The sequence below is a fragment of the Corynebacterium sp. UMB10321 genome (assembly GCF_030228725.1).
Lineage (GTDB): Bacteria > Actinomycetota > Actinomycetes > Mycobacteriales > Mycobacteriaceae > Corynebacterium > Corynebacterium pseudogenitalium.
Genome location: NZ_JASOZC010000001.1, coordinates 230,687 through 342,825 on the forward strand (window position 1 = coordinate 230,687; position 112,139 = coordinate 342,825).

Sequence of the window (112,139 nt, forward strand, 5' to 3'; positions counted from 1 at the left end):
TGAGCTGCGTGTACTTATCGGAGTACAAGCCGGCCGGTACCGTCGGCACCTCAGTAATGGAGGCGAGGTTGCCACCCTTTTCCTCATTAAACACGTTCATCCAGGCAGTGTGCTGGTCAACGTTCAAGTCCGCAGAACCCTCGTTCAATGCAGTATCGGCCTGGGTCAGATCAGTAAACGACTGGTACTCGACCTCGTAGCCCTGCCCCTCCAGGATGGGGCCGACCGCATCCGTGAACAGCTCCGAATACGGGCCAGGCGAAGTAGCGACACGGATCGTCTGCAAGTCGCCGTCCGGGGTAGCGGTGGCGTCGGTGGAATCACCGGAGCAGGCGGTAAGGCCAAGCGTTAACGCGGCAGCCGCGGTGATGGCAGTGAGTTTCTTCAGCACGATGTTTCCTTTCAAGTTTTTTCAAGCTGTACCGAAGAATAAACCACTCGGTTTGTTATTGCAAGACTGGTCGGTCTAGTTGTTGGGGGTGTGAGGCGGTCGGGGCGGTCTGGTTTGGGCTTGTGCTGGGTTGGGGTGGGGTGCGGCAGAGGGTTGGAAGGTTGAGCGGCTGGGGCTGGATGGCTGGGCGCCTAAAAGTGAGCAATAGGATTGTAGTAATCCCCGTTTCGCTCGAAATTTTCGAGGATTACTACAATCCACCTACTACAGTTTGGATTTTTGGGAGCTCGCGCCGCTGTTTTCGAGCGCGCGGCATGGCGGCGAGCGTGTTCCTAGTGCTGCAGAAAACGTGCAGTTCACGGGCGGCGTACCCGCTTTTGCAATTTGCGGACTGTGAGTGGCGGTACGGACGTGCTTTTGCGGAAGCGGCTGTTCTCGACTGTAGGGAAGGGGGTGAGGTGAATGCCTAATGCTGATTTCGGTCACCAGCCGGACAAGCCTAACTGAATATCAGACACGCACAAGGCCTGGCGCTCTATCCCCGCAACTTGCTGATTAGCGCCATCACACCCGAGACCCCCGCCGTCAGCATTCCAACCAATGCTGCCAGAGCGAGCATCCCGGCGATGAAGGACTCGGCCTCCGGGTCGAAGGTTTCCATGCACAGCCCGAAGAGCATAAACGACACCACTGTGATGATCACCGACCACTTGAATACCTTCCCGGACTTGGAGTGTCGCTTCGGGGCAGTAGCAGGCGTGACCAGCGCGGGATCGTACGGTGTCGATTGGGCAGGAACCGGTGCGTGCAGCGGGGCATACGCTGCGGCAAGCAGCTCCTCAGGTGTCAGTTCATTGGTGGCAGGTCGGGGCTTTGTGGCTGCAGGGCGTGGCGCTGGAGCAGGCTGCGCCTCCGCAACAATCTCCGGAGCGACCTCCTCAACAACCGCCGCCTCCACCTCGGCCGTCTCCTCGACGCCGTCGACGGCGAGGTCCACCACCATCTCCACGAGCTGGCTGCACCGCTTCGGGCCGACGCCGTGCAGGTCAAGTAGGTCGTCGGCGCTGGCGTTGAGCATCTCCGGGTGCTCGAGGCTCCACATGGCGAGGTAACGATCGATGCCGCGTCCGGTCGCTTCGGGGACGTGGTGGGGTTTGAGGTTGTCGGCGATCTCGTGCAGTGGGCGGTCCGGGTGTTGCTCGATCCACGCGGCGGCGATGCGCGCACTCGACGCGCCAACAGCGTGCGACTGCTCGGCGGTCAGCCAAGAGAACTGCTCCGGAGCTGAAACAGGCGCAGCGGCATCAGGGGCAACAACCGGTGCGTCCTCGGTCGAATCCTCCACGGCCTTCAGTAGTTGGGCGAAGTGGGTCTCGCTGATGATCGGCACGTTGTTCTCGCGTGCTTGCTTCGCTTTCCCGCTCATCGAGTCCGGGTTCGCCGCAACAAGGACGGCGCACGTGCGGGTCACGCCACCGACGTCGAGGCCTGCGGCGGTGGCGCGGTCGGTCCAGACATCGCGAGGGATGTCGAGGGCTCCGGTGAACGCGACGCGGTCGCCCGGGCGCAGGGCGAAGGTGGCGGGGGTGGGGCCGGAGGTGGGCTCGTCGAGAAGCGAGCGGACGAGCTGCGCATCGACGTTGAGCGCCTCGGCGATGTCGAGCAGCGGGGCGCGCTCCTCATCGGTGATGACGCCATCGGCCCAGGCCTCGACGGCGAGCTGGCGCGTGAACTCCTCGTTGATGGCGTCGACGTCGTCGGCGCTGAGGCCCGCGGCGATGGCGGTGGATTCGAGGCGGCGCATCTCGGTGCGGGAGATGGAACGGTCCACAAGTGCGCAGGTCAGCTCGGCGCGGTAGTCGGCTTCGTTCTTGGTGGTGGCCGTCGGCAAGGTGCGCGAAAGCTGCCCCGCCCAGGACGGCTCGCCGCCGCGGGGGAGACACGGGGCCTCAGCGGCGGGGGTGGTGAACGTCGCCACCGGATACTTCTCGACGTCCACTCCGTTGCCCACGCACAAGTAACGGAGGAGCTCGGCGGTCGCCTCCGCGTCCGCGAGCGCCGAGTGCGCAAACCGGTTCCGAATCCTCGCGATATCCAGCGCTTCACTTAACTTGCCCACGCCCATGTACTGTTTCGTCAACCGCATCGTGTCCAGCCACTCGCACAAGCCGTCCTCCGCGCCGGCGCGCGCGAACTCGTTGGTCAGGAAGCGGTGCTCAAACGACGCATTGTGCGCCACCAGCGTGCGGCCATTGAGCAGCGAGCCCAGGTACGGAGCGACGTCGCAAAATAATGGTGCATCCACCACATCGGTCGCCGTGATCTTATGGATGTAACTATTCGGAATGTCGCGTTCCGGCTGGATCAGTGTCTCCCACGTGCGCTCCACCGTGAAATCGGGGCGCAGCAGCACCACGCCGATCTCCACAATGCGGTCCTGGTTGCTCAGCCCTGTCGTCTCCAAATCGATGACCGCAAACCCATTCCGGCCCATTCCTGCTCCTTTGTTCATCCGTGTTGGGGGCGTCAACAAATATATGACACTCCCCCGACACACCAGGGACGGAGTCGGTCGGATGTTCGATGGAACCGGCGGGGGAGTTGTGGTCGCCGCGTAACGCCCGGCACCGTCTGTGCCGATTACATGGGCATGAAGAAGATCATCGCATCGGCCGTCGCTGCGGCGACCGCCTTTACCGCCCTCGCCACGACCCCGGCCCACGCCGCCCACCTGGACCGCACCGACAGCGGCCAGTGCCGCGTCGTTCTCAACGACGCCGAGCGCGGCCCCGCCTGGCAGGCCGAACGCATCGCAAAAACGCTCACGCACGGCATGTACGCCACCGCCGTCGCCGAAGCATTCGAGGCAACCTTCGAGGGGCTCAAACCACTTGGCGACGCCCACCTCGACCAACCAGCCATCATCTCCTACCAGCAACTCCGCCTGGAAGGGCAGGAGCCCGGCGAGCGTCCCGACTACGACGCCGCCCGCGCCGCCACTAAGGAAAAACTGGCCAAGCTAGGCCTGGTTTCCACCGACGCCGACTTCTACCTGGACATGAAGCAGGGCGCCCAGATCCCGCTTTCGCCAGCGGGCAAGGCGCTGCAGGGATCGGCGCGCTGGTACATCGGTATCGACGGCTCCGTGCCGGAGGTGGCCAGCCTCGGGGAGAACTACGTGTTTGGCCGTACCGGCGACAACACTGCTCGGTTCCTGAACCACGTCCAGGACTGGAAGCGCGCCGCGTTTGCCTCGAACATGTCCGATACTTACTTTGCCAAGGCCACCGACTCGCTCGAGTCCCGGTACTACTATCTGCTTAAGCAGGCGCAACAGTGCAGTGACAATCCACCGCTGATCTTCAGCACCCAGAACGCAGACCTGCCAGCCCCGCCGGTACTGAAGAACGCCCTGCCGGGCCAATCAGCAGACCCTTCCACACCCGAAGCGCCGACCCCGGAGCAGCCCACGCCGGAGCCGGAGCAGCCGCAGAACTTCGATGCAAAGCTCGGCCAGATCATCGGCATCATTGCCGCGGTCCTGGCAGCGCTGGGCGGGTTGTTCGCGCTGCTCAAGAACGCCGGCATCAACGTGCCGGAGCTTCCGAAGATTCCGGGGCTGAACAAGTAGATCTCCTCCCCTGGGAGGAGGCGCGTGTTCGGTGTTGCCGATAGGCTTACGCCCATGCGCTACAAACCGGGTGACCTTGCGCTCGCGGTCGCTGTTGCCATCTTGGCGGCGGTGTACACCGCGAGCGCATGTACCCAACCCACACATGCCGCAGGCTGGGGACAGGCCGCCCTGTCGTGGGGGTTCGTCGTGGTGTGCGCGGTGCTCACGAGCAAACCGAAGTGCTCCTCGATTGCGCTTATCGTGCTGAATGTTGCCTGGTCTGCGTTGTGGCTGGCAGCGCCGATCAACCTTGGCTTTTCGCCGTGGGTGTTGGCGGTCCCGGTGGCCACCTTTATCGCCGGGCGGTTCACCGAGAAGCGCTTCGCGTTGGGCGTCCTCACCGCCGCGTGCGGGTGGGCGCTGCTGTCGCCGTTCATGTGGACGTGGGACGACAACTTCGTGTTGTTCTACCGGAACGGGGCTGATCTGGGGATCACGCTTGCACTGCATTGGGGCGCGTGCGCGGTGGGGTACTTGCTCGGGGCGAATTTGGCGGCTGAGGAGGCGGAGTGGCGTCGAGAAGCGAACGCGAAAGAGCAGCGCCTCGCGGCAGCGCGCGAGGAGGAACGCCGCGCCATTGCCCGCGATATCCATGACCTGCTCGGTCACTCCCTGACCCTGATCAAGGCGCAGGCCAATGCCGGGTTGGCGGCCGGGCAGGAGCGGGAGGCGCTGCAGCAGATCAACGAGGCCGCCGGGCAGTCGTTGTCGGAAATTCGCCTTCTTGTGCGCGGCCTGCGTGAGAGCGATCATGCGTTTTCGCCGGCGGCGGGGATCCCTGACCTGCCGTCGTTGGTGCAGCGCTACCGCGACGCCGGTCTGGAAGTGTCGCTGGAAGCACCAGCAGTGGATGTCTCTCCGGTGACTTCGCTTGCTACTTATCGCATCGTGGCGGAGGCGTTGGCAAACGCGGCACGCCACCAAGTCGATCCCGCTGTGATGGTTCGGATCGCACCGGGCGAGACCGTAGTGGTAGAAGTCGTTTCTACCGGCCAGATTCGACCCCAACCAGGCACTGGCGTTGGGCTGGAGGGGCTGCGCGAACGCGCGGCAAGCGCCGGTGGCACGCTGAAGACATGGCAGTCAGGGGAGACATTTACCGTGCGGGCGGAGTTGGCCGCATGATCCGCCTGCTCCTTGCCGACGACCAGCCGCTCCTCCTCAGCGCCCTCCGCACCATCTTGGACGCGCAGGATGACATCACCGTCGTCGCCACCGCCGCCGACGGCGCCGAGGCCGTCGAGAAAACGCGCACCCACCGCATCAACGTCGCAGTGCTGGATATTCGCATGCCGGTGCTCGACGGGATCACCGCAGCCCGCACGATCATGGAGATGGGGCCACGCGTGATCATGCTGACCACCTTCGACGACGACACCTTGATCCATGCGGCTATCGACGCCGGCGTGCACGGCTTTCTTCTCAAAGACGCCGAACCCGACGTCCTGGCCAACGCCGTGCGCGCTGTCGCCCGCGGCGAATCGGTTCTGGCCCCCGGGGTCACAGGCCGCGTGATGGAATGGGTCCGCGACGGTGCGGGCACCCAAGAATCCGCCGCCGCGCTGGAGGCGCTGACGCAACGCGAACGCGACGTGCTCGCAGAAATTGGCCGCGGCGCCACGAACGCTGAAATCGCCGCCACACTGTTTATTGCAGAGACCACGGTGAAAACGCACGTCTCTAATCTGCTTGCCAAACTTGGCGCGCGCGACAGGGTGGCGCTCGCCTTGATTGCGCAGCGCGCCGGGATCTCCTCCTAGAGGAGGAGGCAGTTTGGTCCCACCGACCGATGTGGTGGCTTTGCTGGGTGACGACCATGAATGCCATGACTGATACGCAACTTGCTTGCCACAACGTGGCCGTTTCCTTCGGGGACCACCAAGTGCTTCGCGACGTGTCGTTGACCACCACCCCGGGCCGAGTCCATGCACTGTTGGGCCCCAACGGTGCGGGTAAGTCGACGTTGATGTCGGTGCTGCTTGGCCTGATCGAACCCGATGCCGGCGGGGTGACCTTGATGGGCCAGCCGTTTGACCGTTCGGCGCTGCGCCACGTTGGCGCCTCCATCAACGACCCCGCCTTTTTCAGCCACCTCAGCGCCCACAACAACCTCCGCGTCCACACCACGCTCCTGGGCCTGCCGGACAGCGAAGCCGACCGAGTCCTCGAACTGGTCGGCCTCCAAACCGCGGGCAAGAAGAAAGCCGGAACGTTTTCCACCGGCATGAAGGGACGCCTCGCACTCGCTCAGGCACTGCTCGGTGAGCCGGAGGTGCTTATTCTCGACGAACCACAAAACGGTCTCGACCCCGAAGGCATTGCCCACCTGCGCGACTACCTCCGCGAATACGCACGTGCCGGGCGCACCGTCCTGGTCAGTTCCCACCAACTCGGCGAAGTGCTGCACATGGCCGACGACGCCACAGTCATCGCAGGCGGCAGCGTCCGCTTCGCAGGCGAGCTCGCGGAACTGGGTCCAAACCTAGAAGAGTCGTTCTTTCGGCTCACCTCCGGTGGTGAACGATGAACCTCCTACACGCCGAATGGATCCGTGCTCGCGGCTCCATACTGTGGTGGCTCGCTGGGGCAGGTTTGCTGGTCGGTGTGCTGCTGACGTTGTTCGCCCTGGCCGGAAATGTGGAAACCGCCACGAACCTGCTCTACCCGCAAGGCCTGTTGGTCACCGGCATGGCTGCGCCTGCCGCCGCACTGTTCGCAGGCTTGGCCGAGACCCGCGAGCGTGACGCCCGAGGCGGTGGCACTTGGTGGCGGCCGGTCTCACGGGTGCGAACGCGAGCCGCCCGCATCGCCGTGGTGTGGCTAGCGCTGGCCCTGTTCGTTGCCCTCGACTTTGTCGTGCCGGTTGCCGCCGGCCTCATGTTCAACCTAGACAATACAGCCGCGATCGCACTCGTCGGCTTATTCGTGTGGCTGGGCATGCTCGGTCCGGCAGGCCTCGCCGCCGCGTCTACGCGACGCATTGGGATGCTGCCGACAATCATCCTCGGCTTCGTATTCACCATCGGCCTCGGCTACTTCGCCGAACGCGACTGGTGGAGGATGAACCCCGGCGCCTGGCCAACCCGGCTGGCGCTGCCGACCATGGGCCTGCACTTCAACCTGCTGCCCCTCGACGCCACGGATCCGATGGCGGGGGAGTCTCCTGTGCTTGCCCTCATCCTCACGCTGGTGCTCGCAGCAATTGGCTTTGTAGTGGCCGCCCTCGTACCACCGCGCACCCGACCTATATTGCGCCGCCGCCGAGTCCACCACGTCACCGCACCGCTGGCCACTTCTCCGGCGACGCCACGCACCGAAGCCACCGGATACGTGGCTGCGGTGAAGGGGGTTGCGATGGCGGCGAGGGTGTCGTCGATACGCGTCTTGCTCCTGCTCACCGCCCTGGTGCTGCTGTTCTCGCTGGCATATCCGGTGGATGTGCGTGAGGCGATGTTCACCTACATCATCCTGCCGATAGGGGCGGGCGTGCTTCCCACACTGGTGTGGCCGAAACTGCGTCCCGCCTGGGCGCTCATGCAGGTCGAACACCCACACGTCCGCGCCGCATTGGCCACGTGGTGCGTTGGAATCGTCGCCCTCGTGTGCGCGTTCGGAGCGGCCGTGGTTGGCGACGCACGCTTCGGACTCCTCGCGTTCCTCGCAGGCAGCGTATTGGCCCTCACCGCACTTGCCATCACCGTCCGCTTCGGCGTGGCGTGGACGCTGGCCACGACGATCCTGGTCACAATCGTCTCCGTCACGATCGGCGGGGATGTCCTCGCGCAATCTGCGTTATGGATCCTCGCCGTCCCCGCATGGCCAGCTACGGCCACCGGTGCACGAGTGTGGGTTGCGGCTGCGGTGGGGCTGGTGCTGCTGGCGGTGGTTGTAGTGCTGCTGATGCGGACGCTGCGCGGGATGCGCCCAGTACGACGCTAACCCGCCGGGGTGAGGCGTCCGTCGGCCGTGTAGCGACCATCGGGGGAGTTGTAGAAGGCGTGGGCGTGGTTGTCGTCGATAAGCAAGTGCCACGTGCCGCCGTTATCGCAGGTGCCCGGTACGTGACGTTTCATGGCACCACGCTACTGAAAACCCAGAAGCCGATATCGTCTTTTAGGCTGTCCGGCACGGGTTGGCAGGGGTCGGCAGGGTGGCGGCATGGATCGGCAAGGTGCGTTCCTGACAGATCACGGCGGAATCTGTCAGCGCTCCAGGTGGCCAGAGGGGTGACGACAAAATAGTTCCCGGGGCCGGGCGGGGAACTATTTCGGGTGGAGGGCGGCCGGGCCGGCAACCGACCCGCTGACCCGCCGGCCCGGCAAAGAACCGCCAAAACCTAGTAGTAGAACGGGAAGTCGTCCCAACGGGGCTCGCGTTTTTCCAGGAAGGAGTCGCGGCCTTCGACGGCCTCGTCGGTCATGTAGGCGAGGCGGGTTGCTTCACCGGCGAAGACTTGTTGGCCCATGAGGCCGTCGTCGACAAGGTTGAAGGCGAATTTGAGCATGCGCTGTGCGGTGGGGGACTTGCCGTTGATTTCGCGGGCGACCTGGATGGCCTCCTCTTCCAAGGAAGCGTGCGGGGCGACGATGTTGACGGCGCCCATGCGCTGCATCTCCTCGGCAGAGTAGGTGCGGCCGAGGAAGAAGATCTCGCGGGCGAACTTTTGACCCACCATCTTGGCCAGGTAGGCGGAGCCGTAGCCGGCGTCGAAGGAGCCGACGTCGGCGTCGGTTTGTTTGAACCTGGCCTCCTCGCGGGAGGCGATGGTCAGGTCGCACACGACGTGGAGTGAGTGGCCGCCGCCGGCTGCCCAGCCGCTCACCACCGCGATGACCACCTTGGGCATGGTGCGGATGAGGCGCTGGACCTCAAGGATGTGCAGGCGTCCGCCCTCGGCTTTCACACGTGCGGTATCGACGGTGTCGGCGGTGTCGCCGCCCGCGTACTGGTAGCCGGAGCGGCCACGGATGCGCTGGTCGCCGCCGGAGCAGAACGCCCAGCCGCCGTCCTTCTCAGAAGGCCCGTTGCCGGTTAGCAGCACCACGCCGACAGAAGGGTCGCGCCGGGCGTGGTCGAGTGCTCGGTAGAGTTCGTCGACGGTGTGGGGGCGGAACGCGTTGCGTACTTCGGGGCGGTCGAAGGCGATGCGGACGATGCCGTCGGCGCGCGTGGTCCCTACGTGTCGGTGATAGGTGATGTCGGTGAAGTCAAAACCTTCGACCTCGCGCCATTGGGTTGGGTCGAATGGTTGCGCAGTGGAATAGCTCATGGCTTTGTAGTCTACGGTGCCGACGGCAGCTCGGGGCACCCCCACAGGGAGGCAACCGCTGTATAAGGCATTGCTTACCTAATGGGCTCGGAGTTAAATCAAACGTATGAGTCTGATAACGAAAACTGCCGAGGGCACCCTTGCCCGCATCCCCGTCGGCGACAGCGCCGTTATCGCGGCGCTTGACACTACCCCTACCGTCGCGCGTCGCCTGCAGGAGCTTGGTCTTCGCCCAGGCCAGCGTGTCAGCATTATGCAGTCCACGGCTGGTGGTGGCCGCGTGATCAAGGTAGCGACCTCCCGCTACGCCCTCAGCGCTGACGCGCTGCGTGGCATCAAGGTGAGCGTGGCATAGCCATGGCCGATTTCACCCAGGTTCCGTCGTGTTGCGGGCCGCACGCAGATACCGCCGTCAAGGGCGAGCCCACCATCGCGCTGATCGGAGCTCCGAACGCTGGCAAGTCCACCTTGTTTAATGCGCTGACTGGCGCGAACGTGAAGATGGGCAACTGGCCTGGCACCTCCGTGGAGATTTCTCGCGGCGTGTGGGCGGGTTCCTATAACGTGATTGATTTTCCTGGCGCCTACTCGCTGGATCCGCAGAGCCCTGACGAGGAGCTCACTCGCGAGCTGCTGCTGGAGCGTTGCCCGGCGGAGCGTCCGGATGCGGTGGTGGTCGTCGTTGATGCGGCGAACCTTGCGCGTGGCTTGTATATGGTGGCGCAGCTCGCGGAGACGCCGTACCGCATCGTGGTTGCGTTGACCAAGATGGATGTGGCCCGCGCGGAGGGCATTGCGGTGGATGCGGCGGCGCTGCAGAACGCGCTTGGGTTGCCCGTGGTCGCGGTCGATCCGCGTAAGAGGGATGTGCGCGGTCTGCGCGAAGTTATCGACGCCCAGCTCGCCGAACCAGCGGTCACCCTGCGCCCAGTGGCTACCACTGACGACTTCGAGCTTGCCGACGCCCGCTTCGCCTGGGTCGACGCCGCCGTCGAACGTGCCGCGACCGACACTGGCCACCAGCAGACCTTCACTGAGCGCCTGGACCGTTTCGCGCTGCACCCGGTGATCGGCCCGCTGATGTTCCTGGTGGCGATGTGGATGGTCTTCGAGATCACCACGACTGTGGCGAAGCCGTTGCAGGATGGCCTGGAGGGCTTCTTCGGCGGCCCGGTTTCTGATGCGGCGCTTGCGGTGCTGCCGGAGATCGGCTGGTTGCGCGGCCTGGTTGTTGACGGCTTGATTAACGGCGTCGGCATGGTGCTCACGTTCGCGCCGCTGATGGCGCTGATGTTCCTGTGCCTCGCCGTGCTTGAGGACTCTGGCTATATGGCGCGCGCGGCCGTCGTCGCGGACCGTGTGATGCGCGCGATGGGCTTGCCGGGTAAGGCGTTCATCCCGCTCATTGTTGGTTTCGGTTGTAACGTGCCGGCGATTTCGGCGACGCGCGTGATGGGGGATCCGCGTCACCGCTTGATGACGGCCCTCTTGGTGCCGTTCACGTCCTGCAGTGCGCGGTTGACGGTGTACGTCATGCTGGCTGCGACGTTCTTCCCGGACCACGCGGGCACCGTCGTCTTCGCGATGTATGTCATTTCTATCCTGCTTGTCGTGCTGACGGGCTTGGCGCTTCGTAAGGCGCTGTGGTCCACGATGGGCACCGAACCGCTGGTCATTGACCTGCCGGTGTACCAGCTGCCGGGCGCGCGCCTGGCGCTGTCGGTGATGTGGGCTCGCCTGCGCGGCTTCCTGGAGACCGCCGGCAAGATCATCGTCGCGACTGTCGTCGTGGTGTGGGCGCTGCAGTCCACCCCGGTGACCTCCGAAGCAGAGTTCGGCGAGGTAGCCCCGCAGGAGTCGGTGTACGGCACCGTTTCTGACGCGATCGCCCCGGTCTTCGCACCGGCTGGTTTCGACTCCTGGTCCCTGGCCGGCCCACTGATCACCGGTTTCGTGGCTAAGGAGGCCGTCATTTCGAGCTGGGCGCAGACCTACGCGCTGGAGGAGCCCGAGGAGGGCGACGGCAGCTCGCCGCTGAGCCAGGCAATCCGCGAAGACTTCAACCAGGCCTCCGGCGGGCACGCGATACCTGCAGTGTGGGCGTACATGCTCTTCCTGCTGGCGTACACCCCGTGCGTGGCCACGCTTGCTGCGCAGCGCCGGGAGATCGGCCTGAAGTGGACGTTGTTCGGCGTCGCGCTGCAGATGGCGATGGCGTGGGTTCTGGCCGTCGGCGCGTTCCAGCTGCTGAAGGTGTTCTTCTGATGGCCGGCCCGATGTCTGCTGTGCTCGACGCGCTGCGCGAGGGTTGCGTGAGCCGCGAGGAGATCGCGCGACGCACCAACCTTTCGCCCATGACTATCGACGCCATCATGGCCCACCTTGAGGCCACCGGCGAAGTGCAGCGCCGCGCCCTGAACGATTCCTGCGCGGGCGGCTGCGGTGGCTGTTCCTCGCGGGGTGCGTGCTCGATCCAGCAAGGGCCCGTCGCGCTGGTGCTCGGCCGGCGCTAGCCTGGCCCTATGCCTTCTCTACTGCCTTCTGTTGACGAAATCCTCGAACGCTCCCACGTCGTAGCCCTGCCCATGGCAGTGAAGTTTCGCGGCATCACCACCCGCGAAGCCCTGCTTATCGACGGCCCCTCCGGCTGGGGCGAGTTCTCTCCCTTTGTGGAGTACGGACCTGAAGAGTCCGCGCAGTGGCTGCGCGCCGGGCTGGAGGCCGCGTTTGAGGGGTTGCCGGAGGCCGTCGGGCCGGTGCCGGTGAACGGCACGGTGCCCGCGGTGGATGCCGCGCGGGTGGAGGAGGTCCTCGAGCGTTTCCCGGGGATCGGGACGTTCAAGATCAAGGTAGCCGAGGCTGGCCAGACCCTCGGCGACGATGTTGCGCGCGTCGAGCGTGTGCGCGAGCTGCGCCCCGACGCGACCCTGCGCGTGGACGCGAACCGGGGGTGGAGCGTCGAGGAGGCGGTGCGCGCCGCCGACGCGTTGGGGGAGCTGGAGTACATCGAGCAGCCCTGCGGGAGCGCGGAGGAGCTCGCGGAGGTGCGTGCGCGGGTGCGTACGCCGATTGCTGCGGACGAATCGATACGCCGGGCCGCTGACCCGCTGCGTGTCGCCGAGCTGGGTGCGGCGGATGTTGCCGTGTTGAAGGTTGCGCCGCTCGGGGGAGTGCGCCGCCTGCTGGCGCTGAAGCGGGACCTGGGGATGGATGTGACGGTGGCCAGCGCCCTGGACACCGCGGTGGGGATGTACGCGGGGCTGGTGGCGGCGCGGTGCGCGGACTCGCGCGCGGCGGGATTGGCTACGCAGCGGCTGTTCGTAGAGGACGTCGCGAAGCCCCGCCCACTTATCGATGGCTGCCTCGAAGCCACCCCTGTTACCCCCGATCCGGCGCGTCTGCACGAGTTGCGGGCTCCCGCGGAACGTCGCGACTGGTGGTTTCAGCGCGTTCGGGACTGCATGGACACCATGCGGGGGTAAAAACGTGCCCGGGCGGGGGTGGAAATGTTTGATTAATCTGTGCATTCTTGCGACATTTGATGTGTGAGGGCGTAACGTCTCCCACGCGAGGGTGTGAAAGATCACCTTTTTAGCTGTTGTGTGAATCCTGTTCGAAAGGATCGAAAATGTCGACTCCCGTGATGCACGAATCGTCCGCGCTCTCCGACGGCGAGCTTGCCAAGTCGCCCGAACCGGGTGAGTGGCGCCGCCAACTCATCGGCCTGATCGCAGGTGTGCTGCTTGCGCTGCTGGTGTACTACATCTTCCCGGGCAGCGCTGCCGAAACAGTGCAACAGTCCTCGGGCGCCGACCCTGAAACGACCTACGATGCCGACGTAATGCGCGTCGTCGCCGCGACCACGGTGCTCATGGCGGCGTGGTGGATGACGGAGGCGATCCCGCTGGCGGCAACCGCCTTGCTACCGATAGCGATCTTCCCGGTGATGGGCGTGGCAAAGTTCAGCGCGGTCTCCGGGCCGTACGCGTCGTCCACGATTTTCCTCTTCATGGGCGGCTTCCTGATGGCCCTCGGGTTGCAGCGCTGGAACCTGCACCGCAGGCTCGCGCTGGTGGTCGTGCGCATTGTGGGTACCAGCCCGAAGCGCATCATCTTGGGCTTCATGCTGGCCACTGGCTTCATGTCCATGTGGGTGTCCAACACCGCAACCGCGGTGGTCATGCTCCCGATTGGTGTTTCTGTGCTGACCCTGACCGCTGACTCCGTGGGTGGCATGCAGAACCAGAAGAAGTTCGCTACCTCGCTCATGCTGGCTATTGCGTACTCCGCGTCGACCGGCTCGCTCGGCACCCTGATCGGTACCCCGCCGAACGCGCTGCTGGCCGGCTACATGAAGGAAGCACACGACATCACGATCGGCTTCGGCCAGTGGATGCTCGTCGGTATGCCGATGGCGATCCTGCTGACCGTGATCGCCTGGTTTGTCCTGATTAACGTGTTCAAGCCTGAGATCGACCGGATCCCTGGTGGCAAGGAGCTAATCGACGCCGAGTACCGCAAGCTGGGCGCATGGACCTTCCCGCAGGTGGCCGTCGGCATCATCTTCCTGGTCGCAGCACTCGCCTGGATCTTCATTCCGCTTGGCATCAAGCAGTTCGGTTGGGAGTTCCCGTATAACGACGCCATCGTCGGCATCATTGCCGGCCTGCTGATGTTCATCGTGCCGGGCACGAAGCAGGGCAAGCGCCTGATGGACTGGGAGACCGCGAACGAGATGCCGTGGGACGTCCTGCTGCTGTTCGGTGGTGGCCTGTCCCTGTCCGCGATGTTCACCTCCACCGGCCTGTCCCTCTGGATCGGTGAAGCTGCAAAGGGCCTCGCTGTGCTGCCGACGATCCTGCTCATCATGGCTGTCGCCGCACTGGTGCTGGGCCTGACCGAGCTGACCTCGAACACGGCAACCGCCGCAACCTTCCTCCCGATCATGGGTGGTGTCGCGGTTGGTATCGGCCTGACCGAGGCGACCGAGATGAATATCCTGCTGCTGGCCATCCCGGTGGCGCTGTCCGCAACCTGTGCGTTCATGCTCCCGGTGGCAACGCCGCCGAACGCGATCGCGTACTCCTCGGGCTACGTCACCATGGGCGAGATGCTCAAGGGTGGCCTGTGGCTGAACATCATCTCCCTCGGCCTGATCACCGTGGTGACCTACTTCCTGGCGGTGCCGGTGTTTGGTTTGGTGCTCTAGCGGTACGCTAGCAGCATGGATAACCAGCAACGTCCAAAGCAATACTTCCCGGACCCGGAGCACCAAACGCAGTACTACGAGCCGGAAGCCTATTACGAACCCCAGTCCTATTACGAGCCGGAGCCGCAGCGCTCCAACGGGCTCGCAATCGGGCTGGGGATTGCCCTTGCTATCGCACTGTGCGCCGGCACGGTGCTGTTCTTCCTGTGGCGCAGCGCCGCAGCCGAGGCGGACAAGCCGCCGGTGACCTCCACGGTGACCGAGACTGCCGTGTCTACGGAGACGGTCACGGAGACCACGACGAAGCGGCCGAAGTTGCTGCCGGACCGGGGGCGCGGGGAGAGCGGGGAGACCGTGGCACCGACCGAGCCAGCCGTCGAGGTGCCGACCGAGCTTCGCGGCCTTTTCGACGACATCGTCTCCGGTGCAGAGAGCGCCCTGCAAGGCCAGTAAGGTAGGTGGCCATGAACTCGATGGATATTGCCCACCAGGTCGCCGAGTCGCTCTCACAGCACGTCACGGACGTGGTGATGTGCCCAGGTTCGCGCAACTCGCCGTTGGCGTACGCGCTGCTCGCCCGCAGGGACATCACCGTCCACATGCGTATCGACGAACGTTCCGCCTCCTTCACCGCCCTCGGCCTGGCGCGCGTGCAGCGCCGCCACGTCGGCGTAGTGATGACGTCCGGCACCGCGGTTGCCAACACGCTTCCCGCCATGGTGGAGGCGCACATGGCGCACGTGCCGTTGGCCGTGATCAGCGCCGACCGGCCCGAGTGGATGGTCGGCACTGGGGCCTCCCAGACGATTTGGCAGCAGGGCATCTTCGGCCACTACGCCAAGACGCAGCAGGTCACCAGTGTGGAGGAGGCCCGCGCGCTGGACTTCGGCGCAGCCCAGGTGCACGTCAACGTGGCTCTGGACACCCCGCTGGTGCCCGACGCCCTGCCGGAGCCGGTGGGGAAGTCGCGCCGGGTTGGTCCGGGTCGCCTGGCCACGAAGCCCGCGTGGAGTGACCACGGCGCCGTGGACATCGACCTGACGAAGGACACGCTGGTTATCGCCGGCGACGAGGCCTGGGACGTTCCCGGACTGGAGCACGTGCCCACCATCGCCGAGCCCACCGCGCCGACGCCGTTCCACCAGGTACACCCGCTGGCCGCGCGATTCTTCGCGCAGAGCGAGGTCTCGATTAGCCACGACGGCGGAGATTTTGCGGCGTCGACGAAGCCGGAGCAGGTCATCGTGGTGGGACACCCGACCCTGCACCGCGACGTGATGGCGTTGCTCGCCGACCCGGACATCACCGTGATCGGCATTTCGCGCACGGAGACGTTCACGGGCAACCCGCAGCTGCGCGGTTCGCGAGTCAACGCGACCGGCCAGCCGCGCCAGCAGTGGATCACCATCTGCGAGGCCGCGGGCGGCGTCGGCGCGAACACGGTGCGCGACGCCCTCGCCGACGCCGACTACGGGTTTACCGGCATGCACGTCGCCGCCGCCGTGTGCGACACCCTCGGGGTCGGGGACACGCTGGTGTTGGGGGCCTCCAACCCGGTTCGCGACGCCTCCTTCGTCGGTATGCCTTTTGACGGTGTGCCGACCTTTTCCCCGCGCGGCGCCGCGGGCATCGACGGCACGGTGTCCCAGGCAATCGGCATAGCCCTTGCGACGCAGCGCCTGCACCCGGACGAGATCCGCGCCCCGCGCACCGTCGCGCTCATGGGGGACCTCACCTTCCTTCACGATGCCGGCGGGCTCCTTATCGGGCCCGACGAGCCACGCCCCGGCAACCTCACCATCGTGGTCGCCAACGACGACGGCGGTGGCATCTTCGAAACGCTCGAGGTCGGGGCGGAGTCCGTCCGGGACGACTTTGAGAAGGCGTTTGGTACGAGGCACGGGGTGGACGTCGAAAAGCTGGCGGAGGCCTACGGAGCCGACTACCGCCGTGCCGAAACCCTTGCCGAGCTGCACGAGGTGCTGCTTGAGCTGGAGTCACAACCCAACCCGATCACCGTCGTGGAAGCGCGCACCACACGGGCCACCCGGCGAGCGCTCGCGCAGCGGCTGCAAAAGTGATCCGCTGGAAGCGTCGAGCCCAGCAGCTGGTGCTGGCGCTGTACACGTGCGCGATGCTCGGCTGCCTCGCGATGGTCGCAGGGCCCGCCATCAACGACTGGCGCATCGCCCGCGACCCCGGCCGCGGCCTCGCCACCGTGACTGGCGTGAGCAAGATCCGCACCGCCGTGGAGTATCAGGATGACCGCGGGCGCACCCACTCGCCGGCGACCGGTCTGCTGTACCCAACCGGGCTCAGCGAGGGTCAGCAGGTGTGGGTGACGTACTCGCGCACCGACCCCGACCTGGTCAAGGTTGAGGGCCGCGGTTGGACGCTGTCGCTGATCCCTGCGCTGTCCGTCGCCGTAGTGGCGACGCTGGTGGCCGCCGCTGCGTGGAAGGGCGTGGGGCGCTTCGTGCGCGAGGACAGCGAGGGGGTGGCGTAGCGGATGCGCGTGGCCATCGTTGCCGAGTCCTTCCTGCCGAACGTCAACGGGGTGACCAATTCCGTGTTGCGCGTGCTCGACCACCTTCGCGAGTACGGCCACGACGCCCTCGTGATCGCCCCCGGGGCGCGCGAACACCAGGAGGAAATCCCCGACTACCGGGGCTTCCGCGTGGTGCGCGTGCCTACCGTGCGCGTGCCGATGGTCAACTCGCTGCCCATCGGGGTTCCCACCAGTGCCGTGCGCGCCGCGCTCACTTCCTTTCAGCCGGACGTGGTGCACCTGGCCAGCCCGTTCGTGCTCGGGGCGGCCGGCGCGTTCGCCGCGCGCCAGCTGAAGGTACCCGCGGTAGCGCTCTACCAAACCGATGTGGCCGGGTTCGCCACGAAGTACCACCTGCCGGCGCTGGCGAAGCTTTCGTGGGACTGGACGCGGCGCCTCCACAACGCCTGCCAGCTCACGCTCGCGCCGTCGTCGGCAGCGGTGGAGCAGCTGCGCAGGCACGGCATCGAGCGCGTCCACACGTGGGGCCGAGGTGTCGACGCCACCCTCTACCACCCCCGCCGCCGCAGCGAGGAGCTGCGCCGCACTTGGGACCCGAGCGGGCGCAAACGCATCGTCGGGTTCGTCGGCCGCCTCGCCGCCGAGAAGAGCGTGCACCGCCTCGCCCCACTCTGCGGCCGCGCGGACCTGCAGGTGGTGATCGTCGGCGGTGGTCCCGAGGCCGACGAGCTGCGCGCTGTATTGCCGGGCGCGGTGTTTTGTGGCCCGCTCACCGGCGAGGAGCTCGCCCGCGCCTACGCCAGCTTCGACGTCTTCGTGCACCCCGGCGAGTTTGAAACCTTCTGCCAAACCATCCAAGAAGCCCAGGCCAGCGGGGTGCCCACCATCGCGCCGCGCGCCGGTGGGCCCATCGACCTCATCGCCGAGGGCACCAACGGCCTCCTTCTCGACGTCCCCACGTTCACCACCGAACTGCCCCACGCCGTCGCGTGGTGCCTCGACGAGATCAGGTGGCAGGACCTTCGGGTCGCGGCCCGCGAGTCCACTTCCGGCAAAACGTGGGAGGCGCTGTGCCGGCAACTCGTCGAGTATTACGAACAGGCACAGCGCGCGCTACAGTAGAGCGTTATGGCCAAGGCAGATCTGGAGAAGAAGCCCTTCGACGTAGCGGGCATGTTTGACGGCGTCGGCGAGAAGTACGACATCACCAACACCGTGTTGTCCTTCGGGCTGGACAAGTACTGGCGCAGGCGCGCCCGCGAGCGCCTCAACCTAAAGCCGGGGGAGAAGGTGCTCGACCTCGCCGCAGGCACCGCCGTGTCCACCGTGGAGTTGGCGAAGTCCGGCGCGTGGGTCGTCGCCTGCGACTTCTCCCAGGGCATGCTGGCCGCCGGTCGCGACCGCGACGTGCCCAAGGTCGTCGGCGACGCGATGCACCTGCCGTTCGCCGACAACACCTTCGACGCCGTGACCATCTCTTACGGCCTGCGCAACGTCTACGACTTCGAGGCGGGCCTGCGCGAAATGGCGCGCGTGACCAAGCCCGGCGGGCGCCTTCTGGTCAACGAATTTTCGACGCCCATCGTCCCCGGCTTCCGCACCCTGTACAAGCAGTACCTGCCGGTGGCGCTGCCGCTGCTGGCGAAGGTGTTCTCCTCCAACGCAGAAGCCTACGAGTACCTCGCCGAGTCCATCCGGGCGTGGCCGCACCAAGAAGAGCTGGCCGCCGCCATCAACCACAACGGGTGGGCAGGCGCCGGCTGGCAGGACCTCTCGCTCGGCATTGTGGCGCTGCACAGCGCCGTGAAACCTACAACGTAGCGTCCCACAGCGGCGCGTTCACCGGCACCGCGCGTCCGGCCGCGCGCCACGCACGCGAAATCAGGTCCGTGTCTTCTTCGGTGACCAGGTTGCCCATCAGGCGTGCCGCCGCCGGCATCAGGTGGCGTCCTGCCACCCCGCGCAGCGCCAGCGGGCCCGCCACCGGCAAGAACTGCGGGTAGGTAAGCAGGCGGGCCGCCGTGCGCGCCAACGCGAACGCCCGGCCATACGCCTCCCGCAGGATGAGCGGCCACGCCAGCGTGCAGTCCTTGCCCTCCTGCAGCAGTTCCACCGCCATGACGGCGGTCTCCATGCCGTAGTCGATGCCCTCGCCATTGAGCGGGTTCACGCACGCCGCCGCATCCCCGATGAGCACCCAGTTCGGACCCGCCACGTTCGAGACTGCCCCGCCCATCGGGAGCAGGGCGCTGGTGACCTGCTGCGGCTCGCCCAAGGCCCAGGTGTCACGCTGCTGGTCCGCGTACTGGTGGAGCAGCTTCTTCGTGTTCACGCGCGCCGGGCGGGCATCCGTGGACAGGGCGCCGCAGCCGAGGTTCACCGTGCCGTCGCCGAGCGGAAAGATCCAGCCGTAGCCGGGCTGGATGGTGCCGGTGTCGTCGCGAAGCTCCACGTGCGAGTGTATCCACGGCTCCCCGGACAGGGGGGAGGTGCAGTAGGAACGCGCCGCGATACCGAAGACCTCGCCCTTGTGCCACGTACGGCCCAACAGCTTGCCGAACGTCGAACGAACCCCATCCGCCACGATCACCCAGCGGGTGCGCACCTCGCCGCGCGCGGTGTGCACGGACTCGATCAGGCCGTCCGCTCCGAACGCCACGTCCGTTGCTGGGCAGTCCTGCCACACAGTGGCACCCGCGGCCTCGGCCTCCGCGACCAGCGCGGCATCGAAGGTTGCGCGCGGGCTCGCGGAGCCCTCCGTGCCGTAGACGCCGTCCGGCCACGGAGCCGTCACGTCACCCCCGTACCCGTGCAGTCGAAGGCCCTTGTTGCGGTAGGCGGGCAGCACGTGGTCCAGGCCCAGGCGGCGCAGCGTATGTACCGCGCGTGGGGTCAGGCCGTCGCCGCAGGTTTTGTCGCGGCCGGGCGAAGCGGCGTCGAGAAGCAGAGTAGAAAACCCAGCTCTCTGGGCGGCAATGGCCGCCGTGGCCCCCGACGGGCCCGCGCCCACAACTACGCAATCAACAAACTCAGTCACGAGTCCACATTGTGCCAGATAGCGCAGACACACCCCATTACTGCAAAAAATGGAGGGTGTGGACTACGGTTAGTGATGTTAACCGCGCGCAGCACATGCCCCGGGCATGGCGCAATGAGTACTTTAACCTGCAAGGACATCATCGATGACCAACGGCATAACACCGTCACCACGCCATGGATTTCGCATGGACCTAGGCGACGACGCCCTCACCGAGCGTGTTACGAAGGGCATGGGCGACGTTGAAACGCTGCTCAGGGAACGCCTCCAACAAGGTGAAGCGTTCATTACCGACAAAGTGATGCACCTAGCAGTCGCTGGCGGCAAACGCTTCCGTCCCCTCGTGGCGCTGCTCTGCAGCGAGTTCGGCCCCAACCCGGGCGCCACTAACGTCATCAAAGGCGCCACCACCACCGAGATGGTGCACCTGGCCACCCTCTACCACGACGACGTCATGGACGAAGCCGAGAAGCGCCGCGGCGTCGACTCCGCCAACATGCGGTGGAACAACACCGTCGCCATCCTTGCTGGCGACATCCTGTTCGCACACGCCTCCCGCCTCATGAGCGAAATCGATACCGACACCGTCGCCCACTTCGCCGACACCTTCCAGGGCCTGGTCACCGGCCAAATGCGCGAGACCGTCGGCGCCCAGGGGGAGGACCCAGTCGAGCACTACCTCAAAGTTATCGACGGCAAAACCGCCGTCCTCATCGCGTCCGCGGCCTACCTCGGCTCGCTGCACTCCGGGGCGTCGCGCGACATCGTCGAGAGCTGCTCCCGAATGGGCAGCGCCATCGGCATGATCTTCCAGATCGTCGACGACATCATCGACATCTACTCCGACAGCGCCCAGTCCGGGAAAACCCCAGGCACCGACCTTCGCGAAGGCGTGTTTACCCTGCCCGTGCTGTACGCGCTCGAAGAGGACTCGCCCGCGGCAGAGGAGCTTCGTAGCCTCCTCACTGGCCCACTCGAAAACGACGCCGACGTCGAACGGGCCATCACTCTGCTCGGCCAGACGCAAGGGCGCCAACGCTCCCTCGCCACCGTGCGCGAGTACCTCGACATCGTCGAGCGCGAACTCGACTTCCTTCCCGACGGCCCCGCAAACCAAGCACTGCGGCAGGTCTCCGTGTACGCTATCGAACGCGTCGGATAGCGGTGGGATATGCCCTCTGTGCACGCGATTTGCCTTATCGCGGGTGCGTTGATGTAAAGTAGTCCACGCACTTACGGTGCATGCCAGGTTGTCCGAGTGGCCAAAGGAAGCGGACTGTAAATCCGCCGGCGTACGCCTTCAGAAGTTCGAATCTTCTACCTGGCACCGCAAGCCCGTCTCTCACAGAACGTGAGGGGCGGGCATTTTTCATGTTGTAGTGACGCGTTATAGCGTGCACGAAGAAGGCGTCGAAAAGCTATTGCTACCTGGCGATTTGCGTTCAATGATAGAACCGGGTTAGTCTTTCAAAGGCTTCAACGGAGCGGACACACCAAAACGGTGAGTTCACAACATAGAGGCTGTGCCCCCTTAGCTCAGTCGGCAGAGCGTTTCCATGGTAAGGAAAAGGTCGTCAGTTCGATTCTGACAGGGGGCTCTGTTGTTTGTACAGTCCTTGTGGCGGCAAGCACATGGCGGTGTAGCTCAGTGGTAGAGCAAGCGACTCATAATCGCTGTGTCGCGAGTTCAATTCTCGCCATCGCTACTCACCTCAAAACGGGAAACGCGTTTCCCGTGGTAGGGTTAGGAGCACTGTTCACAGTGTCCTAGGGGCGTGGCGCAATTGGTAGCGCAACGGTCTCCAAAACCGTAGGTTGCAGGTTCGAGTCCTGTCGCCCCTGCCAAAACTTGTAGTTAGAGGAGTTCTTTTGACTAATCCGCAAGAACACAACCCAGCACAGCCCACTGGCAAGCGCCAGCTGCGCGGGGTCTCCTCTGTTTCATCCGCTTCCTACGAAGCGAAGCACACCCCCGCAAAACCTGAAGAGGACCGCGAAGAGTCCCTCGGCGGCGGCCCAGGCGCGTTCCCGGGCGAAGTCGTCCAGGAAATGCGCAAAGTCATCTGGCCAACCGGAAACCAGATGCTCAACTACACCCTCGTGGTATTCGCGTTCCTCATCGTGCTCACCGCACTCGTGTGGGGGACCGACCGCCTCGGCACCATGTTGATGCAATGGGTATTCATCCGCTAACATGAACAACAAGTGATTGTCCCGCCACCTCAACCTCGAGGTAAGGCGGGATTAGTTTTTGCCACACCAAGGAGAAACACCATGACCACCGAGCCGGAAAACCTGGAAAACCTGGAAAACGCCGACATCGAAGCAACTGAGCAGGAAACCGAACTGCAAGCCGAAGAGGAAATGGTCGCCGAAGGCGGCGCCGTCACCGAGGCCACCGATCCGGAGATAGAAGAGGCCACTGTAGAGGCAGACGAGGCCGTTGAGGCCGTCGAGGAGCCGGTGCAGGAGGGCGACCTCACCGCGGCCGAGTCGCCGCTCGCTGAGGGCGCTGAGGGTGCCGAGGTTTCGCAGGCTTCGGGTGCTTCGGAGGCTGACGATGACTCCGAGTACCGCGCGCGCCTGCGCAAGTACGTCCGTGAGCTGAAGAAGCTGCCGGGCGAGTGGTACATCATCCAGTCCTACTCCGGCTACGAAAACAAGGTGAAGACCAACCTCGACATGCGTATCCAGACGCTCGAGGTGGAGGACTCCATTTACGACGTGGTCGTGCCGATCGAGCAGGCTATCGAGAACAAGGACGGCAAGAAGAAGCTCGTCAAGCGCAAGCTGCTGCCGGGCTACGTCCTGGTCCGCATGGACATGAACGACGCTGCGTGGTCCGTCGTGCGCGAGACCCCGGGCGTAACCAGCTTCGTGGGCAACGAGGGCAATGCTACTCCGGTCAAGCACCGCGACGTGGCGAAGTTCCTGATGCCGAAGGCTGAGCCAGCCACCGGCGAGGACACCAAGCCGAACGCAGAGGGCGAGACCGTCGTCGCGATGCCGGAGGAAGCAGCGCCGAAGAAGATCGACCACGATTACAAGGTCGGCGAAGCCGTCACCATCCTGTCCGGTGCCCTGGCGTCCGTATCCGCCACGATTTCGGAGATCGACGACGAGACCGGCAAGATCCAGGCGCTCGTGTCCATCTTCGGCCGCGAAACACCAGTCGAGCTCACCGCTGACCAGATCGAACGCATCATGTAACCGTTTGCGTTTGAGCCTAGTGGGGGCGTAAGGTTGAACGTCGCGTGTGCCGTAAGGCCCGCGACGTTTTTTCGTTCTCCCCGGTGGCTCCGTCAAGCGGGGCATCCGGAAGTGTTCCTGCCGTCATCGTGGCAGGTGGCACTGTACCAAGGAATTGAGGTAATTCGATGGCTAAGAAGAAGGTCACTGGCCTGATCAAACTGCAGATCGAGGCTGGCATGGCAAACCCGGCTCCGCCGGTTGGTCCTGCGCTGGGTGCACACGGCGTGAACATCGTTGAGTTCACCAAGGCATACAACGCTGCAACCGAGTCCATGCGCGGCAACATCATCCCGGTTGAAATCACCGTGTATGAAGACCGCTCCTTTGACTTCATCCTGAAGTCCCCACCGGCTGCGTCCCTGCTGTTGAAGGCAGCTGGTCTGAAGAAGGGCTCCGGCGTCCCGCACACCCAGAAGGTTGGCTCTGTCACCTGGGATCAGTGCAAGGAAATCGCCGAGACCAAGAAGAAGGATCTCAACGCCCGCGACATCGAGGCTGGCGCCGCGATCATCGCTGGTACCGCCCGCTCGATGGGCATCACGGTCGAGAAGTAATTCTCACCGTCTGTGGGAGCGCCGGCCAGGCGCGTACCACATTTCCTGACAACACCATTTTCTGAAAGGAAATCAACATGGCTAAGAAGTCCAAGCGCTACAACGAGACGCTGGCAAAGGTCGACCGCGACGCGTTCTACCACCCGCTCGACGCCGTCAAGCTGGCACAGGAGACCTCCTCCAAGAACTACGACGCCACCATCGACGTCGCAATGCGTCTGTCCGTCGACCCTCGCAAGGCTGACCAGCTGGTCCGCGGCACTGTCAACCTGCCACACGGCACCGGTAAGACCGTCCGCGTCGCTGTGTTCGCAGAGGGAGAGAACGCAACCAAGGCTGAGGCTGCAGGCGCTGACATCGTCGGAACCGACGCACTGATCGAGCAGATCAACGCCGGCAACATCGACTTCGACGTCGCAATCGCGACCCCGGACCAGATGGCGAAGGTTGGCCGCGTCGCTCGCGTCCTGGGCCCACGTGGCCTCATGCCGAACCCGAAGACCGGCACCGTCACCACCGACGTCGCGAAGGCGATCGAGGAGACCAAGGGCGGCAAGATCGCGTTCCGCGTGGACAAGGCTTCGAACCTGCACGCGCTGATCGGTAAGGCTTCCTTCACCGCTGAGCAGCTCGCTGAGAACTATGGCGCTCTGCTCGACGAGGTGCTGCGCCTCAAGCCGGCATCCGCGAAGGGTATCTACATCAAGAAGATCACCGTCTCCGCAACGCAGGGCCCTGGCGTCCCAGTGGACACCAACGTTGTGAAGGACTTCGCTAAGAAGGCGTAAGCTTCGGCGTTTTACTACGCAAAACACCCCAGTCGATTCGTCGACTGGGGTGTTTTCTACTCTTGCGTCTTGGTTACTGTTTGGGGCGCGGCACCGAGTAGGTGAAGGTGAACTTCGACAGAATGGCGCCTGTGACCTCAGAGTGTGTCTCCACGTCCGCAACGATGATGGTGCGACCCGCCCTCACGATGGAGGCGGTAGCGATTGCGTCACCCTCCTTGGTGTTGGACACCACGTTGCCAGCTACCGAGACAGCGAGCGGGAATACGCCTTCTGGTACCTGCTGCATCGCCAGCCAGGTGCCGCACAAGTCGGCTTGGCCGAACAGCGCCGGGGCAGAGAACATGCCGGCCGGCTGGGCGATCGCCTTGTGCAGCGGCATACCGAGCTTGACCTGGTCCTTGTTGCCGTCGATGGCGTAAACGCGCAAGGTTTGTGCCACGTCTTGGACGCCGCCGTCCTCGCGGTAGAAGTGCGCCCAGCGCTTCTGGAACTCGTTAAGTTCGGCCATTTATTTCAACTCCAGTCCGTCGATATCCATGGATTGGTTGGTGACCCAGTCGGGTTCAGCAACCAGGAGGGAGAACTCTTGGCCATCACGCTGGGTGACGTCCAAGACGTACCGCAGCCCGGCCTCCTCCGCAGCGATGACGCCGTCGGTGTCGCCGACAGGCACAGGCACAATGACGCGCCGGCACTCCGGCTGCTGTTTGAACACCTCAGCCACGGTCTCTTTGATTTCCGCGGTAGTCCCGAGGTCCACCACGGTGTCCGTGGTGCCGTACGGGTACGTGTGCTTCAGCGGCGATTTGGTGATGTTGCGGTAGTCGAGCATCGTTTCCGCCTCCTTACTTCTGCGCGTCGGGCTGATTTTGCGATGATACGACGGACTGGCTGGCAGTCTCGGGATTCTCGCCGAACATCGCGCGCACTTCCTGGCGTAGCTGGATCTTGTTGATCTTGCCTGCCGGGTTGCGTGGGATTTCATCTACGTGCACAACGCGGGTTGGCAGCTTGTAACGTGCCAGGTAGTTCGCACAGTGGTCGCGGACTTCTTCCAAAGTGAGTTCCTTGCCGTCCTTGACCTGCAGGACGGCGACGACGGCTTCACCCCAGCGCTCGTCGGGGATACCGATGACGGAGTTAGCCAGGATGTCGTCGTGTTCGGCGAGGACGCGCTCCACCTCGGCGGGGTAGACGTTCTCTCCGCCGGAAATGATCAGGTCCTTGAGGCGGTCGACGATGAAGAAGTATCCGTCCTCGTCGAAGTAGCCAATGTCACCGGAGTGGAACCAGCCACCGGTGTACGCCTTCTGGGTTGCTTCAGGGTTGTTCCAGTAGCCGACGGCAACGTTTGGGCCCTTCACCCACATCTCGCCGGGAACGCCTGGTTCCTTGATGTGCTGCCCGGTTTCGGTGTCCATCAGTTTGACTTCGGTGTGCGCCATGGGGATGCCACAGGAGCCGAGCTTTTCCATGGTCCTGGCCGGTGGGAGGTAGGTGGCAAATGGGGAGGTCTCGGTGAGGCCCCACGCCTGCTGGACGACGGAGTCCTTCTGCTCCCAGTACGTGCGGATCAGCCGTGGTGGCACCGGGGCGCCTGCGCAGATGATGACGCGGAGGCTAGAAAGGTCGGAGTCGGCGAACTCGTCGTGCTGTGCCATTGCCTCGAGCTGTGCCGGCACGAGGAACGCCGAACCGATCTTGTACTGGGCGACGTCCTTGAAGATGCGGGCTGGGTCGAAGGTACGGTGCACCACAACCGAGTTGCCGCGGCCGAAGGCGCGCACCGCGAAGGAGTTCAGCGCGCCGACGTGGAACAGCGGGGCGGACGCGAGCGTCGCGTCGCCGATGCGGCTGTCGATCGCTGTGTCCACGTTGATCTGGTTCCACCACAGGTTGCCGAACGTGATCTGGGCGCCCTTCGGCAGGCCAGTCGTGCCGGATGTGAACAGCAGCAGCGCCAAGTCAGACATGGTGCGTGGCGTCGGCTTTTCCACCGCCACGGTTTCGTACTCGGAGCTTTGCGAGGTCCGCGACCAGTACAGCGGGATATCGCTCTCTGGTGGGGCGGCTTCGTCGTCATCGACAACGAGGACATGGTGGCGCTCCACGCCGTAGATGCGCTTTGCCTCGTCGAGGAACGTGCCCTCCACGATGATGCTGTTCGGGCTGCCCATCGCCAGCAGCTGCGAGACTTCGCCCGCAGCCAGGCGGAAGTTCACAGGCATGAACACTGCGCCGATCCACCAGGACGCGAACATGCCATACATGAAGGAGCTGGAGTTCATACCGAAGTAAGCGACGCGATCGCCCGGATTCACGCCAGCTTCCTTCAGCTGGGCCGCCCAGCGGACTACGGTGTCACGGAACTCACCGTAATTGATTTCTTGGCCTTCGTAGGCCATCGCCAAGCGTTCTGGCTGCCAGTCAGCGTGGCGCTGTACTTGGAAGCAAGGGCTGACGTCGAGAGTGTTTGCGTCGTGCTCAACACCGCGAATTAACATAGGTTGTCGCCTCCGGCAGTCTTAGCGAAACCGCGAGCCGCGATTCCGCCATCAATCTTGATCACTTCGCCGGTGATGTTCGCGCCGTCTTTCCTGGACGCCAACAGCACGTACGGCCCGGTGAATGCATAGGGGTCAGTAGAAATGTCGTGGAGTGGTAGGTATGGGTTGCCGCCGTCGCCGCGCTTGTCCATGATGTCGGAGAACTTCCGGTCATCCAGGCCAGCGGACGCGGGGCCGGATAGGTTCGTGCGCATGCCGCCAACGCCGACACCGTTGACACGGATTTTCGGGGCGAGCTCGTACGCCAGCTCAAGCATCATGCCTTCGGCACCGTGCTTGCTTGCGGTGTAGACCGGCCCGCCGCCGGCCGCGTAGGTCGATGCGTTGGACAGCGTGAAGATCAGCGAACCGTTCGACGCTAGCAAGTGACGCCACGTAGCTTCCGCGGTGAGCAGGTAGCCCTTGAGGTTGACGTTCATGACGTCGTCAAAAATGGCGCTCATCTCTTCGCCGTTGAGACGGGTGATGGAACGGTTGTAGTCCCAGATGCCAGCGTTTGCGATGACGGTGTCCAGGGATCCGAACTCCGCCACGGCAGCGTCGACGGCTTTGTGTAGCGAGTGTGTGTCGGTCACGTCCGCCTCGAGCGGCAGGACGTGCTCGCGGCCGATCTCGTCGGCGACGCTTTCGCATCGCTCGAGCGAGATGTCCACAACTGCTACGCGCGCACCTTCTTCAACGAAGCGCTTCGCCAGCGCTGCCCCAAGTCCGGAGCCACCACCAGTAATAAGTACGTGTTGTCCTTGTAGCATGTCGGCCCTTAGAAGAAGGTAGAGATGTTCTTGGAGTTCAGAACGTTGATGTCGAGCAGGATGCGGCGGTCAAAGACCTTCCACTTCGGGCCGTCCTCACCGTCCTTCGCGGGGCGAAGCAGGTCGGTGCGGGTGCCCACAAACTGGTCCTGCTCGCGCTCGAGGCGAGTGCGCCAGACGTAGAAGTTGGTGCGGACCTCGAGCGCCTCGACGGCGTCGGCGCCTTCACCGACGGTGACGTGCCGTGCGATCAGGTTCGTGATCAGGTGGCGCGTACGCGACGGCGGGTCTTCAGCCCACGCCATGCCGGAGTCGAAGCGGCGGATGCGCCACGCTAGCGAGTCGTAGGTTTCGTCGTAGAAGGCCGGGCCGTCCTCGTCCGAAATGGAGAGGGCCTGCTCGCGGCGGAGGCGGTTCGTGCGGGTTGGTGCCCAGTAGAAGAGGTCTTCGTCGAAGTGGGTCAGCCAGTCGACGTAGCGTCCCTCGTCGAGGAGGGTGGCTTCGTCGTAGTACATGTTTTGGAGATCGAAGTAGGTGGTTTGGTCCACTCGCTCCCCGGGGGTCACGTCGTCGCGACGTAGAAAGTCAGTCACGAGTCCATTCCTTTCTTGTAGCTATCGAGCAAGTTTCTTCAGAGGAATCGATGCGTCAGCCAGCTTGTCCTTATCGACGGCAATACCGCGGTCGATGATGCGACGTGCCGCACGAACAGCCATCGAATCTTCGATTGCTGCCGCGCCAACCAGGGCGCCGTTCTCGTCGAGGCGCAACGCGACGGCCGGGCGACCCTCCGCGTCATTGCGGATGATGGTTTCGCCAGGGATAGTCATATCGCCGGTACCCTCAACGTGGACGCCGTAGCGGTCGGACCAGAACCAGGACGCGGAAAGTTTCGGAGACGGGCCGTCGATAATTGAGGCGGCGGCTGTCTTTGCTTCCTGGATTGCGGAGTCCCAGTGCTCGTGGCGGCGAAGTAGCGTGCCATCCTCGAGGCGGGTGCGGGCGCAGTCGCCCACAGCCCAGATGGAGGAGTTCGACGTGCGCTGCTGCTCATCCACCAGGATGCCGTTATCGGTCTCCAGACCAGCGGATTCGGCGAGGACCGTCTCCGGGATGATGCCGATACACAGCAACACAGCGTCAACCGTGACGGCGTCGTGGCCGTCGAGGCCGATGTGGAACCTGCCGTCAGACTCCTCGATGCTAGAGGTCATCGCGTTGATGAACTCCACACCGTTTTCCGCGTGCATGTCGTGGAGGCGCTGCGCCAGCTCAGGACCGACAGCAGGGACCAGGGATACCGGTGCAGGGTCGATGAGTACCACGTCCGCGCCCAGCTTGCGTGCAGAGGACGCGACCTCTGCACCAACAAGGCCAGCGCCAATGATGCCCAATTTCTTGCCTGGGCCGATCAGCGAGCGCAGCTTGTCAGCGTCCTCAGTAGTGCGCAGCACCACGACGTTGTCGCTGTCGAAGCCCGGCGCACTGCCGCGACGAGCAGTACCACCAGTGGCGATAACGAGGTTGTCGTACGCAACCTCCTCACCGCCCTCCAGCACCAGCTTCTTCGATTGCGCCTCAACGCGCTCAACGGTGGCTTGCTTCAACACAATGTTGTTTTCCTCGAGCCACTCCGCCGGGCGGAACTCAATCTCAGCGCGCGTCTTCTCGTTGGTCAGGTAGTCCTTGGACAGCGGTGGGCGGTCGTACGGAACACCAAGCGGATCAATGATCGTGATCTCACCGGTGTAGCCGTTCCTGCGCAGCTCATCAGCGACGGTAAAGCCGCCGATTCCGCCGCCTACGATTGTCGTGCTGCTCACTTGTCGGCTCCTTCAGCAGGCACGCCTGGGTAGAGCCAGACTTCTTCGCCACGCAGCTCAACCTTGTGCGTGTTGGTGTCCTCGGTCGCTGGCATGCACTGCACCGCGCCAGTCTTCATGCAGAACTGGCTGGAGTGCACCGGGCACTCAACCATTGTGCCGTCGACCCAGCCGTCAGACAGGTGAGCGATTTCGTGAGTGCAAATATCGTCGAGGGCGTACACCTCATCGTCTTCGGTGCGGAAGAGTGCAATCGGCTTGTCGTATCCCGACATTTCCTCCGTGACCAGGAAGCCTTCCTCCTGCTCGAGATCGTCCAGGTCAGCAACTTTTACTGGTTCAGCCATGGTAATTCGGTTCCTTTCGAGGGTGTGTTTGGTTTACTTCTCGTGCCAAGCTGGGGTCGACATCAGTTCGCGCCAACGGCGGTACAGCGCACGACCAGCAGCGTCTGAATACAGTTCGGATGTAGTGCCGGGGAACCCTTCACGTTCACCGACCGTGGCCATACCCATCTGGTAGTTCAGCGGGGTGTTGCCAACCATGAAGCCATGCGCGATGGACTGGCACTCAGACCAGTTCTCGCCGTCGTCCTGCTCGAAGATGCCCGACGGGCCAAAAGTGCGCAGGTTATACAGGCGCTGCGCGCGAGCCACATCCTCCGGCATCGAACGGTCCAGGACAGTCCATGCCCAAACTTCCATCTTGTTCGGGCCCTTCGGGTGCCAGACGCGGATCGAGCCATTGACCGGAAGGTAGGAGAAGTTCGGGAACACGGTTGCGTGGCCGTTCGTCATCGGGCCCATCACCTGCTCAGGGGAGAGCCGCTCGCGCAGGAAGTCGTAGTCGTAGTACTCGTGGACCGGCTGGGCGTCGAAACGGTTCTTCGGGTGTACTGGGAAGCCCGCGCCGTTGCCGTGGTCGTCGTGGTACTGCACACCGGTGCGCTCCGCGATCTCCTTCTTCGGGCCCTTGCCCGACGGGGACATCACCATCAGCGCAGAGGCATGCGACATGTTGACGTGGTACCAATCAGTAGCGAACTGCTCCGCTGCCAACTTCCAGTTGCCGTCGAGCACCCACTTAGTGACGCCACCAACGACGTAGGTGCCTTCAGGGTCTCGGTCCATGAATGCGTCGATGTACCAGCGCATATCACCAAGCGCATCCTCGAGCGGCTCGGCGTTCTCGTCCCAGTTCGCGAAGATGAGGCCCTTGTAGGACTCCACGCGGGGCACCGTGACCAGCGGCCAGTCGTCCTGGGAGAAGTTCTCGTCGTACTGCTCCTTGCCAGGAAGGTTGACGAGGTTACCGTCGAGGTCGTACGCCCAGCCGTGGTACGTACAGGTAAACATCTTCGTGCGGCCCTGGTCGGCGCGGCACACGCGGGCACCGCGGTGACGGCAGCTGTTGAGCAGCACGCGGATTTCGCGCTTCTTGTTCATCGTCGCGATGACCGGGTCCTCGCCCATGTACGTCTGGAAGAAATCGCCCGGCTTCTGGAACTGCGACTCGTGGGCGATAAACAGCCAGGAACGGGCAAAAATACGCGACATTTCCTGCTTGTAGACGGCCTCGTCCGTAAAGACTCGACGATCTACCAGGCCACCTTCAGGGTCGACCATGCCACTGACGTCGATGCACTGATCCAATTCTGCCGGCCGCTGTAAGCCGGACTTTGGTGGCGTTGCCATAGGTAACTCCTTCGCACCTAGTGATAGAAAGCACAATTACTTCTGAAGCGTTCTTTGCTTCACACAATTCTTAAGCTACATGGGGGCAGTTATGTTCGCGTATGTGTTCCAGTGAATAGAACGGAATCTGTGGAACGGGGGTAGGGAACGAGGGCAGTCCAGGCATTCTTGCTTTTGAGTATGTGGTTTAGTGTTCCAAAACCCGGAACGAGGGTGCGGAGTGTGATGCGCTACTTCTACAGTCAGATGTGACAGCTGATAAACCCAGCCCCGGAGGAGGTCACCATGAGCGTAAAACTTATTGCGCTTTCCCACAGCCCGCTGCTCGGCATCAACGAGCCAAAACCAGAGGTGAACGAGGCGCTGCAAGACGCATTCGCAAAAGCCCGCAAAGCCGCGGAAGAATATGACCCAGATCTGGTCATCGTCTTCACGCCGGACCACTTCAACGGGTTCTTCTACACCCTGATGCCCCCGTTCTGTGTAGGCCTACAAGCAGAATCGATGGGTGACTACCTCACTACGCCTGGCCCATTCGACGTGCCCGAGTCAGCCGCAGAAGAGCTCGCGCAATTCGTTATCGACCAGGACGTCGACATGGCAATCTCCCGCCAGATGGTTCTCGACCACGGCGGCGCACAGCCTGTCGAGCTGCTCTTCGGCTCCCTGACCGCCAAGCCAGTCATCCCGATCTTCGTCAACGGAGTCGCCCGACCGTTCACCGCGATGCAGCGCATCCGTGTGATGGGGGAGGCCGTCGGCAAGTGGGCGAAGGCCCAGGATAAGAAGGTGCTGATGGTTGCCTCCGGTGGCCTGTCCCACGACCCGCCGCTTCCACGCTGGGCATCCGCAACCGACGCGCAGAAGCACTTCATGCTCCACGGCCACCCGGACCAGGCCGACCGCGACGCTCGTGAAGCTCGCGTCATTGCTGCCGGCAAAGAAGGTGCCACAAATGCAGGAATCATCGACATCAACCCAGAGTGGGACGAAAAGTTCATGGCGGACTGCATCTCCGGCGAATCGACACGATTCGACGCCTACGACGCCGACACCATGGACGACGAAGCCGGTCACTCCTCGCACGAGGTGCGCACCTGGGTTGCGGCGTTTTCCGCGCTGACCGCCGCCAACGGTGGAGTCAACGCCGAGTTCACGTTCTACCGCCCAATCCCAGAGTTCGTCGCAGGCTTCGGCCTGGTCATCGCATCATAGGAGAGACAGACAGATGAGTAGCCGTGAGGACTCCCTGCGTACCATCGCAAACGACCTGCTCGCCGCGTACCCGTCCTGCGAGCCGATCGCGCCACCGCGCACCGTCGTCGCCGACCTTGACATCGCCGACGCCTACGCAATCCAACAGATCCAGGAAAAAGACTTCGTTGCCCGCGGACACAAAGTTATCGGGCGCAAGGTTGGTCTGACCTCACTCGCAATGCAGCAGCAGCTGGGGGTCGATAGCCCAGACTTCGGGTTCTTTACCGACGCCGACCTCTACGAAGTCGGCACCGACATTGCAGTCGACCGCTTCATCTCCCCGAAGGTCGAACCGGAACTCGCGTTCGTGCTCGGGAAGGACCTTGAACCGGGCGCGACACTCGAAGAGGCCCGCAAGGCTGTCAAGTCCGCGCACCTTGCAGTCGAAATCATCGACTCACGAGTCCGTGACTGGGACATCCGCCTTGTCGACACCATCGCCGACAACGCTTCGTTCGGCGCCATCGTGTGGGACCCGACCCCGCTCGATCTCGACTTGGAGGAAGCTGCAACAGTCCACGCGACGATGACGCTCGACGGCGAAGTTGTCGGAGAGGGCGTCGGCAAGGATGTGATGGGCGACCCGCTGCTCCCGCTGCCGTGGCTCGCAGGCATTCTCGACGAGCAAGGCACCGCCCTGCGCGCCGGTGACATCGTGCTTACCGGTAGCTTCTGCGGCGCAGTCGCTTTCAAAGCAGGCCAACACCTCGCAGTATCCTACGGCCCATACGGGGCCATCGACGTCCGGTTTAAATAGGTTTGGAGCACCACAATGCAAAAGAAAATGACAGCAGCCATCGTCGGATCGGGCAACATCGGCTCCGACCTGATGATGAAGCTTTTGAACAACGAATCCAACATTGATCTGCGCTACATGGTCGGCGTCGATCCAGAATCGGAAGGCCTCAAGCGTGCGCGCGAAAACGGCATCGAGGCCTCCCACGAAGGCGTCGACTGGCTCCTGCAACAGGATCCGCTTCCAGACCTCGTCTTTGAAGCAACCTCGGCGGGCGCACACGCAGCAAACGCACCGCGCTACCGCGAAGCAGGCATCCGCGCCATCGACCTCACCCCGGCGGCCGTCGGCCCATTCTTCTGCCCATCGGTCAACCTGGATGAGCTCGAAACCGTCGACAATGTGAACATGATTACCTGTGGCGGTCAGGCCACCACCCCGATTGTCGCGGCAGTATCTCGCATCGTAGACGTCGAATACGCGGAGATCGTTGCGTCGATCTCCTCGAAGTCCGCGGGTCCCGGCACCCGCGCTAACGTCGACGAGTTCCTCGAAACCACTGCCGCCGCCCTCGAACAACTCGCTGGCGCGAAACACGCAAAAGCCATCATCATCCTCAACCCCGTCGAGCCACCAATGATGATGCGCAACACCGTCTACTGTGCCCTACCTCCAGAAGCCGCGGCTCCTGGCGAACTGCAAGACCAGATCGCCGCGTCCATCAAAGAAATGGCAGCGAAGGTGCAGCAGTACGTACCGGGCTACCGCCTCACCGCGGATCCACAGTTCGAAGAAGCCCGCGACGACTGGAACGGACTCGGTCGTGTTTCCGTCCTCATCGAAGTAGAAGGGGCAGGCGACTTCTTGCCGGACTACGCCGGCAACCTCGACATCATCACATCGGCAGCAATTGCCACCGCAAACAAGTACGCCGAGCTCGTGTCGGCGCAGAAGCAAGGAGCATAGTATGAACACGGTTGCGAGCGATGTCATCGATGGCATCCCGACACACAAAATCCGCCTCAACGACACGACCCTGCGTGACGGATCCCACGCCGTACGCCACCAGTACACCAAAGACCAGGTGAAAAAGATCGCCCGCGCGCTTGACGACGCCGGCGTCGAAATGATCGAGGTCACTCACGGCGACGGGCTTGGCGGGTCTTCCTTCAACTACGGCTTCTCCCACACCCGCGACATCGAACTCATCGAAGCCGCAGTCGAAGAAGTCAAGAATGCGAAGATTGCCGCACTGATGCTTCCAGGCCTGGGTACCGTAAAGGACCTCAAAGAAGCAAAGAGTGCGGGCGCATCCATCGTGCGCGTTGCCACTCACTGCACCGAGGCAGATATTTCGATCCAGCACTTCCAGGCAGCACGGGAGCTTGGTTTTGAGACCGGTGGCTTCCTGATGCTTTCACACCGCATCCCACCAGCAGAGCTTGCGAAGCAGGCCCGCATCATGGTCGATGCTGGCTGTCAGTGCGTCTTCGTGGTCGACTCCGCCGGCTACCTGGTGATGAACCAGGCCGCGGACCGCGTCAAGGCAGTCGTTGAAGAGATTGGCGACGACGCACAGGTCGGCTTCCACGGACACCAGAACCTCGGTTTCGGGGTTGCAAACTCGTTGCTCGCTGTAGTCAATGGTGCTCGCCAAATTGACGGCACCCTGTATGGGCTTGGTGCTGGCGCCGGTAACGCACCGATCGAGGTGTTAGCCACGGTGTTCAACCGCACTGGCATTGACATCGGCAATGTTGATCAAGCCAAGCTTCGTGACGCCGCTGAAGACGTCCTGAAGCCAATGGTCGAGCGTCTCCCAATGATGGACCGCGGCTCCATTGTCCAGGGTGAGTTTGGCGTTTACAACTCCTTCTTGCTCCACGCGCAGCGCGCCGCGGAACGCTATGGTGTGCCTGCAGCGACCATCTTGGAAGAAGTCGGTCGCCGTGGTTACGTCGGTGGTCAGGAAGACATGATTATCGACGTCGCAATCGACCTGGCAAAGCAGAAGTAGCGAAGTAGAGCGCGTATGCGGGTTTATCCCGCGTGCTTCGCTCTCCACGCACGAGTCCCGGATCCACAAATCTTTTTGAGGACCGGGATTACTGTTTTGGGCTGAAAGTCTTCTGCGGGAAAGGAAACGCTCATCGCGGCAATCGGTACGCCCTCGGTGCCGAAAATCGGGCAGGCGACGCAGCATAGACCTTCCGAAATTTCCTCAAGGTCGTAGGCGATACCTTCATCGCGGATCTTTTTCAACGTTTCACGCAGCTCATCCGGGTCTGAGATCGTGTGCGGAGTCCATGGTGCGAGCCCCTCACGGATGATGCGCTCGGTAAGCGTTTCGTCGTACGCCATAATTGCTTTGCCAATGCCAGTCGCGTAAGCGGGAATGAGGCCGCCAATGCGTGACGGCGCTGTCACACCACGGACGGAAAAGAGCTTGTTCGCGTAACGAACGTTCGTCCCTTCAACATGTCCAAGGTGGACGGTGTGTCGAGTGCGCTCAAAAAGCGCTGCCAAAAAAGGTGTGAGCAACTCTGATACCTGCGCGGTTTGCTCGGAATACACCTCCGGTGTTGACGCCATTCCGAGCGCCGGGTTGAGCCGATAGAGCTCGTTCGCTTTGAGGACGGCATCATTTTCCACCAGCTTGTTAAGAAGGCGGTGCGTCGTCGACTTTGGAAGATCGACGCGCCGGGCTAACTCTGAAACGCCAACCCCGTTGACGTCCTCGCTCTTGAACGCTTTCAGAATGCCGAACGCCTTGTCGATGGAGTTTGGTTTTCCGTCTTGAACCATAGGATCAGTGTAACCGGATAGTGTCTATCGTGTGCCACGGACTGGAACACTCCGGCGTGTGCGTGGGTTCGTCGCTATGTTGGCTGTATGACTGAAATTTCCATTCCTGATTACAAGACTGACGAATTCTTCGGGCTCGAGGACAAGTGGCTGGAGACGGCACCCGGCGAGCTCACTCACTACCACGATCTCGGCGAGGGCGAACCAGTACTGTTCCTCCACGGCTCCGGCACGGGCGTGACTGCAGCCGCGAACTGGTGGCTGAACCTTCCGACCATCTCCGAGAACGCACGATGCATCGCGATCGACTCCATTGGTTACGGCCAGACCGTCGTAGCTGAGGGCACCAAGTACGGTATCCGCGAGTGGGTTGAGCACGCAATCCGTGTGCTGGATGCCCTGGGAATTGAAAAGACCTGGATTGTTGGTAACTCGCTCGGTGGCTGGGTTGGCTTCCAGATGATCATCGACCACCCGGAGCGTGTGAAGGGCATCATCTCCATGGGCACCGGTGGGGCGAAGTTGACCGGCGCGCTGAAGGGTCATTCGAACCCGAAGCTGACCGAAGAAGGTATCCGCAACACGCTCGAGCAGTTCGTGGTGGATAAGTCGCTGATCACCGATGAGCTCGTGTCGCTGCGCTACCAGTCCGCGCTGAACGATACGGCGTCTGATCGCCTACAGGAGGTTGTGCAGGCGCGTGACCGTGACCGTACCGAGCTTCCACTCGACTTCGACGTGCTGTCGAAGGTCGAGATCCCGGTTCTGCTAGTGCACGGCATGCAAGACGTCGTGATTACGCCGCAGCGCACGTGGGACCTGGTGAACACAATTCCGTCCGCTGACGCTCACCTTTTCGCACAGTGTGGCCACTGGTCGCAGGTTGAGAAGGCTGATGAGTTCAATGAGGTCATCGTGAACTGGATGAAGCGTCAGTTCTAGTCAGCAGCTTTTCGACGCCCACTTCGGCCCCGTCGTGGTGGGCGTTTTGCTATGTGTACAACATTTTCATCGCACCAGGTCGGTGGACTGGGTTTGGGGCGGAGTAGCCGCGTGGTGAGTGCCAGAGCGGTTGTGCGTCCACAATTTCGATGCGACCTCGGCGTGCTCGTTGGGGGTCGTCGTCGTTGACGCGATTGTGGTAGCGGCACAATGGCGACAGGTTGTTGATGTTCGTTTCCCCGCCGTGTTGCCATGCAGTGATGTGGTGGATTTCGCAGGCGTCGGCTGCATGGCGGCATCCAGGCACTGGGCAGCCGGGGGTAACGGCGCGGGCCAGAGCGCGCTGCTTGTCATTTGCGAGGCGTTGTGTCCGGTAGAGGTTGACTGCCCCGTGCTGTGGGTGGAAGACGGCGGCTTCGAGCTCGTTCTCGGTGGTGGCGACGTGGCTGTTTAGGTATTCGGCGCCTGTCATGGTGGTGCCATCGGTCAGGGTGAGGGTGGTCTCGTCGCCGTGGCCGCGCTGTATTTGGATCCACTGGGGGAGTGGAATGAGCAAGAGAGGTCGGGGGACTGCGTGGGGGACGGAACGGCCGTCGCCACGTATGATGTCGAGGAATCTGCGCAGCATGTGTTTCGTGGGTGGCGTCTTGGGGTCCATGTCTTGGGTGAGGGCGTGTTCAAGGTCGGCGAGGTCGCGCTCGTTGGTGGTGAGCGTCATGGTGCGGCGCCCATTGCGGGAAGGCGAAAATGTGAGGCGGTCGTTTTGGTGCTTGGTGTTGTTCGGAAGAAGTGCTTTTGCGCGTTCGCTGAGCTTTTTGTATGTGCCCTTGGTATCGAGGAGTACGAGGCGCAGTTTGGTGCGTGTTCGCGCGGACTTGATGGGGCGTAAGCGCCGTTCGATCATAGCGAGTTGGTCGAGTGAGAAGCCGTAGCGTCGAGCCTTTTCGGTAGCGAGTCGCTGTTTTTGTCGGGATTTTGTGGGCCCGAAGTAGATGTCGTGGAGCTGGCGCCAGGCGCGGGCTCGTGTTGGATCGACGCCTGCTTCGATGGCGGCTTCGTAATCGAAGCCGTCCAGTACGTCGAGTGCCTGCGTGGACATGGATTCTAGGAATGTCTTGAAGTTCATAACCTGAACATATGTGGTTGCAGAACGCCTGGGAAAGGCTTTTCACGCTACCTGTGGATAACTTCTTCTTGTGTGGCGTTTTCTGAAGTGCCCTGTGGATAACGTATGACTTGCATGCGAACGCTAATGAAAATAATGTTCATTAGGTGAAATTTTCTGTCATCAAGATTCTGCGAGCGCTCGCCGCGACATTACTGCTCCTTTCCATGTCGACGCCTGCTTTCGCGGCGGAATGCCACCCGACACTGCACCCGATGGTGAAAGACGACCGCACTGTTCCGGCCGAGTGGCGCGATCCCGCAGAGCTCGTTTTTGGGCTGGGTGATGCAGCAAAGCAGCAGCTCTCCAATCCAGTTGGGCCAATTCCGGCCGGTACCGCGTGGATGATCGGTGCAACTCAGCAAGCCGGTGTGCCATGGCTTGGAGCGAATACGCAGCATCCGTCGCTGCTTGAGCACACTTCTGGGGATGTGGCCTGGGAGATTACAAAATTTGATGGACCTGGTGCCATGTTTGTGTTCACGCAGGGTGGGCTCGGTCAGGTCGTGGGCGAGGAGTGGTTCCGTGGCGTGGATGGGCAGGCGCAGGGCAGCCATACCATTCCTGCGAATTCACATGTGCATCCAAACTGGATGTTCAGTGCTCCGGGGACTTACACGGTGACAGTTCGTCAAAGCGCGACGACGAGTAATGGCGAGCCGGTGAGCGGGGAGGCGACGCTCACCTTTGACATTGGCGGCGCCGGTAACGCGAACGATGGTCACTTCGACTTTGGCTCCGTCTTTGACGAGGAGGGCGAGTGCGCGCAGCCAGTGGTGGCGAGCAACGCGAATCCAGCGCCTGATCAGGGAGAGACTCAGTTGCAATCACAAGATCACCAGCAGCAGGATGTTGCTCCCGCGCAACGCGGTGGGGCCCTTGCAGAAACGGGTACGACAGTGATGACGCTGCCGGTGGCTGTGCTCGGCTTGGGCGTGTTTGTCTTTGGTGCGGGTTGGTTGTGTTTGGATGCGTCGTTGCGCCGTCGTGTCGCCGCAGCGTGGGGTTTCGGTGGCCACCGGTGATCCAGTTTTTTCAACGAGCCGCTGTGCTGATGTGCGTGGCGCTGCTCGGGGCGTGTAGCGCACCGGAAGGGCAGTCGGTGGGAGAGGGGAAGGCGTCGGTGGTGGCGTCGACACCTATTTTGGCGGATGCGGTTCAAAACGTTGCAGGTGATGTGGCTGATGTGCACACGCTGATGGCGCGTGGGGTTGATCCGCACAGCTACGAACCGAGCTTGCATGCCACACGCGACATCGCGTATGCGGATGCCATTTTTACCAACGGACTGTTGTTGGAGCCACAGTCTTTAACGAATACGATTGCGGCGACCGTGCGTGACACGACTCCGGTCGTGGCACTTGCGCAGGAGGCGCAACGGTACGGGTTTGCGCCGATTCCGCTTGTGGAGGACGCGAGCCTAGATGCGGTGTGGCTCGGGTTGCGGGTGGATACGGGCCAACAGCTCCCGACGACGGGAGTCGCGGACTTACACCTTGTAGATGTTGACGGCCCCGGTGCCACTTTCGCGTTCATCCTGGGAACCTTCGGCACCCCGGAGGTGGTGTTCAACTCTCACGACGGGCTGGATAGCCGTGACGTAAAGACGCTGCCGGTTGACGCGCATACTCACTTGAGCTGGGCATTTTCCAAGCCAGGCGTGTACAAGCTGAGGTTTGAATCGCATATTCGCGATGCCGTCGGTGCACCTGAGCGCGCAAGTGTGGAGTCGACGGTGACGGTCGTTGTGGGGCAGGATCCCGCGCGGGTAACGCCGGGGTTGCACGCGGTGGAGAAGGGGCACGTCGACATTACAACAGAGCTTGATGGGCAAGGTGCGGCTCACCTCGTGCTCAACTCGGATGACGACGGCCGCATGGATCCAGTGAACGTAGCCGTCACAGTGCCGAATACAACCCTGCAGCCGATCCCTCCGGAGCGCCCCTTCCGATTCCTCGGTACGCCGGGGGAGGAAACCTACCTGCTCCCGCAGGCGGTGCTGGGCAATCACGTGCATGGTGAGCTGGACCCGCATGTGTGGCACGACGTTCGGGCGATGAAAGCGATCGTTCAGGTAATCCGTGACGAGTTGGCTGCGGTGGATCCGCGCCACGCGGAAATCTACCAGGCAAACGCCCGCGACTACCTGCAAAAACTGGACGCAGCGGATGAAATGATGCACGAGTCTGTCTCCGCGGTTCCGGAGGAACAACGCAACCTGGTGACTACACACCATGGATACGCCTACCTCGCGCGGGCATATGGAATGCGAGTTGCAGGTTTTGTCACGCCAAACCCCAGCGTGGAGCCGAGCCCGCGTGATGTCATCGCGTTCACCCGCACACTGGAGAATCTGCACGTGCCCGCGGTCTTCCTGGAACCACAGTTGGCGGGGCGCAGCACAGTGCTGACAGAAACCGCCGCCCAGCTTGGCATAGAGGTATGCCCAATCTGGGGCGACACATTGGATCCTCCGGGGTCTGGGCCAGCCGATACCTATATACACCTTGTGGAGGCGAATGCTGCGTCGATACGCAGGTGCCTCGGACGAAATGAGAAATGAGCGAACAATGAAACTTCGAATTATCCCACTGATGGTTGCTGCGATGATCGTGGCAACTCCTGCGATCGCGAATGCGCAGGCCGCCAACAACGATCCTGCGTTACAACAGGTGGTCAGCGCAGATGAGGCGATTGCGCCAGCCGGTGAGCACACAGTTATTGACGCCGGTCACGTCGATCTAGGCGCGACATTCAACGGGGATACCCTTGAATTTCTCGCTCGCGACGACACACAGCAACCGCCCGTATGGCGTCACCTCGACGACGTGGTGTTCCGCGTGACCGATGCCGCGAAGCAAACCCTCCCCGACGGCGACGACTTCGCCTTCACCGGCGCAAAGCCAGGTGCGGACGTCTGGGTGATCCCACAGACTGAGGTTGCCGGGGTGCCGTGGCTGGGGTGGAACACGCAGGCCGCGAGCCTGCTCGAACACTCCGGAAACGGCGTGAGCCTGGAGTTCGGCGGACACGAAGGGCCAGGCGAGTTCTCCCTGTTCCTGCAACCGGGCGGGTTCCACGCACCACAGTTGCTGTGGACGACTACTGAGCCGGGTGTGCAGCCAATGTGGGTGGAGCCGAACACGCATACCCACGCCAATTGGGTCTTCACCGAGCCGGGAGTGCACCTGGTCGGGGTGCGAGCAGTGGTGAAGGATGACGCTGGCACCGTTCACACGGACGAGCAGTTGGTGCGCGTGGCTGTAGGCGACGGGACGGACGTAGCGGCGGCGCAGTCCGCACAGTTCAACGGGCCGTGGCGCGAGGGTGCTGCGTCGGAAGAACAGGCAGATAGCCAGAGCACGCTGAATGCGGGGCTGATCGCTGGTGGGGTGATCGGTGTGTTGGTGCTCGCGCTGGTGGCGCTTCTAGTGGCGCGTTCTCGGAAGGAGCGTCGCGCGTGAGCACGCAACCGCTTATAGAGGTGCGAGGCTTGCGCGCCGGGTACCCGGGTCGCCCGGTGTTTGAGGGCGTTGATCTTCTTGTGCCTGCCGGGCAGTTCGTCGCGCTGCTCGGTCCGAACGGGGCGGGGAAGACCACGCTGATGCGTGCAACGCTCGGTCTGATTCCCGGCACAGCCGGAACGGTGCGGGTAGGGGAGTGTACGGGCCACGCGGTGCGCAAAGTGGTGGGGTACGTCCCGCAGCGTCACGACGTCGCCTGGGATTTCCCGATCGATGTCGCGTCCGCTGTCATGAACGCCACGCTTGACCTGCGCCCGTGGTACGCGCGGCCTAAGGCGGAGCACCACGAAGCTGTGGCGGAAGCACTCGAAGCTGTGAACCTCCAAGACCTGGCGCACCGGCCGATCGCGGCGCTCTCCGGAGGGCAGCGCCAACGCGTGTTGGTGGCGCGCGCCCTGGTGCGTCGTCCAGGCGCGCTGTTCCTCGACGAGCCGTTCACCGGCCTCGATATCCCGTCTACTGAGCAGCTGCTAGCGCTGTTTCGTCAGCTGGCTTCCCGCGGAATCGCGATCGTGATGTCCACACACAACATCGTGGAGGCTGTTGACTCTTGTGATCGCCTCCTGCTGTTCCGCGGTGGCATCGTCGCGGACGGGGCTCCCGCTGATCTTGATGACGCCCGCCCCTGGATGGACACGTTCGACGTCGGCCTGGATTCGCCATGGCTGGCGGCGCTGCAAACACATGTGAAAGAGGTATCCCGTGCTTGAGATCGGGTTTCTGCAATTCTTGGCTGACGTGGCCAACCCGCACCTGGCGTTCTTGCCGCGCGCGTTGACGGCGGCAGTGTTGGCGTCCGTGTTGTGCGCGGTCGTTGGGTGTTTTGTGGTGCTGCGCGGTATGGCGTTTATCGGGGATGCGGTGGCACACGCCGTGTTTCCGGGTGTTGCGTTGGCGTTCGCGCTGCAGGTGTCGGTGCTGCTCGGTGGGGCCGTTGCCGGGTTGATCGTGGCGGTGTTGATTGCAGTGCTATCGCAACGGCGTGCGCTGAAAGAGGACGCGGTGATTGGCATTGTGTTTGCGGCCGCGTTCGCGCTTGGCTTGGTGATTATTTCGCGCGTTGAGGGCTACACAGCGTCGCTGAGTTCGTTCTTGTTTGGTTCGCTGACAGGTGTGAGTGAGCGCGACCTTATAGTCAGTGCTGCGACGTGTGTTGTCATTGTGTCGCTGGTGGTGGTGTTACGGCCGTGGCTGACCGCGGTGGCGCTCGACCGAGAGACGGCGCGCGCGATGAACGTGCGCGCCGCGCTCCTGGACTTGGTGTTGTACCTGTGTGTGACGGCCGCGGTGGTGGTTTCGGTGCAGACGATCGGCAACATTCTGGTGTTGGCACTGTTGGTTACCCCGGCGTCCGCCGCGCGACTGTTTACAGACAACCTGGAGATCATGATGATCCTCGCCGCGCTGATTGGCGTGGTAGGCAGCGTGGTTGGTGTATGGCTGGCGTGGTCGTTTGACTCGCCGACCGGCGCAACGATTGTACTGTGTGTGACTGCCATCTTCGGTGCGAGTTGGCTCTTCGCTAGGAAAGGGGTGCGGGCATGATCCGCAGACTCATCCTTGTGGTTGCGCTGATCGCGTTTACTGTCACCCCGGCGCACGCGACCACGCCTGCCGGGCATCAACCCGGTGACCCGGGGCATGGCGTCGTCCTCCCGGAGGACCTTGACCACCCCTGTGCCGGGCGTAAGTTGCTCTACCACTCCCACAATGACGCCCTCTACGGCACTCGGTTCGACGGCCAGCTGTCCATTGGTGCGGTTGACGGTCAGCAGGTCACTGACCAGCGCGACGTCTGCTTCCGTCTGCCTCTCGACGCTGACGCCGACGGCAATGACGTCTCCCGCCTCACCATCCCGGATGATGGTTCCCTCGATTTTCTGGGCGCTCCGGGCAGTCAGGTGTGGCTCGCGCCCCAGCACGCGGATTTCACCGATGATTGGCGCCCCATCTGGTCCGGCATCGGTGCATTTGACCCGGCGCACGAGCTGCCGGGTGCTGTGCCGAGCAACTTCAAAGACGACATGATGTACTTCGACCTGCTGGGCATCGATGGTCCGGGTGATGTGCAGATCTTCTTTAAGAACGCCGCCTCGCCGGCTGAGCGCCTCTTCAATAGCGCTGACGAACAGATGCGCACCGTCGAGTATGAGGTTGGCGCGCACGGCCATTTCAACTGGACGTTTACGAAGCCCGGCGTTTATAAGCTGCGTTGGCAGGGCCGCGCCGAGCTGACCAACGGTGAGACTGAGTACACCGGCTGGACCGACCAGTACTGGCTGGTTGGCACCGACGCGGACGTCGGTTTGCCGGAGGGCACCACGACGGGACTTCGCACCCCCGCACTATCGACGCCCACTCCGTCACCGACGCAACCGCCAACACCAACACCAACAGCACCAGTGACAACCGCGGCACCGGCACCGGCACCCGCACCCACTGCGAAGCACTGCGACGCGCTGCGCACCCGCCCGGAGGCGTTCATCGCGAACGGGCATATGGACATGGGGCCCGTCGATACGGGGGAGGCCGCGCTCATCGACGACCGCGACCCCAACAACCCCGCGCGGCACACCAGCGGCACCTTCCTCTTCGAGGTTCCCGACCGCGCCCGCCAGGACATCCCTGCGACGCTGCGCGACACGTTCCCCACCCGCCCCGAGCGCATGTGGGTGTTGCCGCAGTCGCAGAAGGCGGACCTGCCGTGGCTCGGGTTCTCGACAACCCACCACCCAGCCCCCGCCATCGTCCGCATTACTGCTGTCGCCGGACCCGGCCGCATGTACACCTGGCACGAGGGGCTGCAGGGTGCGAAGCTCGAACTGGACTCCGGCGACAAGTCCCGCACGCTGAGCTACCCGGCGAACGCCCATGACCACCAGGCATTCGGTTTCACCGAGCCTGGACTTTACGCCGTGACTTTCGCGTTTGACTCTGCGGAGCTCGTTGCGGTCTTCGCGGTCGGCGACGCCGCCATCGCGACGGCCCGCGAACAGCACGCGAGCGGGTATCGTGAGCTGGACTCGTGCGGCTCCAATGCAGCGACCAGCGACACGTGGATGGGCGCATTGGCGAAGGGGATCCGCTCAATCGACGAGGAGTTGAGCAAGTTCGGCCACAAGCTACGGCCAGTAGCAACGACTGCGCCGTCAAAGCCAGTGCCACCGCGCACTGTAATAAGTACTGTGCGTGCGACGGAAGCGAAGGCCGCGACCAAGCAGGCGCCACCAAAGCAGACGACGGCGCAGAAACCGACGCAGAAGTCCACAACAACGTCGGCACCAAAGCGGCAGGCGGTAAAGCCGACGGGGGCGAAGCCGACGTCGACAAGAAGAGCGATCCCGGACGCTCCGATACAGACTGGTGGCGGTGGCATCGTCTCATCTTTCGACCAGGGAGCAGCGCAGGAGGAACCCGCGACGGGCGTGACTGCCAGCGGTTTCTGGGGCGGGCTCATCCTCGGTGTTGGCTTGATGGCGCTGCTGGGGGGCATTGCGTTGTTCGTGGTGGCGGCGCGGATGTTGCGCGGAGTTGCGCGCACGCAGGAAGACGTGTAGGGTTCCACAACGAAGTTTGAACGGGTAATACCCGAGCTCAAGTTTCACCGAAGACCGTCGGTCGCCCTTCGGGGCCGAAGGTACCCCTCTCCAGGGGTCGACCCACGCAGGAGGAACGTGGCCTACCTTTCTAATGGTGCCTCGTGCTTCTGCACGGGGCACTTTTTGTGTCCCGGGCGGATTGAAGGACATGAAGTTATTGGAAGGAGGCGTGTGTAATGGCAAATCCGAAGAATGAGCGCGAGCTTGCTGTGTTGAAGGAGAAGTTTGACGCTGCTAGCTCCATCGTGCTGACGGAGTACCGTGGTCTGACCGTTGGTCAGCTGCAGACTCTTCGTGGCGATCTCGGCTTCGATGTCGAATACCACGTCGCCAAGAACACCCTCATCAAGATCGCTGCTAACGAGCACGGCATCGAGGGTCTCGACGAGCTTCTGACCGGCCCGACCGCTATCGCTTTCATTAAGGGCGAGGCTGTCGACGCTGCTAAGGTCATGAAGAAGTTCTCCAAGGATCACGACGCGTTCGTGATCAAGGGTGGCTACATGGATGGCGCTGCTATCGACGCCGCTCAGGTTGACGCCATCGCTGAGATGGACAACCGCGAGACCACGCTTGCAAAGCTCGCTGGCGCATTCCAGGGTTCTTTGGCAAAGGCTGCTGGGCTGTTCGAGGCTCCGGCATCCAAGACGGCTCGCCTTGTCGCTGCGCTGCAGGACAAGCAGAACGACGCCGCATAACACACTTACAAACTTGGGCTAACCGCCCACCAATAGAAAGGAAGCCACCATGGCTAAGCTGTCTAAGGACGAGCTCATTGAGCAGTTCAAGGAAATGACCCTCATCGAGCTTTCCGAGTTCCTGAAGGAATTCGAGGAGGTCTTCGACGTTACCGCTGCTGCACCAGTTGCTGTTGCTGCTGCTCCGGGCGCTGCTGGCGGCGACGCTGCTGCTGCAGAGGAGAAGGACGAGTTCGACGTTGTTCTCGAGGACGCTGGCGCCAAGAAGATCGGTGTCATCAAGGTTGTCCGCGAGCTCGTTCCGGGCCTGGGCCTGAAGGACGCCAAGGAAATGGTCGAGGGTGCTCCAAAGGCTATCCTCGAGGGCGCAAACAAGGACGATGCAGAGGCTGCAAAGGCCAAGCTGGAAGAGGCTGGCGCAAAGGTTACCCTCAAGTAATCTCGCAGGCTGCATAGCTTTTCGACGATCACCCCGTCGCCACGTACTGTGGCTGGCGGGGTGTTTCGCGTTGTGTGCTAAGATTTCGCACCATGCTGCCCAAATCCAGGATCATTGCTTCGTTGTTGGCGGGCCTCGGTATTGCGTTGTTGGTTGGCGGTCTGCTGGCCCCGCGTGTGCTGAACTCGGGCGCGAAGCTACCGCTGGACCTTGGGGCGGTAACGCTGACGATGGCCGATCCCGACGGCACCCGCGAGGGTGAGCCGGCCCCGGTGGTGCACCAGCTGCACATGGAGGTGCAGAATCCGGCAGGCAAGGACACTGCCAGTGTGCGCGTGGGGGACACGTTGCGTGCGGGGGAAGCGGGTACGGACTTTGAAAACCTTCTCGGCGCGAGCACGTGGACGTATGCGTTGGACCGTGACACCGGTGAGGCGCAGGGACCGGCAAAGGTCCAGCTTGTGATGGCGATGCCGGCCGTCGATGTCCCGATGGAGGGGTCGTGGCTGAAGTTGCCGTCGCCGGTGAAGCAGGAGACGTACCAGGTGTTCGACCCGGTGTTGCGTGGGGCTGCTCCCGCGGAGTTCGTCGCAGAGGAATCGGTTGCTGGGCGCGCGGTGCTGCGGTTCCGGCAGGTCATTGCGCCAACGAACGTGGCGCAGCGGTACGCGGATATGCGAAACACGTTGACCGTCGAAGGGGAAGACGGTGAGCCGGTCCGCACGTTCTATACGCATAGCGCGCAGCGCGAGTTGTTGGTTGATCAGATCACTGGCGTGGTCGTGGGGATGCAGGAGCGTGTCAACGACTATTATGCTGACGTGGACGGCAATGAGGTCCAGGGCATTGTTTCCTACGACGCCGCGATGGACGAGCAGCAGACGGCCGAGCTCATCTCGCTTCTCGACGGCGCCTACGGACCTTCCACGCAGCAGGCCTTTACATGGGGTGTGCTTGGTTTGGGTGGGGTGTTGACCTTGATCGGTTTGGTTGGCGCGTTGTGGCCGCGTCGGCGTTAGCGTCGCGTGCGCGTTTAGTGCTAAGCTTCCCGGCGACGGCAAAGATTCGGGGGATTCGCGCTGCCCTTTACAACATTGGGTGGATTGTGTAAACTCATTCGTTGCACTGGAAGCCGTCTCCAGTCCGCTATGTCAACCTTGCTTTGTTGGCGTCGAGAATTTTCGAAGCGCTGACTTGACAAGGTGATTTTGCTGTCTCTGGGGGCGGGTATTCCGAAGCAGACCGAATGCTAATCTACCCAGCGGAAACGCCGATTTTTACAGAGCCAGAGTAGAGATCGGCGTCCGCCTTAGGTGCTGGAAGGACCCAACTTGGCAGTCTCAAACCAGACCATGTCAATGGCTGAAATTCCCGGGGCTCCCGAACGTTATTCGTTCGCGAAGATCGCAGAGCCGATCGCTGTCCCGGGTCTTCTTGATGTACAGCTTGAATCTTTCGCGTGGCTTGTTGGTACGCAGGAGTGGCGTGAGCGTGAGCAGGAAGCTCGCGGCGCCGACGCGCGTATCACGAGTGGCTTGGAGGACATTCTCGAAGAGATTTCTCCAATCCAGGACTACTCGGGCAACATGAGCCTGACGTTGTCCGAGCCGCGCTTCGAAGATGTCAAGGACACGATCGACGAGTGTAAAGAAAAAGATATTAACTACTCCGCGCCGTTGTATGTGACGGCGGAGTTCATCAACAATGAAACCCAGGAGATTAAGTCTCAGACGGTGTTCATTGGTGATTTCCCGCTGATGACGGACAAGGGCACCTTCATCGTCAACGGCACTGAGCGTGTTGTTGTTTCGCAGTTGGTGCGTTCGCCGGGCGTGTACTTCGACGAGACGATTGATAAGTCGACGGAACGGCCGCTGCACGCGGTGAAGGTGATCCCTTCGCGCGGTGCGTGGTTGGAGTTTGACGTCGATAAGCGTGACACGGTTGGTGTGCGTATTGACCGTAAGCGTCGTCAGCCAGTGACGGTGCTGCTGAAGGCGCTTGGTTGGACGACGGAGCAGATCACGGAGCGCTTCGGCTTCTCCGAGATCATGATGTCCACCCTCGAGAACGACGGCGTGGCGAACACCGACGAGGCTCTGCTGGAGATTTACCGCAAGCAGCGCCCGGGCGAGCAGCCGACGCGCGACCTCGCGCAGTCCCTGCTGGAGAACTCGTTCTTCAAGGCGAAGCGCTACGACCTGGCACGAGTTGGCCGTTACAAGATCAACCGCAAGCTTGGTCTTGGCGGCGACCACGACGGTCTGATGACGCTGACCGAGGAAGACATCGCGACGACCCTCGAGTACCTGGTGCGCCTGCACGCGGGTGAGCACGAGATGACTTCCCCGGAGGGCGAGGTTATCTCGATCAACACGGACGACATTGACCACTTTGGTAACCGTCGTCTACGCACGGTGGGCGAGCTCATCCAGAACCAGGTTCGCGTTGGTCTGTCCCGCATGGAGCGCGTTGTGCGCGAGCGTATGACGACGCAGGACGCGGAGTCCATCACCCCGACCTCGCTGATTAACGTCCGCCCGGTTTCCGCGGCGATCCGCGAGTTCTTCGGCACCTCGCAGCTGTCGCAGTTCATGGACCAGAACAACTCTCTGTCTGGTCTGACGCACAAGCGTCGTCTGTCGGCGCTGGGCCCTGGTGGTCTGTCGCGTGAGCGCGCCGGCATTGAAGTCCGAGACGTGCACCCGTCGCACTACGGCCGCATGTGCCCGATTGAGACGCCGGAAGGCCCGAACATTGGTCTGATCGGTGCGTTGGCTTCCTACGCACGCGTCAACGCGTTCGGCTTCATTGAGACGCCGTACCAGAAGGTCGAAGACGGCAAGCTGACTGATACGGTCCACTACCTGACCGCGGACGAAGAGGACCGCTACGCAATTGCGCAGGCGGCCACCCCGATGGATAAGGACGGCAACCTAACTGGTGAGCGTATTGAGGTCCGCCTGAAGGACGGCGACATCGGCGTCGTTGGCCCTAAGGGCGTCGATTACCTCGACATTTCCCCACGCCAGATGGTGTCCGTGGCAACGGCAATGATTCCGTTCCTCGAGCACGATGACGCGAACCGTGCCCTCATGGGTGCGAACATGCAGAAGCAGGCTGTGCCGCTGCTGCGTTCTGAGGCCGCGTACGTGGCCACCGGCATGGAGCAGCGCGCTGCGTACGATGCTGGTGACACGATTATTTCGGCGAAGGCTGGCGTCGTCACGAATGTGACAGGTGACTTCATCACCGTCATGGACGACGAAGGCATCCAGGACACGTACATGCTGCGCACGTTCGAGCGCACGAACCAGGGCACCTGCTACAACCAGGTTCCGATCGTTGACCACGGTCAGCGTGTTGAGGCTGGCCAGGTGCTGGCTGACGGTCCTGGTACCAAGAACGGTGAGATGGCGCTCGGCCGCAACCTGCTGGTTGCGTTTATGCCGTGGGAAGGCCACAACTACGAGGACGCGATCATCCTGAACCAGCGCGTGGTTGAGGACGACATTCTGACTTCCGTGCACATCGAAGAGCACGAGATCGACGCCCGCGACACCAAGCTGGGTGCAGAGGAAATTACTCGCGAGATCCCGAACGTGTCCGAGGACGTGCTGAAGGACCTCGATGAGCGCGGCATTATCCGCATCGGTGCGGACGTGCGTGACGGCGACATCCTGGTCGGTAAGGTCACCCCGAAGGGTGAGACCGAGCTGACTCCGGAGGAGCGTCTGCTGCGCGCCATCTTCGGCGAGAAGGCCCGCGAGGTCCGCGACACCTCCCTGAAGGTGCCGCACGGTGAGACCGGTAAGGTCATCGCGGTTCGTCGCTTCTCCCGCGAGGACGACGACGATCTGTCGCCAGGCGTCAACGAGATGATTCGCGTCTATGTTGCGCAGAAGCGCAAGATCCAGGACGGCGACAAGATGGCTGGCCGCCACGGCAACAAGGGTGTCGTGGGCAAGATTCTGCCGCAGGAAGATATGCCGTTCATGGAGGATGGCACCCCGGTGGACATCATTCTGAACACCCACGGTGTGCCGCGTCGTATGAACATTGGCCAGGTCCTTGAGGTACACCTCGGCTGGTTGGCGAAGGCTGGTTGGACGGTCAACCCGGACGATCCTGCGAACGCCAAGTTGCTCGAGACGCTGCCTGAGCATCTGTACGACGTCCCGCCTGAGTCGCTCACCGCGACCCCAGTGTTTGACGGCGCGACGAACGAGGAGATCGCTGGTCTGCTGGCGAATTCCAAGCCGAACCGCGACGGTGACGTCATGGTCGATGAGAACGGCAAGACCACGCTGTTCGACGGCCGCTCCGGCGAGCCATTCAAGTACCCGATTTCCGTCGGCTACATGTACATGCTCAAGCTGCACCACCTGGTTGACGAGAAGATTCACGCTCGCTCCACTGGTCCGTACTCCATGATTACCCAGCAGCCGCTCGGCGGTAAGGCCCAGTTCGGTGGCCAGCGCTTCGGTGAGATGGAGGTGTGGGCGATGCAGGCATACGGCGCCGCCTACACGCTGCAGGAACTGCTGACGATTAAGTCGGATGACGTGGTTGGCCGCGTGAAGGTGTACGAGGCCATTGTGAAGGGCGAGAACATCCCTGACCCGGGTATTCCGGAGTCGTTCAAGGTGTTGCTCAAGGAGCTGCAGTCGCTGTGCCTGAACGTTGAAGTCCTTTCGACGGACGGCACCCCGATGGAGCTCGACGGCGATGATGACGACTTTGATCAGGCCGGTTCCTCCCTTGGCATCAACCTGTCACGTGACGAGGGCTCCGCGGCGGACACCGCCTAAGCCAGGAACGAACGAAAGAATCTATCCAACTGCAATCCTCCCCGTCGTTGGGGAGGTGAAAGGGAATTTACGTGTTTGACGTAAACCTCTTCGACGAGCTTCGCATCGGCCTGGCTACTGCTGACGACATCCGTCGTTGGTCGCATGGTGAGGTCAAGAAGCCCGAAACGATTAACTACCGCACGTTGAAGCCGGAAAAGGACGGCCTGTTCTGCGAGCGCATCTTCGGTCCTACCCGTGACTGGGAGTGTGCGTGTGGCAAGTACAAGCGTGTCCGCTACAAGGGCATCATTTGTGAACGTTGTGGCGTCGAGGTCACTAAGTCGAAGGTTCGCCGTGAGCGCATGGGCCACATTGAGCTGGCCGCGCCGGTGACCCACATTTGGTACTTCAAGGGCGTCCCATCGCGCCTGGGTTACCTGCTGGATCTTGCTCCGAAGGACCTGGAGCGCATCATTTACTTCGCCGCGAACATCATCACCAGTGTTGATGAGGAGGCGCGTCACAACGACATGTCGACGCTCGAGGCGGAGATGCTGCTCGAGAAGAAGGAAGTCGAGCAGGATGCGAATGCCGAGATTGCGGAGCGCGCGCAGAAGCTGGAGGAGGACCTCGCTGAGCTCGAGGCTGCCGGTGCGACTGCTGCCGCCCGCAAGAAGGTGCAGAACGCTGCTGACAAGGAGATGCAGCACATCCGCGAGGCCGGCGAGCGCGAGGTCGAGCGCCTCGACGAAATTTGGTCCACCTTCCAGAAGCTTGCTCCGAAGCAGATGATTATCGACGAGTTCCTCTACGAAGAGCTCGTGGACCGCTACGAGGACTACTTCACCGGCGGCATGGGCGCTGAGGCGATCCAGACGCTGATCCGCAACTTCGACCTCGAAGCTGAGGCGGAGGAACTGCGCACCATCATCGCTGAGGGCAAGGGCCAGAAGAAGGTCCGCGCACTGAAGCGCCTGAAGGTTGTGGCTGCGTTCCAGCGTTCCGGCAATGATCCTGCCGGCATGATCCTGGACGCGATCCCGGTGATCCCACCAGAGCTGCGTCCAATGGTGCAGCTCGACGGTGGCCGTTTCGCCACCTCGGACCTGAATGACCTGTACCGTCGCGTAATTAACCGCAACAACCGTTTGAAGCGCATGATTGACCTGGGAGCCCCAGAGATCATCGTGAACAACGAGAAGCGCATGCTGCAAGAGTCTGTCGACGCCCTCTTCGACAACGGCCGTCGTGGCCGCCCTGTCACGGGCCCAGGCAACCGTCCGCTGAAGTCCCTGTCTGACCTGCTGAAGGGTAAGCAGGGTCGCTTCCGCCAGAACCTGCTGGGTAAGCGTGTGGACTACTCTGGCCGTTCGGTCATTATTGTTGGTCCGCAGCTGAAGATGCACGAGTGTGGTCTGCCGAAGCTGATGGCGCTCGAGCTGTTCAAGCCGTTCGTGATGAAGCGCCTCGTGGACAATGAGTACGCGCAGAACATTAAGTCGGCGAAGCGCATGGTGGAGCGCCAGCGCCCTGAGGTGTGGGACGTCCTCGAAGAGGCGATTTCCGAGCACCCAGTGCTGCTGAACCGTGCACCAACCCTGCACCGCCTTGGCATTCAGGCGTTCGAGCCGAAGCTGGTCGAGGGTAAAGCAATCCAGCTGCACCCGCTGGCCTGTGAGGCGTTCAACGCTGACTTCGACGGTGACCAGATGGCAGTCCACCTGCCGCTGTCCGCGGAGGCGCAGGCCGAGGCCCGCATCCTGATGCTGTCCTCGAACAACATCCTGTCCCCGGCATCCGGCAAGCCACTGGCGATGCCTCGCCTGGACATGGTGACCGGCCTGTACTTCCTGACCATGGAAAAGGGCGAGGACGAGATCGGCGGCGAGGGTCGTTTCACCCCAGCCGACGAGAACGGCCCAGCCAAGGGCGTGTACTCCTCCTACCGTGAGGCCATCATGGCCTACGACCTGGGCGTACTTGGCCTGCAGGCACCGATCAAGGTGCGCATCGACCACCTGCGTCCGACGATTGAGATTGAGGCTGAGCAGTTCCCAGACGGCTGGTCGAAGGGCCAGGCTTGGATGATGGAGACCACCCTTGGTCGCATCATGTTCAACGAGCTGCTTCCGTTCAACTTCCCGTACCAGGAAGGCGCGATGGTCCGGAAGGGCGGCGGTGCCGGCAAGGTGCTGTTGGGCGACATCATCCAGTCGATGGTGGAGAAGTACCCAATGATTACCGTTGCCCAGACGCTGGACAAGCTGAAGGACGCCGGTTTCTACTGGGCGACCCGTTCCGGCGTGACCATCTCCATGTCCGACGTGTTGGTGCTTCCGAACAAGACGGAAATCCTCGAGCAGTACGAGCAGCGCGCCGAGGAGATCGAGCGCAAGTACTGGGAGAAGGGTGCCTTGACCGAGGAGAACCGCTACGACCGTCTCGTGGAGCTGTGGCAGGACGCCACGAACCAGGTCGGTGAAGCAGTTGAGGCGCTGTACCCGGATGACAACCCGATTCCGATGATCGTGAAGTCTGGCGCTGCCGGTAACATGCGTCAGATCTGGACCCTGGCCGGCATGAAGGGCATGGTCGTGAACTCGCGCGGTGAGTACATCACCCGCCCGATCAAGACCTCCTTCCGCGAAGGCCTGACAGTGATGGAGTACTTCAACAACTCCCACGGTTCCCGAAAGGGCCTGGCGGATACGGCACTGCGTACCGCAGACTCCGGCTACCTGACCCGCCGTCTTGTCGACGTCGCCCAGGACGTCATCGTCCGCGAGCACGACTGCGGCACCCGCCAGGGAGTCAAGGTTCCAGTTGCGCAGCTTGCCGGTGAGAAGTTCGTCCGCGACGAGTTCGTCGAGACCTCCGTCGCTGGCCGAGTACTGGCATCCGACGCGAAGGACGCCGAGGGCAACGTTGTGCTCGAAGCCGACGCTGAGCTTTCGGAAGAGCGTATCGACGCCCTCGTCGCCGCCGGTGTCGAAGAAGTCAAGGTCCGCTCCGTCCTGACCTGCCAGACCCCAACCGGCGTCTGCGCGAAGTGCTACGGCAAGTCCATGGCATCCGGCAAGCTTGTCGACATCGGTGAAGCCGTCGGTATCGTGGCTGCACAGTCGATTGGTGAGCCTGGTACCCAGCTGACCATGCGTACCTTCCACCAGGGTGGTGTCGGCGGTGACATTACCGGTGGTCTGCCACGTGTTCAGGAGCTGTTCGAGGCACGCGTGCCGAAGAACTGCGCCCCGATCGCATCCGTGGCCGGCACCGTCACCCTTGAGGACGAAGGCAACTTCTGGACGCTCACCATCCACCCGGATGACGGCTCCGACGTAGTGGTCTACGAGAAGCTGTCGAAGCGCCAGGGCCTCGCACAGGTCCGCCGCCCGATGGAGTCCAACCCGAACGCGATGATCGAGCGCTCCCTGCGTGAAGGCGACCACGTCAACGTGGGCGACCGCCTCCTGCGCGGCGCTGCTGACCCGCACGACGTGCTCGAGGTTCTCGGCCGCCGTGGCGTGGAGAAGCACCTCATCGACGAAGTGCAGGCCGTGTACCGCACCCAGGGTGTGTCCATCCACGATAAGCACATCGAGATCATCATCCGCCAGATGCTGCGCCGCGGCACCGTCATCGACTCGGGTACCACCGAGTTCCTGCCGGGTACGCTCGTGGATCTGTCGGAGGCACGCCAGGTCAACGCTGCAGCTGTTGCAGATGGTGGCGAGCCAGCAGAGATGCGCTCCGAGATCATGGGTATCACCAAGGCCTCCCTGGCAACCGAGTCCTGGCTGTCCGCCGCCTCGTTCCAGGAGACCACGCGTGTGCTCACGGACGCTGCTATCAACAAGCGTTCTGACCAGCTGATCGGTCTGAAGGAGAACGTGATCATCGGTAAGCTGATCCCGGCTGGTACCGGTATCTCGCGCTACCGCAACATCACGGTCAAGCCGACGGAAGCCGCCCGCTCCGCCGCCTACTCGATCCCGTCCTTCGGCGACGGCATCTACGGCGACGAGGCATACGGCGACTACACCGGCGCCTCCGTCCCACTGGAGGAATACGGGTACGACCAGATCTAGTGACTCTGGCTTATAGCTAGGTCTGCTACCCCAGCACCAGCGCCCCGCCCCCTGAACCCAGGGAGGCGGGGCGCTTTGCCTTAGGCGCTGTACACGCCGTGGGCGTCAACTCCGCGAGCCCACTGCAATACCAGCGCGTGGCCCCGCTGTGCGGCGGCGTCCTGCAGCTGGTCGATGTTTTGCTCGATGACGGACCCCGGCCACAACGTAGTACGCAGCTGCAGTTCCATGCCATGTTCGCGGGCCGCGGCGCACACGATGTCGAGGCTTTCCCACATCCGTGCGGCCACCACGCTGGTGACACCAGCGACCGAGGGTAAGTGCTCGGGAAGCGCCTTGACGTCGAACCCGATCCAGTCGGGGCGGGTAGCCGAGTCAGCGAGAATGGAACCCAGCCTCGCGGGAACGTAACCACTCGTGTGTAGCCCGACGGGAAACCCGATCTCATGGGCCGCGGCAATCGCTTCGCCGAGACCTGCGCATGCGAGTGGTTCGCCGCCGGAAATGACGAGGGCGTCAATAAGTCCGTGTCGAGCCCGCAGTAAGTCGAGCACTTCCGAGAAATCGTGGGGAGCAGGAGTAAATTCCTGCAAGCTAGGGTTGTGGCAGTAGCTGCAGCGCAGTGGGCAGCCTTGTGTGAATGCCGTGACCGTGAGACGGCCGGGCCAGTCGGTGGCGGAGAACGGAATGATCCCCGCCACCGGCAGGTTAGGCGAAGGCTTCTGCGAAGTAGTGACGCTCAGCGAACTCACCCTTCTTCCCAGTGTTGAAGCTTTGCACGGGCCGGAAGTAGCCCATTACGCGCGTCCACATTTCGGTGGCGCTTCCGCAGTGCGGGCATTCGGGGTGCTCGCCGGAGATGTAGCCGTGGTTTGCGCAGATGGAGAACGTCGGCGTGATAGTGATGTACGGCAGGCGGAAGGTTTCTAGGCTGCGTCGTACGAGCTTGGCGGTTGCTTCGCCACTGGACATTGCTGCGCCCATGTACAGGTGAAGCACCGTGCCGCCGGTGTACTTCGTTTGCAGGTCCTCCTGGGCGGCGAGCGCCGCGAACGGATCTGGAGTGTGCGCAACAGGCAGCTGGGAGGAGTTGGTGTAGTACGGCTGCTCCTCGGTACCTGCCTGGATGATGCCGGGATAGCGGGCACGGTCCTCGCGTGCAAAGCGGTACGTTGCGCCTTCCGCGGGGGACGCTTCTAGGTTGTAGAGGTGCCCTGTACGTTCCTGAGCTTCCGTGATGCGGGCATTGATGTGGTCGAGCAGGCGCGCCACAAGTGCATGGCCTTGGGGGTCGGTGATGTCGTAGGCGTCGTGCGTGAAGTTGCGTACCATTTCGTTGCAGCCATTGACCCCGATGGTGGTGAAGTGGTTGTCAAACCCCGGTAACCACCGTTTCGTGTACGGGTATAGCCCCTTATCGAAGCAATCTTGCACAAACGCGCGACGCCGCTCCAGCGTATCGACAGCCACCTCGATCAACTCGTCAACCCTGCGCAGTAGTGCAGCCTCATTGTTGGGGAAGAGGTACCCGAGGCGTGCGCAGTTCAGGGTGACTACGCCAATGGAGCCAGTGAGCTCCGCGGAACCGAACAGGCCGTTTCCGCGCTTGAGTAGCTCACGCAGGTCGAGTTGGAGGCGGCAGCACATCGAGCGGATCATGCCTGGGTCCAAATCCGAGTTGAGGAAATTTTGGAAGTAGGGGAGGCCGTACTTGCCAGTCATGTCGAACACGGCTTTCGCGTTTGGCGAGCCCCAGTCGAAGTCCTTGGTGATGTTGTACGTCGGGATGGGGAAGGTAAATGGTCGGCCGTCGGCGTCGCCTTGGGACATAACCTCAATGAACGCGCGGTTGATCATGTCCATCTCTTCTTGGAGCTCGCCGTAAGTGAAGTCGACAGGGTCTCCACCGATGAACGGAGTCTGCTCAGCGAGGTCCTGAGGGCACGTCCAGTCAAATGTAAGGTTTGTGAACGGAGTCTGCGTCCCCCAACGCGAGGGAACGTTGAGGTTGAAGACGAACTCCTGCATGTGTTGCAAGACGTCCTCGTAGGTGAGCGAGTCCAGCCGTACGAATGGTGCCATGTAGGTATCGAAGCTGGAGAACGCCTGCGCGCCAGCCCATTCGTTCTGCAGTGTGCCGAGGAAGTTCACTACTTGTCCGCACGCGGAGGAGAAATGTTTTGGTGGCAGAGAAGATATCGTGCCAGGTACCCCTCCGAACCCTTCTTCAAGGAGCTGCCTCAATGACCACCCTGCGCAGTACCCGGAGAGCATGTCGAGATCGTGGATGTGGAGGTCGCCGTTGCGGTGGGCATTGCCGGCGACGTCGGAAAACACTTCGTCCAGCCAGTAGTTGGCGGTGATTTTGCCGGCGGAGTTGAGAATCATTCCGCCGAGGGAGTAATCCTGATTGGCGTTTGCGTTGATGCGCCAGTCAGCGCGGTGGAGGTATTCGTTGATGGTGGCTTGGGGGTTGACGTTGTTGGCGGCCATGCTGCTTCCTTTCTCTCGGTTCGTAACTAACGTAGCTGTAATTCCATTGATCGTAATTAGTAGATATGGACACAAAGAGTAACTGAGATACAACATGTGGTAGCCGTAGGGGTGTGCACCCTTGGTGGACGACGGGCGATAGGTGTAGGTGTAGTAGCGCCTCCATACACCTTCAGTACACCCTCGAGCGGGGGTATGTACTGTGGAGGAAGTTTCGGTCTTGCAAAGCTGGGGTGGCTCGTGATACTCTGTCGGACGGTTCACCACCTCAAGGTGAAGTGTCTGATCGTTTTCGCATAAACGTGGCGGAGCGTTCTGGACGTGCGGCAGGGCCCCGGGAAAGAGCCCTCATTTTTGCATGTTCAGGCGGTTGTCCGCCTCAGCGTAAAAATTAGAAGGAAAATCTATGCCAACTATCCAGCAGCTGGTCCGCAAGGGCCGCCACGACAAGCGTGGCAAGGTAGCAACTGCAGCGCTGAAGGGTTCCCCGCAGCGTCGTGGCGTGTGCACCCGCGTGTACACCACCACGCCGAAGAAGCCGAACTCGGCGCTTCGTAAGGTTGCTCGTGTTCGTCTGACCTCCGGTATTGAGGTCTCCGCATACATCCCAGGTGAGGGTCACAACCTCCAGGAGCACTCCATGGTGCTTGTCCGTGGTGGTCGTGTGAAGGACCTCCCGGGTGTTCGCTACAAGATTATTCGTGGTTCCTTGGATACCCAGGGTGTCAAGGATCGTAAGCAGGCTCGTTCCCGCTACGGCGCAAAGAAGGGACAGTAATCAGAAATGCGTAAGCAGCAAGCTCCGAAGCGTCCCATCGTTAAGGACCCGGTATACAACTCTGAACTCGTGACCCAGCTGGTCAACAAGGTGCTTCTCGACGGCAAGAAGTCCACCGCTGAGCGCATCGTCTACGGTGCACTCGAGATCTGCCGTGAAAAGACCGGCACCGATCCGGTTGGCACCTTGGAAAAGGCACTCGGCAACATCCGTCCTGACCTTGAGGTTCGCTCCCGTCGTGTCGGTGGCGCTACCTACCAGGTTCCAGTCGAGGTGAAGCCAGTTCGTGCAACCACTCTGGCTCTGCGCTGGATGGTCACCTTCACGCGCCAGCGACGTGAGAACTCGATGATCGAGCGTCTCGCTAACGAGATCCTGGACGCATCCAACGGCTTGGGTGCATCCGTGAAGCGTCGCGAGGACGTCCACAAGATGGCCGAGGCAAACCGCGCGTTTGCTCACTACCGCTGGTAGTCGCCGGTAGGTCATATATGAAACAAAGCGCCCGGACCATGCTGACACGGACAACGTGTGCACAATTGCATACGTGGTTACCCACCAATGTGGGTGCACGTGCGGCGTCCGGGTTTTTGTTTTGAAGTGACTTACAGGCTGGCTCTGCCCATCTTGGGCAAACAGTGGCACAATGAACTAGGTAAATATTCGCCAAGACGTGTGCAGCACGTCGACGACTTTTAAGTTGGGGTAAATAACGTGGCACAAGAAGTGCTTAAGGATCTGCACAAGGTCCGCAACATCGGCATCATGGCGCACATCGATGCTGGTAAGACCACCACGACAGAGCGCATTCTGTTCTACACCGGTATTAACCGCAAGGTCGGCGAGACCCACGACGGTGGCGCAACCACCGACTGGATGGAGCAGGAGAAAGAGCGCGGCATCACCATTACGTCCGCAGCAGTGACCTGCTTCTGGAATAACAACCAGATCAACATCATCGATACGCCGGGTCACGTGGACTTCACCGTTGAGGTTGAGCGTTCCCTGCGCGTGCTCGATGGCGCAGTTGCTGTGTTTGACGGCAAGGAAGGCGTTGAGCCGCAGTCTGAGCAGGTCTGGCGTCAGGCTGCAAAGTACGACGTTCCGCGTATCTGCTTCGTCAACAAGATGGACAAGCTGGGCGCTGACTTCTACTACACCGTTGGCACGATCGTCGATCGTCTCGGCGCCAAGCCGTTGGTAATGCAGCTCCCGATCGGTGCTGAGGATGACTTTGACGGTGTCGTTGACCTTCTCGAGATGAAGGCAATGCTGTGGCCAGGCAAGGTCGAGACCGGCACTCCTGCACAGATCACCGAGATCCCGGACGATCTGAAGGAAAAGGCTGAGGAGTACCGTGAGAAGCTCGTCGAGACCGTTGCTGAGTCCGACGAAGAGCTCATGGAGAAGTACTTCGGCGGCGAAGAGCTCACGATCGAAGAGCTCAAGGCTGGCATCCGTAAGCTGACCGTTAATTCGGAAGTTTACCCAGTGTTCTGTGGTACTGCGTACCGCAACAAGGGTGTCGAGCCTGTGCTGGACGCTATCGTCGATTACCTGCCTTCTCCGCTGGATATCGGCGAGGTTCACGGCACCTCCGTCGACGGTGAGGAAGACCTCACGCGTAAGCCTTCCGTTGATGAGCCGTTCTCTGCACTGGCTTTCAAGATTGCTGTGCACCCGTTCTTCGGCAAGCTGACTTACGTGCGCGTGTACTCGGGCCAGGCTATCCCGGGCGAGAACATGATGAACTCCACCAAGCAGCAGCGTGAGCGCGTGGGCAAGCTCTTCCAGATGCACGCGAACAAGGAGAACCCGGTTGAGCACGCTGACGCCGGCAACATCTACGCGTTCATTGGCTTGAAGCACACCACTACTGGTGACACCCTGTGCAACCCTGATCATCCGATCATCCTCGAGTCCATGGACTTCCCGGATCCGGTTATTCAGGTTGCTATTGAGCCGAAGACCAAGGCTGACCAGGAGAAGCTGGGCACCGCTATTCAGAAGCTTGCTGAAGAGGACCCAACCTTCACCGTTCACCTGGATGAGGAGACCGGCCAGACCGTTATCGGCGGCATGGGCGAGCTCCACCTCGACGTCCTCGTTGACCGCATGAAGCGCGAGTTCAAGGTCGAGGCGAACATTGGTTCTCCACAGGTTGCGTACCGCGAGACCATCCGCAAGAAGGTGCAGTCCCTGGACTACACCCACAAGAAGCAGACTGGTGGTTCCGGTCAGTTCGCAAAGGTTATCGTTTCCATCGAGCCTTACAACCCGGATCCAGAGACCCTGGAAGAGGGCGAGAGCGCAACCTACCTGTTCGTCAACGAGGTCACCGGTGGTCGCGTGCCGAAGGAGTACATCCCTTCCGTGGATGCCGGTATCCAGGACGCGATGCAGTACGGCTACCTCGCTGGCTACCCGCTGGTCAACATCAAGGCAACCCTCGAAGACGGCGCTTACCACGAGGTTGACTCCTCCGAAATGGCCTTCAAGATGGCCGGTTCGCAGGTGCTCAAGGAGGCCGTCGCTAAGGCGAAGCCAGTGCTGCTCGAGCCGCTGATGGCTGTTGAGGTTGTCACGCCTGAGGAGTACATGGGTGACGTCATCGGTGACCTGAACTCCCGTCGTGGCCAAGTCAACTCGATGGACGACCGCTCTGGCGCCAAGGTTGTCAAGGCTGTTGTTCCGCTGTCGCAGATGTTCGGTTACGTTGGTGACCTGCGCTCCAAGACGCAGGGTCGCGCGAACTACACCATGGTGTTTGACTCCTACGGTGAAGTTCCGTCCAACGTCGCTCAGGAAATCATCGACGCCCGCAACGGCAACTAATCGCTGCTCCCTGCTTCTCGACGGCCTGCTCACGTGCCAGTGAGCGTGACCGGTAGAAGGAAGCAGGGATGGCCGCTAGTAGCGGTCGCGCTGGAATCGCCACAAGATTGAAGTGGTGGTTTGAGCCGGCCGTTACTCGCGACGAATGATCCCGGAACTTTCGGTCTGACGGTTTGAAAATCAGACTGGGAATCTCTAGGATCAGGTAACTGGCACATTGTGAATGAGCCGACGCCTTTTCGAAGGCAAAGGCAAATGTAAACCACGTGGCTGCGAAGGTCGTAGCCACCATGAAGTCCTAGGAGGACATACAGTGGCAAAGGCAAAGTTCGAACGTACAAAGCCGCACGTCAACATCGGTACCATTGGTCACGTCGACCACGGTAAGACGACCACCACGGCTGCTATCACCAAGGTGCTCGCTGACAAGTACCCGGAGGAGAACAAGTCCTTCGCGTACGACGCGATTGACAAGGCGCCGGAAGAGCGCGAGCGCGGCATTACCATTAACATTTCCCACGTCGAGTACAACACTCCTAAGCGTCACTACGCACACGTGGATGCTCCAGGCCACGCTGACTACATCAAGAACATGATCACCGGTGCTGCTCAGATGGACGGCGCAATCCTCGTGGTTGCTGCTACCGACGGCCCGATGCCTCAGACCCGCGAGCACGTTCTGCTTGCTCGCCAGGTTGGCGTTCCTTACATCCTCGTTGCTCTGAACAAGTGCGACATGGTCGACGATGAGGAAATCATCGAGCTCGTCGAGATGGAAGTTCGTGAGCTTCTCGCAGAGCAGGATTACGACGAAGAGGCTCCAATCGTTCACATCTCCGCTCTGAAGGCTCTTGAGGGCGAGGAGAAGTGGGTTGACTCCATCGTTGAGCTCATGGAAGCTTGCGACAACTCCATTCCGGACCCAGTTCGCGAGACCGACCGTGACTTCCTGATGCCGATCGAGGACATCTTCACCATTTCCGGCCGCGGTACCGTTGTTACCGGCCGTGTTGAGCGTGGCGTCCTGAACCTCAACGACGAAGTTGAGATCATCGGTATCCGCGAGAAGTCCACGAAGACCACCGTCACCTCCATCGAGATGTTCAACAAGCTTCTCGACACCGCTGAGGCTGGCGACAACGCAGCTCTGCTGCTTCGTGGCCTGAAGCGTGAGGACGTTGAGCGTGGTCAGGTTGTCATCAAGCCGGGCGCTTACACCCCTCACTCCAAGTTCGAGGGCTCCGTCTACGTCCTGTCCAAGGACGAGGGTGGCCGTCACACGCCATTCTTCGACAACTACCGTCCTCAGTTCTACTTCCGCACCACCGACGTTACCGGTGTTGTGCACCTGCCTGAGGGCACCGAGATGGTCATGCCTGGCGACAACGTCGACATGTCCGTCGAGCTGATCCACCCAGTCGCTATGGACGAGGGCCTGCGCTTCGCTATCCGCGAGGGCTCCCGTACCGTCGGCGCTGGCCGCGTCACCAAGATCCTCGGCTAATTCAGTCCGATAACGTGACGTAAAGGTCACTCCCCATCGGGGAGTGACCTTTTTTCATGCCTACAGTGCGTTGGGAAGGCAACGGTTCTAGGACCACTATGTCCTGCAGCTGGTCACCGTGCTGTTACTTCAGTGCATTGGGCACCGCCGACTTAAGGGACATTTTGTGTGTAACTAGCCGCGTCCAGCCCACCCCTTTCTCACGGCTAGACCGGGGTTGCATTGACGATCATTGCCAGTATTGAATTCTTTCAGCCGCCCATTCAGTGCACCGCTGTGTGCAAGATCGTCTCTCGCCCCGCAGGCTGTATGGCAGCTCGCTTAACGGCATACCCCAATGCCTTGCTTCCCGGTCCTGTTCGTGCCCTGGCCAGTATCGTGCACGCCCAGGGCTTTGCTCGTCCCCCTGGCAGTATGCGATCGCCCAACTCGTAGAGAGACCGGTTCTTGTTCTCTAGAGCCACCAATCTCGCTGCGCTACCCGCAGACTCGATACATCCCACACGTCAGACGTCATCCGGCGTTCAATTCTCAAGACCGGCGAATGGAACTGTTTTGAAAACCATATCGGGAGTCCGGGAAACCGAATAGATTTATACACACAAAATGTCCCTTAAGCCGCACCGTCTGGACACGAAAAGCTCCCCACCTGTTGGTGGGGAGCATTCGCGTGAGTACTTTTAGGCGCTAACCTGGTCGAAGTGCAGCTTCCACAGGGTATCCACGTTCATTGTGTGGTTTGCCATTCGGAAGTCCTGATCGGCGCGTTCGAGAACGTCAACGACTTCGTCAAGCGAGAATGCTGGGTTGGCAATCGCAACGAATTCAACGGTCGGCCTGGTCTCGACCATCGCAACTTTGGCGTCGGCGGAGTTGATCATGGGGTCCATAGCCAAGTGGTGGCACGCCGCTTCGGCGACGCGTTTGACGTTGATTTCGGTTGTGCCATGCTCGGCGTCGGCCGCGGTGATTGCTCGGGTCGAGAATCCGCGGCTGCGTGTGTTCGCGATAATGGCCCACAGCCCGATAATTACCAGCACAACCGCACCGACGATCAACGCGGTGTTGTACCAGGAACGGTAGGGCAGGTTGCCGATCACCACTGGATCCACCTGCTGGATCCATTGGCTGGCGTAGGGGATGTCCCAGAAGTATGCGAGTGGAACGAACCCGATGCAGAGCAACAAAATGCCGAGGATGAAGACGAGTATGCGGTCAAAGAACGCAAGTGTCTTGGTCATTTACTTCGCCTCCTGTTCAGCAACTGGTGCTGGCGCTTCGGTCTTGATGGTGATGGCGGGTACCTGCTCCAGACGATGGAACTCACCAACGAGAGTTTCGTGTGCGTGCTGCTCGACATCTGGCCGCTGGACGTCGGTCTGCATTGTGAGCGTCAGTTTGTTCCGGTCCGCTTTGGTACGCGCATGGTTTGCGCCAAACTGAGACGTTGCAAGGAACGTCGACTTCCGCGCAATATCCACGGGTCGCGTCCAGATCGAAACCGGTGACTGCACGCGTAGATGAGTTTTCTGGCGTGGCTTCAACGACGCAATCACGAGCGCAAGCCCCACCAACATCACAACGATGCCGACGGCGACGGCTACCCACGTAATGTCAATGAGATTCAACGTCAACTGGTCGTAGAGCTCGGGGAGCCACTCCGGTTGGTTGCTAGTTTCCTGGAGTCGCACCCAAGCGTCGTGCCCGGTAACAACGGCGCCCCCGAGGAACGCCAGGCCGGCGAGCACGGTGATCCAGCGTGCAACTGGGCTAGCTTTCGGTGCGGCAGCCGGGTGCGGGCCTACTGGGGCGACGGGTGTATTAGGTTCGGTCATAGTACTTCACCGCCGGTTTGATCGTAATTTCACGAAGCGGCTGAGGTTGCGGTGCCGATACTGTCGTCGGTGCCGCTGTGCGCTTCACGCGAATGGGCTTGAGCGGCGCAGGTTGCGGAACGCTCGGGCTATATACGCGCTGTTGGCGTGTTTGCACGCCAAGCAGCCGGGCAGGCTCCGGCGTTTGTGGACGGAAAACCCGCGTGGGCTGTGCTTCGAAGCCCTTGGTACGCACGGGGTACGGAGTCGGAGCGGCAATGGATTTCACAGAGACTGGCTCTGGAACGTGGGTGTCCGTCAGGTCGTCGACAAGCGAGCGAGCGACGATATCGTGCAACGGTTCCGGCTCCTTCGTCGTCGGGGACTCTACGTCCAAAGGCTTGACCTTCAGCGGAGTCGGGATGATGAACGACTGGTGGTTTGCAACGTCGTCCCACGAGACGGGTTCACCGGCGTTCGCGGTGACGTTAGCCACCTCGATATTGACGCTGGAGACGTCCAGCCCAGTCAATGTCCGGATGTGCGAGATGATCGTTGAACGCACGGCGTCCGTGATGGCAGCAATGGGGGCAGGGTAAGTAGTAGCGATCTCGGCTTCGACGGCCGCGGTGCCTGAAACTCGGTCCAGGCGGACATCGATTTGGGGAAAGCTGCGGCCTGCCAAACCTGCAAGCTTTGCGTCCATTTCGATCGTGCCGGGCACTGACGAAGCCGCCACCTCAGCAATCTGCGCGATGACGCGCTCACTGAGATGGAATTGGTTCGACGCCATTAGCTACGACCCTTGCCCGAGCTGGTGCTCAGGATTTCTGCGAGGTCCAGCTTGCCATCAAGCTGGGCGCCGACGACACCACCAATGACGGAGAAGAGAACGAGCCACAGTAGCCCGAGTCCGCCGCCAAAGGTGACGAAGAAAGCAACGATAATGCCGATAATGACACCGGTTAACGCTTTGTTAGATAAAAGATTCATTGTTCACCACTTACTTGTAGTTGTGGGTACGCAACGCGGACGCCCTAATGGGCGTTCCTATTCGGCGTCGGCGACAACAACGTCGACGAAATCGACATCGGTGGCGCGCAGGGTAGCGGTGCGTACGTCGTCGGCGACGGAGTGAATGTCCCGTTCGCTCGAAACGTCGTAAATAAAGTTGACTTCAAGGCCGCGGAGGTTGGGGTCTGAGGATCGCGTCGCGGGTTTGAGCCCTTCGATCCGCTCACCGGGTAGCAGGAGGGCAACTTCACCGAAGAACCCGCTGTGCATACCCGCAACGCCAGGGACAGCCAAAATGGCGTCCCGGGCGGCTTCGGCCACCTCGCGGCTAACGGAGGTGTACGCCATAACTACTGAGCCAGCGCCTGGTTAGCGTTGTAGGCGGCCTCGTTGGACTCCTCGTTGTCCTGCTCCGGCAGGTGGACGTCGTGAACAGTGACGTCGACGCGGTCAACGATAAGGCCGGTCATGCGGGTAACAGCAACAGTGATGTTCTCGCGGATGGCGTTTGCGAGCTCGTGGATGGCGACGCCGTACTCCGCAATAATTGCAACAGCGACGGAAGCGTGGCCGTCCTCGACAACGACATCGACGCCCTGCTGAACATTGGTGGAGGAGGTCAGCGACTCGCGAACAGCGCCCCACATGCGTGCAGCGCCACCGCCCAGGTTGTAAACTCCGGAAACTTCGCGGGCGGCGATGCCGGCGATCTTGCCGACGACGTTGTCGTCGATCATCGTGGTGCCGTGCTCAGTCTCAAGGTTGGAGTTGCGGGTGCGAACCTGCTCTGTCTCCTTTGCCTCGGTGGTGGCAGGAGTGTTCTCGGTTGCATTGTGGTCGGCCATGGAAAATCCCTTCGTCTATATATTGGGTAAAGAAAAGTACGACGGACAGACGCCCGTGTAAACACCCAGGGTACACAGCAACCAGCTAGCTTGCCTGAATCGATGCAAAAATTTCCGAATGGATATCAGTCTGCAACCAAACTGAAATGTTCGGAGAAGGGGTTGCACTTCTTGCAAGAACGTGTTTTAATACTCGGGTTGCCTCGACATGGCGGCCGCAAGGTTGTGATGGTGGGGTAAACATGACACCTTCCAAAGAAGGTTTTTATCTAGGTTAACTAGGTGAGAAACCGGAGAAGGGACATGGCAAATAAACAGCGGCAGTACGCAAGGGTCACGCACCCTTCCGAGTCTGACACCCCGATGCACGTGTGCACCGAGGCGGAAGCACTGAAGTAAGCGCGCAGTTTATTGTCGCGTTACTCACCTTCCGGAAGTGTCAAACAGTCAATGAAAACGACACTGGCGTTGAGCCATGGGCCCAGCCCGGACAACGTTATAGAGAAACTAGAAGCTACAACCCCACCGCTTCGTTCAGAATGTGGGGATGCGAGGAAGAGGTAAGCGTGGCGGGACAGAAGATCCGCATCAGGCTGAAGGCCTACGACCACGAAGCGATCGACGCATCTGCGAAGAAGATCGTTGAGACGGTCACCCGCACGGGTGCCCGCGTCGTTGGACCGGTGCCGTTGCCCACAGAGAAGAACGTGTACGCCGTTATTCGTTCTCCCCACAAGTACAAGGACTCTCGCGAGCACTTTGAGATGCGCACGCACAAGCGTCTCATCGACATTCTCGATCCGACGCCGAAGACGGTTGACGCGCTCATGCGTATCGACCTTCCTGCAAGCGTTGACGTGAACATCCAGTAATCACTAGAGATCCGACAACCTGTAAGTAGTGGAGAACTAATACATGTCTGATAACCAGATCAAGGGCATTCTGGGCACCAAGCTCGGCATGACCCAGATCTTCGACGACGAGAACCGTGTTATCCCGGTTACCGTCGTTGAGGCTGGGCCGTGCGTGGTCACCCAGATCCGTACACCAGAGACTGATGGCTACTCCGCCATCCAGATTGCTTACGGCGACATCGATCCCCGTAAGACGAACAAGCCAGAGGCTGGCCACTTCAAGAAGGCTGGCGTCACCCCACGTCGCTACGTAGCTGAAATCCGCATGGATGACACCTCTGCGTACGAACTCGGCCAAGAGATCACCGTCAATCTGTTTGACGGCGACGTCTTCGTCGACGTTGCTGGCACCACCAAGGGCCACGGCTTCGCTGGCGCAATGAAGCGTCACGGCTTCGCGGGCCAGGGTGCAGCACACGGTAACCAGGCTGCTCACCGTCGCGTTGGTGGCATTGGTGGCGCGTCTACGCCGGGTCGCGTGTTCAAGGGCAAGCGCATGGCTGGCCGTATGGGCGGTAACCGCGTTACTACCCAGAACCTGAAGATTCAACGCATCGACGGCGACAACAACCTCCTCCTCATCAAGGGTGCTATCCCTGGTGCGAAGGGTTCTGTTGTTACCGTCAAGACCGCAGTGAAGGGCGGTGCTCACGCATGACGAACCTGACGTTGAACGTCCACACCGCAGACGGAAAGACCAACGGTTCCGTTGAGCTTCCGGCAGAACTTTTTGACCGTGAAGCTTCCATTCCCCTGATGCACCAGGTTGTGACAGCTCAGCTGGCAGCCGCTCGTCAGGGCACTCACGCCACCAAGACCCGCGGCATGGTCCGCGGTGGTGGTAAGAAGCCATTCCGCCAGAAGGGCACCGGTCGCGCTCGTCAGGGCTCGATCCGCGCGCCACACTTCACCGGCGGTGGCATTGTCCACGGTCCGCAGCCGCGTTCTTACGCGCAGCGCACCCCAAAGAAGATGATCAAGGCTGCACTTGCTGGTGCACTCACTGATCGTGTTCGCAACGAGCGCATCCACCTCATTGAGGAGCTTGTTCCGGGCCAGAAGCCTTCGACCAAGTCTGCTCGTGCGTTCATTGAGCGTCTGACTGACCGTAAGTCGGTGCTGCTCGTGATCGGCCGTGAGGATGTTAACTCCCGTCTGTCCGCAAGGAACCTGCCGGGCGTCACCATTCTTGAGCCGGCGCAGCTGAACACCTACGACGTGCTGAACGCCGATGACGTTGTGTTCTCGGTTGAGGCGCTGCACACCTTCATCAACCGTGGCAAGGCTGAAGCTGCGGAGGAGGAGAAGTAAATGGCTAAGATCGTGAATTCCCGCGACATCATCATCGCGCCGGTCCTCTCTGAGAAGACCTACGCGCTGATGGAGCAGAACACCTACACGTTTTTTGTAGCGAAGTCTGCTAACAAGACCCAGATCAAGATTGCCGTGGAAGAGATTTTCGGCGTCGACGTCGCTTCGGTGAACACCGTGAACCGTGAGGGCAAGCGCAAGCGTTCCCGCACTGGTTTCGGTAAGCGCAAGGACACCAAGCGCGCCTACGTTACTCTCCGCGAGGGCAGCGATCCCATCGACATCTTCGGCGGCGCAGCCGTCTAAGTGACTCGATAGAAAAGGACAAAATATGGCTATTCGTAAGTACAAGCCGACAACCCCGGGTCGCCGTGCCAGCTCTGTTTCGGAGTTCGAGGAGCTTACCCGCTCCACTCCGGAAAAGTCGCTGCTGCGCCCGCTCCCGAAGAAGGGTGGCCGCAACACGCACGGCCACATCACCACTCGTCACCGTGGTGGCGGCCACAAGCGTCGCTACCGCGTGATTGACTTCCGTCGTTCGGACAAAGACGGCGTGCTGGCAAAGGTTGCTCACATCGAGTACGACCCGAACCGCACCGCTAACATTGCTTTGCTCCACTACTACGACGGTGAGAAGCGCTACATCATCGCTCCGAAGGGCCTGAAGCAGGGTGCCGTCGTTGAGGCTGGTCCTAACGCCGACATCAAGGTTGGTAACAACCTCCCACTTCGTAACATCCCGACCGGTACGACGATCCACGCTGTTGAGCTCAAGCCTGGTGCAGGTGCCAAGCTTGCTCGTTCCGCAGGCGCTTCTATTCAGCTGCTCGGTAAGGAAGGTTCCTACGCAGTGCTGCGTATGCCGTCCTCCGAAATTCGCCGCGTGGACATCCGCTGCCGCGCAACCGTTGGTGAGGTCGGCAACGCTGACCAGATCAACATCCGCTGGGGCAAGGCTGGCCGTATGCGCTGGAAGGGCTGGCGCCCAACGGTCCGCGGTGTTGTCATGAACCCTGTGGATCACCCACACGGTGGTGGTGAAGGTAAGACTTCCGGTGGTCGTCACCCAGTGTCCCCATGGGGCAAGAAGGAAGTTCGCACCCGCAACCCAAACCGTTACTCAAACAACATGATCGTGCGACGCCGTCGCTCGAAGAACAAGAAGCGTTAAGAGGAGGTAGTAAGACATGCCACGTAGCCTAAAGAAAGGCCCGTTCGTCGATGAGCACCTCCTCAACAAGGTGGACGCTCAGAACGATGCAGGCACCAAGCAGGTAATCAAGACCTGGTCTCGCCGTTCGACCATTCTCCCAGATTTCATCGGACACACTTTCGCCGTCCACGACGGCCGCAAGCACGTCCCGGTGTTTGTCGACGAGTCCATGGTCGGCCACAAGCTCGGCGAGTTTGCACCAACCAAGACCTTTAAGGGTCACGTCAAGGAACAGAAGGGACGTCGATAAGCAATGGCTGACACCATCACCACTGCATCCGCGACGGCCAAGTTCGTTCGTGTTTCCCCGATGAAGGCGCGCCGCGTGCTCGCCCTCGTCCGTGGGAAGTCCGTCTCCGAGGCTCTCGCAGTCCTGAAGTACGCACCACAGGGTGCTGCGAAGGACGTCGCCAAGGTTGTTGCATCTGCAGCCGCCAACGCTGAAAACAACTTCGGTTTGGACCCGCGTACGCTGGTCGTCTCCGAGTGCTGGGCAAACGAAGGTCCGACCATGCGTCGCTTCCAGCCACGCGCTCAGGGTCGCGCATTCCAGATCCGGAAGCGCACCTCGCACATCACCGTAGTTGTCGAGTCCAAGGAAGGGGCGAAGTAATGGGCCAGAAGATTCACCCACACGGCCTGCGCCTGGGTATCACGTCCGACTGGAAGTCCCACTGGTACGCCGACAAGAACTACGCTGATTACGTCGCAGAAGACATCAAGATCCGCGAGTTCCTGTCCAAGGGCCTCGAGCGCGCCGGTATCTCCGACGTCGTCATCGAGCGCACCCGTGACCGCGTCCGCGTCGACATTCACACTGCCCGCCCGGGCATCGTGATTGGCCGTCGTGGCGCTGAGGCTGACCGCATCCGCCGTGAGCTCGAGAAGCTCACCGGCAAGATGGTTGCGCTGAACATCCTCGAGGTCAAGAACGTCGACGCCGACGCGACGCTCGTTGCTCAGTCCATCGCTGAACAGCTGGTCAACCGCGTTGCGTTCCGTCGTGCGATGCGCAAGGCAATCCAGTCCGCTATGCGTAACCCACAGGTCAAGGGCATCAAGGTCATGACCTCGGGTCGTCTCGGCGGCGCTGAAATGTCCCGCGTCGAGCGCTACCACGAAGGCCGTGTGCCACTGCACACCCTTCGTGCTGAGATCGACTACGGCATCGCAGAAGCACACACGACCTTCGGCGTCATCGGCGTCAAGGTTTGGATCTACAAGGGCGACGTCGTCGGTGGCGTGCGCGAGTCCGAGCTCAACGCTCCGTCGAACGAGCGTCGTGGCCGTGGCGATCGCCGCCCACGCCGTGGTGGCCAGCGCCGCCAGCGTGCAGAGCAGAAGCAGGAGGGCTAATCAATGCTTATTCCTAAGCGTGTGAAGTACCGCCGCCAGCACCGCCCGACTCGTTCTGGCGTGTCCAAGGGTGGCAACACGATCAACTTCGGTGACTACGCTCTGCAGGCTCTCGAGCCGGCGTACATCACCAACCGTCAGATTGAGGCGGCTCGTATTGCGATCAACCGCCACGTCAAGCGTGGTGGCAAGGTCTGGATCAACATCTTCCCGGACCGTCCGTTGACGCAGAAGCCGCTCGGTGTTCGTATGGGCTCCGGTAAGGGCCCTGTCGAGAAGTGGGTCGCTAACGTAAAGCCGGGACGTATTCTCTTTGAGATGTCCTACCCGAACGACGCAACCGCTATCGAGGCACTGCGCCGCGCAGGCGCGAAGCTGCCTTGCAAGGTTCGCATCATCAAGAAGGAGGACCAGTTCTAATGGCAAACGGTACCCCCGCATCCGAGTTCCGCGAGCTCAACGACGAAGAGCTGCGCGCTCGTCTGTCCGAGGCAAAGGAAGAGCTGTTTAACCTGCGCTTCCAGCTTGCTACCGGCCAGCTGACCAACAACCGCCGCATCTCCACCGTGAAGCGCGACATCGCACGTATCTACACCGTGCTGCGCGAGCGCGAGCTCGGCCTGTCCGTTGTTCCGGGAGCTGAGGCTTAATCATGAGTGAGGCAAACGTGAACGAACAGACCAACGAGAAGCGTGTTCAGAAGAACCGCCGCGGCTACGTCGTCTCCGACAAGATGGACAAGACCATCGTTGTCGAGGTCGAGGACCGCAAGTCCCACGCCCTGTACGGCAAGATCGTCCGTACCACCAAGCGCGTGAAGGCACACGACGAGGAGAACACCGCCGGTGTTGGCGACCTCGTCCGCATCCAGGAGACGCGTCCGCTGTCCAAGGACAAGCACTTCCGTCTCGTGGAGATCATTGAGAAGGCACGCTAAACCCATCATGTAGAGGCGTCCGACTCAAGGACAAGAGAGCACCACCCCCAAGTTTCGTTACGACGGGGTGGTGCTTTTTCTATTTCGGTAGACTTTCTGGTGCTCGTAACGTTCAATGAAAAGGAGTTCACTATGGGTACTGGCAAGTTTTGCGTCACTGTTGCACACGCGAAGGACAATGAGGACCTTGCGACGCTCGGTTTCGTCGTCGCCAACGCTGCTGTAGGTTCCGCGCAGGACACGATGGTCTTCCTGTCTTCCGAGGGCGCTCGCCTCGCTGTGAAGGGCTACGCGGACGACATCCATGAGGAGGGCTTCGCTCCAATCAAGGAGTTGATTGAGAACTTCGTTGCTGCAGAGGGCAAGCTGTACGTGTGCGCGCCTTGTGCCAAGAAGCGTGGCTTCGGGGAAGAGGATCTTATCGACGGCGCCACCATCGTCGGCGGCGCAAAGCTGGTTGAGTTCCTGGCAGACGGCACCCCAAGCGTTTCCTACTAAGGCAACGATGTCTCAGTCCGAGAATCTGCACCCGTACGCCCCAGACGCCAGCTTCGACGGTGGCGATCTGGACTGCGGTAACGGGTTGCTGTTATTGATCCGAAAGAACATCGATCCGCTCGAGTCTGGCCAGCTGCTGGAGATTATCTCCTATGACTCCACAGTCAAGGTGGATCTGCCTTCCTGGTGTAACTTGACTGGCAATGACTTGGTCAACGTGGTTGAGGAGCCAGAGCACAAGCGGTGGCGCTTCCTTGTGTCGAAGGGGTCGTTTACGAAGCCTGTGGAGGTTGCTGACATCCCGGCCGCTACAGAGGCGGTGCGCCCGAAGAAGAGGAAGGGCCCGCGTAAGCGTCCGCAGATGCCGGTGACGCAGGAGGTTGTGGAGCCGACGATCGCCAAGGAACTGCCTGAGCCAGCTCCCGCGCCGGAGATTCCGGCGGGATCGGTACTGACGATGGGGTCTTGGCCGCGGTCTCCGTGGTTGTTGGATGCGCTGCACCGCCACCTCGAAGAGCGGATGGATGAGGGCACGTTCCAGGCCACAGCCGACGACGCAGTGCGCCTTGTGCTTGCGGCGCAGGAGCGGGCCGGAGTGGACGTCGTCACGGATGGTGAAATGCGACGCGACAACTACTCGAGCTTCGTCGCGGGGCGTCTGCAGAACTGCCAGCTCATCCCGATTACGGACCTGCTGCCGTACGTGGATGACCCGGAGGAGTTCGAGCGCGAGCTTCGCGCGTTGGACGTCCCGGCGGGCGAGGTGCGCCACCCGGCGGTCTTTGGCCCGCTTGGTCGCGATAAGCCGCTGGTTGCGCACGAGGTTGAGTTCGTGCAGCAGCTCACCGACCGCCCGGTGAAGGTGTGCCTGCCGGGGCCGTATCTGCTCACGCGCACGATGTGGATGGAGTGTGTCTCCGACCGCGCGTACGAGAACCGCGAGGAGATGTCGAAGGATATCGTCCGCGTGCTACGCGAGGAGCTCCACGAATTGCTGGCGAAGGGAACGTCGCTGGTGCAGATCGATGAGCCGGTGCTTACTGAAGTCGTGTACGGGCAGGCAGGCGGGGGCGGCCGCACGTTTATGTGTGGCGCGCTCGACGGCCTGGAGGGCACGGTGGATGAGGAGCTGGAGTTCGCGAAGTCGCTGCTCGACGAGCTCACAGAAGGGCTGCCGAAGGACAGGTTGGCGCTGCACGTGTGCCGCGGCAACTGGACCACGGACGAGTCGGCGGCGCTGACGGGCGATTACGCTCCGTTTGTTGAGCTTTTCGCCTCGCTGAACGTGGGTATGTTGTCCATGGAGTTGGCGACGCCTCGTGCCGGCGATATCCGAGCCCTCGAGGGAATCCGCGACGACCAGCGCATCTGCGTTGGCGTGCTGAACCAAAAGCTTCAGGAGCTGGAGCCCGTCGAGGCAGTGGAGGCGCGCATCGAGCGAGCCCTGGACACGTTCGGGGCTGACCGGGTGGTCTTCTCCACGGACTGCGGTTTTGCAACGTTTGCGGATAACCCAATCGTGGCCGCGAACTTGGCTGAGCAGCAGCTCGCGCTCATTGTGCAGGCCCGCGACAATGTGATGGCGCGCCGCAATGCATGAGGATCACTACTGGGACGCCCAGGACATCGCGTGCGGTGATGTCCTGGTGCGCCTCTTCCTCTTGTTCCGCGACCAGATCAAGGATGGGGAAGTGCTGCACTTGCGGTCCACGAACGAGGCGATCGATATCGATATTCGTGCCTGGTGCGGCCTGACTGGCAACACGTTGCTGCGCGCGGATCACCCGGAGTTTTATATCCGTAAAACTTCTGATTGATGTGAAACTTCGGCTATCCTTAGCGCTGTGAATAAAGGACTGCGCCGAACGAACCGTGTCGTTTCCCGAGCCCTCGCAACCGTTGGGCTCGGGCTTTGTATTCTTGCCTCTACCGCCGCCTGCGGGTTTGGGGGCGGTCAGCCGGTCATGGCAGCTGATACGACAGAGCTCGCTCCTCGTGATGTTGCTGCCAAAGTGCCGGTCACCGCGACGGTGGAGGCTGCCACGGTGACCGCGTTGACGACGCACCTGACCGGCCCGGTCACAGCCCTGAACGTGAAGGTGGGACAGCGTGTCGAGGCGGGCCAGGTCGTCGCGGTCCTGGATACGTCGGGGGTCCAGCGTGAGATTGATGCGCAGCGCGCGCAGCAGATTTCGGCGGATGTCGCGGCGCAGAATCAGCTTGAGCAGGCCCAGCAGGCTTACCAGCAGTCGAGCGACGCGATGCAGCGTGGCCTGAACCCGCAGGTGACGCAGGCGGAGGCGGCCCTTCGCCAGGCTGATGGCCAGTTGCAGGAGGCTACCGCAGTTTTCGAGCAGCGAAAGAAAGCAGTCGCTGCGGGCCTGGACAGCACGCTGCTTACGCAGGCGCAGGGCGTGGACTCGGCGCGTCGTGACGCGCTGACGGCGGCCCTGGAGTCTGTGCGCGGCAACCACGGCATCTTCCAATCTGGGATGGCGCAAGACGATGCTGTGCAGCCGTTGCTGAGCAAACTGGAGGCCGACGAGCGTTTCCGCGGCGCGAAGCACAACCTTTCTGCGGCGCAAAAGGCGTACGACGCTGCCCTCAACGACACCGACGCGGATCTTGCGGCGAAGCAGCGCGCCGTAGCTCAGGCGTTTGATGCGAAGGCGGAGGCAGCGGTCGGGCTCGAGGTAGCAAAGCTTGCGGCCCAGCAGCAGCTCGACTCCCAGGCGGCAGCGGTGCAGCAGGCACAGCGTGGGGTGCAGGCGGCGCAGGCCGCGGCGGGCCAGTCAATCGCGCAGCTTGAGGTCGACGTGGCGTCGGGCCAGGTGCGAGCCCCGATCGCGGGTGTGGTCGCGGAGGTCGCGGTGAAGCAGGGGCAGACGCCGACGGGCTATCTGCTCTCTGTGGCGGACCCGAACCGGCTGGTGCTGCGCGCGAGCGTCAAGGAGCTGGACTCGGCGAAGATGAAGCCGGGCGACGCCGTCTCGTTCACCACGCCTGGCACCGGCGCGAAGAAGTTTAAGGGCCGTGTGCTGGATGTTTCATCGGTTGCGGAAACGCAGCCCGCGGCGGATGGGGCGTCGGCGCAGGCGGCGCGCCCGGAGTTCCCCGTGGAGATCGAGGTTCTGGGTGATACCGAGGGCCTCAAGATCGGCGGCACGGCCAAGGCGCAGATCACCACGGAGTCCGCGAAGGACGCGCTCGCTGTGCCGCGGGAGGCCGTCGTCGATGAGAACGGTAGCTACTCGGTGTACGCGCTGCGCCCGAAGGATGACGGGGACAAGTTCGAGGTAGTGAAGACGCCTGTCAAGGTTGGGCTGGTGTCGGATTCGGATGTGGTCGTAGAGGGCGTCGAGAAGGGGACGCGGGTGCTGAACAAGCCTGCCGAGTATCGCGAACGCGTCGGTGCCACCGTGACCTTGGTTGAGGAGCAGGAGTGAACCCGCGCGAATCTGTCAGGCTCGCCACGGTGAGCCTGCGGGCGAACAAGATGCGCTCGGCGCTGACGCTGCTCGGGGTGATCATTGGCATCGCCTCGGTGATTGCGATTATGACGCTGGGTAAGGCGATGCAGAAGCAGACGCTGGATAGCCTGGAGCAGTTCGGCATTCACGACGTCCACCTCGAAGTCAAGCCCCGCCAGGAGGATGACAGCGAGGCCGCCCGCTACATGTTCCAAGAAATTGACGACGCCTCGAAGCTCACCCCCGACATGATCGAGGACCTGCGCGCCGAACTCGGGACGCGGGCGAAGGGTATCGCGTTTGAGTTGGATAGCTCGACAGCTCAGGCGACACGCGGGCTGGCGCACGGCACCACGATGGTGAGTTTTGTCAACGCTGACCAGCTGGAGATGCAGAACCTGCCGCTGACCGCCGGGCGATTTCTGACCCAAGACGACATTGAGGCGAACCGCGCCGTGGCGGTGGTCTCGCCGGAGGTTGTGGAGCAGCTGTTCAATAACGACCCTGATTCGGCGATCGGGCAGGAAGTCGAGCTGGACATCGGCGGGCAGTACGCTTCGGTGCAGGTGGTCGGCGCGTACGGGCACTTTGAGAAGCAAGGCGTGCTGGTCGGGGACTTTTCGCAGTCGATGATGGCGGTGCCGTACACGGTGCAGCCGGACATGATGCGCACACCGGTGCCTGGCGTAGACAACGTGAGTGTGCGCGTCGCCGATGGCGCCGACACCGATCAAGTGGCCAAGGACGTCCAGGCGTGGGCGGACCGTGCCTATGAGGACGACCCCGATTACAAGGGGAAAGTGGCCGACATGAAGCGTGACATCGATCAGCTCAACCAGACGTTGACCATGATGAGCGTGGTGGTCTCCGCAATCGGCGGGATCTCGCTACTCGTCGGCGGTATCGGCGTGATGAACATCATGTTGATTACCGTGACGGAGCGCACCCGCGAGATCGGTGTGCGCATGGCTCTGGGCGCGACGCGTCGGATGATCCGCACGCAGTTTGTCACCGAGGCGATGATCGTCTGCCTCATCGGCGGGCTCTTCGGCGTGGTTGTAGGCGCGGGCTTCGGCATGCTGGGCGCCCTGCTGCTGAACGCCTTCGTGTTCCCCCCGATCTCGGCAGTGCTACTCTCACTGGTATTCGCGCTGCTGATTGGCCTGTTCTTCGGCTACTACCCGGCAAACCGCGCATCGAGAATGAACCCGATCGAAGCCCTGCGCTACGAATAACAACAACGCTTGGAGTGACACATATGGCAGCCACCGTGCTGACCACGGAAAACACGCGCCGGTACAAGCCCGAGCCATCAGTGGCGACAGCGCTGAAGACACCGCGCATCCTGACGAAGGAGGTCCTCGCCGGGCTAGTTGTGGCGCTGGCGCTGATCCCAGAGGCGATCAGCTTCTCCATCATCGCCGGGGTGGACCCGAAGATCGGGCTGTACTCCTCCTTCATCATGGCGATGGTGATCGCGATTACGGGTGGGCGCCCCGCCATGATCGCGGCCGCCACCGGTGCGGTGGCGCTGGTCATCGCGCCACTGGTGCGCGACTACGGCTACGACTACATGGTGGCAGCCATCATGCTCGCCGGGGTGTTCCAGATTCTGTTGGCGGTTGCTGGCGTCGCAACGCTGATGCGGTTCTTGCCGCGAAGCGTGATGATTGGCTTCGTCAACGCGCTGGCGATTCTCATCTTTGTGGCGCAGCTGCCCGAAATCATCGGCATTCACTGGGCGGTGTACCCGCTGCTGGCGCTGGCCATCGTGATCATGGTGGTGATGCCGAAGTTTACGCAGGCGGTTCCGGCCCCGCTCGTCGCAATCCTGGTGGTGACGCTCATCGCGGTCGCGACGAATGCGCCGGTCCCGACGGTCGGGGACCGCGGCGAGCTGCCGAGCAGCCTGCCCGAATTCTTTATCCCACACGTGCCGCTGACCTGGGAGACGCTGCGGATCATCGCACCGTACTCGCTCGGCGTGGCGCTTGTTGGCCTGATGGAGTCGCTGATGACCGCGAAGCTGATTGACGAAGTCACGGACACGCACTCCAACAAGACTCGCGAGAGCTGGGGGCAGGGCGTCGCGAACATTGTCACCGGCCTGTTCGGCGGGATGGGTGGCTGCGCCATGATCGGCCAGTCCATGATCAACGTGAAGGTCTCGGGGGCTCGCACCCGTATTTCCACCTTCCTGGCGGGCGCGTTCCTGCTGATTCTGATGCTCGCGTTCGGCGAGTACGTCGCCATGATCCCGATGGCTGCGCTGGTTGCCGTGATGGTGATGGTGTCGGTGGGCACGTTCGACTGGCACTCGGTGATGCCGAGCACGCTGCGCAAGCTGCCGGCTTCGGAAACCGTCACGATGCTGATCACGGTTGCAGTGGTGCTGGCGACGAACAACCTGGCTATCGGCGTCGTGGTGGGTGTGCTTGTGGCGTCGGTAATCTTTGTGCGAAACGTCGCCCACCTGGTGGAAGTGACCCGCGAAGTTGTCGACGGCGTGGCTCACTACGTGGTGTCCGGCCAGCTGCTGTTTGCCTCCTCCAACGACCTGACCACTCTGTTCATGTACTCGGAGGACCCCGACGAAGTGGTCGTGGACCTGCACCGCGCGCACGTGTGGGACGCGTCGACGGTCGCGGCGCTCGACAGCATTGAACAAAAATACGAGGAGCGCGGCAAGCACGTGCGCTTCATCGGCATGAACCCGAGTACCACGGAGTTTCACGGCAAGCTCACGGGCTCGCTGGGATAGGGTTCGGCGGCGTCACTTTTTCAGGAACTACGCCGCGTGTAAAATTCGCCCCATGTGTGGAATCGTTGGATACATAGGTGGCGAGCGTGCACGCGAGCACGACGCCCTCACCGTCATTATTGATGGGCTTCGCAGGCTCGAATACCGCGGTTATGACTCGGCCGGGGTAGCAGTCATGCAGGGCGACACCATCGCGTGCAGGAAGAAGGCAGGCAAGGTCGCGGACCTAGAGCAGGCCATCGCAGAGGCGCCGCTTGCGCCTTCCAACCTGGGCATCGGGCACACCCGGTGGGCAACCCACGGCGGGCCTACCGACGCCAACGCCCACCCCCACGTCGTCGGCGACGGCGCACTGGCCGTGGTGCACAACGGCATCATCGAGAACTTCGCGGCACTTCGTGCTGAGCTGAGCGAGAAGGGCTACACGTTCCGCTCCGAAACTGACACCGAGGTGGCAGCCACGCTGCTGCTGGACATCTTCAATACTGAGGCGAACAAGGACCTCACCGAGGCAATGCGCCTGACCGCCCTGCGACTCGAGGGCGCGTTCACGCTGCTGGCCATCGAGCAGGAATTCCCGGACCGTATCGTTGCGGCGCGCTGGAACTCACCGCTGGTGATCGGCCTGGGCGAGGGTGAGAACTTCCTCAGCTCTGACGTCTCCGGCTTCATCGAGTTCACCCGCGACGCGGTGGAGATGGACAACGGGCAGATCGTCACCCTGACCGCTGACAACTACGACATCATTGACTTCGAAGGCAACCACGCCGAGGGCAGCCCGTTCCGCGTCGAGTGGGACGTCACCGCCGCAGAAAAGGGTGGGTTTGATTCCTTCATGGCGAAGGAGATCCACGACCAACCGGCTGCCGTTCGCGACACGCTGTACGGCCGCTTCGACGCCGAGGGCAAGCTCACGCTCGACGAACTACGTATCGACGAGTCCGTGCTGCGCAGCGTCGACAAGATCATCATCGTGGCCTGCGGTACCGCTGCGTACGCGGGGCACGTGGCGAAGTACGCGATTGAGCACTGGTGCCGCATCCCGACGGAGGTCGAGCTGGCGCACGAGTTCCGCTACCGCGACCCGATCGTCACCCCGAACACCCTGGTCGTAGCAATTTCGCAGTCCGGCGAGACCATGGACACCCTCATGGCGGTACGCCACGCGCGCGAGCAGGGCGCGAAGGTCATCGCGATCTGCAACACGGTCGGCTCCTCCATCCCGCGTGAGGCCGACGCCTCCCTGTACACCTACGCCGGCCCAGAGATCGCAGTGGCGTCGACGAAGGCGTTCATCTCCCAGATCGTGGCGTCCTACCTGTTGGCGCTGTACCTGGCGCAGGTTCGCGGCAACAAGTTCACCGACGAAATCCAGACCATCATTGCTGAGCTGGAGGAGATGCCGGAGAAGATCCAGTGGATCCTGGACAACGAGGCAGAAATCCAGGAACTTGGCCGCGAGCTCGCCGACGCGAAGTCGGTGCTCTTCCTCGGCCGCCACGTCGGCTTCCCAGTCGCGCTCGAGGGCGCACTGAAGCTCAAGGAGGTCGCCTACCTGCACTCCGAGGGCTTCGCCGCAGGCGAGCTCAAGCACGGCCCGATCGCGCTGGTTGAGGAAGGGCAGCCGGTGTTCGTCATCGTGCCGTCGAAGCGTTCGCGCCACAACCTGCACGCCAAGGTTGTCTCCAACATCCAGGAAGTCCGCGCGCGTGGTGCCGTCACCATCGTGATCGCGGAGGAGGGCGACGAAGACGTGAACCGCTTCGCCAACCACGTGATCCGCATCCCGCAGTCGGCCGGCCTCATGCAGCCCCTCTTGTCGACGATCCCGCTGCAGATCTTCGCCTGCACCGTTGCGCAAGCACGTGGCTTGAACGTGGACCAGCCACGCAACCTGGCGAAGTCCGTCACGGTGGAGTAGCGCGCTAGAGTGGCCGCATGAAGAAGTTTGGGTTCCTTTCATTCGGCCACCACGCACCACCCGGGCGCCAGGGGATGACCGCGCGCGAGGCGCTACAGGACACCGTGGAGCTCGCGCGCCAGGCGGACGCGATTGGTGTCAACGGCGCCTACGTGCGAGTGCACCACTTCGCGCCGCAGTTCGCGTCTCCGATTGCCCTGCTTGGCGCGATGGCGTCGGCGACGAAGCACATTGAGGTGGGCACCGGCGTCGTCGATATGCGCTACGCCAACCCGCTGCAGCTCGCGGAGGACGTCGCCGCGCTCGATTTGCTAAGCGACGGCCGCCTCGCCTTCGGCGTCTCCCGCGGGTCACCGGAGCCTGCCGATAGAGGGTGGCGCGCTTTCGGCTACGAGTCAGAGGCCGCGAACGGTTCTGACCTGGCGCGTGCACATTTCCAGCGTTTCATTTCCGCGCTGCGCGGGGACCCGATGGCGCTCGCCGCATCCCTTGAGGAGCAGTACCCGCAGATGTACCCGCCTGCCAGCCCGCTCTCGGTGATGCCACACTCCGAGGATGCGGCGCGCCGGGTGTGGTGGGGAGCAGGTACGTTCGCCAGCGCCGAGCAGGCTGCCCGCGACGGCGTGAACCTGATGAGCTCCACGCTGATTTCGGAAGCCGACGGCCGCAGCCTCGGCGAGCTGCAGGCGGAACAGATTCAGCACTACCGGAAGGCGTGGGCGGCCGCGGGCCACGACTGGGAGCCGCGCGTTTCTGTTTCTCGTTCTATCTTTCCGATCGTGGACGAGGACACCGAGCGGCTCTTCGGACTGCTGGATACCGAGGAACAGATCGGTCAGATTGAGCGTGGTGTGTACACCACGTTCGGCAAGACGTACGCCGCAGAGGCCGATCAGCTTATCGAGGAGCTCGGTAATGACCCAGCAATCCAGGCCGCGGACACGCTGATGCTCACCGTTCCGAACCAGGCCGGGGTGGACGTGTGCATGCAGATCCTGCGCGGGTTCGCCGAGCACGTCGCGCCGGCGCTTGGGTGGGAGCCAGCGAACGCGGCTTCCTAATCCAGCTCGTGGGCGAAGGGGGTGTCTGCGCCGGTGCGCGACACCGTGATCGCGGCCGCGCGGGTGGCGAACGTGAGGATGTCGCACCATTCCTCCTCGCCGAGGGCGAGCAGGCCGTCGCGGTCCAGGCCGCGGGCGTCGAACTGGTGGACCAGCGCCGCCATCACCGTGTCGCCGGCGCCGATCGTGTCCGCGACCGTGACCTTCGGTGACGGGACCGTGACCGTGCCGAACGGCGCGCGTACCCGCAGGCCGTCGGCGCCGAGCGTGGTCACCACGACTGGCACGTGGGAGGTGTCACCGAGGAACTCGACTTCCTCGTCGGAGAGTTTGAGCACCGTTACGGAATCGAGCAGCCCCCGCAGGAACAGGCGGTGTTTCTCGGAAGCGAACGCCGGGCGGATATTCGGGTCCAGGCAGACGATTGCGCCGTGCTTCGCCGACTCAGAGGCGGCCTCCGCGTAGCGCAGCGACGCGGGCTCTAGCGCCAGGGACAGGGTCCCGAACACCGCGTAGCCCTCCTGCACCGGGACTGGCTGTGCAAAGCGGTCGGCGGTGCCGTCAACGTAGAAGGTGTAGGTCGCCGAGCCGTTCTCCGCCAGCGCGGTGACGGCCAGGGTAGTGGGCTCGTCGCCGCGGCCGCAGTTGGTGAGGTCCACGTGGGCGTCGAGAAGCGATTGGGCGAGTGCCTCCCCGAAGTTGTCGCGAGACAACCGTGACTGGAAGGAGACGTCTGCGCCGAGTCGGCCCAGAGCTCGGGCCACATTGAACGGGCCGCCACCGAGCGCGGGCACCAGCGGCGCGAGCGGGGAACGGTCCTGGGGGACAAGGTCAACGAGGGCTTCGCCGTACACAGTGATCATGGTTCCACCGTAGACTAAGTCGCATGACGTACCGGCCAACATTTCACCTGTCCCCGCCGCAAGGGCGCCTCAACGACCCGAACGGCGTCACGCTCATCGGCGACCAACTCCACGTGTTTTACCAGCATGATCCGTGCTTTCCGCACGCTGCGAAGCGCACCGGTTGGGGCCACGCCGTCACCACAATTGGGGGTGAGGAGGGCCTGGGCCAGTGGCGCCACCTTCCGGACGCGCTGTATCCGGACTTCCCGTACGACACGCACGGGTGCTACTCCGGGTCCTCCGTGGTCCACGACGGTGAGGTCATGCTGTTTTACACCGGCAACGTGAAGGAGGATGGGTGCCGCCTGACCACGCAGAACCTGGTCCGCGTTGAGGACTTGGAGGGCCCGATGGGCGGTGTGTACCACCGTGCACCGGAGAATCCGCTCATTGACGGCCCAGCCCTCGGCTTTACCGCCCACTACCGGGACCCGCACGTCACTCAGAATGAGGACGGCTCCTGGCGCATGGTGCTCGGCGCGCAGCGTGAGGAGGAGCGCGGCGCGGTGGTGCTCTACGAGTCACCGGACCTGCTGAACTGGTCGTTTGCTGGCGCGCTGCAGTTCGAGGGGCTGGACCCGCGCGTTGAGGCCGCCTACATGTGGGAGTGCCCGAACCTGCTGCGGATGCGTGACCACGCGACGGGGCAGTGGCGCGAGGTACTCGTGCTGTGCCCGCAGTACCCGGGCTCGGACGAGTGCGGCTACGTCGTCGGTTCGCTTGATGGCCTGTGGTTTCGCGTGGAGTCGCAGTTCCGGGCGTTGGACTTTGGGCATCAGTTTTACGCGCCGCAGATGGTCGCCGAGGACGATGGCGATGCGCTGTTGCTCGGTTGGATGGGACTGCCTGCCCGCGATGACACCCCAACGCTTCAGGCAGAGGGCTGGGTGCATCAGCTGACGTTGCCTCGCAGGCTCCAACTTGTCGACGGCCAGCTTCGCACCGAACTCCTTCTCCCAACCGATCCCGCGGGGATGGTCGTGCACCGCGAAGTTCTCAGGGGACAGCCGTGGGAGGCCGACCTGGTCGACGATGCCGGTGGCGTTGGTGCTCACGTGGCGTGGCGGCCTGGCGAGGCCGGGCGTGGAACGCTGAGCGTGACGGTCGGCGGTGACGAGCGCCGCGCCGAGTGCGCGCAGGGCGAACTCGTGGTGTGCGCTGACGGGGCGGCGCTCGAAGTTGTTGCCGGAGACGGGGAAGTGGCGTTCTCCTCGGCGGTCTTCGGTACTGAGGGAGCCCCATGGGTCGCTGTGGAAGTACGTGAAATCGGCCACAACCGGGGGTAATCGGACGCAAGTAAGCTGATTTATGCCCGTATAGATGTTTGACTGTGTGGGAAGAGAAAGGATTCCCACATGGACCACAAAGAAGTAGCCCGGCGGGTCCTCGCCGGGGTAGGGGGCGAGGAAAACATCGTTGGCGTCGCCCACTGCGCGACGCGACTGCGTTTCGTGCTTAAGGACGTCGACAAGGTTGCGCAGGATACGCTGGAGAACGACCCTGATTTGAAGGGCACGTTCGCAACCGGCGGCATGTTCCAGATCATCGTCGGCCCCGGTGACGTGGACATTGTCTTTGATCAGCTCAACGGCATGACCAGCAAGAGCATTGCTGTCTCCACGGAAGACCTGAAGGAAGTAGCGGCGAACCAGGGCAACTGGTTTACGCGCTTCATTAAGGTCTTTTCTGACATCTTCGTGCCGCTGATCCCAATCCTGGTTGGCGGCGGTCTGCTCATGGCGCTCAACAACGTCCTGACCGCCGAGGGGTTGTTCGGGGAGAACTCCCTGGTGGGGATGTTCCCGCAGATCCAGGGTCTGACGGAGATCATCAATGTGCTGGCCTCCGCACCGTTCGCGTTCCTGCCGGTGCTGGTGGGGTACTCCGCGACGAAGCGCTTCGGTGGCAACGAATACCTCGGCGCCGGCATGGGCATGGCGATGGTGCACCCGGCGTTGGTCAACGGCTACGACGTGGCGAACTCCGTAGCCGACGGCACGATGCCGTTCTGGGACCTGTTCGGCCTGCCTGTCGCGCAGGCGGGTTACCAGGGTGCGGTGCTGCCGGTGCTGGCGGTCGCGTGGATCTTGGCAACGATCGAGAAGTGGTTCCACAAGCGTCTGAAGGGTACGGCGGACTTCCTGATTACTCCGCTGGCAACCCTGCTGATTACGGGCTTCATTACCTTCATCGCCGTCGGCCCGTTTGTCCGCTGGCTCGGTGACCTGCTGATTGTCGGCCTCTCCAGCCTGTACGACTTCGGTGGCCCAATCGGTGGCCTGCTCTTCGGTCTGGTGTACTCGCCGATCGTGATCACTGGCCTGCACCAGTCCTTCCCGCCAATCGAGCTCGAGCTGTTTAATCAGGGCGGCTCCTTCATCTTCCCGACGGCCTCCATGGCGAACATCGCGCAAGGCGCAGTGGCCCTTGCCGTGTACTTCCTGGCGCGCAACGCAAAGCTCAAAGGTCTAGCTGGTTCCTCGGGCATCTCGGCCGTATTTGGTATCACGGAACCCGCCATCTTCGGCGTCAACCTGCGCCTCCGCTGGCCCTTCTTTATCGGCCTCGGCGCGGCCGGTATTGGTGCAATGCTGATTGCGATCTTTGATGTCAAGGCAGTTGCGCTTGGTGCGGCGGGCTTTATCGGCGTGGTCTCCATCCGCGCGAATGACATGGTGACCTTCCTGATCCTCGGCGTCATTACGTTCGTGATCGCCTTCGTGGCGGCCTACGGGTACGGGCGCTACCTGGTGGGCAAGCATGGCAGCATCGATCCGGACGCAACCGAGGATCCAGCCGCCGATGCCGCTGCCGAGCAAGCGCTGCTCGAGGCGTCCGACGAGGCGCTCCACGTCGTGGCGCCACTCGAGGGCAACGCCGTGCCGCTTGCGACGGTCAGTGACCCGATGTTTGCCCAGGGCAAGCTGGGGAACGGCGTGGCAATCGTGCCGACGGTTGGAGAGCTGCGCGCACCCGTCGCCGGTACGGTTGCGGTCACGTTCCCGTCCGGCCACGCCTACGCAATCCGCGCCAAGGGGACCGATGGCAAGAACGTGGACATCCTTATGCACATCGGCTTCGACACGGTGAACCTCAAGGGCGAGCACTTCACCGCACACGTGGAGAAAGGTGACGTCGTGGAAGCAGGCCAGCTCCTCGCGACGTTCGATATCGATGCCATCCGCGACGCAGGATACGAAGTGACGACTCCGGTCGTTGTCTCGAATACGAAGCGGGTAGGGGAGATTGGGGCGTCGAGAAGCCTTCCTGCAGACACGAAGTTTGGCGATGCCCTCTTCTTCGTCGAGCCGAAAAAGATAGCTGAAGAAGCAAAATAAAAGTTTTTTAGAAAACTGGCAACAACCTTAAATTGGTCTGTTAATCTGTTGGTGTCTTGTTCAGCGCGCTAGCTCACAAGGGTCTAGCGGACATCACAGGAGGAAAACTATGAAACTTCGTCGCATTCTCGCCGCAGGCCTCGTGGCTTCCGCTCTTGCAGTGGGCGCACCGGTCGCACAGGCAGCACAGCCAGCGCCAGAACCGCTGGCAGGTGTCCTGCACGAGCTGAAGCGCCTCGGTGGCTACCAGGCACAGAACCTGATCCTCGTGCCTGCACTGCTGTCCTCTTTGGGCTTCCTGACGAACATCGCGACGTCTTCGCAGCGCGTCTAAATCCCACCCATTCACCCGAGACCATAGAGAGAGAACGTAAGAATGAAACTTCGTAACGCAATTGCAGTTGCCGCTTCTGTTGTTGTCCTGTCTGGCGTTGTTGCTACCGATGCAAGTGCTGCACAGTACCCAGAGCCGCTGAACAACGTCATGAACGAGCTGCGCAACTTCGCTGGCCCGCAGGGTCCGAACCTGCTGCTGGTTCCGGCTGTGCTTTCGTCCATCGGTGTCGTCAACATGGCCGTTGTGGTCATCCTGTCGATCGTTGCTGCGGCAACCGGCGTGGGCATCGCTGCTTCGAGCTAAGTGCTCACCGAGCAATAACGAACGCCCCCTTCCCTTCGCGGGAACGGGGCGTTTTCTTTCTGCTTGGGGGTTAGCGGCGTGTCGCCAGCGGGGTTGCCGGGGTGCCGCCCTTGTTTAGCCAAGCATAGACGCCGCCCATGATGAGGCCACCACCGATGTAGTTGCCGACCCACACGATGAGCCAGTTCATCAGGCCATTCGTCAGTGTGAACCCGGCGAAGTGCTCGGCGCCGATGCCGTAGCCCGCCAGGGAGAAGACGACGAAGCTGGCGATGGAGTGCTCGTACCCCATTGCGGCGAATGCGGGAACGATCAGCATGATGGCGAGGAACTTCGCGGTGAAGTCCTTGCCAGCCTGGATGGCGAGCAGCACGCCGATGTTGACCACGATGTTGGCGAAAATGCCTTCCATGAACAGCAAGCTGTCCGGCTTCGCGAGCTTGGTCTCAACGGTCGCGGCGAGGAAGCTGTCCATCCCGATCGGCTGGAACGCCGTGGCGTGGACCAGGAATACCGCGGTGATGAGGACGCCGAGCAGGTTGAAGATGGTGCAGGTGGAGACCATCAGGAAGCCCTTGAGCCAGGGGAGGCGCCCGGAGGCGCTGCCGTAGGTCATGAACATCATGTTGCCGGTTGCGAGTTCCGCACCCAGGACAACGATGACGTACAGCGAGAGGCAGAAGATAGCTGCGAACACGAAGCGGCCGTAGCCGGGGGCGCTGCTTTCTACTTGGGTGGAGGCGACGGTGGCGAAGGCCGTCATGATCGTCAAAAACATGCCGGCGAGCATGGAGCGTACCGCGAACTTGGGGAGTTCGTAGGTGTAGAGGTACGACTTGAAGCCGATTGAATCCGCAAGTGTGCCATCGAAGTTCATAGGTATGACCATACCAAAGGTCAGAACCGGGCACGAATCCACACAACCAAAAGTCATGGTTTGCGGGCGCGCATGTTCCGTGCTTTAATGTTCCAGTTGTCCTTTGCTGCGTGTTTGCTCTGCGCGTTTCCGAGCTGAGCATGTACGCCTGCGGTACCGAAGGTGCCGTCGACAAGCGAAAAGACATCGAAGACATTGACCACGTGCGTATAGGACGGAAATCTAACGCACATCGACCCAGGTCAGGAGACCAATAGTGATTCAGAAGGAATCGCGCCTGAAGGTCGCCGACAACACCGGTGCACGTGAAATCCTGTGCATCCGTGTCCTCGGCGGATCCGTTCGGCGCTTCGCCGGCATCGGCGATACGATCGTCGCCACTGTGAAGGAAGCTGCCCCAGGCGGCAACGTTAAGGAAGGCGAAGTCGTTAAGGCTGTCATCGTTCGCGCGAAGAAGGAGACCCGTCGTCCGGACGGCTCCTACATTGCGTTCGACGAGAACGCTGCAGTGCTGATCAAGAACGACACCGAGCCACGCGGCACCCGTATCTTCGGCCCAGTTGCTCGCGAGCTGCGCGACAAGAAGTTCATGAAGATCGTTTCTCTCGCACCGGAGGTGATCTAGGGATGAAAATCAAAAAGGGCGATATGGTCCAGGTCATCTCTGGCAAGGATAAGGGCGCGCAGGGCAAGGTTATTGAGGCATACCCGAAGCGTCAGCGCGTTCTCGTTGAAGGCGTGAACCGCATGAAGAAGCACGTCGCGAACTCCTACAACGAGCGCGGCGCAGAGTCCGGCGGCATTGTCACCCAGGAAGCTCCGATCCACGTCTCCAACGTGATGGTCCTGGATTCCGACGGCAAGCCGACGCGCGTGGGCTACCGTTTCGACGAAAACGGCAAGAAGGTCCGCGTTGCAAAGTCGAACGGGAAGGACATCTAAGCATGGCTGAGAACTACACCCCTCGTCTGAAGACCCAGTACAAAGAGGACATCCGTACCAAGCTCAACGATGAGTTCAAGTACGACAACGTCATGCAGATCCCAGGTCTGACCAAGATTGTTGTCAACATGGGTGTCGGCGACGCTGCACGTGACTCCAAGGTCATCAACGGCGCACTCGAGGACCTCGCCGCGATCACCGGCCAGAAGCCACAGCTTCGCCGCGCGAAGAAGTCCATCGCTAACTTCAAGCTCCGTGAAGGCATGCCGATCGGCGCGAAGGTCACCCTCCGCGGCGACCGCATGTGGGAGTTCCTGGACCGCCTGCTGACGGTTGCTCTGCCACGTATTCGTGACTTCCGTGGCCTCAGCGACAAGCAGTTCGACGGTGCAGGCAACTACACCTTCGGCCTGACCGAACAGACGATGTTCTACGAAATCGACATCGACAAGATCGATCGCGTCCGCGGTATGGACATCACTGTCGTCACCACCGCAACGAACGACGACGAGGGCCGCGCACTCCTGCGCCACCTCGGCTTCCCGTTCGCTGACAAGGATGGCAAGATGCAGCGCGCATAACGCGTCACTGCTTTTCGACGAACACCCCTGCGACCCAACCACCGGGTTGCGGGGGTGTACGTCTTTTGGGGGAACCTGCAGAGCACACCCGAATAGTACGCATGTACTGTTTTTGGGAAACGTTCGATAGACTGACTCCTTGCAACAATCTCTCAGGTGAATTTGAGGAGGCCACGATGGCTTTGCAGGAAATGGTCCACGCAGGGGCCAAAAAGAAAGAGCAGCTTCTCGATAATGAGATGCCACGGTTTTTCGTCCGCGCGATTCTCGCCGGCATTTACCTGACCGCTGGTACGGCGTTCGCCGCGGTGGCGGGAAATGCGGTCAATGAATACGCACCGGGGCTCGGCTCGGTTGTGTTCGCCTTGCTGTTCGGGCTTGGCCTGTTCGCGATCGTCATCCTCAACGCGGAGCTTGCAACGGGCGACATGATGTTTGCGTCCTGGGCGGCGACGGACAAGGTGTTCAGCTGGGGCAAGGGTATTTGGCTCGTCGTTGTGGTGACGGTGGCGAACCTGATCGGTGCGATCATTTTCGCGGCTGTGATGAGCCAGTCGGCTAAGTTCGGCTCGATGGATAACAGCCACCTGATTGTCACTCTGGTCGAGGGCAAGTTGGCGAAGCCGTTCTTCGGCGCACTGCTTGAGGCGATCTTCGCGAACTTCATTGTCAACATGGCGATTGTTGGTGCGCTGCTGGCGAAGGAGTTCATCTCCAAGTTCGTCGTGATCCTGCCACTGATCGCTATCTTCGTTGGCCTGGGCCTCGAGCACGTTATTGCGAACTTCTCGCTGTTCTCCCTGGCGTTCCTGTCCAGCACGCCACCTGAGGGATTCACCGCCGCTGCAATCCTGAGCAACTGGGTTGCTGTGTGGATCGGCAACTTCATCGGCGGTGGCCTGTGCATCGGCGGTGTCTACGCTTGGTTGAACAAGACGAAGACGGTGTACAAGGACTAGTCGCTGAGCTCCCCGGAGTACAGATTGAAGCGCTCGCCGCGCACAAAGCCGGCGAGCGCCATTTTTGTTTTGCGGGCCAGCTCGACGGCGAGCGAGGATGCCGCCGAGACCGCCACCATTGCCGGGAAACCGGCCATTGCTGCTTTCTGCACAAGTTCGAATGACGCGCGGGAGCTGACAACCAGGATCAGGTCGCTGGCTGGCAGGAGCCCTTCGAGTAGTAGGTGGCCAATGACTTTGTCGGTCGCGTTGTGGCGGCCGATGTCCTCGCGGATTACTACAGGTTCGCCGTCAAAGGTAAACGCGCCGGCCGCGTGGATGCCGCCTGTCTTACGGAACTGCTTTTGGCCGGTTGCAAGGGCGTCGGGTAATCGCATCACCAGGTCCGGGTCCAAGCGGACGGGAGTGATTGGCGCGGGCACCTTGCCCATGATGTCGTCGATCGACTGCGTGCCGCACACGCCGCATGCGCTCGTGGTAGTGGTCAGGCGAATGAACTGCGGTGCAGCGGGGGAGGCCGCGGGCCCGAGGTCGATGTCGAGCGTGTTGTACGTGTTTTCGCCGTTCGGCCCGACCGCACCCGCGCAGTAGCGCGCGGAACGAACGTCCTCTGCGCTGCTGATCAGTCCCTCCGCGAACATCCAGCCGTGTGCCAGCTCGACGTCGTGGCCGGGGGTCCGCATCGTGGTGGTTAGCGTGTCGCCGGTGGCGCGGATCGCCAGCGGCTCTTCCACGGTGACGGTATCGGCGCGGGTATCGCGCGCGAAGCCGCTGTCGGTGCGGGTGACTTTCGTGACGGCGAAGCGTCGATTAATCCTGCTCATACGTTTCCAGGAGCTTCGCTACCTTGGCAAGCGCCGCGCGCGTCGTTGCTGCGTCTGCATCAGTATCGCCCTGGAGCGCCGCACCGGTTGCGACGCCTACGACGAACGCCGTCGTTGGAGCCGCCGGGCGCGACGGGCCGTTGTGCGCGACGTCCGCTGTCATCTTCAGAATGTCGCCGACCAGCGAGCGCGTGAGATCCGGGGAAACGCCGAGCGTTCGGGAGACCTCTTCGAGCCACTCGTGTGTTGATTGCAAACCTTCGTTGTTAGCCATGTGTGCCACCTTAGTCGTCGTTCTTGTTGATGAGCCACGCGCTCGCAGCCGTGACCATCGCTTCGGCGCCGCGGTCGAGCGTCGGCTGGAGGTTGGGCGCGAACGCTGCGCTGTGATTGCCCGGCGCATGCGGGTAGCTGGCGAAGCCGCCGAGGCCCCAGAACGTGTACGGCACGCCGAGCGCGTCCGGGATGATCGAGAAGTCCTCGCTGGCAGGGACCTGCGCCAACGTCTGCGCTTCATCACCGAATCGCGCCTCGAAGGCGTTGCGTACCCGCTGCGTTACTGCGGCATCGTTGCTGGTGAGCGGGTAGGCGTCGTAGTACTCGAACTCGGGCAGCTGCGGGCTACGCGCTGCCTCGCACTCAGCGCGCACGATGCGTTCGATGGCCTCCTTGAGGTGCGCGCTCGTCGCCTCCGAATAGGCGCGGGTATTGATCAGCAGCTCCGCGCTATCCGGGATGACGTTGGATTTTGCTCCCGAATGGATCGCGCCGACCGTCAGCACCGCGGTTTCGGAAGCAGCAATCTCTCGGGAGACTACGGTGTGCAGCCTCGTCACAATTGTCGACGCCAACAAGACCGCATCGACGCCCATCTCAGGCATGGATCCGTGCGAACCCACTCCGTGTACTGTGACCTTCACCGAGAACGCCTGGGAGAGCACCGGGCCCGGCCGGGTCCCCACATGGCCCAACGGCAGCGTGCCGAGCACGTGTTGGCCCAAGTACACGTCGGGGTGGGGGATCGCGTCGGCGATACCGTGCTCAACCATCGAACGTGCGCCGGAGGCTGTTTCCTCGCCGGGCTGGAATACGCCCACCAGCGTGCCGGACCAAGCGTCGCGGCAAGTGTTGAACGCGATGACAGCCGCGAGCACCGAGCAAATATGGAAGTCGTGCCCACACGCGTGGGACACCGGCACCTCCTGCCCAGTCGCAGCATCGACTTGGGTCTGCGTGCAGGCGTAGTCCTTGCCGGAGTCCTCCTTGATTGGGAGGCCGTCAGTATCACCGCGCAAGGCGACGACGGGCCCGAGGCCGTTTTCGATGGTGGCGACGACGCCAGTTTCGCCCAATACCGAATATGGGATCCCGGCTGCCTCGAGTTCCTGAACGATGCGCTGTGAGGTTTGGGTTTCCTGCATCGAGAGTTCAGCGTGTTGGTGGAACCAGCGGTAGAGCTCCTCGCGGTGCGTGCAGGTGGCGGAGAGGGCGTCGAAAAGTTCGTCGAGGTGCTTCATAGCACCGACTATACGGCGCAGCGACCGGGCCAACGTGACTTGTTTCTTGTATAGAGGGAGTGTAATGTGGCCAAACGGACTTGTGCACAGATGGTTGTCTGCGCGCAAAATCCGAGAGAACATTGTACATCCAACTTTGTTGCAGGCCCCCCGCCGAGAAGCGGACCGCGTGCAAGGGAGGCGGCGAGCGCCCCGCGTTATTGAGCGTGGGGAGCGTGAAGTAGCCCCCGACAGATCATGCGGAAAACGCGACCTGGCACGACATAGTTTTGCTGGTCAGGTGGGTAGGGAACCGCAACGAGAAAGGTAAACGGTCACATCTTATGACGATGACTGATCCAATCGCAGACATGCTGTCTCGCGTGCGCAACGCGTCGCACGCACAGCACGAGAGCGTGACAATGCCTTCCTCCAAGATCAAGGCAAACATCGCCGAGATCCTGAAGCAGGAAGGCTACATTGCTGATTACAAGGTTGAGGACGCCAAGGTTGGCAAGCAGCTGACCCTGGACCTCAAGTACGGCCCGACCCGTGAGGCTGCCATCGCTGGCCTGCGTCGCGTGTCCAAGCCTGGTCTGCGCGTGTACGCAAAGTCCAACGACCTGCCGCAGGTGCTGGGTGGTCTGGGTGTGGCGATCATCTCCACGTCCCAGGGTCTCCTCACTGACCGTCAGGCCCAGGAGAAGGGTGTAGGCGGAGAAGTTCTCGCCTACGTCTGGTAAAGGGAGGTTGAAAAGACTATGTCGCGTGTAGGTAATGCACCCATCGCCATCCCGAATGGTGTCGAAGTTAAAATTAACGGTCAGGTCGTAGAGGTCAAGGGCCCTAAGGGTTCCCTCAACTTCGAGATGCCTGAGCCAATCACCGCTGCGGTTGAGGACAACGAGATTGTCGTCTCCCGTCCGGACGATCACCGTAAGCACCGTGCGCTGCACGGTCTGTCCCGTTCCATGGTCAACAACCTCGTTGTTGGCGTGACCGAGGGCTACAAGATCAACATGGAGATCTTCGGTGTCGGCTACCGTGTCCAGGCCAAGGGCAAGAACCTCGAGTTCTCGCTCGGCTACTCCCACCCGATCCTCATTGAGGCTCCGGAAGGGATCAGCTTCGCAGTCGATGGCAACACCAAGTTCTCCATCGAGGGCATTGACAAGCAGCAGGTTGGCCAGATCGCGGCTAACATCCGCCGCCTCCGTAAGGATGACCCATACAAGGGTAAGGGCATCCGCTACGAAGGTGAGCAGATTCGCCGCAAGGTCGGAAAGACGGGTAAGTAATCATGAGCAATTCTGCAGAGAACACCAAGCGCACCCCGGTCGGCAAGGATATTTCCTCCCGCCGCCGCGAGGCTCGTGCACGTCGCCACTTCCGTATCCGCAAGACGCTGCGCGGCACCCCGGAGACCCCACGTCTCGTTGTGCACCGCTCTTCGCGTCACATCCACGTCCAGCTGATCGACGATCTCGCTGGCCACACGCTCGCAGCGGCATCCTCCATCGAGGCTGACGTGCGCGCAATGGAAGGTGACAAGAAGGCAAAGGCAGCCAAGGTTGGCCAGCTGATCGCTGAGCGCGCCAAGGCTGCAGGCATCGAAGCTATCGTCTTCGACCGCGCAGGTTACAAGTACCACGGTCGCGTCGCAGCTCTTGCCGACGCCGCTCGTGAAGGTGGTCTGAAGTTCTAATGACCACCGCAATCATCACCATCAACGGAAGGATCGCGTAATGGCCGAACGTGAACGGCGTGACGGCGGACGCTCCGCCGACAACCAGAACAAGAAGAATGAGCGCAACAACCGCGGTGGCCGTGGCCGTCGCGATGATCGTCGCAACCAGAATGATGACCGCGACAAGTACATCGAGCGGGTCATCACCATCAACCGTGTCGCAAAGACCGTGAAGGGCGGACGCAACATGTCCTTCACCGCTCTCGTCGTCGTTGGCGACGGCAAGGGCATGGTCGGCGTTGGCTACGGCAAGGCAAAGGAAGTTCCTGCCGCTATCCAGAAGGGTGCAGAAGAAGCACGTAAGAACTTCTTCCGCGTCCCGATGATCGGTGGCACCATTCCTCACCCAGTCCAGGCAGAAGAGGCAGCAGGCATCGTTATGCTGCGCCCGGCTGCACCAGGTACCGGTGTTATCGCCGGTGGCGCAGTTCGCCCAGTGCTCGAGTGCGCTGGCGTCCAGGACATCCTTGCTAAGTCGATCGGTTCTGACAACGCTCTGAACGTTGTTCAGGCAACGGTTGCAGGTCTCAAGCAGCTCGTACGCCCTGAGGAAGTCGCTGCGAAGCGCGGCAAGGACCTCGAGGACGTCGCACCTGCTCGCATGCTGCGCGCACGCGCAGGACAGGAGGCGTAAGAACAATGGCTTTGAAGATCACATTGCACCACGGCAAGGTTGGCGAGAAGCCACTGACCCGTAAGAACCTCGAGGCGCTCGGTCTGCGCAAGATCGGCCAGTCCGTTATTAAGAAGGACAACGCCGCAACCCGTGGACAGATCCTGAAGGTTCGCCACCTCGTTACCGTCGAAGAAGTTGCAGGGGAGTAGAACAACATGGCTGAAATTATCAAGCTCCATGATCTGCGCCCAGCAAAGGGCGCTAACAAACCAAAGTTCCGCGTAGGTCGCGGTGAAGCAGGCAAGGGCGGCAAGACCGCTGGCCGTGGTACCAAGGGCACCAAGGCTCGCAAGCAGGTCTCCGCAGCATTCGAGGGTGGCCAGATGCCACTTCACATGCGCCTGCCGAAGCTCAAGGGCTTCAAGAACCCGAACCGCGTGGAGTACCAGGTAGTCAACGTTCAGGCGCTCGCAGAAGCGTTCCCGGACGGCGGCACCATCACCATCGACGACATCGTCGCAGCTGGCCTGGTTCGCAAGAACCACCCAGTCAAGGTGCTGGGCAACGGCGACATCAACGTCAAGTTGGACGTCACCGCTACCAAGTTCTCCAAGTCTGCGGTTGAGAAGATCGAGGCAGCCGGCGGGTCCACCACCCAGGCATAAGCCTTCATCTTCGCGCCACAGCGCAGAGAAAAGCTCCCCACTCGTCAACGACGAGGTGGGGAGCTTTCGTATTAGAGGGTTTCGACGGCGGCCAGCACGCCCCGCGTAAGCCCAGGCAGCGCCCGGTAGATCGCGGTGTTCGCATGCTTTTCGACGCCCCCAAGCACCTGCTCAGCGAAGCGGGCGGGGTGCTCGGCGGTGAAGGAGCGAAGAACCGCCAGCGCTGCGGCTTGATCGGCCTCGGAGGACGCGTTGAGCGCCAGGGCGCACATGTGGCTGATACAGCGGAACTCCAGCCCGATGTGGTCCGGCGGGAGGTTATCGGCGCCGGGGTCAAAGCCGACCTGGTGGTAAACGGCGGCGACGGCCACGGCGTCCTCATCCATGACGAGTCCGTCCTTGGAAAAGTACGGGGACTCATACGGCTGGGCAAGCGGGGAGCTTACGCCAATGAACAGGTAGAGGTGGTCTCGCTGCAACGCTTCGGCGGTGTCGCGCTCCGCTTCCAGCAGGGCGTTGATGGCTTGCTGCGAGGCGTCGTCCTCGAGCGGCCATGATTGCAGGAAGGAGGGGTCGGAGAGGGCGTCGAGAAGCGGGCCTTGCGGCTCGTCGAGGAAGAGCTGCCCCACGATGTCTGCTGCGATGTGGCAGCGTTCAAGTAACTCTGTGTGCATCAGATTCCGATCCGGTCAACTGCGCCGTAGAACATGAAGCGGCCGAGCAGCTCCGCGATGACCACCAGGATGTACGCGACGGTGATCCACAGCATCGCGCTCGAGGTGGGGCGGCGGGTGCGGCCGCCGAACGCCAGGATGAGGCCCACGATGAACGCGCCGACCAGCAGCAGACCAATGCGGATGACGAACGCGGTCATGTTGAATTCAAACTGCGCCGGGTTCGGGCCCGCGGGGCGGCCGTAGTTGAACACCATCACGATGAAAATGAGCGGCACGACGACGGTCAGCGCGATGCCGATCCAGCGCAGGGACGCGTGGATGAGGTCCCAGACCTCTTCCTTCTGGGCGTCTGTCTGGTCTTCGTTGCGCGCGGACGGAATCAGCTTTTTGATGAGCTCTGAGTCCTCGAGCCAGTTGTACGCCGTGAGCGCGACCGCAATCGCGAGCAGACCGGTGACCGCGGCGGAGAGATAGAACGCCGCCGGGGTAGTCCAGTGGTTCCACGATGGGATCGTGGGCAGCATGTAGAGGCGCGCCATGGTGGCGATGAACCCGATGCCGGCAATCGCGGTGATGACCGCGATGGTTGTGCGGGTGCCCACGGAGCCCCAGTCGAAGAACTGACAGGCCGCGAACAGGAAGCCGAGCGCCGCGAAGATGCAGCCGCCCACGAGCTCCTGGGTGAGTCCGGAGGAACTGATGTGGCGCATCACGTTCAGCGCGTTGATCGGGTTGCCGAGGTGGAAGAACGCGAGGCAGAAGCCTGCGATCATGATTGGGCCGATTGCGTAGAGCGCCGGCACACAAATCCGGTTAATCGCGTTCGCGGAGTAGCGGGTGCGTCCCACCATTGTGATGACGCCGAGGACGAAGAACGCGCCGACCGCCATCTGCCCGAACGTAGTGAAAAACGTGAGGGGCCATTCGTGCATATTCATGAGTTAGACCTCTTCCGGGTTCATGATCTCGCCGGCGTCCAACGCGTCCCAGCGTTTCGCGTCCTTGTGCGGCTTGATGGTCAGGCGTGGTTCGGTAAACGTTGGGTCCGGCAGCGGCGCGATGCCGGCGACGTCGCCGTGGTCCTTGCGCAGCTCGTCGATAGGCCCCCAGTCGAGCGCGCGCGACGGGCACGCGGCCACGCACGCGGGGTCTTTGCCCTCGGCGCGGTAGTCGGCGCACAGGTCGCACTTCGTCATGACGCCCTTTTCAGGGTTGAACTGTGGCGCGGAGTAGGGGCACGCCCACTCGCAGTAGCGGCAGCCCACGCACTTGTGCGGGTCGACGGAGACGACGCCGTCCTCGCCGATGTGCATCGCGGTGGTCGGGCAAACCTTGGTACAGATCGGGTTGTCACAGTGGTTGCAGGACACCGATGTGTAGTAGGTGAACGTGTTGGTGGTCAGCTCGCCGTCGGCGTTGCGGTTCCAGTCGCCGCCCGAGTACTCGACCACGCGACGCCAGTTCACGCCGATCGGTGTGTTGTGCTTGTCCTTGCAGGCGATCTGGCAGGCTTTGCAGCCGTTGCACAAGGTCTGGTCGAAGAAGAAACCAAGGCGCTTGCTCGGCTTGTCGTTGTTGTTAGCCATGTTGTTGTTTCACTCCTTGGTGTTGTTATTTCGCTTTTTCAACCTGGCACAGCGCCGTGTGCTGCGCGTTGCCCTTGGCAAGAGGGGAGGGATGCCAGCTGGTCAGCGTATTGACGGATGCCCCTACGTCCACGCCGCCGTCCTTCGGGTTGAACCAGGAACCCTGCGGCACCGAGATGACACCCGGTGCGATTCGCGGGGTGACGCGGGCGATGGAGCGGATCCGGCCACGCTTGTTGTAGGCGTAGACGGGGTCGTCGTTCTTGATGCCGCGTTCCTTGGCGTCGATGGGGTTGATCCAGAGGACCTGCGGGTGGGCGTCGTCGCGCAGCCAATCGACGTTGCCGTAGGAGGAGTGGGTGCGGCCCTTGGTGTGGTGGCCGATGACCTGCAGCGGGTACTCCTTGTTCTCTGCGGCTTCCTCGGCGCCTTCCCAAGTTGCGACCTGCTCCGGCAGCGGTGTCAGCTTGTCGCCTGCGATGTTCGGGTCAAACTCCCACTCCTTCGACATTTCGTAGAGCTCGGAGGAGAAGATCTCGATCTTGCCACTCGGGGTCTCCAGGGGGTTGGCCACTGGGTCCTCACGGAAGTCTTTCAGTGCGACCGTGGTTTCGCCTTCTCGACGCCACACACCCATCTTCTTGAGCTCCTCAAAGGACGGAAGCTCCGGGATCTCCTTGCGGGATTCGTCGAGGGTGTAGCGCAGCCACTCTTCCTGGGTGCGGCCTTCGGTGAATTTGTCGCGCACACCGAAGCGTTCAGCGAGATCGGCGACGACGTCGTAAATCGGCCGACAGTCGTACAGTGGCTTGATCGCGCTGGAGGCCAGGATGGTGTACTCCAGGTTGCCCGCCGAGCCCTGCTGGATGATGTCGGTTTGCTCAGCGGTGGAGCAGTCCGGCAGAACGTAGTCCGCGTAGCGCGCGGACACCGTCATCTGGATGTCGCTGACGACGATGAGTTCGGCCTTGGAGTCGTCGCGAAGCAGCTCGACCGTGCGATTGAGGTCGCCGTGCTGGTTCGTGTTGGTGTTGCCGGCGTATTGCCAGATCATCTTGATCGGGACGTCGAGTTTGTCCTTGCCGCGTACGCCGTCCTTCGTCTTGGTCATCTCTGGGCCGTGGTCGACGGCCTGTGGCCACATTGCAACCGAGATCGAGGTCTCCACCGGGTTCTCGTACTGCGTGTTGAACGGGTACGTCATCGGCAAGCTTGCCGAGCCCTCGCGAGCGCCGGTGCCTCCACCAGGGATACCGATCTGCCCGAGCAGCGCTGCCAGCGTAAACACCGCGCGCGACTGGTTCTCGCCGTTCGCGTGGCGCTGCGGACCCCAGCCCTGGGTAATTGCGGTTGGCTTTGCGGTGCCCATCTCGCGGGCAAGCTGGCGGATCTTCTGCGCGGGTACACCGCAGACGCGGGCGGCCCACTCAGGAGTCTTTTCGACGCCGTCCGGCCCCTTGCCCTCAATGTAGGAGCGGTACGAGCCGTTCTTCGGCGCGCCCTTCGGCATGTGGTCCTCGTCAAAGCCGACACAATACTTGTCCAGGAACGCTTGGTCGTGCAGGTTCTCGGAGAGCAGTACGTGCGCGATACCTGCCACGAGCGCTGCGTCGGTGCCCGGGCGGATCGGAACCCATTCGTCGCCAAGGCCGACTGCGGTCTCGGAGTAGCGCGGGTCGATCACGATGGTCTTCACGCCGTACTTGCGTTTCGTCTGCTGGGTGACGAACGTCTCGCCACCACCGGACATGCGGGTCTCAAGCGGGTTGTTGCCGAACATGACCTGCAGCTTGGAGTTCTTCACGTCGTCGAAGGAGTTCGACGTGACCCAGGAACCGTAGTGGTACGGGTAGGCTGCCGTGATCTGCGCGGTGGAGTAGTCGGCGTAGTGGTTCAGGTAGCCGCCGATGAGGTTCATAAACCGTGCGAAAGGAGTCTCGACAGGCGGCCAGGAGCGCGCGACGGTGCCGCCGATGGTCCCCGTGCCGTACGCGAGGTAGATCGACTCGTTGCCGTATTTGTCCAGGATGCCCTTCATCTGGTCGGCGATTTCGTCGAGCGCCTGCTCCCAGGAGATTTCGATCCACTCGCCGTCGCCGCGCTTCGTGCCGGGCTTGCGCTTCAGCGGCGTCTTTAGCCGGTCCGGGTTGTAGATGCGGTGGCGGATTGAGCGGCCGCGCACGCAGGCGCGGATCTGCTGCGAGCCGATGGAGTTGTCGCCGCCATCGTCCGGAAGGACGCGGGTGACGCGCCCGTCCACAACTTGGAGGCGCAGTGGGCAGCGGGAGCCGCAGTTGACGGTGCAGGCGGACCAGACGAACTTCGGGTCGGTGCTCGTGCCTACTGCGGCCTCTGCGGCGCCGACACCTGGGGTGCCGCGCAGGAGCGTGCCAGAGACGGCCGTCGTCGCTACGGCCGCGCCTCCTACGAGGCCTGACCATTGGAGAAATTTACGCCGACTCACGGGAGTCGGCGTTGGTGTAGGTGCTGTGCTCATCGCTGTCCCTTCGAATGCGAGGATTTTCTACAGAAAAGTCGTGAATAAATGTAATACCAATTACCTATTTTTGAGTGTAGTGATTTTCAATCGAAAGTTGGAAACCCTCGCGGGGGTGCTGGCCGAATCGGGGGTTTGGCCTGCTAACTGGTAGAGTAGTGGGGTCAATCCTGTCTGGAGTGTCCCGTCAGCCCGCTACGGTGGTTGTGACGTGCACTTTTGGCAACCGTACTGTCCACTATCTCCTGCGTGAGTGCTGCAGGAGCCAGGAGGCTTTGTGTCCGCTATATTGCAAGCGTTCAAGGACCCGGATCTTCGGAAGAAGATTCTGATTACCCTTGCGTTGATGATTCTGTACCGCATTGGTGCCCAGATTCCGACGCCTGGTGTCGACTACGCGTTGATTAACTCCCGTCTGGAGGAAGTCGCTCAGGGTGACAACGCCACGATGTTCTCCATCATCGGGCTGTTCTCTGGTGGTGCGTTGCTGCAGTTGTCCATCTTCGCGATTGGCATCATGCCGTACATTACGGCGTCGATTATCGTGCAGCTGCTGACCGTGGTGATTCCGAAGTTCGAGGAGTTGAAGAAGGAAGGGCAGTCGGGCCAAACCAAGATGACGCAGTACACGCGTTATCTCACGGTTGCGCTGGCGCTGCTGCAGTCCGCAGGTATTGTGGCGCTGGCCGACCGTGAGCAGCTCCTCGGCCAGGGGATTCCGGTGCTTATTGAGGACCGCAACATCTGGACGCTCATCATGATGATCATCGTCATGACGTCGGGTGCGGTCCTGATTATGTGGCTCGGCGAGATCATCACTGAAAAGGGCGTTGGCAATGGTATGTCCCTGCTGATCTTCGCTGGTATTGCGACGAAGCTTCCGTCCGAGGGTGCCTACATCCTGAAGAACTCCGGCGCGGTTACCTTCGCCATGGTCGTTGCGGCGATCATTGCGTTGGTCGTCGGCATCATCTTCATCGAGCAGGGCCAGCGTCGTATCCCGGTGCAGTACGCCAAGCGCATGGTTGGGCGCCGTCAGTACGGCGGTTCTTCTACGTACCTGCCGCTCAAGGTCAACCAGGCTGGCGTTATTCCTGTGATTTTCGCCTCCTCGCTGATGTACGTTCCTGTCTTGATCACGCAGATCGTGACCATGAACAACACGACCCCGCCGGACAACTGGTGGATGAACAACGTCATGGCGTGGCTGCAGAACCCAGGCTCCTGGCAGTACATCCTGGCGTACTTCGCCATGATCATCTTCTTCTCCTACTTCTACGTCTCTATCCAGTACGACCCGGTCGACCAGGCAGAGAACATGAAGAAGTACGGTGGCTTCATCCCAGGCATTCGTCCGGGTCGCCCAACCGCCGAGTACCTCGCGTTTGTGATGAACCGTCTCTTGTTCGTTGGCGCGCTCTACCTTGCACTCATCGCGATCCTGCCGAACCTGGCGCTCGACGCCGGCATTGGCGGCGCTGGCCGCGGTGGCATGAGTGCGTTCGGCGGTACGGCTATCCTGATTATGGTGTCCGTAGCATTGACTACGGTCAAGCAAATTGAATCCCAACTTCTCCAATCCAACTACGAAGGACTGTTGCGATAATGCGACTTGTACTACTTGGCCCTCCCGGCGCTGGCAAAGGCACTCAGGCAGCCATTCTCTCCGAGAAGCTCGGCGTTCCGCACATCTCCACCGGTGACCTGTTCCGTGCGAACATCGGCCAGGGCACCCCGCTTGGTGTCGAAGCGAAAAGCTACATCGATGCTGGCAAGCTTGTGCCGACCGATGTCACCGCACGCATGGTGGAAGACCGACTCAGCCAGGAAGATGCTGCGAACGGCTTCCTGCTCGACGGTTTCCCGCGCACCGTTGAGCAAGCAGAGATCCTGAAGGAGCTGCTGAGCAAGCAGGGCCTGAAGCTGGACGGCGTGCTCAACTTTGTTGTCGACGAAGACGTGGTGGTCGAGCGCATGCTCGCGCGTGGCCGCGCGGACGACAATGAGGAAACGATCCGCACCCGCCTCAAGGTCTACCGCTACGAAACCGCGCCGCTGATTGACCACTACGGCGACGAGATCATCTCCATCGACGCCGTTGGTGACGTTGATGAAATCAACGAGCGCGCGATGGCGCAGCTGAAGAAGTAACATACAGCGTCTATATAGGCGCAAGGGCCGGTAGGGACTCGACGAGTGCCTACCGGCCCTTTTACGCAGTAACTCTAGGAAGGAAGCGAATGATGGGGTTCCGGAAGCGCAAGATTGTCGCAAAGACACCTGAGCAGCTCGACGCGATGGAGAAGGCAGGCCGAATCGTCGGCTTGGCGCTGCAGGAGGTGCGGGCGGCGGCCGCCCCCGGCAAGTCGACGCTCGACTTAGACAAGGTCGCCGAGACTGTTATCCGTGATCACGGGGCCACGCCCACATTTTTGGGGTATCAGGGCTTTCCGGGGTCGATCTGTGCGTCAGTCAACGAGGTAGTCGTGCACGGAATTCCGAACAAAGAGACTGTGCTCCGCGAGGGAGACCTGGTCTCCATCGACTGTGGCGCGACCTTGCATGGTTGGGTAGGGGATTCCGCGTGGACGTTCGGTGTGGGTGAGCTCGAAGCGGACGTCGAAAAGTTGAACCAGGCAACCGAATGGGTGCTGCACGAGGGGCTGAAGGCGATGGTGCCGGGCAACCGGTTGACCGACGTGTCGCATGCACTCGAACGCGCGACGTACGCAGCAGAGGAGAAGTTCGGAGTGGAGCTCGGCATTGTGGACGGGTACGGCGGCCACGGGATCGGACGCACGATGCACGAGGATCCATACCTTGCCAACGAGGGAAAACCCGGACGCGGCCCTGTGATCCAGGAGGGGTCGGTGTTGGCGATTGAGCCGATGCTGATCCTCGGCGGAGAGATCGACACGGAGGTGCTCGGTGACGACTGGACTGTCGTTTCCATCGACGGCGCCCCGGCATCGCACTGGGAGCACACGGTCGCCGCCACGGCTGACGGGCCGCGCATCCTCACTGTCCGCGAAGCGAAGTAAGCTATACTGCCCACATGCGTTATCAACCTCGACATGCGAAGCCATCCCAACTGAGCCGCAAGCTTGCCGGTTTGAGTGTTGGAATCGGCGTCGCCGCCTCCATGCTTGCCCAGCCAGCGATGGCGGAGGCGCAGCAGATGCCAGCGATGTCTTCGAATGGTGGACTGGGTGCCCTGCTTGAGCAGACGCAGTCTCAGCTCTCCAGCATCGGCTCCAGTACGCCCGACGCACGTGAGCGAGCATGGCAGACCCGCAACTCGCTGCGCGCGCAGGCCGACGGATTGGCGGCAATCAACAAGGACCTGCCAGCCCAGGCGAAGGCAAGCATCGATGCTACTGTCGAACGCTTCTACCCAGGCCTGATCGCCGAGAAGACTCCGAAGCCAGCGCCGAAACCAGCTGCACGCCCGGCGCCACCTGCACAACCCGCGTTCGATTACGGCCCATGTCCGAAGGATGCGAAGGTGTGTGTGGACACCGGCGGACGCCGTTCCTGGCTGCAGAATAACGGCCAGATGTACTACACGGCTGACCTGATCGGTCCGGGCAGGCCTGGCCTTGATACGCCGAAGGGTACGTTCTACGTCAACCGCAAGGTGAAGGATGAGATCTCGTGGGAGTTCGGCAATGCGCCGATGCCGTACGCGACGTACTTCACCAACAACGGTATCGCGTTCCACCAGGGGGATCCGTCGATTCTCTCGCACGGCTGCGTTCGCATGTACCGCGCGGACGCCCAGCGCTACTTCCAGGATCTCGCTATCGGGGACAAGGTCTTCGTCTTCTAGCTGCTCCATTCTTTTCGACGCCCACCTGCGGACTTAGCTTCGCAGGTGGGCTTGTGTTTGCGCTGGTGACGGGATATAGTTGACCACTGGTGTTTATGCACCACGTAGTACAAGTATGTTTTACGTCAGCTACCAGCGGAAACACTGCGCATCAATGAGGATCGCTGTGTTCCGTGAGCTATAGGAAGTGGAGTGTATGGCAAAAGAAGGCGCCATTGAGGTAGAGGGTCGCATCGTCGAACCTTTGAAGAATGCTATGTTCCGTGTCGAGCTCGACAACGGGCATGAGGTCCTTGCTCACATCAGTGGCAAGATGCGCCAGCACTACATCCGCATCCTTCCTGAAGACCGGGTCATTGTGGAGCTGTCTCCATATGACCTGGACCGTGGGCGTATCACGTACCGCTACAAGTAATTTCGTTTGAAGCCTCCTTACCCAGACGCGTGGCGTTGCTGCGCGTCGCTTACCTTTGGCTACGGTGGCCAAAGCCACGTGTATCACGGCCCATCCTCCGGTACGGTCCGGATAAAGAGTCGGTTGGCGTGGGCGGATAGGGAGAAAACCGCCGTAACAACCCGAAAGGTACGTTCCACATGGCACGTCTAGCTGGTGTTGATCTTCCGCGCAATAAGCGCATGGAGATCGCACTTACTTACATTTATGGCATCGGCGCAACCCGCGCCAAGGAGCTGCTCGAGAAGACGGGCATTTCTCCAGACCTGCGTACGGACAACCTGAGCGACGATCAGCTGTCCGCACTGCGTGACGCAATCGAGTCCTCCTACACCGTAGAGGGCGACCTGCGTCGTGAGGTGCAGGCAGACATCCGCCGCAAGATTGAAATCGGCTCCTACCAGGGCCTTCGTCACCGTCGTGGCCTGCCTGTTCGCGGGCAGCGCACCAAGACGAACGCTCGCACTCGTAAGGGCCCGAAGAAGACCATCGCAGGAAAGAAGAAGTAATCCATGCCTCCTAAGACTCGTTCCGGTGCGCGCCGTGGTGGCCGTCGCATCGTAAAGAAGAACGTGGCTGCTGGCCACGCATACATCAAGTCGACCTTTAACAACACCATCGTCTCGATCACGGATCAGACCGGTGCTGTTATCTCCTGGGCTTCCTCCGGCCACGTTGGCTTCAAGGGATCCCGCAAGTCCACGCCGTTCGCTGCTCAGATGGCAGCTGAGAACGCTGCTCGCAAGGCGATGGACCACGGTATGAAGAAGGTTGACGTTTTCGTCAAGGGTCCAGGCTCCGGCCGTGAGACCGCAATCCGTTCGCTCCAGGCTGCTGGCCTGGAGGTGTCCTCGATCTCTGACGTGACCCCACAGCCGTTCAACGGCTGCCGTCCGGCGAAGCGTCGTCGCGTTTAAGGCAGAAAGGAAAAGAGGTAATACATCATGGCTCGTTATACCGGCCCTGCTACCCGTAAGTCCCGTCGCCTCCGCGTCGATCTCGTCGGCGGTGACATGTCCTTTGAGCGTCGCCCGTACCCTCCGGGGCAGGCTGGCCGCGCTCGCATCAAGGAATCTGAGTACCTGCTCCAGCTCCAGGAGAAGCAGAAGGCTCGCTTCACCTACGGAGTGATGGAGAAGCAGTTCCGTCGCTACTACGAGGAGGCCAACCGCCTCCCAGGCAAGACCGGCGACAACCTGCTGATCCTGCTTGAGTCCCGTCTGGACAACGTTGTATACCGTGCAGGTCTGGCGCGCACGCGCCGCCAGGCACGTCAGCTTGTTTCCCACGGTCACTTCACCGTGAACGGCAAGCGTATCGACGTTCCTTCTTACAAGGTCACGCAGTACGACATCATCGATGTTCGTGACAAGTCCCGCAAGATGCTCTGGTTCGAAGAGGCCCAGGACAACTTGCTGGACGCCGTTGTTCCGGCATGGCTCCAGGTCGTTCCGGACACCCTGCGCATTCTCGTGCACCAGTTGCCGGAGCGCGCTCAGATCGAGGTGCCGCTGCAGGAGCAGCTCATCGTCGAGCTCTACTCGAAGTAAGCCCGCTTACTTCACCCCGCACTGCGTCGATACGTACGTATACAAGTGGTGCGATATCTTTCCGAAAGTCCATATTCTCGCGGCTTCATATAGTGGTAGCCGGAAAAGGAGAAGTTCATGCTCATCTCACAGCGTCCGCAGCTGACCGAGGAGTACATCGATACCAACCGCTCGAAGTTCATCATTGAGCCACTCGAGCCAGGTTTTGGTTACACGCTGGGTAACTCCCTGCGCCGTACGCTGCTGTCGTCCATTCCGGGCGCAGCGGTTACCTCGATCAAGATTGATGGTGTGCTCCATGAGTTCACCACCATCAACGGTGTGAAGGAAAACGTTTCCGAGATCATCCTCAACATCAAGGACATCGTGCTGTCGTCGGAGTCCGACGAGCCAGTCGTGATGTACCTGTCCGTTGAAGGCCCAGGAGTCGTTACCGCCGGCGACATTGAGACGCCAGCTGATGTTCAGATCCACAACCCGGATCTGCACATCGCTTCGCTCAATGAGCAGGCACGCCTTGAGATGGAGCTTGTCGTGGAGCGTGGCCGTGGCTACGTCCCAGCGATGCCGAACTCTGGTGGGGAAGCCGGCCGCATTCCGGTCGACCAGATCTACTCGCCAGTGACCCGTGTTGCCTACAAGGTTGAGGCAACCCGTGTTGAGCAGCGCACTGACTTCGACAAGCTGATCATTGACGTGGAGACGAAGAACTCCATGTCTGCTCGCGACGCGTTGGCTTCGGCCGGTTCCACCCTGGTGGAGCTGTTCGGCCTGGCACGTGAGCTGAACACGGCAGCAGAAGGCATCGAGATCGGCCCGTCCCCACAGGAGACGGAGTACATCGCGGCTTACAACCTGCCGATTGAGGATCTCAACTTCTCCGTCCGGTCCTACAACTGCTTGAAGCGCGAGGGCATCAACACCGTCGGCCAGCTGGCTGAGTGCTCTGAGACCGACCTGATGGATATCCGCAACTTTGGCGAGAAGTCCATCAATGAGGTCAAGATCAAGCTCGCCTCCATGAGCCTGACGCTGAAGGACGCTCCGGAAGATTTCGACCCGACCCAGATCGAAGGCTACGACGCCGAGACTGGTGACTACGTCGACGACACCGCGGAAGAAACCGAGTAAACCAAGAGCACGCGCTCACAATCCCATACGAGGAGTACGAAAATGCCTACCCCGAAGAAGGGTGCCCGTCTCGGAGGGTCCGCCGCCCACCAGAAGCACATTCTGTCTAACCTGGCGCAGTCCCTGTTCGAACACGGCGCCATCACGACGACCGATGCAAAGGCGAAAGCACTTCGCCCATACGCTGAGAAGCTGATCACCAAGGCGAAGGGCGGTTCCCTGCAGGAACGCCGCGCTGTTGCTGCGAAGCTTCCGAACAAGCAGATCGTTGCATACCTGTTCAACGAGCTTGCACCGAAGTTCGAAAACCGCAACGGCGGCTACACCCGCCTGATCAAGGTTGCACCTCGCTCCGGCGACAACGCTCCAATGACCCAGATTTCCCTGGTTCTGGAGCCAGCTGAGGCGAAGGCTTCCAAGGAGGACTAGTCCTCCGCTGAGTGAGCTTTTCTAGCTCAACCACATGAGACCCCGCGTCCACCTTCACGGTGTCGCGGGGTTTTCGCATTCCAAAAGCACGCGACCAGTTTGCTAGCCTGTAACGAATGAACACGATGCGGCTGCGTTTCGACATCGCCTATGACGGCACCGACTTTCACGGCTGGGCCCGGCAGAAAGGCGACCTGCGGACCGTCCAAGGAACCGTGGAGGACGCGCTCGCGCTTGTGCTGCGCCACCCCGTCGCCCTGACGGTCGCGGGCCGTACGGATGCGGGGGTCCACGCCCGTGGCCAGGTTGCGCACGCAGACATCGACCCGGCCGCGTTGCAGCAGCGCTCTCTTGACGGTGATCCTGCACGCCTGGTGCGTCGCCTTGCCAAACTGCTACCGGACGACATCCGAGTTCAACAAGTCCGGGAGGTTGCCCCTGAGTTCGACGCTCGCTTCTCGGCGATGGCGCGTCACTACATCTACCGCGTCACTACCAACCCAGCGGGGGCGCTGCCGACACGGACGCGTGACACTGCGCTGTGGGCTCGCCCGGTCGACGTGCAGCTAATGCAACAGACCGCCGACGTGCTGCTCGGGCTGCACGACTTCGCGGCGTTCTGCAAGCCGCGACCGCACGCGACGACGATCCGCGACGTGCACAGCTTCCGCTGGGTAGACGCTTCCACGGAGGCGGAGCCGCAGCTCTACGAGGCACACATCAGTGCCGACGCGTACTGTTGGAACATGGTGCGCGCACTGACCGCGACGTGCCTCACGGTCGGGCAGGGCAAGCGCGACCTGGCGTGGGCCACTGGACTGCTCGACGCCACTGAGCGGCGCGCCGACGTACCGTTAGCCCCCGCGAAGGGGCTGACCTTCGACCACGTTGTGTACCCACCAGAGCAGGAGTGGGAGGCACGAGCCAACACAACTCGTGATCGGCGTTCGCTCTGAGAGCGCAAAGCGATAAGATTTCACCAGTCTCAACGTCTTAGGTCTCGAAGGAGTACGCGTGGTCACTGCCGGGATGTTCATAGCAGCGGTACTTGTGTTTGTGCTGCCAGGATTCCTGGTCAACGTCATCTCCGGCATGCGTGTGCCGGCGTCGGTGGTGGCGTCGATACCCGTGAGCTTCGGCATTATTGGCTTCAGCGCCTGGTCTTGGGGCCTGACGTCGGCGAGGTTTTCGCCGTGGACGTTCTCTGTGAGCGTGGTGTTTGTGATGTTGTGTGCTGCGGGGTGGCGCTACGCGTTTGCGCGCCGCGCCCACGAGCGCTGGACTGGCACTGGGCAACTGTCGTGGCGTCGGGCGCTGCTGCCGGGGACTCCGCAGGAGCGGCGCGAAGGCAGTGTGGTTGACCCCGTCTGGGTGCTGCCGCTGCTTGGTGTGATTGCGGGGTCGGCGATGCTGATCAGTGACAAGCTGCGGTGGCTGCAGGGAACTCCGCTGGGTTTGGCCAATATCGTGCAGGGTTGGGATTCCCAGTGGCACGCCAATACTGTGCGCTTCATCATGGATGAGGGGATTGCGTCGCCAACGCGCATGGGGGAGCTGATGTACCAGGAGACGCACAGTTCGCTGTTGTATCCCTCGGGGTACCACGCGGGGGTTGCGTTGTTTGCCAAGACCGCTGGGATGGCGCCGATCCCCGCGCTGAATGTGGCGCAGGCGATCGTGCCATCGGTGGCGGCTTGCGTGTCCGTGGCGTGCCTGGTGTTTGCGTTTCTGCGGTCGCGGGGGCTGACGGCGCAGATCGCGGCGGGGTTCGCGCCGCTGCTGGTGTACGGTGCGCCGCAGCTGATGTGGGTGTCGGATTTTGTTGGCATGTGGCCGTACATGATGGCAGTTGCGCTCACGGGCATTGTGATTTGGCAGTTCCTGGAGGTGCCACGGCATCACAACTCGGCGTTTGCGGCGGCCATCGGGTTCTTCGGGGTGGTGGCGGTGCACCCGTCGCCGGTGACCACGATTGCGCTGGCGGTGGCCTTCGCTTGGTGCTTTTCGACGCTTCTTCGTCCCGTCCGTTCACGCCTCGTGGACACTGTCTGGTTAGCGGCCCCGGCGCTTGCCGGTGCGGTGCTGTTCCTGCCACAGATGTTTGCTGGTTCCGAGCAGGCGCAGGAGGTCGCGGGGTGGTCTACTCCGGAGGATGGCACGGCGCCAAATCCGTGGGCGCTCGCGATCACGATGGATACGCGCCACGTCACTGAGTACTTCCCGAACTACAACCCGACTGTGCTGCTGTGGCTCGCGCTCGTGGGGGCGGTGGCGGTTGTGGCGTGGCGTCGCCAGGTGTGGCCGGTGGCGTTCTACGTCCTGTCACTTGCGACGGTGGTGCAGGCAACCGCACCGCTTCCGCCGGTGCTGGACGTGGTGCCTTCGCTGGTTTCGGGGCTGCACTACAACACGGCGCACCGCCTGGTGTTGCCGGTGGTGATGTGCGTCATCGTCGCGGCGGCCATAGGGGCCTCGGTGATGATTCGGATGCTGACGTTGGCGCCGGTTGCCGCGCGTGAGGGCACGGTGGTGGCGAAGGGGGCGTCGACAATTGGGGCGGTGCTCGTGTCCCTCGTGGTGGCTGCGAGTACTGCGACCGCCGTGCACGCGAATGCAGCTCAATCGGCGGAGGGCATTTACACCGCTCCGCGCGTTGGCGGTCGAATGGTCAACGATGACGACCTGGCTGCGTTCGACTGGCTCGCGACGCAGCCTGTGGCGTGGGAAGGCGTGACCTACGGCGAGCCCGCGGACGGGCATTCGTGGCTGTATGCCTACACCGGCGTGCCGACGCTCTCCCGGCACTACCTGTGGCCAGCGAAGACACGAGGCGACGACACCGCAACCGCGTTGTTCGACGTAGAGATGCTCGGGCGCGGGGTGCTCGGCGACGCGACGGCGAAGAACGCCGTGGACCGGGCCGTTGAACGGCTGAACATCAAGTTTTACATCGCATCGCCGCCGTCGTTCTGGGCGCAGCAGCCGCCGCGCGTGAATTTGAACAATGCCACGGCCAATAGCGCGCTGACCCCGGTGTACGTGAAGGGAGACACGGTGATCTTCGCGGTGAACGAGGCGTTTACGCGCGCCGAGCTCGCGGAGATGCAGCACGACGCCGTCAAGCACGGCTCGGAACCGCTGGAGCTTTGGTAGTGTAAGGCAGCGTTATTGGTTATCGGGGGATACAACATCGGGGGTATACATGTCGCAGCGATTGTTGCCAACAACGCGACCGCAGGTGTCGGGGCACAGGTTCATGCAGCGCCGTGTGGAGCACGGCCTGATCTACGGCGATATCCGGATGATCCATGACCCGCTGGCGGCGCGGCGCCGCGCGGGGATCTTCGGGGCGGTCGGGGTGGTGCTGATCGCCGCGGTGATGGGGCTATTCGCCTGGATGAGCCCGAACCCGCACCCCGGCGAAGCCCCGATCGTGCGAGCTACTGACGGCGGCCTGTTCGTGCGTGTCGACGGCACCTTGCACCCTGTGACGAACTTGACTTCCGCTCGCCTCATCGCCGGGGAGGCCGCCGAGCCTGCCCGCGCCGGTGGGGACTACTTGGCCACGGTGCCGCGCGGCCTGCCAGTGGGCATCGTCGCGGCTCCTGGGATGTTTGCCCCTGAGGCCACGGAGGCGCATGCCTGGTCCGCGTGCCACACCGAGGGCAAGGTCACGGTGGTCGCGGGTCAGGCGCCTGCGCCGCTACCGAGGGGTACGGCGGTGCTGGCGGTGGAGGATCACCGTGAGTGGGTCGTCGATGCGCACGGTCGCAGGCAGCTGCCGCCATCCACCACGCCGGAGGGGCGCATCATGCGCCGTGCCCTGGGGATCGACGCCACGACGCCGCGCTGGTCGCCGCCGAACGCGGTGCTCGGCGCTCTGCGCGAGGGACCGGCGTTCACGCTGCCACCGCGCCTCCCTGAGGTACTGCGCACCCCGGAGGCCACCTGGGTGCTTACGGAGCACGGCGGTGTGCAGCAAGTCTCTGACACGGCCGCCCAAGTGCTTCTCGACGCCGGCGCCGCCTCCCGCGACGTCAACCGCGCAGACATCGCGCATTACCCGGACGCGCAGCCGCCACTGGACCTGCGCATCCCGCACGA

At 62.0% G+C, this 112,139-nt stretch carries 116 protein-coding genes, 4 tRNA genes and 2 pseudogenes (2 of these 122 running past the window's edge); 90 read left to right on the plus strand and 32 right to left on the minus strand.

From position 1 onward, the window contains the following. Together QP752_RS01060 and QP752_RS01065 are read right to left on the minus strand one after the other, a co-directional pair. Positions 1-391 carry the beginning of a MetQ/NlpA family ABC transporter substrate-binding protein gene (locus QP752_RS01060; protein WP_284804024.1) on the minus strand. Its footprint begins 446 nt before the window's first position, so only the first 391 of its 837 coding nucleotides appear in the window; the start codon lies at positions 389-391; its stop codon lies off the left edge, out of view. Between the two features lie 535 nt (positions 392-926). Further along, complete coding sequence (locus tag QP752_RS01065; protein ID WP_284804026.1) at positions 927-2,885, minus strand: exonuclease domain-containing protein; 1,959 nt, start codon at positions 2,883-2,885, stop codon at positions 927-929. A gap of 156 nt (positions 2,886-3,041) precedes the next feature. Between QP752_RS01065 and QP752_RS01070 the strand changes: the two genes are divergently transcribed. The 5 genes from QP752_RS01070 (at position 3,042) to QP752_RS01090 (ending at position 8,003) form a co-directional block, all read left to right on the plus strand. Continuing rightward, positions 3,042-4,022: a hypothetical protein gene (locus tag QP752_RS01070; protein WP_141742162.1), complete on the plus strand. Its 981-nt coding sequence runs from the start codon at positions 3,042-3,044 to the stop codon at positions 4,020-4,022. Positions 4,023-4,076: 54 nt separating this feature from the next. Next, complete coding sequence (locus tag QP752_RS01075; RefSeq protein WP_070477471.1) at positions 4,077-5,189, plus strand: sensor histidine kinase; 1,113 nt, start codon at positions 4,077-4,079, stop codon at positions 5,187-5,189. Next, positions 5,186-5,824, plus strand: coding sequence for a response regulator transcription factor (locus QP752_RS01080; RefSeq protein WP_284804327.1), 639 nt, complete (start codon positions 5,186-5,188; stop codon positions 5,822-5,824). The genes QP752_RS01075 and QP752_RS01080 overlap by 4 nt, the downstream gene beginning before the upstream one ends. Before the next feature lie 65 nt (positions 5,825-5,889). Further along, positions 5,890-6,591, plus strand: coding sequence for an ATP-binding cassette domain-containing protein (locus QP752_RS01085; protein WP_284804029.1), 702 nt, complete (start codon positions 5,890-5,892; stop codon positions 6,589-6,591). After that, positions 6,588-8,003, plus strand: coding sequence for a hypothetical protein (locus QP752_RS01090; RefSeq protein ID WP_284804031.1), 1,416 nt, complete (start codon positions 6,588-6,590; stop codon positions 8,001-8,003). The genes QP752_RS01085 and QP752_RS01090 overlap by 4 nt, the downstream gene beginning before the upstream one ends. Here the strand turns inward: QP752_RS01090 and QP752_RS01095 are convergent. Together QP752_RS01095 and QP752_RS01100 are read right to left on the minus strand one after the other, a co-directional pair. Continuing rightward, on the minus strand, positions 8,000-8,137 hold the full coding sequence (locus QP752_RS01095; protein WP_284804032.1) for a hypothetical protein: 138 nt from the start codon (positions 8,135-8,137) through the stop codon (positions 8,000-8,002). The genes QP752_RS01090 and QP752_RS01095 overlap by 4 nt on opposite strands. 263 nt (positions 8,138-8,400) lie before the next feature. Next, positions 8,401-9,333: a 1,4-dihydroxy-2-naphthoyl-CoA synthase gene (locus tag QP752_RS01100; protein ID WP_070976026.1), complete on the minus strand. Its 933-nt coding sequence runs from the start codon at positions 9,331-9,333 to the stop codon at positions 8,401-8,403. Positions 9,334-9,439: 106 nt separating this feature from the next. Between QP752_RS01100 and QP752_RS01105 the strand changes: the two genes are divergently transcribed. From QP752_RS01105 to QP752_RS01150, 10 genes and pseudogenes are all read left to right on the plus strand, one after another. Further along, on the plus strand, positions 9,440-9,688 hold the full coding sequence (locus QP752_RS01105) for a FeoA family protein (RefSeq protein WP_083290805.1): 249 nt from the start codon (positions 9,440-9,442) through the stop codon (positions 9,686-9,688). A 2-nt stretch (positions 9,689-9,690) separates the two neighbouring features. After that, positions 9,691-11,598, plus strand: coding sequence for a ferrous iron transport protein B (feoB, locus tag QP752_RS01110; RefSeq protein WP_284804034.1), 1,908 nt, complete (start codon positions 9,691-9,693; stop codon positions 11,596-11,598). Then, a complete protein-coding gene (locus QP752_RS01115; RefSeq protein WP_256007692.1) occupies positions 11,598-11,846 on the plus strand; it encodes a FeoC-like transcriptional regulator in 249 nt (82 codons plus the stop codon). Before feoB ends, QP752_RS01115 begins: the two co-directional genes overlap by 1 nt. Before the next feature lie 9 nt (positions 11,847-11,855). Then, on the plus strand, positions 11,856-12,815 hold the full coding sequence (locus QP752_RS01120) for an o-succinylbenzoate synthase (protein WP_284804037.1): 960 nt from the start codon (positions 11,856-11,858) through the stop codon (positions 12,813-12,815). A gap of 146 nt (positions 12,816-12,961) precedes the next feature. Next, entirely contained in the window at positions 12,962-14,542 is a 1,581-nt protein-coding gene (locus QP752_RS01125) for a DASS family sodium-coupled anion symporter (protein ID WP_071572810.1), read from the plus strand. Between the two features lie 15 nt (positions 14,543-14,557). Further along, a complete protein-coding gene (locus QP752_RS01130; protein ID WP_070477489.1) occupies positions 14,558-14,995 on the plus strand; it encodes a hypothetical protein in 438 nt (145 codons plus the stop codon). A gap of 11 nt (positions 14,996-15,006) precedes the next feature. Next, complete coding sequence (gene menD / locus QP752_RS01135) at positions 15,007-16,623, plus strand: 2-succinyl-5-enolpyruvyl-6-hydroxy-3-cyclohexene-1-carboxylic-acid synthase (protein ID WP_284804039.1); 1,617 nt, start codon at positions 15,007-15,009, stop codon at positions 16,621-16,623. Next, positions 16,620-17,048 carry a DUF3592 domain-containing protein gene (locus QP752_RS01140; RefSeq protein WP_070363150.1) on the plus strand — a complete coding sequence of 143 codons (429 nt, stop codon included), beginning with the start codon at positions 16,620-16,622 and terminating at the stop codon, positions 17,046-17,048. Before menD ends, QP752_RS01140 begins: the two co-directional genes overlap by 4 nt. 3 nt (positions 17,049-17,051) lie before the next feature. Further along, positions 17,052-18,152: pseudogene (locus QP752_RS01145) on the plus strand (glycosyltransferase family 4 protein); the annotation flags it as partial. A gap of 27 nt (positions 18,153-18,179) precedes the next feature. Then, on the plus strand, positions 18,180-18,872 hold the full coding sequence (locus QP752_RS01150; RefSeq protein ID WP_070363148.1) for a demethylmenaquinone methyltransferase: 693 nt from the start codon (positions 18,180-18,182) through the stop codon (positions 18,870-18,872). Here the strand turns inward: QP752_RS01150 and QP752_RS01155 are convergent. Further along, entirely contained in the window at positions 18,862-20,088 is a 1,227-nt protein-coding gene (locus tag QP752_RS01155) for a geranylgeranyl reductase family protein (protein ID WP_284804041.1), read from the minus strand. The genes QP752_RS01150 and QP752_RS01155 overlap by 11 nt on opposite strands. A gap of 145 nt (positions 20,089-20,233) precedes the next feature. On the opposite strand from QP752_RS01155, the gene QP752_RS01160 reads away from it, so the two are divergent. From QP752_RS01160 to rplA, 9 genes are all read left to right on the plus strand, one after another. Further along, entirely contained in the window at positions 20,234-21,250 is a 1,017-nt protein-coding gene (locus tag QP752_RS01160; RefSeq protein WP_070363146.1) for a polyprenyl synthetase family protein, read from the plus strand. Positions 21,251-21,332: 82 nt separating this feature from the next. Beyond that, positions 21,333-21,415: transfer RNA gene (locus tag QP752_RS01165), tRNA-Tyr, on the plus strand. Positions 21,416-21,613: 198 nt separating this feature from the next. Then, positions 21,614-21,686, plus strand: a tRNA-Thr gene (locus QP752_RS01170). 36 nt (positions 21,687-21,722) lie between these two features. Continuing rightward, positions 21,723-21,794, plus strand: a tRNA-Met gene (locus QP752_RS01175). 63 nt (positions 21,795-21,857) lie between these two features. After that, positions 21,858-21,933: transfer RNA gene (locus QP752_RS01180), tRNA-Trp, on the plus strand. Between the two features lie 24 nt (positions 21,934-21,957). Then, complete coding sequence (gene secE, locus QP752_RS01185) at positions 21,958-22,281, plus strand: preprotein translocase subunit SecE (RefSeq protein WP_070477497.1); 324 nt, start codon at positions 21,958-21,960, stop codon at positions 22,279-22,281. A gap of 81 nt (positions 22,282-22,362) precedes the next feature. Beyond that, positions 22,363-23,298, plus strand: a complete 936-nt coding sequence (nusG, locus tag QP752_RS01190; protein ID WP_284804043.1) for a transcription termination/antitermination protein NusG — start codon at positions 22,363-22,365, stop codon at positions 23,296-23,298. A 167-nt stretch (positions 23,299-23,465) separates the two neighbouring features. Next, entirely contained in the window at positions 23,466-23,894 is a 429-nt protein-coding gene (gene rplK / locus QP752_RS01195; RefSeq protein WP_070363143.1) for a 50S ribosomal protein L11, read from the plus strand. Positions 23,895-23,971: 77 nt separating this feature from the next. Next, positions 23,972-24,682 (plus strand): 50S ribosomal protein L1, encoded by a 711-nt coding sequence (gene rplA, locus QP752_RS01200; RefSeq protein ID WP_070975772.1) that lies wholly within the window; start codon positions 23,972-23,974, stop codon positions 24,680-24,682. 73 nt (positions 24,683-24,755) lie between these two features. Here rplA and QP752_RS01205 read toward each other — a convergent pair whose 3' ends face one another. The 8 genes from QP752_RS01205 to QP752_RS01240 are packed head-to-tail and all read right to left on the minus strand — an operon-like array spanning position 24,756 to position 31,521. Then, positions 24,756-25,193, minus strand: a complete 438-nt coding sequence (locus QP752_RS01205; RefSeq protein ID WP_070363141.1) for a PaaI family thioesterase — start codon at positions 25,191-25,193, stop codon at positions 24,756-24,758. After that, complete coding sequence (locus tag QP752_RS01210; RefSeq protein WP_070363140.1) at positions 25,194-25,517, minus strand: hypothetical protein; 324 nt, start codon at positions 25,515-25,517, stop codon at positions 25,194-25,196. 13 nt (positions 25,518-25,530) lie between these two features. Then, positions 25,531-27,189 (minus strand): long-chain fatty acid--CoA ligase, encoded by a 1,659-nt coding sequence (locus QP752_RS01215; protein WP_070363139.1) that lies wholly within the window; start codon positions 27,187-27,189, stop codon positions 25,531-25,533. Further along, entirely contained in the window at positions 27,183-28,004 is an 822-nt protein-coding gene (locus QP752_RS01220; RefSeq protein WP_070477503.1) for an SDR family NAD(P)-dependent oxidoreductase, read from the minus strand. Before QP752_RS01220 ends, QP752_RS01215 begins: the two co-directional genes overlap by 7 nt. Positions 28,005-28,012: 8 nt before the next feature. Then, complete coding sequence (locus tag QP752_RS01225; protein ID WP_256000483.1) at positions 28,013-28,597, minus strand: 3-phenylpropionate/cinnamic acid dioxygenase subunit beta; 585 nt, start codon at positions 28,595-28,597, stop codon at positions 28,013-28,015. A 21-nt stretch (positions 28,598-28,618) separates the two neighbouring features. Continuing rightward, on the minus strand, positions 28,619-29,827 hold the full coding sequence (locus QP752_RS01230) for an NAD(P)/FAD-dependent oxidoreductase (RefSeq protein ID WP_070975773.1): 1,209 nt from the start codon (positions 29,825-29,827) through the stop codon (positions 28,619-28,621). Beyond that, positions 29,824-30,174: a non-heme iron oxygenase ferredoxin subunit gene (locus QP752_RS01235; RefSeq protein ID WP_070363135.1), complete on the minus strand. Its 351-nt coding sequence runs from the start codon at positions 30,172-30,174 to the stop codon at positions 29,824-29,826. Before QP752_RS01235 ends, QP752_RS01230 begins: the two co-directional genes overlap by 4 nt. Positions 30,175-30,207: 33 nt before the next feature. Beyond that, the gene (locus QP752_RS01240) at positions 30,208-31,521 is read right to left on the minus strand and encodes an aromatic ring-hydroxylating dioxygenase subunit alpha (protein WP_070477508.1); all 1,314 of its coding nucleotides are present in this window, start codon (positions 31,519-31,521) and stop codon (positions 30,208-30,210) included. Positions 31,522-31,806: 285 nt separating this feature from the next. Between QP752_RS01240 and QP752_RS01245 the strand changes: the two genes are divergently transcribed. The 4 genes from QP752_RS01245 to dmpG are packed head-to-tail and all read left to right on the plus strand — an operon-like array spanning position 31,807 to position 35,531. Next, positions 31,807-32,736, plus strand: a complete 930-nt coding sequence (locus QP752_RS01245; protein ID WP_256006137.1) for a 3-carboxyethylcatechol 2,3-dioxygenase — start codon at positions 31,807-31,809, stop codon at positions 32,734-32,736. Positions 32,737-32,749: 13 nt separating this feature from the next. Further along, complete coding sequence (locus QP752_RS01250) at positions 32,750-33,535, plus strand: 2-keto-4-pentenoate hydratase (RefSeq protein WP_070363132.1); 786 nt, start codon at positions 32,750-32,752, stop codon at positions 33,533-33,535. Positions 33,536-33,550: 15 nt separating this feature from the next. Further along, a complete protein-coding gene (locus tag QP752_RS01255; protein WP_071572801.1) occupies positions 33,551-34,480 on the plus strand; it encodes an acetaldehyde dehydrogenase (acetylating) in 930 nt (309 codons plus the stop codon). Between the two features lies 1 nt (position 34,481). Beyond that, on the plus strand, positions 34,482-35,531 hold the full coding sequence (dmpG, locus tag QP752_RS01260) for a 4-hydroxy-2-oxovalerate aldolase (RefSeq protein ID WP_070363130.1): 1,050 nt from the start codon (positions 34,482-34,484) through the stop codon (positions 35,529-35,531). Between the two features lie 23 nt (positions 35,532-35,554). Here the strand turns inward: dmpG and QP752_RS01265 are convergent, their stop codons facing one another. Further along, a complete protein-coding gene (locus tag QP752_RS01265) occupies positions 35,555-36,319 on the minus strand; it encodes an IclR family transcriptional regulator (protein ID WP_071572800.1) in 765 nt (254 codons plus the stop codon). Positions 36,320-36,406: 87 nt separating this feature from the next. Here QP752_RS01265 and QP752_RS01270 point away from each other — a divergent pair, with 87 nt between their 5' ends. Next, positions 36,407-37,261 carry an alpha/beta fold hydrolase gene (locus QP752_RS01270; protein ID WP_070363590.1) on the plus strand — a complete coding sequence of 285 codons (855 nt, stop codon included), beginning with the start codon at positions 36,407-36,409 and terminating at the stop codon, positions 37,259-37,261. Between the two features lie 49 nt (positions 37,262-37,310). On the opposite strand, the gene QP752_RS01275 is transcribed toward QP752_RS01270, so the two are convergent. Continuing rightward, a complete protein-coding gene (locus QP752_RS01275) occupies positions 37,311-38,387 on the minus strand; it encodes an HNH endonuclease signature motif containing protein (protein ID WP_070477514.1) in 1,077 nt (358 codons plus the stop codon). 146 nt (positions 38,388-38,533) lie between these two features. On the opposite strand from QP752_RS01275, the gene QP752_RS01280 reads away from it, so the two are divergent. The 11 genes from QP752_RS01280 (at position 38,534) to QP752_RS01330 (ending at position 55,567) form a co-directional block, all read left to right on the plus strand. Next, on the plus strand, positions 38,534-39,451 hold the full coding sequence (locus QP752_RS01280) for a TIGR03773 family transporter-associated surface protein (protein ID WP_070363127.1): 918 nt from the start codon (positions 38,534-38,536) through the stop codon (positions 39,449-39,451). After that, on the plus strand, positions 39,448-40,989 hold the full coding sequence (locus tag QP752_RS01285) for an anchored repeat ABC transporter, substrate-binding protein (protein WP_256059656.1): 1,542 nt from the start codon (positions 39,448-39,450) through the stop codon (positions 40,987-40,989). Before QP752_RS01280 ends, QP752_RS01285 begins: the two co-directional genes overlap by 4 nt. A 7-nt stretch (positions 40,990-40,996) precedes the next feature. Beyond that, positions 40,997-41,890 carry a choice-of-anchor M domain-containing protein gene (locus QP752_RS01290; RefSeq protein WP_256000489.1) on the plus strand — a complete coding sequence of 298 codons (894 nt, stop codon included), beginning with the start codon at positions 40,997-40,999 and terminating at the stop codon, positions 41,888-41,890. After that, a complete protein-coding gene (locus QP752_RS01295) occupies positions 41,887-42,660 on the plus strand; it encodes an anchored repeat-type ABC transporter ATP-binding subunit (protein WP_284804060.1) in 774 nt (257 codons plus the stop codon). The genes QP752_RS01290 and QP752_RS01295 overlap by 4 nt, the downstream gene beginning before the upstream one ends. Further along, positions 42,653-43,495 carry an anchored repeat-type ABC transporter permease subunit gene (locus QP752_RS01300; protein WP_284804061.1) on the plus strand — a complete coding sequence of 281 codons (843 nt, stop codon included), beginning with the start codon at positions 42,653-42,655 and terminating at the stop codon, positions 43,493-43,495. The genes QP752_RS01295 and QP752_RS01300 overlap by 8 nt, the downstream gene beginning before the upstream one ends. Continuing rightward, complete coding sequence (locus QP752_RS01305) at positions 43,492-45,507, plus strand: choice-of-anchor M domain-containing protein (protein ID WP_284804062.1); 2,016 nt, start codon at positions 43,492-43,494, stop codon at positions 45,505-45,507. The genes QP752_RS01300 and QP752_RS01305 overlap by 4 nt, the downstream gene beginning before the upstream one ends. Before the next feature lie 218 nt (positions 45,508-45,725). Beyond that, positions 45,726-46,247, plus strand: a complete 522-nt coding sequence (rplJ, locus tag QP752_RS01310) for a 50S ribosomal protein L10 (protein WP_070363122.1) — start codon at positions 45,726-45,728, stop codon at positions 46,245-46,247. Positions 46,248-46,296: 49 nt separating this feature from the next. Then, the gene (gene rplL, locus QP752_RS01315) at positions 46,297-46,686 is read left to right on the plus strand and encodes a 50S ribosomal protein L7/L12 (RefSeq protein ID WP_070363121.1); all 390 of its coding nucleotides are present in this window, start codon (positions 46,297-46,299) and stop codon (positions 46,684-46,686) included. 92 nt (positions 46,687-46,778) lie between these two features. Then, positions 46,779-47,705, plus strand: a complete 927-nt coding sequence (locus QP752_RS01320) for a DUF3068 domain-containing protein (RefSeq protein ID WP_256000492.1) — start codon at positions 46,779-46,781, stop codon at positions 47,703-47,705. A gap of 294 nt (positions 47,706-47,999) precedes the next feature. Further along, the gene (locus tag QP752_RS01325) at positions 48,000-51,497 is read left to right on the plus strand and encodes a DNA-directed RNA polymerase subunit beta (RefSeq protein ID WP_256000493.1); all 3,498 of its coding nucleotides are present in this window, start codon (positions 48,000-48,002) and stop codon (positions 51,495-51,497) included. A 71-nt stretch (positions 51,498-51,568) separates the two neighbouring features. After that, positions 51,569-55,567 carry a DNA-directed RNA polymerase subunit beta' gene (locus tag QP752_RS01330; RefSeq protein WP_070477529.1) on the plus strand — a complete coding sequence of 1,333 codons (3,999 nt, stop codon included), beginning with the start codon at positions 51,569-51,571 and terminating at the stop codon, positions 55,565-55,567. An 80-nt stretch (positions 55,568-55,647) separates the two neighbouring features. Here QP752_RS01330 and QP752_RS01335 read toward each other — a convergent pair whose 3' ends face one another. Together QP752_RS01335 and QP752_RS01340 are read right to left on the minus strand one after the other, a co-directional pair. Continuing rightward, positions 55,648-56,319, minus strand: a complete 672-nt coding sequence (locus QP752_RS01335; protein ID WP_256000494.1) for an anaerobic ribonucleoside-triphosphate reductase activating protein — start codon at positions 56,317-56,319, stop codon at positions 55,648-55,650. After that, a complete protein-coding gene (locus tag QP752_RS01340) occupies positions 56,276-58,060 on the minus strand; it encodes a ribonucleoside triphosphate reductase (protein ID WP_284804066.1) in 1,785 nt (594 codons plus the stop codon). Before QP752_RS01340 ends, QP752_RS01335 begins: the two co-directional genes overlap by 44 nt. A gap of 406 nt (positions 58,061-58,466) precedes the next feature. On the opposite strand from QP752_RS01340, the gene rpsL reads away from it, so the two are divergent. The 4 genes from rpsL to tuf all read left to right on the plus strand — a co-directional run bounded on the left by rpsL (position 58,467) and on the right by tuf (position 63,177). Beyond that, positions 58,467-58,838 (plus strand): 30S ribosomal protein S12, encoded by a 372-nt coding sequence (gene rpsL / locus QP752_RS01345; RefSeq protein ID WP_070363116.1) that lies wholly within the window; start codon positions 58,467-58,469, stop codon positions 58,836-58,838. A gap of 6 nt (positions 58,839-58,844) precedes the next feature. Further along, the gene (gene rpsG / locus QP752_RS01350) at positions 58,845-59,312 is read left to right on the plus strand and encodes a 30S ribosomal protein S7 (RefSeq protein WP_070363115.1); all 468 of its coding nucleotides are present in this window, start codon (positions 58,845-58,847) and stop codon (positions 59,310-59,312) included. Between the two features lie 240 nt (positions 59,313-59,552). Further along, positions 59,553-61,673, plus strand: a complete 2,121-nt coding sequence (fusA, locus tag QP752_RS01355) for an elongation factor G (protein WP_070363114.1) — start codon at positions 59,553-59,555, stop codon at positions 61,671-61,673. A 313-nt stretch (positions 61,674-61,986) separates the two neighbouring features. Next, complete coding sequence (tuf, locus tag QP752_RS01360; RefSeq protein ID WP_070363113.1) at positions 61,987-63,177, plus strand: elongation factor Tu; 1,191 nt, start codon at positions 61,987-61,989, stop codon at positions 63,175-63,177. Positions 63,178-63,857: 680 nt separating this feature from the next. Here tuf and QP752_RS01365 read toward each other — a convergent pair. From QP752_RS01365 to QP752_RS01390, 6 genes are read right to left on the minus strand one after another with little or no spacing between them, the layout of a single operon-like run. Continuing rightward, positions 63,858-64,418, minus strand: a complete 561-nt coding sequence (locus QP752_RS01365) for an alkaline shock response membrane anchor protein AmaP (RefSeq protein WP_256020600.1) — start codon at positions 64,416-64,418, stop codon at positions 63,858-63,860. Next, complete coding sequence (locus QP752_RS01370; protein WP_284804078.1) at positions 64,419-65,012, minus strand: hypothetical protein; 594 nt, start codon at positions 65,010-65,012, stop codon at positions 64,419-64,421. Then, on the minus strand, positions 64,999-65,784 hold the full coding sequence (locus QP752_RS01375) for an Asp23/Gls24 family envelope stress response protein (RefSeq protein WP_256041869.1): 786 nt from the start codon (positions 65,782-65,784) through the stop codon (positions 64,999-65,001). Before QP752_RS01375 ends, QP752_RS01370 begins: the two co-directional genes overlap by 14 nt. Beyond that, complete coding sequence (locus tag QP752_RS01380) at positions 65,784-65,984, minus strand: hypothetical protein (RefSeq protein ID WP_070363109.1); 201 nt, start codon at positions 65,982-65,984, stop codon at positions 65,784-65,786. The genes QP752_RS01375 and QP752_RS01380 overlap by 1 nt, the downstream gene beginning before the upstream one ends. Positions 65,985-66,041: 57 nt before the next feature. Next, on the minus strand, positions 66,042-66,353 hold the full coding sequence (locus QP752_RS01385; RefSeq protein ID WP_256006154.1) for a hypothetical protein: 312 nt from the start codon (positions 66,351-66,353) through the stop codon (positions 66,042-66,044). A 2-nt stretch (positions 66,354-66,355) separates the two neighbouring features. Next, positions 66,356-66,850 carry an Asp23/Gls24 family envelope stress response protein gene (locus tag QP752_RS01390; protein ID WP_070363107.1) on the minus strand — a complete coding sequence of 165 codons (495 nt, stop codon included), beginning with the start codon at positions 66,848-66,850 and terminating at the stop codon, positions 66,356-66,358. 566 nt (positions 66,851-67,416) lie between these two features. Here QP752_RS01390 and rpsJ point away from each other — a divergent pair. From rpsJ to QP752_RS01485, 19 genes are all read left to right on the plus strand, one after another. After that, positions 67,417-67,722 carry a 30S ribosomal protein S10 gene (rpsJ, locus tag QP752_RS01395; protein WP_003848085.1) on the plus strand — a complete coding sequence of 102 codons (306 nt, stop codon included), beginning with the start codon at positions 67,417-67,419 and terminating at the stop codon, positions 67,720-67,722. Positions 67,723-67,765: 43 nt separating this feature from the next. Continuing rightward, positions 67,766-68,422, plus strand: coding sequence for a 50S ribosomal protein L3 (gene rplC / locus QP752_RS01400; RefSeq protein WP_070363106.1), 657 nt, complete (start codon positions 67,766-67,768; stop codon positions 68,420-68,422). Next, complete coding sequence (gene rplD / locus QP752_RS01405) at positions 68,419-69,075, plus strand: 50S ribosomal protein L4 (protein ID WP_070363105.1); 657 nt, start codon at positions 68,419-68,421, stop codon at positions 69,073-69,075. Before rplC ends, rplD begins: the two co-directional genes overlap by 4 nt. Continuing rightward, entirely contained in the window at positions 69,076-69,381 is a 306-nt protein-coding gene (gene rplW, locus QP752_RS01410; protein ID WP_070363104.1) for a 50S ribosomal protein L23, read from the plus strand. It abuts the gene before it with no gap. 25 nt (positions 69,382-69,406) lie between these two features. Continuing rightward, positions 69,407-70,246: a 50S ribosomal protein L2 gene (rplB, locus tag QP752_RS01415; RefSeq protein ID WP_070363103.1), complete on the plus strand. Its 840-nt coding sequence runs from the start codon at positions 69,407-69,409 to the stop codon at positions 70,244-70,246. A 16-nt stretch (positions 70,247-70,262) separates the two neighbouring features. Next, complete coding sequence (gene rpsS, locus QP752_RS01420) at positions 70,263-70,538, plus strand: 30S ribosomal protein S19 (protein ID WP_070363102.1); 276 nt, start codon at positions 70,263-70,265, stop codon at positions 70,536-70,538. Positions 70,539-70,541: 3 nt separating this feature from the next. Continuing rightward, entirely contained in the window at positions 70,542-70,901 is a 360-nt protein-coding gene (rplV, locus tag QP752_RS01425) for a 50S ribosomal protein L22 (protein WP_070363101.1), read from the plus strand. Further along, positions 70,901-71,644 (plus strand): 30S ribosomal protein S3, encoded by a 744-nt coding sequence (rpsC, locus tag QP752_RS01430; RefSeq protein ID WP_070363100.1) that lies wholly within the window; start codon positions 70,901-70,903, stop codon positions 71,642-71,644. Before rplV ends, rpsC begins: the two co-directional genes overlap by 1 nt. Positions 71,645-71,647: 3 nt before the next feature. Next, the gene (rplP, locus tag QP752_RS01435; RefSeq protein ID WP_070363099.1) at positions 71,648-72,064 is read left to right on the plus strand and encodes a 50S ribosomal protein L16; all 417 of its coding nucleotides are present in this window, start codon (positions 71,648-71,650) and stop codon (positions 72,062-72,064) included. Continuing rightward, positions 72,064-72,294, plus strand: a complete 231-nt coding sequence (rpmC, locus tag QP752_RS01440) for a 50S ribosomal protein L29 (protein ID WP_070363098.1) — start codon at positions 72,064-72,066, stop codon at positions 72,292-72,294. The genes rplP and rpmC overlap by 1 nt, the downstream gene beginning before the upstream one ends. 2 nt (positions 72,295-72,296) lie before the next feature. Then, positions 72,297-72,581, plus strand: a complete 285-nt coding sequence (gene rpsQ, locus QP752_RS01445; RefSeq protein ID WP_070363097.1) for a 30S ribosomal protein S17 — start codon at positions 72,297-72,299, stop codon at positions 72,579-72,581. 132 nt (positions 72,582-72,713) lie between these two features. Next, positions 72,714-73,079, plus strand: coding sequence for a DsrE family protein (locus QP752_RS01450; protein ID WP_070363096.1), 366 nt, complete (start codon positions 72,714-72,716; stop codon positions 73,077-73,079). 7 nt (positions 73,080-73,086) lie between these two features. Next, a complete protein-coding gene (locus QP752_RS01455) occupies positions 73,087-74,679 on the plus strand; it encodes a sulfurtransferase TusA family protein (RefSeq protein WP_284804088.1) in 1,593 nt (530 codons plus the stop codon). After that, the gene (locus QP752_RS01460) at positions 74,672-74,896 is read left to right on the plus strand and encodes a hypothetical protein (protein WP_070363094.1); all 225 of its coding nucleotides are present in this window, start codon (positions 74,672-74,674) and stop codon (positions 74,894-74,896) included. The genes QP752_RS01455 and QP752_RS01460 overlap by 8 nt, the downstream gene beginning before the upstream one ends. Positions 74,897-74,923: 27 nt before the next feature. Continuing rightward, positions 74,924-76,525 (plus strand): efflux RND transporter periplasmic adaptor subunit, encoded by a 1,602-nt coding sequence (locus tag QP752_RS01465; RefSeq protein ID WP_141742165.1) that lies wholly within the window; start codon positions 74,924-74,926, stop codon positions 76,523-76,525. Then, complete coding sequence (locus QP752_RS01470; protein ID WP_284804090.1) at positions 76,522-77,784, plus strand: ABC transporter permease; 1,263 nt, start codon at positions 76,522-76,524, stop codon at positions 77,782-77,784. Before QP752_RS01465 ends, QP752_RS01470 begins: the two co-directional genes overlap by 4 nt. A 23-nt stretch (positions 77,785-77,807) precedes the next feature. Continuing rightward, positions 77,808-79,310: a SulP family inorganic anion transporter gene (locus QP752_RS01475; RefSeq protein WP_284804092.1), complete on the plus strand. Its 1,503-nt coding sequence runs from the start codon at positions 77,808-77,810 to the stop codon at positions 79,308-79,310. 52 nt (positions 79,311-79,362) lie between these two features. Then, positions 79,363-81,231, plus strand: a complete 1,869-nt coding sequence (gene glmS / locus QP752_RS01480) for a glutamine--fructose-6-phosphate transaminase (isomerizing) (protein WP_070363090.1) — start codon at positions 79,363-79,365, stop codon at positions 81,229-81,231. Between the two features lie 17 nt (positions 81,232-81,248). Further along, positions 81,249-82,292 (plus strand): LLM class flavin-dependent oxidoreductase, encoded by a 1,044-nt coding sequence (locus QP752_RS01485; RefSeq protein ID WP_070477546.1) that lies wholly within the window; start codon positions 81,249-81,251, stop codon positions 82,290-82,292. On the opposite strand, the gene QP752_RS01490 is transcribed toward QP752_RS01485, so the two are convergent. Further along, positions 82,289-83,155, minus strand: coding sequence for a carbohydrate kinase (locus QP752_RS01490; protein WP_070477548.1), 867 nt, complete (start codon positions 83,153-83,155; stop codon positions 82,289-82,291). The two genes, QP752_RS01485 and QP752_RS01490, sit on opposite strands and share 4 nt — an antisense overlap. 23 nt (positions 83,156-83,178) lie before the next feature. Between QP752_RS01490 and QP752_RS01495 the strand changes: the two genes are divergently transcribed. The 4 genes from QP752_RS01495 to QP752_RS01510 all read left to right on the plus strand — a co-directional run bounded on the left by QP752_RS01495 (position 83,179) and on the right by QP752_RS01510 (position 87,175). Then, complete coding sequence (locus QP752_RS01495; RefSeq protein ID WP_284804094.1) at positions 83,179-84,483, plus strand: glycoside hydrolase family 32 protein; 1,305 nt, start codon at positions 83,179-83,181, stop codon at positions 84,481-84,483. Positions 84,484-84,552: 69 nt separating this feature from the next. Then, the gene (locus QP752_RS01500) at positions 84,553-86,535 is read left to right on the plus strand and encodes a sucrose-specific PTS transporter subunit IIBC (protein ID WP_284804095.1); all 1,983 of its coding nucleotides are present in this window, start codon (positions 84,553-84,555) and stop codon (positions 86,533-86,535) included. A gap of 109 nt (positions 86,536-86,644) precedes the next feature. After that, complete coding sequence (locus QP752_RS01505) at positions 86,645-86,869, plus strand: hypothetical protein (RefSeq protein ID WP_070363085.1); 225 nt, start codon at positions 86,645-86,647, stop codon at positions 86,867-86,869. A gap of 42 nt (positions 86,870-86,911) precedes the next feature. After that, complete coding sequence (locus tag QP752_RS01510) at positions 86,912-87,175, plus strand: hypothetical protein (protein WP_070363084.1); 264 nt, start codon at positions 86,912-86,914, stop codon at positions 87,173-87,175. Positions 87,176-87,245: 70 nt separating this feature from the next. Here the strand turns inward: QP752_RS01510 and QP752_RS01515 are convergent, their stop codons facing one another. After that, positions 87,246-88,052: a formate/nitrite transporter family protein gene (locus QP752_RS01515; RefSeq protein WP_070363587.1), complete on the minus strand. Its 807-nt coding sequence runs from the start codon at positions 88,050-88,052 to the stop codon at positions 87,246-87,248. Between the two features lie 256 nt (positions 88,053-88,308). On the opposite strand from QP752_RS01515, the gene rplN reads away from it, so the two are divergent. From rplN to QP752_RS01535, 4 genes are all read left to right on the plus strand, one after another. Then, a complete protein-coding gene (rplN, locus tag QP752_RS01520) occupies positions 88,309-88,677 on the plus strand; it encodes a 50S ribosomal protein L14 (RefSeq protein WP_070363083.1) in 369 nt (122 codons plus the stop codon). 2 nt (positions 88,678-88,679) lie between these two features. Then, entirely contained in the window at positions 88,680-88,994 is a 315-nt protein-coding gene (rplX, locus tag QP752_RS01525) for a 50S ribosomal protein L24 (protein WP_070363082.1), read from the plus strand. A gap of 2 nt (positions 88,995-88,996) precedes the next feature. After that, entirely contained in the window at positions 88,997-89,575 is a 579-nt protein-coding gene (gene rplE / locus QP752_RS01530; RefSeq protein ID WP_070363081.1) for a 50S ribosomal protein L5, read from the plus strand. Positions 89,576-89,751: 176 nt separating this feature from the next. Then, a complete protein-coding gene (locus tag QP752_RS01535) occupies positions 89,752-90,534 on the plus strand; it encodes a formate/nitrite transporter family protein (protein WP_070363080.1) in 783 nt (260 codons plus the stop codon). Here QP752_RS01535 and fdhD read toward each other — a convergent pair. Genes fdhD through QP752_RS01550 form a run of 3 tightly spaced genes read right to left on the minus strand, consistent with a single transcriptional unit; the run spans position 90,531 to position 92,875 of the window. Then, positions 90,531-91,358: a formate dehydrogenase accessory sulfurtransferase FdhD gene (gene fdhD, locus QP752_RS01540; RefSeq protein WP_070975799.1), complete on the minus strand. Its 828-nt coding sequence runs from the start codon at positions 91,356-91,358 to the stop codon at positions 90,531-90,533. The genes QP752_RS01535 and fdhD overlap by 4 nt on opposite strands. Continuing rightward, positions 91,345-91,632 (minus strand): DUF6457 domain-containing protein, encoded by a 288-nt coding sequence (locus QP752_RS01545; protein WP_070976034.1) that lies wholly within the window; start codon positions 91,630-91,632, stop codon positions 91,345-91,347. Before QP752_RS01545 ends, fdhD begins: the two co-directional genes overlap by 14 nt. Before the next feature lie 10 nt (positions 91,633-91,642). Continuing rightward, positions 91,643-92,875: an amidohydrolase gene (locus tag QP752_RS01550; protein WP_070976036.1), complete on the minus strand. Its 1,233-nt coding sequence runs from the start codon at positions 92,873-92,875 to the stop codon at positions 91,643-91,645. Between the two features lie 323 nt (positions 92,876-93,198). On the opposite strand from QP752_RS01550, the gene rpsH reads away from it, so the two are divergent. The 6 genes from rpsH to rplO are packed head-to-tail and all read left to right on the plus strand — an operon-like array spanning position 93,199 to position 95,882. Further along, positions 93,199-93,597, plus strand: a complete 399-nt coding sequence (rpsH, locus tag QP752_RS01555; protein WP_070363078.1) for a 30S ribosomal protein S8 — start codon at positions 93,199-93,201, stop codon at positions 93,595-93,597. A gap of 18 nt (positions 93,598-93,615) precedes the next feature. Then, a complete protein-coding gene (gene rplF, locus QP752_RS01560; protein WP_070975801.1) occupies positions 93,616-94,152 on the plus strand; it encodes a 50S ribosomal protein L6 in 537 nt (178 codons plus the stop codon). Between the two features lie 2 nt (positions 94,153-94,154). After that, positions 94,155-94,559, plus strand: a complete 405-nt coding sequence (rplR, locus tag QP752_RS01565; protein WP_070363076.1) for a 50S ribosomal protein L18 — start codon at positions 94,155-94,157, stop codon at positions 94,557-94,559. A gap of 40 nt (positions 94,560-94,599) precedes the next feature. After that, on the plus strand, positions 94,600-95,235 hold the full coding sequence (gene rpsE / locus QP752_RS01570; protein ID WP_070363075.1) for a 30S ribosomal protein S5: 636 nt from the start codon (positions 94,600-94,602) through the stop codon (positions 95,233-95,235). 5 nt (positions 95,236-95,240) lie between these two features. Next, positions 95,241-95,426, plus strand: a complete 186-nt coding sequence (gene rpmD / locus QP752_RS01575) for a 50S ribosomal protein L30 (RefSeq protein ID WP_070363074.1) — start codon at positions 95,241-95,243, stop codon at positions 95,424-95,426. Between the two features lie 6 nt (positions 95,427-95,432). Beyond that, the gene (gene rplO, locus QP752_RS01580) at positions 95,433-95,882 is read left to right on the plus strand and encodes a 50S ribosomal protein L15 (protein WP_070975803.1); all 450 of its coding nucleotides are present in this window, start codon (positions 95,433-95,435) and stop codon (positions 95,880-95,882) included. 71 nt (positions 95,883-95,953) lie between these two features. Here the strand turns inward: rplO and QP752_RS01585 are convergent, their stop codons facing one another. From QP752_RS01585 to QP752_RS01600, 4 genes are read right to left on the minus strand one after another with little or no spacing between them, the layout of a single operon-like run. Continuing rightward, on the minus strand, positions 95,954-96,556 hold the full coding sequence (locus QP752_RS01585; RefSeq protein WP_070975805.1) for a molecular chaperone: 603 nt from the start codon (positions 96,554-96,556) through the stop codon (positions 95,954-95,956). After that, on the minus strand, positions 96,556-97,497 hold the full coding sequence (locus tag QP752_RS01590; RefSeq protein WP_070363071.1) for a DmsC/YnfH family molybdoenzyme membrane anchor subunit: 942 nt from the start codon (positions 97,495-97,497) through the stop codon (positions 96,556-96,558). Before QP752_RS01590 ends, QP752_RS01585 begins: the two co-directional genes overlap by 1 nt. A 3-nt stretch (positions 97,498-97,500) precedes the next feature. Next, entirely contained in the window at positions 97,501-98,145 is a 645-nt protein-coding gene (locus QP752_RS01595) for a DMSO/selenate family reductase complex B subunit (protein WP_284804098.1), read from the minus strand. A 25-nt stretch (positions 98,146-98,170) separates the two neighbouring features. After that, a complete protein-coding gene (locus QP752_RS01600; RefSeq protein ID WP_284804099.1) occupies positions 98,171-100,642 on the minus strand; it encodes a DMSO/selenate family reductase complex A subunit in 2,472 nt (823 codons plus the stop codon). A 277-nt stretch (positions 100,643-100,919) separates the two neighbouring features. Between QP752_RS01600 and secY the strand changes: the two genes are divergently transcribed. From secY to eccB, 13 genes and pseudogenes are all read left to right on the plus strand, one after another. Continuing rightward, on the plus strand, positions 100,920-102,248 hold the full coding sequence (gene secY, locus QP752_RS01605; RefSeq protein WP_070477568.1) for a preprotein translocase subunit SecY: 1,329 nt from the start codon (positions 100,920-100,922) through the stop codon (positions 102,246-102,248). Continuing rightward, complete coding sequence (locus QP752_RS01610) at positions 102,248-102,793, plus strand: adenylate kinase (RefSeq protein ID WP_284804100.1); 546 nt, start codon at positions 102,248-102,250, stop codon at positions 102,791-102,793. Before secY ends, QP752_RS01610 begins: the two co-directional genes overlap by 1 nt. A gap of 92 nt (positions 102,794-102,885) precedes the next feature. Beyond that, positions 102,886-103,683 (plus strand): type I methionyl aminopeptidase, encoded by a 798-nt coding sequence (gene map, locus QP752_RS01615; RefSeq protein ID WP_070477786.1) that lies wholly within the window; start codon positions 102,886-102,888, stop codon positions 103,681-103,683. A 14-nt stretch (positions 103,684-103,697) separates the two neighbouring features. Beyond that, positions 103,698-104,471 (plus strand): L,D-transpeptidase, encoded by a 774-nt coding sequence (locus QP752_RS01620; protein WP_070477570.1) that lies wholly within the window; start codon positions 103,698-103,700, stop codon positions 104,469-104,471. Between the two features lie 196 nt (positions 104,472-104,667). After that, on the plus strand, positions 104,668-104,886 hold the full coding sequence (gene infA / locus QP752_RS01625) for a translation initiation factor IF-1 (RefSeq protein WP_018017508.1): 219 nt from the start codon (positions 104,668-104,670) through the stop codon (positions 104,884-104,886). Positions 104,887-105,065: 179 nt separating this feature from the next. After that, positions 105,066-105,434, plus strand: a complete 369-nt coding sequence (gene rpsM / locus QP752_RS01630; protein WP_070477572.1) for a 30S ribosomal protein S13 — start codon at positions 105,066-105,068, stop codon at positions 105,432-105,434. Positions 105,435-105,437: 3 nt separating this feature from the next. Then, positions 105,438-105,842: a 30S ribosomal protein S11 gene (gene rpsK, locus QP752_RS01635; protein ID WP_070363064.1), complete on the plus strand. Its 405-nt coding sequence runs from the start codon at positions 105,438-105,440 to the stop codon at positions 105,840-105,842. Positions 105,843-105,869: 27 nt separating this feature from the next. Continuing rightward, positions 105,870-106,475 carry a 30S ribosomal protein S4 gene (gene rpsD, locus QP752_RS01640; RefSeq protein WP_070363063.1) on the plus strand — a complete coding sequence of 202 codons (606 nt, stop codon included), beginning with the start codon at positions 105,870-105,872 and terminating at the stop codon, positions 106,473-106,475. A gap of 117 nt (positions 106,476-106,592) precedes the next feature. Next, positions 106,593-107,606: a DNA-directed RNA polymerase subunit alpha gene (locus tag QP752_RS01645; protein WP_070363062.1), complete on the plus strand. Its 1,014-nt coding sequence runs from the start codon at positions 106,593-106,595 to the stop codon at positions 107,604-107,606. A gap of 42 nt (positions 107,607-107,648) precedes the next feature. Next, positions 107,649-108,032 (plus strand): annotated as a pseudogene (gene rplQ / locus QP752_RS01650) (50S ribosomal protein L17); the annotation flags it as partial. A gap of 119 nt (positions 108,033-108,151) precedes the next feature. After that, positions 108,152-108,991 (plus strand): tRNA pseudouridine(38-40) synthase TruA, encoded by an 840-nt coding sequence (gene truA, locus QP752_RS01655; RefSeq protein ID WP_284804101.1) that lies wholly within the window; start codon positions 108,152-108,154, stop codon positions 108,989-108,991. Positions 108,992-109,049: 58 nt separating this feature from the next. Then, positions 109,050-111,188, plus strand: coding sequence for a DUF6541 family protein (locus QP752_RS01660; RefSeq protein WP_083329456.1), 2,139 nt, complete (start codon positions 109,050-109,052; stop codon positions 111,186-111,188). A 49-nt stretch (positions 111,189-111,237) separates the two neighbouring features. Further along, positions 111,238-112,139, plus strand: partial view of a type VII secretion protein EccB gene (eccB, locus tag QP752_RS01665; RefSeq protein ID WP_284804102.1) — the 5' portion only. The gene runs 352 nt beyond the window's last position; 902 of the gene's 1,254 nt are visible here — the first part of the coding sequence; its start codon is at positions 111,238-111,240; its stop codon lies beyond the right edge, outside the window.

Bases quoted from the DNA above. Each gene is read 5' to 3' on its own strand.
- feoB (WP_284804034.1), top strand. From the start codon at position 9,691: ATGGCCGATTTCACCCAGGTTCCGTCGTGTTGCGGGCCGCACGCAGAT.
- rplB (WP_070363103.1), top strand. From the start codon at position 69,407: ATGGCTATTCGTAAGTACAAGCCGACAACCCCGGGTCGCCGTGCCAGC.
- rplE (WP_070363081.1), top strand. From the start codon at position 88,997: ATGGCTGAGAACTACACCCCTCGTCTGAAGACCCAGTACAAAGAGGAC.
- QP752_RS01290 (WP_256000489.1), top strand. From the start codon at position 40,997: ATGAAACTTCGAATTATCCCACTGATGGTTGCTGCGATGATCGTGGCA.
- QP752_RS01500 (WP_284804095.1), top strand. From the start codon at position 84,553: ATGGACCACAAAGAAGTAGCCCGGCGGGTCCTCGCCGGGGTAGGGGGC.
- rplF (WP_070975801.1), top strand. From the start codon at position 93,616: ATGTCGCGTGTAGGTAATGCACCCATCGCCATCCCGAATGGTGTCGAA.
- rplV (WP_070363101.1), top strand. From the start codon at position 70,542: ATGGCTGACACCATCACCACTGCATCCGCGACGGCCAAGTTCGTTCGT.
- rplP (WP_070363099.1), top strand. From the start codon at position 71,648: ATGCTTATTCCTAAGCGTGTGAAGTACCGCCGCCAGCACCGCCCGACT.
- QP752_RS01095 (WP_284804032.1), bottom strand. From the start codon at position 8,137: ATGAAACGTCACGTACCGGGCACCTGCGATAACGGCGGCACGTGGCAC.
- QP752_RS01490 (WP_070477548.1), bottom strand. From the start codon at position 83,155: ATGATCACTGTGTACGGCGAAGCCCTCGTTGACCTTGTCCCCCAGGAC.
- QP752_RS01115 (WP_256007692.1), top strand. From the start codon at position 11,598: ATGGCCGGCCCGATGTCTGCTGTGCTCGACGCGCTGCGCGAGGGTTGC.
- rplA (WP_070975772.1), top strand. From the start codon at position 23,972: ATGGCTAAGAAGTCCAAGCGCTACAACGAGACGCTGGCAAAGGTCGAC.
- rpsK (WP_070363064.1), top strand. From the start codon at position 105,438: ATGCCTCCTAAGACTCGTTCCGGTGCGCGCCGTGGTGGCCGTCGCATC.
- rpsC (WP_070363100.1), top strand. From the start codon at position 70,901: ATGGGCCAGAAGATTCACCCACACGGCCTGCGCCTGGGTATCACGTCC.
- QP752_RS01220 (WP_070477503.1), bottom strand. From the start codon at position 28,004: ATGCTACAAGGACAACACGTACTTATTACTGGTGGTGGCTCCGGACTT.
- QP752_RS01460 (WP_070363094.1), top strand. From the start codon at position 74,672: ATGCATGAGGATCACTACTGGGACGCCCAGGACATCGCGTGCGGTGAT.
- QP752_RS01305 (WP_284804062.1), top strand. From the start codon at position 43,492: ATGATCCGCAGACTCATCCTTGTGGTTGCGCTGATCGCGTTTACTGTC.
- rpsH (WP_070363078.1), top strand. From the start codon at position 93,199: ATGACGATGACTGATCCAATCGCAGACATGCTGTCTCGCGTGCGCAAC.
- menD (WP_284804039.1), top strand. From the start codon at position 15,007: ATGAACTCGATGGATATTGCCCACCAGGTCGCCGAGTCGCTCTCACAG.
- QP752_RS01455 (WP_284804088.1), top strand. From the start codon at position 73,087: ATGTCTCAGTCCGAGAATCTGCACCCGTACGCCCCAGACGCCAGCTTC.
- QP752_RS01620 (WP_070477570.1), top strand. From the start codon at position 103,698: ATGCGTTATCAACCTCGACATGCGAAGCCATCCCAACTGAGCCGCAAG.
- QP752_RS01485 (WP_070477546.1), top strand. From the start codon at position 81,249: ATGAAGAAGTTTGGGTTCCTTTCATTCGGCCACCACGCACCACCCGGG.
- QP752_RS01250 (WP_070363132.1), top strand. From the start codon at position 32,750: ATGAGTAGCCGTGAGGACTCCCTGCGTACCATCGCAAACGACCTGCTC.
- QP752_RS01495 (WP_284804094.1), top strand. From the start codon at position 83,179: ATGACGTACCGGCCAACATTTCACCTGTCCCCGCCGCAAGGGCGCCTC.
- QP752_RS01370 (WP_284804078.1), bottom strand. From the start codon at position 65,012: ATGACCGAACCTAATACACCCGTCGCCCCAGTAGGCCCGCACCCGGCT.
- rpsD (WP_070363063.1), top strand. From the start codon at position 105,870: ATGGCTCGTTATACCGGCCCTGCTACCCGTAAGTCCCGTCGCCTCCGC.
- QP752_RS01510 (WP_070363084.1), top strand. From the start codon at position 86,912: ATGAAACTTCGTAACGCAATTGCAGTTGCCGCTTCTGTTGTTGTCCTG.
- QP752_RS01215 (WP_070363139.1), bottom strand. From the start codon at position 27,189: ATGTTAATTCGCGGTGTTGAGCACGACGCAAACACTCTCGACGTCAGC.
- QP752_RS01125 (WP_071572810.1), top strand. From the start codon at position 12,962: ATGTCGACTCCCGTGATGCACGAATCGTCCGCGCTCTCCGACGGCGAG.
- rpsQ (WP_070363097.1), top strand. From the start codon at position 72,297: ATGAGTGAGGCAAACGTGAACGAACAGACCAACGAGAAGCGTGTTCAG.
- QP752_RS01265 (WP_071572800.1), bottom strand. From the start codon at position 36,319: ATGGTTCAAGACGGAAAACCAAACTCCATCGACAAGGCGTTCGGCATT.
- QP752_RS01475 (WP_284804092.1), top strand. From the start codon at position 77,808: ATGGCAGCCACCGTGCTGACCACGGAAAACACGCGCCGGTACAAGCCC.
- map (WP_070477786.1), top strand. From the start codon at position 102,886: ATGGGGTTCCGGAAGCGCAAGATTGTCGCAAAGACACCTGAGCAGCTC.
- fdhD (WP_070975799.1), bottom strand. From the start codon at position 91,358: ATGAGCAGGATTAATCGACGCTTCGCCGTCACGAAAGTCACCCGCACC.
- QP752_RS01610 (WP_284804100.1), top strand. From the start codon at position 102,248: ATGCGACTTGTACTACTTGGCCCTCCCGGCGCTGGCAAAGGCACTCAG.
- QP752_RS01545 (WP_070976034.1), bottom strand. From the start codon at position 91,632: ATGGCTAACAACGAAGGTTTGCAATCAACACACGAGTGGCTCGAAGAG.
- QP752_RS01090 (WP_284804031.1), top strand. From the start codon at position 6,588: ATGAACCTCCTACACGCCGAATGGATCCGTGCTCGCGGCTCCATACTG.
- QP752_RS01160 (WP_070363146.1), top strand. From the start codon at position 20,234: ATGACCAACGGCATAACACCGTCACCACGCCATGGATTTCGCATGGAC.
- rplC (WP_070363106.1), top strand. From the start codon at position 67,766: ATGTCTGATAACCAGATCAAGGGCATTCTGGGCACCAAGCTCGGCATG.
- QP752_RS01385 (WP_256006154.1), bottom strand. From the start codon at position 66,353: ATGGCGTACACCTCCGTTAGCCGCGAGGTGGCCGAAGCCGCCCGGGAC.
- rpsS (WP_070363102.1), top strand. From the start codon at position 70,263: ATGCCACGTAGCCTAAAGAAAGGCCCGTTCGTCGATGAGCACCTCCTC.
- QP752_RS01585 (WP_070975805.1), bottom strand. From the start codon at position 96,556: ATGCACACAGAGTTACTTGAACGCTGCCACATCGCAGCAGACATCGTG.
- QP752_RS01515 (WP_070363587.1), bottom strand. From the start codon at position 88,052: ATGAACTTCGATGGCACACTTGCGGATTCAATCGGCTTCAAGTCGTAC.
- QP752_RS01590 (WP_070363071.1), bottom strand. From the start codon at position 97,497: ATGAATATGCACGAATGGCCCCTCACGTTTTTCACTACGTTCGGGCAG.
- rplO (WP_070975803.1), top strand. From the start codon at position 95,433: ATGGCTGAAATTATCAAGCTCCATGATCTGCGCCCAGCAAAGGGCGCT.
- rplW (WP_070363104.1), top strand. From the start codon at position 69,076: ATGGCTAAGATCGTGAATTCCCGCGACATCATCATCGCGCCGGTCCTC.
- rplJ (WP_070363122.1), top strand. From the start codon at position 45,726: ATGGCAAATCCGAAGAATGAGCGCGAGCTTGCTGTGTTGAAGGAGAAG.
- rpmC (WP_070363098.1), top strand. From the start codon at position 72,064: ATGGCAAACGGTACCCCCGCATCCGAGTTCCGCGAGCTCAACGACGAA.
- QP752_RS01235 (WP_070363135.1), bottom strand. From the start codon at position 30,174: ATGGCTGAACCAGTAAAAGTTGCTGACCTGGACGATCTCGAGCAGGAG.
- nusG (WP_284804043.1), top strand. From the start codon at position 22,363: ATGACCACCGAGCCGGAAAACCTGGAAAACCTGGAAAACGCCGACATC.
- rplL (WP_070363121.1), top strand. From the start codon at position 46,297: ATGGCTAAGCTGTCTAAGGACGAGCTCATTGAGCAGTTCAAGGAAATG.
- rpmD (WP_070363074.1), top strand. From the start codon at position 95,241: ATGGCTTTGAAGATCACATTGCACCACGGCAAGGTTGGCGAGAAGCCA.
- rpsG (WP_070363115.1), top strand. From the start codon at position 58,845: ATGCGTAAGCAGCAAGCTCCGAAGCGTCCCATCGTTAAGGACCCGGTA.
- QP752_RS01065 (WP_284804026.1), bottom strand. From the start codon at position 2,885: ATGGGCCGGAATGGGTTTGCGGTCATCGATTTGGAGACGACAGGGCTG.
- QP752_RS01450 (WP_070363096.1), top strand. From the start codon at position 72,714: ATGGGTACTGGCAAGTTTTGCGTCACTGTTGCACACGCGAAGGACAAT.
- rplK (WP_070363143.1), top strand. From the start codon at position 23,466: ATGGCTAAGAAGAAGGTCACTGGCCTGATCAAACTGCAGATCGAGGCT.
- QP752_RS01080 (WP_284804327.1), top strand. From the start codon at position 5,186: ATGATCCGCCTGCTCCTTGCCGACGACCAGCCGCTCCTCCTCAGCGCC.
- rpsM (WP_070477572.1), top strand. From the start codon at position 105,066: ATGGCACGTCTAGCTGGTGTTGATCTTCCGCGCAATAAGCGCATGGAG.
- QP752_RS01595 (WP_284804098.1), bottom strand. From the start codon at position 98,145: ATGGCTAACAACAACGACAAGCCGAGCAAGCGCCTTGGTTTCTTCTTC.
- QP752_RS01085 (WP_284804029.1), top strand. From the start codon at position 5,890: ATGACTGATACGCAACTTGCTTGCCACAACGTGGCCGTTTCCTTCGGG.
- rplD (WP_070363105.1), top strand. From the start codon at position 68,419: ATGACGAACCTGACGTTGAACGTCCACACCGCAGACGGAAAGACCAAC.
- rpsE (WP_070363075.1), top strand. From the start codon at position 94,600: ATGGCCGAACGTGAACGGCGTGACGGCGGACGCTCCGCCGACAACCAG.
- QP752_RS01130 (WP_070477489.1), top strand. From the start codon at position 14,558: ATGGATAACCAGCAACGTCCAAAGCAATACTTCCCGGACCCGGAGCAC.
- rplX (WP_070363082.1), top strand. From the start codon at position 88,680: ATGAAAATCAAAAAGGGCGATATGGTCCAGGTCATCTCTGGCAAGGAT.
- QP752_RS01070 (WP_141742162.1), top strand. From the start codon at position 3,042: ATGAAGAAGATCATCGCATCGGCCGTCGCTGCGGCGACCGCCTTTACC.
- QP752_RS01365 (WP_256020600.1), bottom strand. From the start codon at position 64,418: ATGACCAAGACACTTGCGTTCTTTGACCGCATACTCGTCTTCATCCTC.
- QP752_RS01380 (WP_070363109.1), bottom strand. From the start codon at position 65,984: ATGAATCTTTTATCTAACAAAGCGTTAACCGGTGTCATTATCGGCATT.
- QP752_RS01120 (WP_284804037.1), top strand. From the start codon at position 11,856: ATGCCTTCTCTACTGCCTTCTGTTGACGAAATCCTCGAACGCTCCCAC.
- dmpG (WP_070363130.1), top strand. From the start codon at position 34,482: ATGAACACGGTTGCGAGCGATGTCATCGATGGCATCCCGACACACAAA.
- truA (WP_284804101.1), top strand. From the start codon at position 108,152: ATGAACACGATGCGGCTGCGTTTCGACATCGCCTATGACGGCACCGAC.
- rplR (WP_070363076.1), top strand. From the start codon at position 94,155: ATGAGCAATTCTGCAGAGAACACCAAGCGCACCCCGGTCGGCAAGGAT.
- QP752_RS01645 (WP_070363062.1), top strand. From the start codon at position 106,593: ATGCTCATCTCACAGCGTCCGCAGCTGACCGAGGAGTACATCGATACC.
- QP752_RS01270 (WP_070363590.1), top strand. From the start codon at position 36,407: ATGACTGAAATTTCCATTCCTGATTACAAGACTGACGAATTCTTCGGG.
- QP752_RS01390 (WP_070363107.1), bottom strand. From the start codon at position 66,850: ATGGCCGACCACAATGCAACCGAGAACACTCCTGCCACCACCGAGGCA.
- QP752_RS01105 (WP_083290805.1), top strand. From the start codon at position 9,440: ATGAGTCTGATAACGAAAACTGCCGAGGGCACCCTTGCCCGCATCCCC.
- QP752_RS01550 (WP_070976036.1), bottom strand. From the start codon at position 92,875: ATGAAGCACCTCGACGAACTTTTCGACGCCCTCTCCGCCACCTGCACG.
- QP752_RS01100 (WP_070976026.1), bottom strand. From the start codon at position 9,333: ATGAGCTATTCCACTGCGCAACCATTCGACCCAACCCAATGGCGCGAG.
- glmS (WP_070363090.1), top strand. From the start codon at position 79,363: ATGTGTGGAATCGTTGGATACATAGGTGGCGAGCGTGCACGCGAGCAC.
- QP752_RS01505 (WP_070363085.1), top strand. From the start codon at position 86,645: ATGAAACTTCGTCGCATTCTCGCCGCAGGCCTCGTGGCTTCCGCTCTT.
- QP752_RS01340 (WP_284804066.1), bottom strand. From the start codon at position 58,060: ATGGCCGCCAACAACGTCAACCCCCAAGCCACCATCAACGAATACCTC.
- QP752_RS01210 (WP_070363140.1), bottom strand. From the start codon at position 25,517: ATGCTCGACTACCGCAACATCACCAAATCGCCGCTGAAGCACACGTAC.
- QP752_RS01600 (WP_284804099.1), bottom strand. From the start codon at position 100,642: ATGAGCACAGCACCTACACCAACGCCGACTCCCGTGAGTCGGCGTAAA.
- QP752_RS01150 (WP_070363148.1), top strand. From the start codon at position 18,180: ATGGCCAAGGCAGATCTGGAGAAGAAGCCCTTCGACGTAGCGGGCATG.
- QP752_RS01205 (WP_070363141.1), bottom strand. From the start codon at position 25,193: ATGGCCGAACTTAACGAGTTCCAGAAGCGCTGGGCGCACTTCTACCGC.
- QP752_RS01255 (WP_071572801.1), top strand. From the start codon at position 33,551: ATGCAAAAGAAAATGACAGCAGCCATCGTCGGATCGGGCAACATCGGC.
- QP752_RS01245 (WP_256006137.1), top strand. From the start codon at position 31,807: ATGAGCGTAAAACTTATTGCGCTTTCCCACAGCCCGCTGCTCGGCATC.
- infA (WP_018017508.1), top strand. From the start codon at position 104,668: ATGGCAAAAGAAGGCGCCATTGAGGTAGAGGGTCGCATCGTCGAACCT.
- QP752_RS01075 (WP_070477471.1), top strand. From the start codon at position 4,077: ATGCGCTACAAACCGGGTGACCTTGCGCTCGCGGTCGCTGTTGCCATC.
- QP752_RS01535 (WP_070363080.1), top strand. From the start codon at position 89,752: ATGGCTTTGCAGGAAATGGTCCACGCAGGGGCCAAAAAGAAAGAGCAG.
- QP752_RS01320 (WP_256000492.1), top strand. From the start codon at position 46,779: ATGCTGCCCAAATCCAGGATCATTGCTTCGTTGTTGGCGGGCCTCGGT.
- QP752_RS01275 (WP_070477514.1), bottom strand. From the start codon at position 38,387: ATGAACTTCAAGACATTCCTAGAATCCATGTCCACGCAGGCACTCGAC.
- QP752_RS01375 (WP_256041869.1), bottom strand. From the start codon at position 65,784: ATGGCGTCGAACCAATTCCATCTCAGTGAGCGCGTCATCGCGCAGATT.
- QP752_RS01240 (WP_070477508.1), bottom strand. From the start codon at position 31,521: ATGGCAACGCCACCAAAGTCCGGCTTACAGCGGCCGGCAGAATTGGAT.
- rpsL (WP_070363116.1), top strand. From the start codon at position 58,467: ATGCCAACTATCCAGCAGCTGGTCCGCAAGGGCCGCCACGACAAGCGT.